We start from the raw sequence: 113472 nt of genomic DNA, 5'->3' as shown, positions 1-113472 counted from the left end.
CGAGCACGACGAAGGTGCGCCACGACGCCTTCGCCAGCTTCGCCGCGACGGCGCAGCCGACACCGATCGGCAGGCCGTGGCCGAGCGGGCCGGTGTTGGCCTCGACCCCCGGCACCTTGCGCCGGTTGGGGTGGCCGTTCAGCACCGACAGCGGCGCCATGAAGCTGTCCAGCAGATCGGGCGGGATGAAGCCGCGCAGCGCCAGCGCGCTGTACAGCGCCGCGGCGCAATGACCCTTGCTGAGGATGAAGCGGTCGCGGTCGGCCCAGGCCGGCTTGGCCGGGTCGAGGTCGAGCACGCCGAAGAACAGGGTGGCTATGATGTCGCTGACCGACAGGTCGCCGCCGACATGCCCCAGCCCGGCCCGCCCGATGGTGCGGAGCACAGAGCCGCGGATCGCGGTCGCGGCCCCGGCCAGCAGGCGTGCCCGCTCGGCCCCGTCCACCGCGGCGATGCGCGCCGGGGACAGGGCGTCAGGAGCGGTTGTCATCTGCACTTCGGACACTCATCCTCCGGACTGAATATTTATTCACACTCAGATTTAAATTCATGCTACGGTGAGAAAATCGGATCGTCAAGCCGATTGCTGCCGCATGGCGTTCCACGGCCTTTCCTCCAAAAGGGGTAGGCTGGATTGGAGTTTCGGCAATGGATCCGGAAGGCGCCCCTTGACCCACGGGCAACCATCCATGAATATCCAGACTTTATTGCATAAAATTGCAACGCGCCGATCCGGCGAGCCCTGCACCGAGACCGCCCGCCGATGACCCGCATCAACGAGCTTCGTCTGATCACCCGCGTGGCGCAGATGTATTACGTCGACGGGCTGAAGCAGTCCGACATCTCGCAGCGGCTGCACATCTCGCAGGCCACGATCTCGCGCCTGCTGAAGCGGGCGCAGGCCGAATCCATCGTCCGGATCACCATCAACGCGCCGCGCGGCACCTATGTCGAGCTGGAGACCGGCTTACGCGACCGCTTCGGCCTGACCGAGGCCATCGTCGCCGAATGCGGCGAGGACCGCGAGGAATCGATCCTGGCCGGCATCGGCGACGCCGCGGCGCATTTCCTGGAGACCACGCTGGACGATGGCGACGTCATCGGCATCTCGTCCTGGAGCGCCTCGCTGCTGCGCATGGTCGACGGCATCAACCCGCTGAAGCGCGTGGCGGCGGAACGGGTGGTGCAGATGCTGGGCGGCATGGGCAACCCCGCGGTGCAGGGCCACGCCACCCACCTGACCACCCGCCTGGCCCAGCTGACCGGGTCGCAGCCCCAGCTGCTGCCCGCCCCCGGCGTCGCCGGCTCGGCCTCGGCCAGGCGGGCGCTGGTGGCCGACCCCTATGTCCGCGCCACGATGGACCAGTGGCGGCGCATCACCCTGGCCCTGGTCGGCATCGGCGCGGTCGAGCCGTCGAAGATGCTGGCCAACAGCGGCAACGTCTTCACCGGCGAGGAGCTGGAGGCGGTGGTGGCAGCCGGCGGCGTCGGCGACATCTGCCTGCGCTTCTTCGGCGGCTACGGCGCGCCGGTCCGCACCGCGCTGGACGAAAGGGTGATCGCGATGACGCTGGACGAGATCGGCACCATCCCGCGCATCGTCGGCGTGGCCGGCGGCGCCCGCAAGGTCGCGGCGATCCGCGGCGCCCTGCTGGGCCGGCACATCAACATCCTGATCACCGACCGGTTCACGGCGGAAAAGCTGCTGGCCCAGTCCGACGGCGATTTCGCCCGCTGATCCTTACATCGACACCAAAAGAGTTCCGGGAGAGACCCCATGCCCCGCTTCACCGACAAGACCGTCGTTATCACCGGCGCCAGCCGCGGCATCGGCGCCGCCATCGCCCGCCGTTTCGCATCGGAAGGCGCCGCCGTCCTGCTGGCAGCGAACGAGCCTTTGGTGGCCGAGGTCGCGGCGCGGATCGAGGCCGAAGGCGGCCGGGCCGCATCCTTCGTCGCCGACGTCACCGACAAGGCCCAGGTGGTCGCCCTCTATGACGAGGCGGAGCGGCGCTTCGGCGCGGTCGACATCTCGGTCCAGAACGCCGGCGTCATCACCATCGCCCGGATCGAGGACATGACCGAGGCCGAGTGGGACAAGGTGCTGGCGGTCAACACCAAGGGCGTCTTCCTGTGCTGCCAGGAGGCGATCCGCCGGATCCGCAAGCACGGCCGCGGCGGCCGGCTGATCAACACCGCATCGGGCCAGGCGCGCCAGGGCTTCGTCTTCACGCCGCACTACGCCGCCTCGAAATTCGGCGTGGTCGGCGTGACCCAGAGCCTGGCCAAGGAGGTGGCGAAGGAAGGCATCACCGTCAACGCCTTCTGCCCCGGCATCATCGACACCGACATGTGGGCCTATAACGACGCCGCCTGGGGCAAGCTGCTGGGCGATTACAAGCCGGGCGAGCTGATGGCCGAATGGGTCCAGGGCATCCCGATGGGCCGCGCCGGCAGCGGCGAGGACGTCGCCGGACTGGTCGCCTTCCTGGCCAGCGACGACGCCGCCTACATCACCGGCCAGACCATCAATGTCGATGGCGGCCTGATCATGTCCTGAGCCGGCGGCGGGCCCGTTGGCCAATGTCGGCCCGCCTCCCCGCTCGATCCGCATGACATAGTCCGTCGCGCCCATCTGGCCGCCCTTCGGCGCGATCTCAAGTCCGGCGTTGCCGCCGGCGCTGATGCCGCGCGTCAGCCGGGCCTGCCGCAGAATGTCGCCGGGCACCATGCCGAGGCCGACGCCGATCGCCCGCCCGAGGCCATGCGCATCCGCCGCGCCGCCGTCAAGCACCCGTTCGGGACCATCGAGGCCTGGATGGGCGCCCGGCCGCCCATGTAGGCGATGCGGGCCTGAGACACAGACCCGATGCTCGTTGGAGGCGGCGACCCCGGACCCCAGTCCATTCGGATGGTGGCGGCGCCGGCCCGTGCCGAACCGCGGTTCGCGATGACGTGGCAATTTCCACACCTTGTCTGCCATCGATCGAGAGGCGAGCCGCGAACTGCCGCGATCTGCTCATGAATCGATCACCTCAGCCTGAATGACAACCAATATCGATCATATTTTTGATTGACTGTGATCGGGAATCGCCGATTATCTGAGCGAAGGAGGGCGACATGTCGGGCGAGCGTCTGGACGTCATCAGGCATCATCTCTATGTGCGAGGCGCCGCGAGCGTGCAGGATCTCTGCGACGCGACGGGGGCTTCGCTCGCGACCATCCGGCGCGATCTCCAGCGGCTGGAGGAAGAGGGCGCGGTCGAGCGCACCCATGGCGGCGTCCGCCTGGCGGAGAGCGCCGGCGTCGAGACCGCCTTCCGGGTCCGCGAAAGCCAGAACATCCGCGCCAAGCGGATGATCGCCCGCAGCGCCTATGACCTGATCCGGCCGCAGACCACGATCTTCCTCGATGCCGGCACCACGGTGCTGCAGGTCGCACGGCTGCTGCGGCTGCAGCCGATCGCGGTCTCCATCTTCACCAACGGCCTCGCCGTCGCCAACGAGCTCGCCAATGTGCCGGCGCTTCGCGTCACGGTGATCGGCGGCCAGCTGCGCAACGAGAACCTGTCCTTCGTCGGCCCCCAGGCCGAACAGGTCCTCGGCGAGGTCTGGTTCGACCAGCTGTTCATGGGCTTCAGCGCCGCGCATGAGGATGGTTCGATCAACACGCTGGACGTCCATGAGGCGAGCCTGAACCGCCGCATGCTGACCCGGACGGCGACGCCGATCCTGCTGGCCGACTCCTCCAAATTCGGGCTGCGCGCCACCTATGGCGTCGCGCCGCTCCAGCCCCCCCTGAAGGTGGTCAGCGACGAAGGCCTCTCCGAGGCGTGGCGGAAACGCCTGGCCGACCTCGGGGTCGATCTCCTGGTCGCGGCCGACGGGGAGGATGCCTGATGGCGGTCGTGATCGGGATCGACGGCGGCGGATCGAAGACGCTGCTGGCCGCGGCCGATGAAGACGGCACGGCGACCGCCTGCCTGCGGGAGTCCGGCTGCAACCCGTTCGACGAGCCGGGCTGGCGGGACATTCTCGCGACGCTCGGGGCACGGTCGGCAGCCCTGCGTGCGGACGCCGCTGCGGTCGCCCTGGGCATGCCGGGCTACGGCGAGGTCGTCGAGGTGTCGCGGCAGCAGGAGGAAGCGGCTGCCGCCTTCTCCGACCGGCCGGTGATCGTGATGAACGATGTCCAGGCGGCGTTCGAAGGCGCCTTCGCCGGCCGCCCCGGCGTCCTGCTGCTCGCCGGCACCGGGTCGATGGCCTGGGCCTCCGCCGGGGATGGAAGCCACGTCAGGGTCGGCGGCTGGGGCGACGCCTTCGGCGACGAAGGCAGCGCGTTCTGGATCGGCAAGGAGGCCGTCACCCGCGCCAGCCGCGCGATCGACGGCCGCGACGACGCGCCGGGCTTCGGCGAGGCGCTGTTCTCGTTCCTCGGGCTCCCATTCGATGATCCCTATGACGCGCTGATCGGCTGGTATCGGTCACGTGCCCATCTGCGGTCGGACCTCGCCGCCCTGGCGCTGTTCGTCGATCGCGAGGCCGAGGCCGGCCGTCCCGAGGCGCTGCGCATCCTGGACGAGGCCGCCGACCATCTCGCCCGGCATGTCGTGGCCGCGTGGCGGGCGATCGGCGGCGACGGCCCCATCCGCTGGAGCGTCGCCGGCGGCGCCTTCGCCAGCGCCCAGCTTCGTACTCGCGTCGCCGACCGGGTCGGGACGCCCTATCGCGAGCCGATCCTGCCGCCGGTCGGCGGCGCACTCCGCTGTGCGGCGATCGCCGCCGGCTGGGCGGTGGATCGGGCCTGGATCGACCGGCTGCGGACCTCGCTCATCTCCTGTGCGGGGTCCGAGCCGACCAAGCAATGAAATCAAAAACCGGGAGTGTCTGGGATGACGATCTCTAAAACCCTGTCGCGGACAGTGGCCATGACGGCGCTGGCCATCGGCCTGGCCTGGGCACAGGCCGCCGCCGCGGAAACCATCACGGTGCTGCTGCCGTCCTTCGGGGCCGATGCGGCGACCAAGGCCCTGACCGAGGAATTCACCAAGGACACCGGCATCGAGGTCCAGCTGCAGACCATGCCGTGGGACAACATCCGCCCGAAGATCGTGACCTCGATGGTCGCGGGAACCGCGCCGGCCGATGTGATCGAGTTCGACTGGTCCTGGGTCGGTCAGTTCGGCGCGGCGAAGTGGTTCACCCCCCTCGACGGCAAGTTCGACCAGGCGCTGGTGGACGACATGCCGACCGCCGGCGTCTTCGTCTATGACGGCGCGCGGCTCGGCATTCCCTATGCCAACGACTTCCGGCTGCACTCCATCAACACCGCCTATCTCAAGCAGGCCGGCATCACCGACCTGCCGAGGACGCCGGACGAGATCATCCGGGACGCCCGGATCCTCAAGGACAAGAAGGTCGTCGAGTTTCCCATCAGCATCCCGCTCTCCGCGACCGAGGGGGCGGCGACCGCCTGGTACTTCACCACCCGCATGTTCGGGGGCGAGCTGTTCGACAAGGACTGGAACCCGCTGTTCACCGATCCCGCCTCGCCAGGCTACAAGGCGCTGCAATGGGTGGTCGACGGGCTGCATGACGGGCTGATCAACCCCGCCATGACGGGGATGAGCGACCAGGAGACCACCGCCGCCTTCGCGCATGGCGCCGCGGCGTTCGACATCGCCGGTCACCCCTATGACCTCGCGATCTACCAGGACAAACAGCGCTCGACCATTCCCGGCCTCGCCGCCCTCGGCCTGACGGGGGCCGACCCTTCGACCCTGCGCACCATCGGCCTGCCGGAAGCGCTCGCGATCCCGGTCAACTCCGAACACAAGGATTCGGCGGTCAAGTTCATCCAGTGGTGGGCCGACCATCAGGCGAAGATCTACACCGCCGTCGCCGTGTTGCCGACGCGGACCTCGGCGCTGAAGGCCCTGTCCCAGGACGGCCAGCTGGTCGGTGGCGACGACATCGCCAAATACGGCGCCTTCACCCAGGCGATCTTCGCCCAGGGCACGCCGCCCTGGTACTCGGAATTCAGCAGCGCCGCGTCCGCCACCATCAACCAGGCGGCCAAGGGCCAGATCAGCGTCGACGACGCGATGAAGCAGATCGCCGCCCGCGCCCAGTCGGCGATGCAGCAGTAGCCGCGGGCCAACGGGGACCAGGGCGATGACGATGTCGATGACGAAACCCGATCGGATCTCGGCGGCACGGCGCATCGCGGCGCTGCGCCTGCCGGGCCGTGACGCCCGGCTCGGCCTCCTGCTGATCGCGCCGATCGTCCTGGTCATGGGCGCCCTGGTGCTGCTGCCCCTGGTGCTGACGGCGTGGGACAGCCTGTACCGCATCGATCCGATGCGGGCGGGGACGCCGTTCATCGGCGCCGCCAACTACGTCAACCTGTTCAACGACCCGGAGGTGCGGGCCGCCACCGCCAACACGGCCTGGATCGTGCTCCTCGCCGTCATCCTGGAGACGGTCGGCGGCGTCGCCTTCGCCCTCTTGCTGCAGAGCATGGGGCCGGTCCGCAAATGGCTGCTCGCCGCCATCATCCTGCCCTGGGCGATGCCGTCGGTGGTCAATTCGCTGATCTGGAGCTGGATGTTCAACCCGAGCTACGGCGTGCTCAACGCCATCCTGCACGGGCTCGGGCTGATTCCCGCCGGCTATGTCTGGTCGAACGACCGCACCGCGGCCCTCCTCATCATCACCATCGTCCATGTCTGGAAGATGCTGCCGCTGACCGCGGTCATCATGCTGGCGGCGCTGCAGACCATCCCGATGCATCTCTACGAGGCGGCGAAGATCGACGGCGCCGGGCCGATCCGGACCTTCTTCTCGATCACGCTGCCGATGACGATGGGGGCGCTGGCGATCGCGATGACGCAGTCGACGGTGTCCGCCTTCAACCTGTTCGACGAGGCCTGGATCCTCGGCGGGGCCAGCCTCGACACCCGGACCCTGCTGATCCAGGTCTACATGTCCGCCTTCCAGAACCTCCACATGTCCTACGGGATGGCGCTGTCCATCCTGGTCCTGATCGCATCCCTCGCGGTCTCCCTGATCTATGTCGCGCGCCGCCGCGGCGAGACCCAGGGGGAGTAGGAGGACGCCATGCCGAAATCCCGCGCCATCCAGCCCAAGAAGATCTTCAAGGGCCTGTTCATCGCTTTCGTGCTGATCTGGTCGCTCGGGCCGATCTACTGGTCGATCAACTCCAGCCTGATGCAGCCGGTCGATCTCCTGGCCCAGCCGCCGCATGCGGTGCCGCCGGCCCCGACGCTCGCCCACTACACCGGCCTGCTCGGCCTCGAGAACGCCGCCGACAACGCCACCGGGCAGTCGATCTGGCCGCAGTTCCGCAGCGCGACGATCAACAGCATCGTCACCGCCGTGGCCGCCACCCTGGCGACGATCGTGCTCGCGGCCCTCGGCGGCTACGCCTTCGCCCGGCTCCACTTCCCCGGCCGCAACATCGTCTTCGGCCTGGTCGTCGCGACGCTGGCGGTGCCCGGCTACACCGTCATCATCCCGCTGTATCGGGAAATGATCGCGCTGAAGCTGGTCGACACCTATCTCGGGCTGACGCTGATCTACGTCTCTGCCTTCCTGCCGCTCGCGCTGTGGATGATGCGCAGCTTCTTCTCCGGCCTGCCGGTGGTGCTGGAGGAGGCCGCGGCGATCGACGGCGCCGGGCGGATGCGCATCCTGTTCCGGATCGTGCTGCCGCTCGCGCTTCCCGGCCTGATCGCCGCCGGCATCATCACCTTCCTCAGCGTCTGGCAGCAGTTCGGCATCCCCCTGGTGTTCTCGCCGACCGCGGCGACCAAGCCGCTGACGGTGATGATCCCGGAACTCGCGTCCCGCCACGACATCAATTACGGCCTGCTCAACGCCGCGGGCATCCTGGCGATCATCCCCCCGTTCATCGTCGTCTTCTTCCTCAACCGGTTCCTGGTGCAGGGCCTCACGGCCGGCACCGGCAAGTAACCGCTCCCGCTCACCCGAGGTACACCCCTATGAATGCAACGGAGCGCAGCATCGTGGAGCAGTTCCCGTTCTGGGACCGCGCGCCACAGCTCCCGATCACGGCCGATGCCGGGCGGCGCTACGTCGTCGTCGGCTGCGGCACCTCCTTCTATCTCGCCCAGAGCGTCGCCTCGGCCATGAACCTCGCGGGCATTGAGGCGGTGGCAGTGCCGGGAAGCGAATGGACCCACCGTCCGCGCGCCTGGGTGGCGAACGAGACCGGCGTCATGGTCATGGTGCTGTCGCGCAGCGGGGAGTCGACCGAATCCGTCCAGGCCGCACAGCGCAGCCGGCAAGCGGGGCTGCCGGTGATCGGCGTCACCTGCGAGGCCGGCAGCAGCCTGGCGCGCAATTCGGACCATGTCCTGTTCGCCACGACCCATCCCGAGGAGGGCATCGTGATGACCGCCTCGGCCAGCCTGATGGTGCTGCTGGGCTTGCGCTTCATCGGCCAGGCCGTCGGCCCGGAGACGTCGCTTGAGGCCCGCCGGGTGTTGCAGGCGCTCGACCACGGCCTGCCCGCCGTGCTCGCCGACCGTTCCCATTTCGTGTTTCTCGGCAGCGGCCCGCTCTACGGCATCGCCCAGGAGGGGGCACTGAAGCTGCAGGAGATGAGCCTCAGCTACACCCAGGCCTATCACCCGATGGAATACCGGCATGGCCCGGTCAGCCTGGTCGATGACCGCACGCTGGTCGTGATGCTCACCAGCGACGCGCTGCGGGACGAGGAAGCGAAGCTCGCGCGGGAATTGCAGGCCAAGGGCGCGCGGGTGATCGGCTTCGGCGGCCCGGGCGACCTCTCGATCGAGGTCACGGCGCCCGACGCCCTCCGCGGCTTGGTCTGCCTGCCCGCGCTGCAGCTGCTCGGCGAGCGGGTCGCTCTTCGCCGCGGCATTGATTCCACCGCTCCCCGCCACCTCACCAAGGTCGTCCTGGTCGCCTGAGCCGGCCTCCGGCCGCAAGAGCAAATCGGAAACAGAGAGCCGACATGGCAAAAATCACCTTCATCGGCGCCGGCAGCACCGTGTTCGCCCAGAACCTGCTCGGCGACATCCTCAGCTATCCCGAACTCGCGGACAGCGAGATCCATCTCTACGACATCGATGCCGAGCGGCTTTCGACCTCGGAGATCGTGGCGCGGAAGATCGCGGATGCGCTGAAGATCAAGCCCACCATCGTCGCCACGACCGATCGCGACCGCGCCCTCGATGGCGCCGACTATGCGATCAACATGATCCAGGTCGGCGGCTACAAACCCTGCACCGTCACCGACTTCGAGCTGCCGAAGAAATACGGGCTGCGCCAGACCATCGCCGACACCCTGGGCATCGGCGGCATCATGCGTGGCCTCCGGACGATCCCGGTGCTGGTCGGCATGGCGCGCGACATGGAGCGGCTGTGCCCCGACGTGCTCCATCTCAACTACGTCAACCCGATGGCGATGAACTGCTGGGCGCTCAACCGCGCAAGCCCCATCCGCACCGTCGGGCTCTGCCACAGCGTCCGCGGCACCGCGGCCCAGCTCGCCCGTGACATCGGCGTGCCGGTCGAGGAGATCAACTACCTCGCCGCGGGCATCAACCACATCGCCTTCTATCTCAAGTTCGAACGGAACGGCGAGGATCTCTATCCGCTGATCCGGAAGGTCGCCCAGGACGGCCGGGTCCCCGAAGACAACCGCGTGCGCTACGACCTGCTCCAGCGGTTCGGCCACTTCGTCACGGAGTCGAGCGAGCACTTCTCCGAATATGTGCCCTGGTACATCAAGCGCGACCGGCCGGAGGCGATCGAGCGGCTGAACATCCCGCTCGACGAATACATCCGCCGCTGCGAGGTCAATATCGCGGAATGGCAGCAGACCCAGGCCGAGATGGAGGATCCCAAGACGGTCATCCAGGCCGTCCGCAGCAACGAATATGCGTCGGAGATCATCCACAGCCGCGAGACCGGCATCAGCCGGGTGGTCTACGGCAATGTCATCAATCGGGGATCGATCACCAACCTCCCTGCCGATTGCTGCGTCGAGGTGCCGTGCCTCGTCGACGGGAACGGGGTGCAGCCGGTCACGGTCGGCGAGATCCCGATGCACCTCGCGGCGCTGATGCAGACCAGCATCAACGTCCAGCGCCTCACCGTCGAGGCGGCGCTGACCGGCGACCGCAGCCACGTCTACCACGCGGCGATGCTCGATCCGCACACCGCGGCCGAACTCGGCCCGGACCAGATCTGGTCGCTGGTCGACGAGCTGATCGAAGCCCATGGCGAGTGGCTGCCGGCCTCGCTCCGGCATGCCGCATAGCAGCGAAGGGAAGATCGTAAGATGAGCGTCGAGACCCTTGCCGGCCTGTCCCGCCGTCGCGCCGACGGCACCAGGCGCGGTCTGCCGTCGGTGTGTTCCGCCCATCCGCTCGTGGTCGAGGCCGCCCTGCGCGAAGGGCTGGCCGCGGAATCCGACGTGCTGATCGAGGCGACCTGCAACCAGGTGAACCAGGATGGCGGCTACACCGGCATGACCCCCGCCGGCTTCCGCCGCTTCGTCGAAGGGATCGCCGACCGTGTCGGCTTTGCGCGCGACCGGCTGATCCTGGGCGGCGATCATCTCGGCCCCAACCCCTGGAAGCACCTCGACGCCGAGGTGGCCTTCGCCAAGGCGGACGCCATGATCGCGGCCTATGTCGAAGCCGGCTTCGCCAAGATCCATCTCGATGCCAGCATGGGCTGCCGCGGCGAGCCGGAGGCGCTGGAGGACGAGACGGTCGCCAGCCGGGCGGCGCGCCTGGCGGCGGTCGCCGAGGCCCGGTCGGATGGCAGCCGGCGCCCGGTCTATGTCATCGGCACCGAGGTGCCGGTTCCCGGTGGGGCGTGGGAGGCGGCGGCCGATCACCTCCAGGTCACGAGGCCGGAGGCCGCGGAGCGCACCGTCGCGGTGCATGCCGCGGCCTTCGCCGGTCGCGGCCTGGAAACCGCGTTCGAGCGCGTGATCGGGCTGGTGGTCCAGCCGGGCGTCGAATTCGGCGACGGCGAGGTCATCCGCTACGATCCCGCCCGCGCCGCGGCCCTCTCTTCATGGCTGGGCGATCATGCGCCGCTGGTCTTCGAGGCGCATTCGACCGACTACCAGACGGAGGAAGGGCTCGAAGGGCTCGTGCGGGACGGCTTCGCGATCCTGAAGGTCGGCCCCTGGCTGACCTTCGCCCTGCGCGAAGTCCTCTACGGCCTCGACGCGATCGCGGATGAGCTCGACCCCGCCCGCAGCGCCGCCTCGCTCCGCGCCACCATGGAACGGCTGATGTGCGCCGAACCCGAACATTGGCAGCGCTACTATGGCGGCGATGCCACGGCGGCCCGCATCAAGCGACACTACAGCTACAGCGACCGCATCCGCTACTACTGGCCCCATCCCGAGGCCCGAGAGGCGGTCGACCGGCTGTTCGACCGCCTCGCCGGGGGCGCCATACCCGAGACGCTCGTGAGCCAATATCTCGCCCCGCTCTATCCTGCTGTGGCGACGAGGGTGGTCAGGGCCGAGGCGCCTGACCTCGTCATGGCGGCGCTCGGCCAGGTCCTTGCCCGGTATCGACGGGCCTCCGGTCCCGGTGGCCGTGGCGGATGACCCAGAAGCGCCATGTCTGGTCGGTTCGTCGCCGGCAAGGGTGCCGACGCATCGGCGAACACCAACCTATTGGGGCGCCCCCTCGGGAGACCGTCGAGCCATCCAACGTGTCAAAGAGGATGAACACGCGATCCTGAGTGCTGTGTAAGCCTCGACAAGATCGGCAAGGCTGAAGCTGCGATTGAGCCCGCTTGGGTTCGGCAGGATCCACACGACGGCACCGCAGAAGCGGGCGGATTGCCGCCCCCAATCGACCTTGTCCCCTGCGATCGCCTCATAGGCCGCCTTGCCCAGGAAGGCGATGGTCTCGGGCCGGAAGTGATCGATCTTGGCGCGGAGCCCATCCCCCGAGTCACGGAGTTCGCGGCCCTGGAGTTCGCCGGCGCTGCGCGTGGCCCGCGGGACGGCGGCGGTGATGCCGCAGCCGAAGGCGAGCAGGCGGCGGTCGTCCTGCGCCCGGATCCGCTCGGGCGTGAAGCCGGACAGGTGCAGGACGGGCCAGAAGCGGTTGGATGCCGATCCGAAATTGTGGCCGGAGACCGCGGCTTGTGCGCTGGGGTTGATGCCGCAGAAGACGACCGGCAGCTCCGGCGCCAATATGTCGAAATAGGACAGGTCCATCGGTGGCTACCGGGGCGTCACGGGGATGTCGTTGCGCGGCGGCGTCATCGGGTTGGGCGGCGGGCGGCGCAGCAGAAGCAGCAGCAGCAGTGCCAGCGCCAGCACCCAGGCGACGATCCAGAAACCGTCGATATAGGCCAGCACGTAGGCTTCGCGCTGCACGAAGCGGCCGGCCTGGGCCATGCCCTGGCTGGTCTCCAGCCCGATATTGTTCGCACGCTGGCTGAAGACGTTGGAGAGCGCGGTCACGATGCGGTCCACGGCGTCCGAGCCCGAAACCACATGCTGCCCGATCAGGTTCGAATAGACCTGCTCGCGCACCCGCACGAAGGTCTGCATGAAGGCGGTCCCCAGCTCGATGCCGAACAGCCGGGAGATCTGGATGGTAGCGGCGATGGCGGCGGCCTGGGGCGGCTTGATGTTCGAGACCGCGAAGGTGACCAGCGAGGTGATGCCGATCGCCAGGCCCACCGCCTCGACGATCTGGGAGGGCAGGAAGTCGCCGTTGGCCCAGTCATGGGTCAGGCCCGTGTCCATCCAGCTGCCGATCGCGATCAGGGCGAAGCCGATGGCGAGGAGGAGGCGGGCATCGACCCGGCGCAGCGCCAGCACCACCAACGGGATGATCACGAATTGCGGCAGGGCGATCCAGTTCAGGACATCACCGACCTGCAGCGCCCGCAGGCCCTGGATCCGCGTCAGATAGTCCGGCAGGACAAAGGCCGTGGCCTGGGACCCGAAGCCGTAGATGCAGATCAGCAGCGCCGGGATCGCGACATTCGCCTGGGCCAGCACCGGCAGGTGGATCAGCGGATGCTCGACGGTCGCCTCATTGACGATGAAGGCGACGACCAGCAGCAGGCCCCCCGTCAGGCAGCCGACGACGATTCCGGAATTCAGCCAGTCGAGACGGTTGCCCTGGTCCAGCCCGACATAGACCAGCCCGAAACCCAGGCCGGCGAAGATGATGGCGCCCCAGTCGGTGCGGCGCAGCAGGTCGCGGTTGATGCCCTCGCGAGGCACGGCCCACAGGATGAGCAGGACCATGACGGAGGTCAGCACGACGTTCTGCCAGAAAATCCACTGCCATTGGCCGGTCTCGGAATACCAGGCCTCGAGCGAGGCGGCGACGTTCTGGGAGAAGGTGAAGCGGAAGGCATAGGCGGCGATGCCCCAGATCCACCAGCGCGGCGCCAGGCTGCGCAGGATGAAGCCGAGGGACGCGGGGATGAAGGTGCCGACCGCGAGGCCGCGGACGACCTGCAGGGCGATGACGGCGTCGTAGCCGGCCATGAAGGGCAGCAGCAGCGAGGACAGGATGAAGATCGCGCTGGCCCAGAGCAGGAAGCGCCGCGGGCCAAGGACCGTGCTGAGCCAGGCCGCGCACGGCGCCACCACCATCTGGCTGGCGGAGAAGGCGGTGGTCAGCCACGAGCCCTCGTCGAAGCCGAGGCCGAGGCCACCGCGGATGTCGGCCAGGCCGAAGGTGGTGACCCGCGTGTTCAGCGTCGAGATGACGGCGCCCAGCAGCACCGCCGCGACGCCGGCCACCGGGCGCAGACAGGGCGCGGGCGCGGCCGGGACGCGGGCGCCGGCCGCCTCGACGGCGGCGGTCACGGCTTCGCCGGCTGGCTGTCGGTCAGGATCGTCACGACCGCCGACATGCCGGGACGCAGCCGGCCGGCGAGCGGGCTGCCGGGATCGAGCACGATCTTGACCGGGATCCGCTGCACCACCTTGGTGAAATTGCCGGTGGCGTTGTCCGGCGGCAGCAGGCTGAACTGCGATCCGCTGGCCGGCGCGATGCTGTCGACCCGCCCGGTCACGGTCACCCCGGGAAAGGTGTCGACGGTGACCTCGGCCTTCTGGCCGATCGCCACGCGGGTCAGTTGGGTCTCCTTGTAGTTCGCGATCACCCAGACATTGTCCAGCGGGACCACGGAGATGACCTGGGTGCCGGGGCGCAGATATTGTCCCGCGCGAACCCCGCGCTCGCCCACCATGCCGTCCACCGGCGCGATGATCCGGGTGTATCCGAGATTGGTCTTGGCCAGCGCGAGCGCCGCGTCCTTGGCCTTGGCATCGGCACGGAGCTGCAGTTCCTGGGTGTCGAGCACGCCCATCTGCCGGCGGGCGGCTTCGAGTTCGGCCTGGTTGCGCGTGAGGGTGGCCTCGAAGCGCTTTTCATCGGCGAGCGCCTGCTCAACCCTCTGGGGGGTGCCGAAGGTGGTCCCCAGCAAGGTCTGCTGGCGGTTCAGCTCCAGCTTGGTGCGGTCGACATCGGCCTGGGTCGCGGCGATGACGCTCTGCGCCTGGTCGATCTCGGCATGCTGCAGGTCCTTGCGCGCCTTCAAATTCTGGATCGCCGCCGCCGCGCCCAGCACATCCGCATCGGCCTGGTCCACCCGCGCCCGATAGTCCTGGTCGTCGATCTCGACCAGCAGGTCCCCGGCCTTGACGAACTGGAAATCGGTCACGGCCACGCGGTCGACATAGCCGTCGACCTGGGCGCTGAGAGGGGTGATGTCGCCGCGCACATAGGCATTGTCCGTGTCCTGGCGGCTCGCCTGGCCGACCCAGACATCCCAGCGGATGACGAACAGGGCGACGATTCCGCCCGCGATGACGAGGATCACCAGCCGGAGCAACCAGGCCCCCAGCCGACGCGATGGCTTGGTGCCGGGGCTCTGGTCGGGGCCGGCGGGCGGCTGCCCGGAAGCAGGTGTCGGCCCAGACGGGCTGACGGCCGCGGAAGTTGGCTGCCCATCCATCACGATTCCCCGATACGCTGGCTTGATCCAGGAACTGTAGTCGGCGGCCTGTCGCGTTGTCGACTATGCCCACGGCTAGGTCTGGCCACCAATTTCCGCGGCGTTTTCCAGAAACAGGAGCAGCAGGATGGATGACATTGGGATTCGAGAGGCCCTCGACCGTCACTGGGCCGCTTCCGATACCAACGATTTCGATGCCGAGCACGACATCTACCGGGAGGACGCGGTGCTCGAATACCCACAGTCCGGCGAGCGCATCCGGGGCCGCCGCAACATTCAGGCGTCGCGCGCGGCGCAGCCGAATTCGAAGCGCTTCACGGTGCGCCGCATCACCGGCGCAGGCGACCTTTGGGTCACGGAATTCATCCTCTCCTATGACGGCCGGCCGTCCTTTACGGTGAGCATCATGGAGTTCCTCGACGGCAATGTGACGCGCGAGACCCAATACTTTGCCGACCCGTTCGAGCCCGGGCCTTCGCGCGCGCAGTGGGTCGAGCGCATGGGATGACCTCGGCATGACAGTGGCGCTCCCGCGCGTGCTGGACCGGGCGGAGCTGCCCGTCGATACCGCCGAGCTTGCCCGTTTTCTCATTGGCAAAAGGGTCGTGCGGACATTGGCCGAAGGCGTGGCGGGCGGCCGCGTCGTCGAGACCGAGGCCTACGGCATCGGCGACCCCGCGGGTCACGCCTATCGCGGCATCACCCCGCGCATCCGGACGCTCTTCCTCGAGCGCGGGCACGCCTATGTGTATCTTGCCTATGGCATCTCGTTCATGCTGAACGTCTCGAGCGAGATGCCGGGCGTGGGCGCGGGCGTCCTGATCCGGGCGATCGAGCCGACCGACGGAATCGCGATCATGGCGCGAAATCGCGGCACCGAGCGGGTGCGCGACCTGGCGCGGGGCCCGGGACGGCTGTGCGCAGCCCTGGGAATCGATCGCCGGCTGGACGGGATCGACCTCTGCCAGGCCGGTCCGCTATGGCTCGGATCCGACGATCAGGCGTCGGGCGATATCGGACAGGGCAAACGGATCGGCATCACGCGCGCAGCCGACAGTCCGCTGCGCTTCTACGTTCGGGGCAATCGGTTCGTCAGCGGCCCGCAATCGCTCAACCGATGAGGGACGGCATCGTGACGGGGTGAGGGGCTGGTCGACCCCTTCGGTCAGCCGCAGATCATGTCCACCGTCTTGCGCGCCATCTCCCGCAATTCGGCCCGGGGGACGCCGGCGCGGGCGCGGATGGCGATGGTGTGCAGCACGGCGGAGGCCAGCACCGCGAGCGCCGCGGGATCGGCACCATCCTTCAGCTCGCCCTTGTCGCGCGCTATCCGGAATCGCGCTTCGAGATCGGCGTCGAGCCCCCGGAGTCCGTCCGCGAGGGAGCTGCGGATCTCGGGATCCTCTGCCGCCTCGGTGGTCGCGGTTCCGATCGCAAAGCACCCGAGCGGCAGGTCGTCGTCCGAGAAGTAGATCTCCAGCTGCCCGTCATAGGCGCGCATCAGCGCCTCGTCCAAGGCCTGGTCGACATCCGCCAACGCCTCGCGCATCGCGGCAAAGGCGCGCTGCCAATAGCGGTCGAGCGCCTTGAGATAGAGCGCGTGCTTGTCGCCGAACGCGGCATAGAGGCTCGGCCGGTTCATGCCGGTGGCGGCGCTGATCTCGTCGAGCGACGTGCTGGCATAGCCGCTTCTCCAGAACCGGTCCGTGGCTTGCTGCAGGGCGACCTGCGGGTCATAGGCACGTGGCCGGCCCCGGCCCCGCGGCTCGTCATCCTTTTTTTGTACCATGTCGCATAAAATCCTTGACGGGAATTCTCGTATCTCCATATTTATGCGGAACGGTACAATATTCAATGGCCATGAGGCCCGTCATGCAGCCCAACCTCGCATCCCCCAGCAACTCGGTGACATCAGGCATCGCGATCGGCGAAAGCCATCCGGTGCAGCTCGCCGAGGTCGACGCCGAGTTGAGCCGGGTGTTCGATCGCTCCCGATCCGGCCGCCGCGCCGTGGCGCCGAAGCGGGCGTTGCGCGAACGCCTGCGCCGCCCGCTGCTGATCGCCTTCCCGCTGATCCTGGCAGGCGCCGGCGCGGCCTATTACCTGGCCGAAGAGCCTTATGTCTCGACGGACAACGCCTTCGTCCGTGCGGCGAAGGAGTCGATCAACGCCCGGGTCTCCGGCCAGGTGGTCGAAGTCGCGGTGACCGACAATCAGCAGGTCCAGCGCGGCCAGCTGCTGTTCCGGATCGACCCGGCGCCGTACCAGATCGCGGTTGACCAGGCCGAGGCACAGCTGGGCAGCGCGCGCCTGCAGATCGACGCGCTGAAGGCCACCTACCGCCAGCAACTGGCCGACCTGCAGTCGGCCAAGGATTCCGCCGACTTCGCCGAGCGCGAGTTCGGCCGCAAGAAGGCGCTCGTCGCCTCCGACTGGACGCCGCGCGCGGCCTATGAGCGGGCGGACACGGACCTCAAGATCGCCCGCCAGCACATCGCGGCGATCGAACAGCAGGTCGCCAACACCGTGGCCGCGCTGAACGGCGATCCGGATATCGAGATCGATCGCCATCCCTCGGTCCGCGCCGCCCAGGCCCAGCTCGACCGGGCCCGGCTCGACCTCTCCTATGCCGCGGTGACGGCACCCGATGACGGCATCGTGACCCGGGTCGACGACCTCCAGGTCGGTGACTTCGTCAATCCCGGCGCCGACGTGTTCTCGCTGCTGTCGAGCCGACAGATCTGGGTCGAGGCGAATTTCCGCGAGACCGGCCTGACCCACATGCGCCCGGGCCAGGAAGCATCGATCGATGTCGACGCCTATCCGGACCGCAGCTTCAAGGCGCATATCGTCAGCATGAGCCCGGGCACCGGATCGGATTTCTCGGTGCTGCCGCCCGAGAACGCGACCGGCAATTGGGTCAAGGTGGTCCAGCGCCTGCCTGTGCGCCTCGAACTCGATGAGGTTGATCCGGGCCGGCCGCTGTTCTCCGGCATCAGCGCCACCGTGCGGGTCGACACCGGCCATCGCAGCAACTGGCGCCACGCGCTGCTGGCCGCGTTCGCGGCGGAGGCGGCCGAATGAGCGCCATATCCGCATCGAACCCTGCGGCCGACGGCCATCGCGCCATCACCATCGCGGCGCTGCTGGCGACCTATATGCAGGCGGTCAACATCTCGCTGCCCAATGCCGCCCTGCTCCACATCCAGGGCACGATGTCGATGGCCGATGACGAGGCCGGTTGGGTGTTCTCCTGGTACATCGCGGCCAGCATCATCACCATGCCGATGACGCGCTGGCTCGCGGGCCGCTATGGCCGCAAGGCGGTCTATCAGCTCTCGATCGCCGTCTTCGCCCTCGGCCTCGTGCTCGCCACGCTGGCGACGACCACGATGCAGTTCATGGCCGCCCGCATCGTCCAGGGTGCCGCAAGCGGCCCCCTCGCCCCACTGTCGCTGGCGATCCTGCTCGACATCCTGCCGGCGCAGCGTCATGCCCGCATCAGCCTGATGTGGACCATCACCCTGGTGCTGGGCATCGTCAGCGGCCCCAGCATCGGCGGCTGGCTGTGCGAATATTTCGGCTGGGGGTCGATCTTCACCCTCAGCCTGCCGATGGCGGGGTTCATCCTCCTGGCGATGGCGCTGTCGCTGCCGGAGAAGAAGGCCGAGCAGCCGCCGCCCTTCGACGCCTTCGGCCTGGCAACGCTGGCGCTCGGCCTGATCGGGCTGCAGGCGCTGCTCGACCGCGGCGAACGGGTGGACTGGTTCAATTCGGCCGAGAGCTGGGTGGAGGCTGCGGCCGCGGTGCTCGGCTTCGGCCTCTATCTCGTGCACATCCTGACCGCGAAGGTCCATTTCCTCAGCAAGGCGCTGTTCCGGGACCGCAACTTCATCCTGTCCGCGATCCTGTTCTTCGCCTTCGGCTTCGTCCTGCTGCCGACCATGGCCCTGACGTCGCCGATGCTGGACGAACTGCTCGGCTATCCCGCCGACACCACCGGCATGATGGCGGTTCCCCGTAGCATCGCGCTGGTGGTGGCGCTGATCCTGACGGTGCGCGCCCCGTCGCGCATCGACAACCGGTGGCTCGTGGCCGGCGGGATGGCCCTGATCATCTACGCCAACGGACGGATGCTCGGCTATTCCCCCCTGATGGACTGGCGGCCCGTTATCGTCGCCGGCGTGATCCAGGGCGCCGGCCTGGGCATCCTGATGCCGGCGCTGACCAAGGCGGCGTTCAGCACGCTCGACCCGGCGCTGCGCCCGGAAGGCACCGTGCTGTTCAACCTGTCGCGCCTCTATGGCAGCACGATCGGCATCGCCCTGGTCCAGACCTTCTTCCACCAGAACACCCAGGCCATGCATCTGGCGCTGGCGAAGCAGCTCATACCCACTCGCGCCGCCGCCCATGTCACCGGGTCGATCGCCGGGCCGGGACTTGTCTCGCTTAACCACATAATCACCGGCCAGGCGGCTTTCGTCGGGATCATCGGCCAGTTCGAGGTCATGATGATCGCGATGCTGATCGTGAGTCCCCTTGTGCTGTTTCTCCGCAAACCGCGCCCGGCCCGCTGACCCCGCTCCATCGCCAACCCAGGACAAAGGCGTACGAAGATGGCAATCCCCGATGCGCTTCGCGACAAACGGATCCCCCTCAACCACGGGACCGGGGCGATGCCCGCCGCCGGGTTCGGCACGCTGATCCCCGATCCGGTCGCGACCCGGCAGGCGGTGACCGCCGCGCTGGAGGTGGGGTTCCGCCATTTCGATTGCGCCGAACGCTACCGCAACGAAGAGGCGATCGGCGACGCGTTCCAGGCCGCCTTCCAGGCGGGGACGGTCCGGCGCGAGGACGTCTTCGTCACCACCAAGCTGTGGAACACCAATCATCGCCCCGAGCGAGTCAAGCCCGCCTTCGACGCCAGCCGGCGGCGGCTGAAGGTCGACACCGTCGACTGCTACATCATCCACACCCCCTTCGCCTTCCGCCCCGGCGACGACCAGGATCCGAGGGATGCGGACGGCAAGGTCGTCTATGATTCCGGGGTGACGCTGGGCGAGACATGGCAGGCGCTCGAACGCCTGGTGGATGAGGGCCATGCCAAGTCGATCGGCCTGTCCGACATCACCCTGGAAAAGCTGCGCGAGATCGTGGCGGGGGCGCGGATCAAGCCCTCCGCGGTGCAGGTCGAATCCCACCCCTATCTTCCGGAATGGGAGCTGCTCGACTTCTGCCGCGAGCACGGGATCGTGCTGCTGGCGTTTGCGCCGCTGGGACACGGCATGGACCCGAACCTGCTGGAGGACCCCGTGATCACGGCCATCGCCCAGCGGGTTGGCAAGACGCCGGCCCAGGTGGCGTTGGCCTGGGCCGCCCAGCGCGGCACCGCCTTCCTGACCACCTCGACCAAGCCTGAGCGCATCCGGGGCAACTTCGACATCTCGACCCTGCCGGAGGACGCGATGCAGCAGATCCGGGACGGCATCACCACCAATATCCGGTTCAACAGCGTGGTGACGACCGGCGTGCCCGGCTTCATTCCCCGGGTCCGCTGACCTGAATGCAACGGCTTAGGGCGGCCAAGCCCAATCTCGTTTGACGATCACGAGGGCCGCCCTACCAGTTCGTCACCGATCCGTCGTTGCGCTTGAGATGCGGCGCTTCCCAGAACTTGAAGCTCTGCTGCTGGATCAGCGCCTCATTCACCTCGACGCCGAGGCCGGGCGCGTCCGTCACCGGATAATGGGCATTCTCGATCCGTGGCTGGACCGGGAAGAATTCGGAATTGTCGAAGCCGAGCTGCTCGGCCGTCGAGGTGCGGGTCTCGAGCCAGGAGAAGTTCGGGACCGCCGCGGCGAAATGCACCGTCGCCGCGGTGCAGATCGGGCCCAGCGGGTTGTGCGGCATCATGTCGACGTAATGCGCCTCGCTCCAGCCCGCGACCTTCATCGCCTCGGTGAAGCCGCCGACATTGCAGATGTCGATCCGGTTGAACTGATGGATGTTGCGCTCGATGTAGGGCAGGAACTGCCATTTCGAGGCGAACTCCTCGCCGATGGCGAAGGGCACGTCGACCATCCGCCGCAGCGCCTCATAGGCCTCCGGCGTCTCGTCGCGGATCGGTTCCTCCAGGAAGTCGAGCGTGCCGGAGGGCATCTTCTGGCAGAAGCTCGCCGCCTCCGCCACCGACAGGCGGTGATGCAGGTCGATGCCGAGCACGACGTCGCCGCCCAGCGCCTCGCGGGCCCTGACGCACCACTTCGCCGTTGTGGCGATATGCTCGCGCGGCTCATAGACCGCGCTGCCGCCATGGCCGGAGGGCGACAGGCGCATCGCGGTCCAGCCGGCGGCGATCAGCGCCCGCGCCTGCTCGATCATCGCCTCGCCCGGCGGGGCCGAGGTGGTGGCGAAGGTTGGGATCCGATCCCGCTGCTTGCCGCCCAGCAGCTGGTAGACCGGCACGCCGAGCGCCTTGCCGAGGATGTCGTAGAGCGCGATGTCGATCGCCGAGATCGCCGCCTGCAGCACGCGGCCGCCCTCGAAATACTGGCTGCGATACATCTCCTGCCACAGCGCGCCGATCCGCAGCGGATCGCGGCCGATCAGGAATTCGCGGTAGTGCTCGATGGCGCCGACCACCGCCCTCTCCCGCCCGGAGAGGCCGCTTTCGCCCCATCCGGACAGACCTTGGTCGGTCTCGACCTTGACGATCAGCTGGTTGCGCGTGCCGACCCAGACCGGGTAGGCGCGGATGGCGGAGATCTTCATGCCGGTCACCAGTGCCACAGCGTGCCGTCCTCCAGCCGGTTCACCGGCAGGTAGGCGCGTTGATACGGATGTTTAGACGCCAGCGCCTCGTCGATGTCGACGCCATGGCCCGGCGCCTCGCCGGGATGGATGTAGCCGCCCTCCTGCACCCATGAATGGGGGAAGACCTCATGCATCAGCGGGGTGTAGCCGGAGAACTCCTGGATGCCGAAATTCGGCACCCAGAGATCGATATGGGCGTTCGTGCCCATCGCCACCGGCGAGACATCCATCGGCCCGTGGCAGGCGGTGCGGATGTGGTAGACCGAGGCGAAATCGAAGATGCGCCGAAGCCCGGTCACGCCACCGGCATGGACCGACGTCGCCCGGATGTAGTCGATCAGCTGCTCCTCCATCAGCAGCCGCGCATCCCAGATGGTGTTGAACACCTCGCCCAGCGCGATCGGCGTCGTGGTGTGCTGGCGGATCAGGCGATAGCCCTCCTGCAGCTCGGCCGGGACCGGGTCTTCCAGCCAGAACAGGCGGAACGGCTCCAGGTCCTTGCCCAGCCGCGCTGCCTCGATCGGCGTCAGCCGGTGATGCGTGTCGTGCAGCAGGTGCAGGTCGTCGCCATAGACGTCGCGCAGCCGCGCGAACAGCTTCGGGATGTGAAGCATGTATCTCGAGGTCGACCACACCTCCTCATGCGGCAGGGCCTCGACCATGCCGCCCCGGTCCTGCTTCGCCCCCTTGCCGGTGCCGTAGACCGCGGGCAGGCCGGGGATGCCGACCTGGCAGCGGATCGCGACATGGCCCTCGTCGCGCTTCTTGCCGACGGCGTCGACAGCCTCCTCGATCGACATGCCCTGGGCATGCGAATAGATCATCACCTTCTGGCGCGAGGCGCCGCCGAGCAGCTGGTAAAGCGGCATGTTCGCCGCCTTGGCCTTGATGTCCCACAGCGCCATGTCGACGGCCGAGATCGCCGCCATGGTGATCGGCCCGCGCCGCCAATAGGCGCCGCGGTAGAGGTACTGCCAGATGTCTTCGATCTGCGCGGGATCGCGCCCGATCAGCAGCGGCGCGACATGGTCCTGGAGATAGCTGACGACCGAGAGCTCGCGCCCGTTCACCGTGCCGTCGCCGATGCCGTACAGGCCTTCGTCGGTGACGATCTTGACGGTGACGAAGTTCCGCCCGGGCGAGCAGACGATGACTTTGACGTCCTTGATCTTCATGGAAGCACCTCAGTCGGGATCGTGGCGCCAGCCGAGCATCCGCTCGGCCTTGGCGGATGAGAAGAAGCTGCTGAAGCCGCTGAGGTCGCCGCGGATCGGCACATCCGGGAAGAAGCGGGCGGCGAGATCCAGGCTCGGCACATCCATCACCGTGTCCGGGGCGGCGATGTAGAACGCCTCGTGCCCCTTGAACGGCGCGTCGAGCGCCAGCAGGCAGGCCCGCGACGCCGCGTCGTAGAGCGTGTAGGCCCAGAGATGCTTCGACGCCTCCTTGGTGGCGAAGCCGTAGACGGCCCCGGCCTGGGCGCGCTCCTCCACCACCAGGTGGAAGCGCATGCTGGCGATGCGGAGGTCGCTGTAGCGGCGGGCGAAGGTGTCGGCCTGCTGCTCGCAGATCCATTTCGACAGCGAGTACGGCTCCTCGGTGTAGTTCGGATGCGCCTCATCGATCGGCAGGTAGTCGAAATGCGCCTCGCGGCTGAAGGACAGGCCGATGGCGTTGACGCTCGACGCCTGCACGATCCGGGTGATGCCGACCTCGATCGCAGCGCGCAGGGCGTTGTAGCTGCCGGTGACGTTGTTGTTGTGGACGATGTGGTCGGGGTGGTTGCCCGGCGAGGGAATCGCCGCCATGTGGATCAGGGCGTCGCAGCCGCGGAAGGCGTCGACCAGCGCGTCGTAGTCGCCGATATCGGCCTGGACGAAGCGGGTGTTCTCCTGCGCCTCGGCCGGCGCGGCGCGGTCGATGCTGACGATGCGATGGCCGCGGCGCAGTGCCGCCGCGGCGATGGCGCGGCCGATCCGGCCGCTGCCGCCGGTCAGCGCGATGGTCTTGACGGTCTTTGCGGTGTCCATCCTGCTCTCCCCCGCTCAGGAGCCGTAGACGGACTGATGCAGCCCGCGGATGTAGCCGATGGCGTAGAGCCGCCCGAAGGCGGAGTAGCCGGCATGATCGTTGCTGTCGCCCTCCACCGTCGGCACATGGTCGGGGCGCAGCACGCCGTCGAAGCCGATGTCGCGATAGGCGCGCATGCAGGCCAGCATGTCGGTCTTGCCGGCGTCGTGCCAGGTCTCGCGGAACGCCTCCGGCGTGCCCTGCACGTCGCGGAAATGGACGAAAGAGATCGCCTTGCCGAAGCCGCGGATGGCGCCGGGCAGGTCGTCGGTCATCAGCGTGAAGTTGCCCTGGCACAGCGTGATCGTGTTCATCGGGCTGGGCACGGTTTCGACCAGGCGACGGTAGTTGTCGATGCTGCGCATGATCCGGCCAACGCCGCGGATCGGCGACAGCGGCGGGTCATCCGGGTGCATCGAGATCTTCACCCCGGCCGTCTCCGCGACCGGCAGCACCTTCTTCAGGAAGTATTCGAGGTTGACCCAGAGCGCGTCCTCGTTGATCGGCGGGTTGCTGGTCAGGTCCGCGGGCACGTCGGCGAGGTTGAAGCTGGTGACCACCGACCCGCCGCGCGACGGCGTCGCCAGGTTGGTGCGCACCCAATTGAAGTCGGTCATCCACTCGTAGCACCACACCGGGATGCCGAGCCGGCCCATGTTCTGCAGCAGGGTGCAGACCGTCGCAATCTCCGCGTCGCGCCCCGGCAGGCCGCGCTTCGCCAGGTTCAGCGGCGGCCGGGCCTCAATCACCTTCAGGGTGAAGCCGGCGTCCTCGTAGCGCTGCTTCAGGCGCTGCAGCGGCGCGAGATCCCACGGCGCCTCGCCCTGCAGCAGGTCGTCGGGCGGCAAGCCGCCCACGGCGAGGTCCACCCCGGCCTGCTTTGCCAGTTTCCAGACGGGCGTCGGCGTGGGGCTGATGAATTCGGCGATCTCGAGCATGGTCGTGAGGATCCCGGAGAGGCTGGGCGGGTGAAGGGCGGATGGTTGAGGTTCAGGCGGGCAGCAGTTCCGAAAGCCGCTCCTGCGCGACCTGCGGCTGCCGGTCGTAGAGGAAGCATGAGGCGGTCTGGCGATCGCCGATCCGGAACAGCGGCGGCTCCGCCGCGCAGGCCTCCATCGCCTGCGGGCAGCGGGACCGGAAGCGGCAGCCGCCGGCGCCGATGGCGGCGTCGCGCGCCTGGATCGGCTGGGCGCCCCAGCGGCGGTCGAGATTGGGCCAGGGGATCGAATCCACCAGCAGCTGGGTGTAGGGGTGCTGCGGATCCTTGATCACCTGGTCGACATCCCCCGCCTCCATCACCGCGCCGCGGTAGAGCACGATGATCGACTTGGCGATGTGGTAGGCGGTGGTGAGGTCGTGGGTGACGTAGATGATCGACACGCCATGGTCGCGCTGCAGGTTGCGCAGGGTTTCGAGGATGGTGGCGCGCAGCGACGCGTCGACCATCGACACCGGTTCGTCGGCGATCAGCAGCCGCGGCTTCAGCAGCAAAGCGCGGGCGACGTTGATGCGCTGGCGCTGGCCGCCGGACAGCTGGTGCGGGAACCGCCCGAGGATGTCCTCCGGCCGCAGCCCGACGGCGGTCAGCGCCTCCTCCATCTTAGCGCGCGCATCGGCCTTCGATGCCGCCAGGCGGAACTTCCGGATCGGTACGGTCAGCAGATGGTCGACCGTGTAGAACGGGTTGAACACGGCGAACGGGTCCTGGAACACCGCCTGCACCTCGCGGCGATAGGCCATCTTCTCCTTGCCGCGCAGGGTCGAGACATCCTTGCCGCGATAGATGATGCGGCCGGTCGTCGGCGCGATGAAGCCGAGCAGCAGCATGGCCAGCGTGGTCTTGCCGCTGCCGCTTTCGCCGGCCACGGTCAGGATGGTCGGCTCGTCCTCCTTCAGCGTCAGCGAGATGTCGCGCAGCGCCGTCGTAAGGTGGGCATGGACCAGCCCGCGTGTGTAGGTCTTCGAGACGTTCTCGAGCCGCAGCAGATCGGCCATCTCAGGCGTCCCCGTCATAGAGGTGGCAGGTCACGCCGCGGCCGCCGGCCAGGATGATCTGCTCGGGCCGGGTCGTGCTGCACACGGCCATGGCCTTGTCGCAGCGCGGGTGGAAGGCGCAGCCACCGGGCAGCCGCAACAGCGACGGCGCCAGGCCGGGAATGCCGCGGAACACGCCCTTGTTCTCCAGACTGGGCAGGCTGTCGATCAGCGCCTGGGAATAGGGGTGCTTGGGGTCCGTGAACATCTCGCGGACCGTGCTGACCTCGACCAGCCGCCCGGCATACATCACCGCGACCTTGTCGACGAACTGCGCCATCAGGCCCATGTCGTGGCCGATCAGGATCACCGCCGCGTTGATCGCCTTCTGGACATTGTCGATCGTCTCCATCACCTGGCGCTGGGTGACGACGTCGAGCGCGCTGGTCGGCTCGTCGGCGATGATGACGTGGGGGTCGAGCAGGATGCCGATGGCGATGCAGACACGCTGCTTCATGCCACCGGACAGCTCATGCGCATACATGCGGTAGACGCCGGCATCGAGATCGACCGATTGCAGCGCCCGCTTGCAGCGCGCCTCGATCGCCCCGCGGGCTTCGCCCGGCAGATGCGACTTCACCGCGTCGACCATCTGGGCGCCGATCCGGGTTACCGGGTTCAGCGAGTTCATCGCCCCCTGCGGGATATAGGCGATGCGGGACAGGCGCGCCTGGCGCATCCCCTCGGCGTCCAACGCCATCAGGTCGGCGCCGCCGACCATCACCGCGCCACCCTCGATCCGGCCCGGCGGCTTGATCATCCGCATCATGGCCAGCGCCAGCGTGCTCTTGCCCGAGCCGGATTCGCCGACCATGCCCAGCTTCTCGCCGGCACGCAGGGTGAAGCTGACATCGTCCAGCGCCCGGGCGCGGCCGGAATCGGTGTAGTAGGTGACCTCGAGGTTGCGGACGTCGAGGACGGGAACGGCTTCCGTCGTTGCGGCCGGCATGGCCTTCCTCCGGTCCCGGGGCGGCGCGAGCGTCGTATCCATCGCCGTCACTCCGTCCTGCGCACGCGGGGATTGGCCAGCTCGTCCAGGCCCATATTGATCAGGGCCAGCGAGCCGAGGATCAGGATCATCGCCACCGACGGGATGATCGGCCACCACCACCAGCCGTTGAAGAAGGCGCCCTGCGACTGCGCCGCCCAGATGATGTTGCCCAAGAGCGGCTCACGCAGCGGCCCGAGCCCGAGCACCGCGAGGTAGAAGGCGGCGAACACGGCCGAGAACACCTGCGCCACGAACGCCGCCGCGATGAAGGGCAGCAGGCAGGGCAGGATCTCCTTGAAGATGATGCCGAGGTCGCTGACGCCAGACAGCTTGGCCACGGCGACGAACTGCCGTTCCTTCATGGTCAGCACCTGGGAGCGGATCACCAGCGTCGGCCCCATCCAGGCCAGCAGCACGACGATCAGCGCCATGGTCAGAATGGTGACGTCGCGCTTGTCGAGCGACCCGGCGATGACGACCTGGATCAGCAGGACCGGGATCGGCGTCAGGATCTGGCAGACCGTGCGGATCACGGCGTCGCTCCAGCCCCGGAAATAGGCGGCGATGAAGCCGAGCACGACACCGATCAGCGTGCCCAGGCCGCCGGCGATGAAGCCGATCAGGGCCGTCTGCCACATGCCCACGACCATGGCGGAGAACAGGTCGCGGCCGAAGAAATCGGTGCCGAACGGATATTTCAGGCTCGGCGGCTTCTTCACCGCCACCGACAGCGGATAGGCGTCCTTCGGATTGATCGTCAGCAGCCCGACGATGGTGAAGGCAATGAGGCCGAGCAGGATCAGCACGCCCAGCGCCAGCCCCTTGTTGCGGCGCAGGTAGCGCAGCACCAGGACAACGCGGCCGGGGCGCTGGAAGACGGGTTCGGCGGAGGGCGAGAGCGCGGCGATCGTCATGTCTCACGCTCCTCACGAATTGCGGACGCGGGGGTCGAGCAGCGGGTACAGGAACTCGACCACGGTCATCAGCACCGCCACGGCGATGGTGATGAACACCACGATGCCGTAGATGGTCGGGAAGTCGTTGGCGCGGATGGCGAGGTTGAGCGCGCTGCCGATGCCCGGCAGGCCGAACAGCCCCTCGACGATGATCGCCGAGGTGACGATGGCGGCGGGCGCCAGGGCCAGCGCGGTCACCTGCGGCAGCATCGCGTTGCGCAGATAATAATCGCGGAAGATGCGGCCGCCGGTCAGGCCCTTGTGCTCGGCGAAGTTGACGTAGTCCTCGCCCTGGATGGTGACGCCCATGCCGCGCATCGACAGCACCCAGCCGCCGACCGAGCCCAGGATCAGGGCCAGCGCCGGCAGCACCTGATGTTGCAGCATGTCGAAGGCGAAGCCGAAGGACAGGTTCGGCACCACCCCGGCGGAATAGGCGCCGCCGAGCGGCAGCCATTTCAGCCGGAAGCCGATGAAGAACAGCAGCAGGATGGCCATGATCACCGGCGGCACGCCGGTCAGCAGGATGAAGGGCGCGGCGAAGGCCCGCAGCCAGCGCGGCGCCCGCGGCCAGGCGGCGACGGCGCCGAGCAGGTTGCCGATGATGAAGCTGAGGATGGTGGTGACCAGCAGCAGACCGATGGTCCAGGGCAGCGACTGCGCGATCACCTCGGACACGGTCGAGGGATAGCGGTACAGCGAATAGCCGAAATCCATCCGCAGGATGTTGCCGAGATAGTGCCAGTATTGCTGGTACAGCGGCTGTTCGAGGCCGAATTGCTGCTGCATCGAGGCGATGATCTTCTCCAGATCCTGGGGCGAGAAGCCGCCGGTGCGAGCCAGCTCGCCGAACCGCTCGCGCAACGCGTTGCGGCTCGACAGCCGCGGGATGAGGAAGACGATGGTCGAGGCCGCCCAGACCACCAGGACGAGGAACAGAAGACGCCGGATGATGAGCTTGACGGTCACTGGGGCGATCCTGCTGTCTTGGAGTGGGATGATTTCAGACCAGATCGGGTCTTCCGATCGCATCGAGGCGGTAAGGCGTTGCCTCTCCCGCTTGCGGGAGAGGTCGGAGACGCGAAGCGGCTCCGGGTGAGGGCTCTTTGCCGAGGCCTGTGCCCGCCCTCACCCGGTCTCGCTGCGCGAGCCCGACCTCTCCCGCCAGGCGGGAGAGGCAACGCGAAGACGCTCGACATCCTGTCAAACCCGAACACGACCGGACCTCAATTCACTCTGCTCTAGGGACCGTTCAGGAGGTGCGCGCCGGCGGCGCGCACCTTTCGCAGTCGGACGACTACTTGGCGCCCGACGGCTGCAGCGCCGTGATCACCAGCAGGCCGGTATGGGCCCAGAAGGCGCCGTTGGTGCCGCCGGCGAGGTTGGTGGCGCTGGGCCAGCCCTTCCAGTAGTGGTTGTTGTAGGGAATCCGGTGCAGCCACTGGATCACCGGCACGTCGATCGTGTCGCGCCAGTAGATGCCCAGCGCCTTCGCCGCGCCTTCCTGGAATTTCGGATCGCTGGAGTCGAGCGGCGAGATCTCGTCCAGGATCTTGTCGAATTCGGCATTCTTGTAGCGCGAGAAGCGGTTCGCGCCCCCCGCCGACCCGTTCGCGTTGCTGTACTTGCCGTGGAAGAGGTTCAGGGCCTCGAACGGATCGTAGAGGCTGGCGCCGTGGCCGAAGAGATAGAGGCCGGCCTTGCCGTCAACCATGTTCTGGAACGCGTCGGTGCCGAAGTTGACATTCGCGTCGAAGCCGGCCTGGCGCAGCATCTCCGCCAGGATCGGGGCGATGTCGCCATGGATGGTCTCGAAGGCCTGGATGGTGGCGTCGAGGGTCTTGCCGTCCTTCGCCCACAGCCCGTCGCCGTTCTTGCTGAAGCCGGCCTCGGTCATCAGCTTCTCGCTCTCCGCGACGTCGAACTTGCCGGGCTGGTACTTCTCCTCCTCCGCCTTCACGGCTGGGGAGTCGGCGAATTTCTGCAGGTTCGGATACAGCGGGAACGGATAGATCGTCGCGATCTTGGCGCCGTCATAGAGCACCTCGTTGATGCGGTCGCGGTCGATCGCCAGGCTGATCGCCTTGCGCACCCGCGGATCGCTGTAGGGCGCCAGCTGAGTGTTCATCCACAGCGAGTTCGGCCACCAGTCGAGATAGCCATAGGGCGATTCCGTGCCCGTCCAGGACTGGATGTCCTTGTTCTGCTCGACGATGTTGCCGATCACCTGGGCGCGCATGTCGACCGAGGAATCGAACTCGTTGTTCACCAGGCGCTGCGCCACCGTGTCGATCGGCTGGTTCAGCACGTTGACGATGACGACGCGCTTGACCGCCGGCTGGGCCATCCGCCCCGCCTTCACCGCCCACCAGTCGGGGCGCAAATCCATGATCTTCTGGTTGGCGTTCCAGGCGACCACGTTGTAGGGCCCGGAATGCGGGATGGCATCGAGGCCGACGGCCGCCGTCGGGTTCGGCTGGGCGGCTTCCCATTCCGCCGGCACGATCGGCAGGCCGGTGTCGAACTTCTCGGTCAGCACCTCGAACTTGAAGCGCGGCGCCGGCTGCTTGAACTTGACCTCGACGGTCAGGTCGTCCTTGGCGCTGACGCTGTCGACGAACTGCTCGAAATGGGCGTGGTAGGGCAGCGTGTCATACTTCATCTGCCCTTCGAAGGTGTAGACCACGTCCTTCGATGTGACCGGCTTGCCGTCGCTCCACTTCGCGTCCTTGTTGAGCTTGATTTCCAGCGTTTTGAAGTCCGGCGTGGTGTATTCCATGCTGTCGGCCAGCCACGGCACGAACTCGCCCTTGAAGATGGCGAAGTACATCAGCGGCTCGAACAGCAGGTTGTTGCCTTCCTGATGGGTGTAGCCCGGCAGCACCCAGGGGTTGGTGGTGCCGACCGAGGTGCCGCCGGCGACGCCCCAGCCGAGGATCAGCGTCTGGTTGCGGGGCACGTCCGGCAGCGCGCCCTTGGGCGTGATTTCCTGCGCCGCCGGCAGGCCGGCGCTCTGCGCGAACGACGCGGCCGGCGCGAATATCGCCGCCGCGACGAGCGCAAGGCCGGCGAGGCTTTGGCCGGCAAGGCGTTTCAGACTGACCATAGGACAGACCTCCTCCCTGTGATTGTCGAATGGTGCAAATGTCGCCTTTGCACCTTATGGAGCTCTTCCGGCGCGACGACGCACGCCCCCTACCCTCTCGAAGTCAAAAGGCCTCATGGCCCGATCGACAGTCGTCAATCGAATCCCGACAAATCTCATGTCCGAAAGCACAATGCCCGTTGGCTTCCTGTGTTCTTCCTCCTTCAGCGATATTGCCCATCGCCAAGCAATTCGCATCTTGTATATTTTGTCGATAGCCTAGGTCAGTTCCACGGCAGGCTCAACCGTCAATGATCCTCTGACATCGCTATTTTCGGCAGCCCCCTCTGTTGCCATCACGCTCATGAGATGGAGAAGACCGATGCCAGCCCCCGCCATGCGCGTCGCCGTGGGCCAATTCCATGAACTCACGGACGAGAAGCTGCGCTTCGCCGCCCAGATCGGCGTCACCGGCATCCAGATGAACAATCCGACGCTGCCGGGCGACGCGTATTGGGAGGAGACGGACATCCGCCGGCTGGTCGAGACGGTCGAGGCGGCCGGCCTGACCTTCGAGGCCATCGAGAACGTGCCGACCCATTTCTACAACAAGGCGATGCTCGGCCTTCCCGGGCGCGACGAGCAGATCGAGAACTACTGCCGGACACTGCGCGCTGTCGGCCGCGCCGGCGTGCCGATCCTGGGCCTGCATTTCATGCCGAATTCGGTCTGGCGCACCGACCGGAAAGCCCCCGGCCGCGGCGGCGCCGGCAACACCCGGTTCGAGATGGCCAAGGTCGAGGGCACCACCAAGGCGGAGTGGCGACGCTTCATGCCGACGACGCTGGGCCGGCCGGACTCGATGCCGCTCTTCGACACGGCGGACGGCGTCGTCACCGCCGAGGCGATGTGGGCGAACTACACCTATTTCATGGATGCGATTCTGCCCGCCGCCCAGGAGGCTGGGGTGAAGATCGCGCTGCATCCCGACGACCCGCCGGTGCCGATGCTGGGCGGCGTCGCCCGCATCTTCAAGGACCCGGCGGATTTCAAGCGCGCCCATGCCCGCTATGCCGACAGCCCCTCCTGGGGCCTCGACCTGTGTCTCGGCTGCTGCTCGGAGATGCCCGGCGGCGCGGCGAATGTGCGGGAGATGATCACGTATTTCGGGCCGAAGGGGCGGATCTTCTACGTCCATTTCCGCGACGTGCAGGGCACGGTGCCGGACTTCATCGAATGCTTCATCGGCGAAGGGAATTTCGATCCCGGCGAGGCCATGGCGCTGCTGCGCAAGAGCGGCTTCACCGGCTTCCTGCTGGACGACCATGTCCCGCATATGGACGACGACACCGACTGGAACCATCGGGGTCGCGCCCACGCGATCGGCTACATGCAGGGGCTCCTGCGCATGGCCGAACGGGCCGCCTGACGTCGGAGAGGCCTTCCTGACCTGAGAAGGCCGTCCTCTCCCCGCACAAGTCACAGCATCACCTCCCGAAGCTGGTCCGGTGGTTACTCCACCTTGGTCTTCTGTCCGCTGCGCCGCGCCGCGCGCATCTGCTCGATGATGTGGCGGCCGGATCCTTCGACATGGCGGGCGAGAACCGCCGCCGCCGCATCCGCGTCCTGGGCCTTGATCGCGTCTAGCACCTCCCCGTGCTCCCGCATCACCGCGGCCTGGCGGCCGAGCGAGGTCGGATGCCGCCGGCTGATCGCGCGCAGGATCTCGCGGTGCTTCCACCACAGATCGACCGCGTGCCGGTTGTAGTGGCGTTCGTACATCGTGTGGTGGAACTGGGTGTCGAGCCGCCCGTGACGCACCGGGTCCGAATAATTGATCCGCAGCATCTCGGCGTGGAGCGCCTCCAGCTCGGCGATGTCGGCATCGGTGGCGATGCCGACGAACCAGCGCGTCAGCGCCGGCTCGATCAGGACTTCGATTTCATAGATGTCGCGGATGAAATCCTCGTCGATCGGCCGCACGCGCGCCCCGCGATTGGGCGTCATCACCACGAAGCCCTCGCCGCGGAGCTGCTGCAGCGCCTCGCGCACCGGGTTGGTCGAGGTGCCGTGCCGCTCGGCCAGATCGGCGACGATCAGCCGGGCATTGGCCGGGATGAGGCCCGAGATGATGTCCTCGCGGATCGCCTCATAGACCGAAGCCTCGCGGTCCGGCGCCTGGAAGGCCGGCTGGTCCAGATCAGGAATGACGCTCATGGACCGTGCCGGGCCACATTGCAGGGCCCAGCATGTCCAGCCTCGGGACTCGACACGCGATCCTCCGGATTTCGTGTACGATCCTTGTCGGAGTTGACGCGAAATGTCGAGTCTGAAACACGCCCGACGCCGGCAGCCGGTCCCAGGCCAGACGGCGCCGCCTTCAGGCTGGGACAGCGGCCTCGACATGCCGGGCTAGCAGGTCGCGCAGCTGCGCCATCTCCTCCGGCTTCAGGTCGGTCAGCGGCGGGCGCACCGGGCCGGCGGGGCGGCCGATCGCGGCCAGGCCGGCCTTGATGATCGATACGGCATAGCCCTTGCCGCGGTTCCGGATCGCCAGCAGCGGATAGTAGAAGTCGCGCAGCAGCGCGTCGGTCGTGGCCGTGTCGCCATCGCGCAGGGCGCGGTAGAAGCGCTGCGCCAGCTCCGGCACGAAGTTGAACACGGCCGACGAATAGGTCGTCACGCCGGCGCTGAAATAGGGCGCGGCGAACACCTCATGGGTCGGCATGCCGCCGATATAGGCCAGGCGGCCGCCCATCCGGCGGGTGATCTCCAGCACCAGGTCGACCTGGCCGTGGCCGTCCTTGAAGCCGACCAGGTTCGGGCAGGCATCGCACAGCCGGGCGATGGTGTCGGCCGACAGCACCGCATTGTCACGGTTGTACACGATGACCCCGATGCCGACCGCGTCGCACACCGCCTTCACATGGGCGTACAGCCCCGCCTGTTCCGCCGTCATCAGATAGGGCGGCAGCAGCAGGATGCCGTCGGCCCCCGCCGCCTCGGCGCCCCGGGCGATCTCGACCGCGATGCGGGTGCCGTAGCCGCAGCCGGAGACGATCGGCGTGGCGCCGGCGGCGGCCTTGGCGGCGCGCACCACCTCCGGCACCTCCGTCGGGGTCAGCGAGAAGAACTCGCCGGTGCCGCCGGCGGCGAACAGCACCGCCGCCTCGAACCCGCCGAGCCAGCCGACATGCGCCTCATAGGCGGTGCGGTCGAACTCCAGGTCGGGCCCGAAATGGGTCACGGGGAAGGACAGGAGGCCCGCAGAGAGGGCGCCCTTGAGCTGAAGAGGATCCATGGAAGCCTCGTCGGATTGGATCAGCGGGTCACGGACCCGGGATAGAGCTGGCTCAGCGCCTCGAGCTGGGCGGCGAGGTAGCCGTAGCAGAAGGCGAAGGCGACGCCCTCGGGGTCGCGGCCGCTGATGGTCGGCACATGGTCCGGCATCACCATGTAGGGATAGCCGAGCTCGGCGTAGAGCTTCATCGACCGCCACATGTCCATGTCGCCCTCATCCGGGAACGTCTCCATGAAGGAGAGCTTGCCGCCGCGAATGTTGCGGAAATGGACGTTGAAGATCTTGCCGCGGCTGCCGAACCAGCGGATCACGTCGTCGATCTCGGTCCTTGGGTCTTCCAGCATCTCGCCGACCGAGCCCTGGCAGAAGTTGAGGCCGTGATAGGGGCTCTCGCGCATCAGCACGAACTTCTTCAGCCCCTCGACCGTGCCCAGCACCCGGGTGACGCCGCGATAGCCGGGCGGGGTGTAGGGGTCGTGCGGGTGGCAGGCCAGCCGGACCTTGTTCGCCTCGGCGACCGGGATCACCCGCTCGAGGAAATAGTCGATCCGCTCCCAGTTCTCGTCCTCGGACAGGGTGCCGACCAGGGTCGGCGGCGCGTCGTGGTCGGCCTTGTCCCAGCGGAAGGAGGCGTTCAGCGACCCGCCGCGCCCCGGCTCGTCCGGCGTGCGCGGGATGCCGATGATGTTGAGGTTGTACTTGGCGGCCGGGATGCCGGCCCGGGCGATGTTCTCGATCAGGCGGCAGATCGAGTCGATCTGGCGGTCGCGGTCCGGCCCGGCCGACAGGATGTCCGGGCTGTGCGACTGCTCGATCGGGCGCGAGCCGAGCGGCAGCTGCACCATGTCCAGCACCAGGCCGAAGCTCTCGAGCTTCTCGCGATGGCGCAACAGCACGTCCAGCGACCAGTCATGCGGGTTGCCGGGCGGATTGTCGTTGAGGTGGCGGACGCCGAGCTGGGCCATGACCCTGAGATCGTCGTCGTCGCGAACCCCGTTCTGCGTTCCGAGATACATGCCCGCACCCTCCCTGCGATCGGCTTCGTTGGTAGGCTAATATGACATCATACGACTGATGACAAGCCGGAACGCGCCCCGTCCGGTCAGGAGGCGGAGTCGGCTGGCAGCCCGCCCAGGCCGCGGTAGCGGCGCTGGCTTTCGGTCAGGTGGTGGCGCATCGCCAGGCGGGCGGCATCCGGGTCCTGGCGCTCGATCGCCTCGATGATCCGGGCATGCTCGGCGATCACCTTGCGCAGATAGGCGGTGGTCGCCTCGGCGGAATCGCCCAGCCGGCTGCGCGGGATGGTGCGCTGGCCGAGATAGGTCAGGACGTCGCTGTAGAAGTGGTTGTTGGTGGCGGCGGCGATCGCCAGGTGCAGCGCGAAATCGGCATCGACCGCATTGCTGCCGCTGTCGACCGCGGCGATCACCCGCTCATGCGCCAGCAGGATCTCGCCCTCCTGCCGCGACGACCGGCGCAAGGCCGCCAGACCGGCCGCCTCGACCTCCACCCCGGTCCGGAACTCCAGCAGTTCCAGCACTTCCGACAGCCGGGTGAAGTCGCCCGACAGCAGGCCGGGCGCGGGTTCGGCCGACGGGGTCACGAACACCCCGATCCCCTGCCGCGGCTCGACCAGCCCCTTGGCGCGCAGCTCGGCGATGGCCTCGCGCACCACGGTGCGGCTGACGTTGAACTCCTCGATCAGCCGCTGCTCGGTCGGCAGCCTGGCGCCCACCGGCAGCGCGCCATTGGCGATGCGCTGGTGCAGGGCCTCGACCACCGCGACCGCCAGCTTGTCGCGGCGGCGCGGCGTTGCGGCTTCGAGTCCGATCGGGTTCGGCACCGCTCCTCCTGGGCTGTCCGGGCGCGTGCCGCCCATCCGTTGGCCAGTCACACATTTGACTCTTGCGAAGTCAAGATGGCGGATGATAAGTCATCATACAACAGACATCATACTAAAAATGGGGAGGACACCATGGGAGGGTGGAAACAGGGGCTCTTGGCCCTGGCGGTCGCGCTGGCGCCGGCCTGGGGTGGCGGCGCCGCCGCCAAGACGCCGGCCGACCAGCTGGTGATCGGGGCGTCGCTGGCGCAGGTCCTGTCGCTGGACCCCGGCCAGGCCACCGAATCCGGATCCTGGCTGATCACATCCAACATCTACGACCGGCTGGTCTCGACCGATCCGAACGACGCGACCAAGCTGGTGCCGCAGCTGGCCGAAAGCTGGGACATCGACGGCAAATCCATCGTCTTCCACCTGCGCGACGCCAAATTCGCCAGCGGCAACCCGGTCACGGCCGAGGATGCGGCATGGTCGCTGCGGCGGATGGTCAAGCTTAACCAGGCCGCGGCATCGCTGTGGAAGCCCTACGGCTATGACGACACCAACATCGACAGCATGCTCGAGGTGGTCGACCCCAAGACCTTCCGCCTGAAGCTCCCGGAAGGCACCATCGCCGAATTCGTGCTGTTCGCCCTGTCCGGCAACAACGGCGCCGTGATCGACAAGGTCGAGGCCAGCAAGCACGAGGCCAATGGCGATTTCGGCAATGCCTGGCTGCGCGCCAATTCCGCCGGGTCCGGCCCGTTCGTGCTGCGCCGCTGGTCGCCGAACGAGATCATCCTGATGGACCGCAACGACGCTTTCTGGGGCGGCGCGCCGGCGATGAAGCGGGTGGCGGTGCGCCACATCGCGGAAAGCCAGGTGCAGCGCCTGCTGCTGGAGCGCGGTGACATCGACGTGGCCACGGCCCTCGCCGCCTCCGACATCGCCGCCTTCGACGGCAAGCCCGGCTTCGTCACCCAGCGGGTGCCGACCGGCGGCTTCTACGTCCTGGCGATGAACACCCAGAACCAGTACCTGGCCAATCCGGATGTCCGCCGCGCCATCGCCTGGGGCCTGGACTATGCCGGCATGCAGAAGACGATCATGGGCCCCTATGGCCGCGTCCGCCAAGTGCCGGTGCCGGAGAACTACCCGACCGCCCTGCCCGACCCCGGCTACACCCTCGACGTCGCCAAGGCCAAGGCGCTGCTGGCCAAGGCGGGTGTCCCGGACGGCTTCCCGCTGGTGCTGAAGACCATCGCCGAGACCCCGCGCGTCGACCTTGCCACCGCCATCCAGGCCTCGCTGGCCCAGATCGGCATCAAGGTCGCGATCGAGCAGGGCAACGGCAGCCAGATCATCGCCGCCCACCGCGCCCGCGACTTCGACCTGCTGATGCCGCTGACCGGCGGCGGCAACATGGCGGATCCGATCGGGTCGTTGCAGAACTTCACGTACAATCCGGACAACGGGCCCGACGGCAATTCCGGCTACTTCACCTGGCGGTCGGCCTGGGACATCCCGGAGCTGACCAGGCTGACGGTCCAGGCCCGCGGCGAGGAGGACCGCGCCAAGCGCGAGGCCCTCTACACCGAGATCCAGAAGACCTTCCTGGCCAGCGGCCCGGCCATCCTGCCGATGTTCGAGCGGTTCTCGCCGGTGGTGGTGTCCGCCAATGTCGAGAACTTCGTCGGCCAGGGCTTCCGCGGCGTCCGTCTCGACATCGTCAAGAAGAAGGCCGAATGACCCGCGACCTGCCGCTGCGGCTGCTGCGCCGTGGCTTCAGCCTGATGCTCAGCCTGTTCGTGCTGCTGTGCCTGACCTTCGTGATCGGGCGGCTGATGCCGTCCGATCCGGTGGGTGCCATCGTCGGCGAACTGGCGGACCCGCAGGCCTATGCGGCGATGCGGGCCAAGATGGGGCTGGACCTGCCGGTGCCGGAGCAGTTCTGGGTCTATCTGAAATCCCTGGCCCATGGCGACCTGGGGACAGCGATCCTGACCGGCAACCCGGTGCTGTCCGACCTCGCCGCCGCCTTCCCGGCGACGCTGGAGCTGGCCACCCTGGCCATCATCCTCAGCGTCGCCGTCGGCGTGCCGCTGGGCCTGCTGGCGGCGCTGTACCGCGACACGCTCTTGGACCAGATCGCCCGGGTGCTGTCCCTGCTGGGCCATTCCCTGCCGGTGTTCTGGTTCGGCATCGTCGGGCTGATCGTGTTCTATGCCGGGCTGCAATGGGCCCTGGGGCCGGGCCGGATCGACGTGTTCTACGAGGACATCGTCGAGCCGCGCACCGGCGCGATCCTGATCGACAGCCTGCTGGCCGGCGAGACCGAGATCTTCTGGAACGCGCTGGGCCACCTGATCCTGCCGGCCTGCATCCTGGCCTACACCTCGATGGCCTATATCGTCCGCATGACCCGCAGCTTCACGCTGGAGCAGCTGGGCCAGGACTACATCATCGCCGCCCGGGCCAAGGGCCTGCGCCTGCCCGCCGTGGTCTGGGGCCACATCCTGCCGAACATCGCGGTGCAGCTGGTCACCATCCTGGCGATCTCCTACGGCCATCTGCTGGAGGGCGCGGTGCTGGTGGAGATCGTGTTCTCCTGGCCCGGCATCGGCCAGTACATGACCAACGCGCTGATGATCGGCGACATGAACGCCATCCTGGCCTGCACCCTTTTGATCGGCGTGATCTTCATGATCCTCAATGCCCTGGCCGACGCCGCCTATCTCGCGCTCGACCCCCGCACCCGGGAGGCGCGCTGATGTCGATACCAGCGCAACAGCCGGTCGCGCCCGCGGTGGCGCAGCTGCCCGCCGGCGGCGCCTGGTCGGCGCCACTGCGCCGCCTGCGGCGCGAGAAGCTGGGGCTGGCCGGGCTCGGCTTCATCGGCCTGCTCGTGGTGGTCGCGCTCCTGGCCCCGTGGATCGCGCCCTATGACCCGACGGTGCAGAACCTGAACAACGTGCTGCAGCCGCCGGGCTGGGCCCATCTCGCCGGCACCGACGAACTCGGCCGCGACATCTTCAGCCGGCTGGTCTGGGGCAGCCGGATCACGCTGCAGATCGTCGGCACGGTGACGCTGATCATCGGCCCGATCGGCCTCGCCATCGGCGTCGTCGCCGGCTATTGCGGCGGCCGGGTCGACGCCGTGCTGATGCGGGCGACCGACATCGTCCTGTCCTTCCCCTCGCTGGTGCTGGCCCTGGCCTTCGCGGCGGCGCTGGGCGCCGGCCTCGGCACCGCGATCGTCGCCATCTCGCTGACCGCCTGGCCGTCGATCGCGCGGCTGGCCCGGGCCGAGACGCTGGTGGTGCGCCAGGCCGAATACATCGCCGCGGCGCGGCTCTATGGCGCCTCGCATCTCCGCCTCATCGGCCTCTACGTCATGCCGATGTGCATCCCCTCGGTGATCGTGCGTCTGACCCTGTCGATGGCCGGGGTGATCCTGACCGCGGCGGGCCTCGGCTTCCTCGGCCTCGGCGCCCAGCCGCCGGCGCCGGAATGGGGCGCGATGATCTCCAGCGGCCGCAAATTCATGCTCGACGCCTGGTGGGTCTCGGTGATGCCCGGCCTGGCGATCCTGCTCACCAGCCTGGCCTTCAACCTGCTGGGCGACACGCTGCGCGACGTGCTGGATCCCCGCCATGTCCGCTGAAACCCCGATGCTGCAGATCGAGACCCTGTCGGTCGAGTTCGGCGAGGCCGCCCACCCGGTCCGGGCGGTGGACGCGATCGGCTTCGCGCTGGGCCGCGAGCGGTTGGGGATCGTCGGCGAATCCGGCTCCGGCAAGTCGACGGCCGGCCGTGCCATCATGCGGCTGCAGCCCAAGGGCGCGCGGGTCACGGCCGGCGCCCTGCGCTTCATGGGCCGCGACCTGCTGTCCCTGTCCGAGCGCGAGATGACCCGGATCCGCGGTCGCGACATGGCCCTGATCCTGCAGGACCCGCGCTATTCGCTGAACCCGGTGAAGCCGATCGGGGCGCAGATCGCGGAATCCGCCCGGGTGCATCTGAAGCTGGGCAACCGGGCGGCGCGGAAGGCGGCGCTGGAGATGCTCGGCCATGTCCGGATCCGGGATCCGGAGCGGGCCATGCGGCTGTATCCGCACGAGATCTCGGGCGGCATGGGCCAGCGCGCCATGATCGCGATGATGCTGCTGAACAAGCCGAAGCTGGTGATCGCCGACGAGCCGACCTCGGCGCTGGACGTCAGCGTGCGCCAGGACGTGCTGAGCCTGCTGGACGGGCTGGTGCGCGAGAACGGCTCCGGCCTCGTCCTGATCAGCCACGACATCCGCATGGTCGCGCGCTTTTGCGACCGGATCCTGGTGATGCATGCCGGCCGGGTGGTCGAGGAGCTGCGGTCCCTCGACGAAGCCAGCCATCCCTACACGCAGGGCCTGATCGCCTCGATGCCGGGCTTCGACGGCCCGCGGCCCCACCGGCTGCCGGTGATCGACCGGGCGCGGCTGGCCGCTTTCGAGGAGACCGCCCGATGACCCCCGGCGATGCCATGGTCCGGGTGACGGGTCTCGACGTGCGCTTCCAGTCCCGCCGCGGCTCGGCGCATGCGGTGAAGGACGTCTCCTTCGCGGTCGAGGCCGGCGGCGCGCTGGGCATCGTCGGTGAATCCGGCTGCGGCAAGTCGACGGTGCTGCGCTCCCTCGCCGGGCTGGAGCAGCGCTGGACCGGCCGGGTCGAGCTGGCCGGCCGGCCGGTCGGGCCGCGGCGCAGCCGCGACGAGCTGGCCCGGGTGCAGATGGTGTTCCAGGACCCCTACGGGTCGCTGCACCCACGGCACCGCATCGGCCGCGCTTTGGCCGAGCCGCTGATCGCCATGGGCCTGCCCGACCCTTGGGACCATGTGCCCGGGGCGCTGGCGCGGGTGGGCCTGCCGGCGGCCTTCGCCGACCGCTATCCGCACCAGCTGTCGGGCGGCCAGCGCCAGCGCGTGGCGATCGCCCGCGCCCTGATGCTGCAGCCGGGCATCGTGCTGCTGGACGAGCCGACCTCGGCCCTCGACGTCTCGATCCAGGCGGAGATCCTGAACCTGCTGATGGAACTGCGCGAGGAGCACGGGCTGACCTATGTCTTCGTCAGCCACGACCTCGCCGTGGTCGGGCAGATGTGCGACCGGGTGCTGGTGATGAAGGAGGGCGCCTGCGTCGAGGAGCTGTCCGCCGACGCGCTGCGCGCCCGCACCGTCACCGCGCCTTATACGCGGGAGCTGATCGCGAACAGCTTTTTGTGAGGCGGCGACACGAGGCATCGACCCGTCATCGCGAGACCCCACCGGCGTCAAGACAAGGAACGGATAGCGCTCTCTGGCCTCCCCTTTTTTGTCATTGCCCGGCTTGACCGGGCAATCCAGGGGCCATCAAGAGCCGCTCTAGCCGCCCCTGGATGCCACGGTCAAGCCGCGGCATGACAGAATAAGGGCTTGGGTTGACACTTATGGGTCCAGCCTGGCGCCTCGCAATGACGGGGTTGGAAGCCCGAACCGGACGACTTCTCCGGCCCTTGGCATGTCCCCTTACCCCGCCGCCCCTTCGCCATAGGCCTCGCTGGCCGCCAGCAGTTCCTGGGTATAGGGATGCGCCGGCGTGCCGGCGCGGAGCGTCGCGGCGTCGAAGCCGTCGACGATGCGGCCGCCCTGCATCACCGCGATGCGGTGGCACATATGGGCGACCACCGCGAGGTCGTGGCTGACCAGGATGCAGGTCAGGCTGCGCTGCGCCCGCAGGTCCATCAGCAGGTTCAGGATCTCGGCCTGGACCGAGACGTCGAGGGCCGAGGTCGGCTCGTCCAGCAGCAGCACCTCCGGCTGCAGCATCAGGGCGCGGGCGATCGCCACCCGCTGGCGCTGGCCGCCGGAGAGCTGGTGCGGGAAGCGGAAGGCGGCCGTCTGTGGCAGCCCGACCGACTCCAGCGCCGCGGCGACGGCATCCGGGGCCCCGGCCAGCCCCTGGTTGCGCAGCGGCTCCAGCAGCTGGGCCTGGATGGTCTGGCGCGGATGCAGCGACCCGTAGGGGTCCTGGAACACCATCTGCACCCGCTTGAAGAAGCCGCGCGGCCGTCGGGCCGGGAGGGCCACGCCGTCCAGCCGCACCTCCCCCGCATGGTCCGGGATCAGCCCCGCCAGGGCACGCAGCACCGTCGACTTGCCGCAGCCGGATTCGCCGACCAGGCCGAAGGTCTCGCCGGCCTCGACCGTGAAGGAGACGCCGGCCACCACCGGCGGAGCATCGGCGGCGAAGCGCACGCCGAGGTCGCGCACTTCGATCATGGCGTCGCCCCCGCCGGAGCCGCGGCCCCGGCCAGCCAGGCCGGGTCGCGGCGCAGCACCGGCAGCCGGTCCTGGCCGTGGCGGATCGATGGCAGCGAGGCCAGGAGACCACGGGTGTAGGGATGTTCGGCCCGGTCAAGATCGGCGGCCCGCAGCGTCTCCATCACCCGGCCGGCATACATGATCACCACCCGGTCGCAGAAGCGGCGGACCAGGTTGAGATCATGGCTGACCAGGATCAGGCCGAGGCCGCGACTCTCGATCAGCTCGTCGAGCAGATGCAGCACCTCGAGCCGCACGGTGACGTCCAGCGCCGAGGTCGGCTCGTCGGCAATGACCACGTCCGGACCGGCGATCAGCATCATCGCGATCATGACGCGCTGGCCCATGCCGCCGGAGATTTCGTGCGGGTAGAGGCGCGCGACCCGGGCGGGGTCGCGGATCTTCACCGCCTCCAGGATCGCCAGCGTCCGCTCCTTGGCCTCGCGCGCGCCGGCCCGGCCGCGATGGTGCAGCCGCCAGGCCTCGGCGATCTGCTCCCCGACCGGCACCACCGGGTTCAGCGAGTATTTCGGATCCTGCAGGATCAGCCCCATGCGCCGGCCGCGCAGGGCCATCATCTGCCGCTCGCTGGCCGCCAGCAGGTCGGTGTCGCGGAAGGCGAGCCGGTCGGCGGTCACGTGGGCTGCGGAGGGCAGCAGCCTCATCAGGGCGCGGCCGACGGTCGATTTTCCGGCCCCGGATTCGCCAACGATGCCGAGTTTTTCACGCCCGAGGGTGAAGGAGACGCCATGCACCACCGGCACGGCAGCGGCGCCGCGGCCAAAGGCGATGCGCAGGTTGCGGGCCTCGATCAGGGGGGTGTCGCTCATTCGCCGGACCTCGGGTCGAGCACGTCGCGCAGCGCGTCGCCGGCCAGGTTGAAGGCCAGGCTGACCACCGCGATGGCGATGCCGGGCGCGGTGATCACCCAGGGGCAGTCGATCATGAACTCGCGGCCCGTGGAGACCATGGCGCCCCATTCCGGCAGCGGCGGCTGCGCGCCGAGGCCGAGGAAGCCGAGCCCCGCCGCGGTCAGGATGATGCCGGCCATGTTCAGGGTCAGGCGCACCACCACCGAGGGCAGGCACATCGGCAGGATGTGGTGGGTGATGATGCGGGTCTTCGACGCGCCCTGCAGCCGCACCGCGGCGATGAAGTCGGCCTTCCGCAGGCTCAGCGCCTCGGCCCGCGCCAGCCGCGCCATCGGCGGCCAGGCGGTCAGGGCGATGGCGATGATGGCGTTGGTGATGCCGGGGCCGAGCGCCGCGGCGAAGCCCAGCGCCAGCACCAGGCCGGGGAAGGACAGGAAGATGTCGGTGACCCGCATCAGGATCTCGTCGGCCCAGCCGCCGAGATAGCCGGCGCAGGCGCCGATCAAGAGGCCGATCGGCGCGACGATGATGGTGACCAGCAGGATGATGTAGATCGTGGTGCGCGCGCCGTAGACGACCCGGGCGAAGACGTCGCGCCCGAACTCGTCGGTGCCGAACCAATGCGCCGCCGAGGGCGGCTGCAGCCGGTTCACCATATCCTGCGCGATCGGGTCGTACGAAGTGAGCCACGGCGCCGCGATCGCGGCGATCACCAGCAGCAGGATGACGCCGAGCCCGGCCAGCCCGAGCGGATGCGTGGCGAAGCGCCGCCAGCCGCGATAGAGCTGCTGCATCGCCGACTGGAAGACGGTGCGCGGCGCATCCGCCTTGAGCCAGGCGCGCAGGCCGCCCTGGGGAACGTTGAAGGTCGCCGTCATCGGGTGCGCGGGTCCAGGATGCGGTAGAGGCGGTCGGAGATGATGTTGATGGCGAGGAAGACGACGCCGATCAGCAGCACCGCCCCCATCACCACGTTCATGTCGTTCATCTTCAGCCCCCGGGTGAGGTACTGGCCGAGCCCCGGCCAGCCGAACACGGTCTCGATCAGCACCGCGCCGTCGAGCAGCCCGCCGAAGGTGAGCGCGAGCACGGTGAGCAGCTGGACGCGGATGTTCTTGAAGGCATGGGCCCAGACCATCCGCCGGCGCGAGACGCCCTTGGCCCGGGCGGCCACGATGTATTCCTGGCCCAGCTGCTCCAGCATGAAGCTGCGGGTCATGCGGCTGATATAGGCGACCGAGTAGTAGCCGAGGATCGCGCCGGGCAGGATGATGTGGTCGAGCGCGTCGCGGAACACGTCCCATTCGCCCTGCAGCGCGGTGTCGAGCAGCAAGAGGCCGGTGATCGGCGGGACCATGCCTTCGTTGAGGATGTCGATCCGGCCCGAGGCGGCGACCCAGTGCAGCTTGGCGTAGAACACGATCAGCGCGATCAGGCCGAGCCAGAAGATCGGCACCGAATGGCCGGCCAAGCCGACCACCCGCGCCACATGGTCGATCGGCTTGCCGCGGTTGACCGCCGCGACGACGCCGAGCGGCACCCCCACCAGCGTGCCGCACAGGATGGCGACGAGGGCGAGTTCGATGGTGGCGGGGAAGACAGCCATGAGGTCGGCCGAGACCGGTTGTCCGGTGGTCAGCGACCGGCCCATGTCGCCGGTCGCGACCCGGCCGACATAGGACAGGAACTGCTGCCAGACCGGCTGGTCGAGGCCGAGCTCCTGGTACACCCGGTCATAAGTGGCCTTGTCGACCTCCGACCCCGTCACCGCCAGCACCGGGTCGGCCGGCAGCAGCCGCCCCATGGCGAAGGTCAGCAGCATCAGCCCGACCAGGGTGACGACGATCGACAGGGTGCGGCCCGACAGGCGCCGCATGCGCAGGAAGCGCGCCGGCCGGTTGAAGGCGTCGACCGTCGTCATCCGCGCCTCAGTTCTTCTTCACGTCGAACCAGCGGGTCGACCAGGTCGGGTTGCCGGTATAGCCGGTGACGCCCTGGCGCAACACATAGGGGTCGGTGCGCTGCAGGATGACGACCAGCGACGGCACCATCTCTTTGAACTTGCGGTCGACCTCCGCGAAGATCTGCGCCCGCTTGGCGGGATCGGTCTCGCCCTTGGAGCTGTCGACCAGCTTGGTCAGCTCCGGCGCATCCAGCGCGGTGCGCCACAGGTAGTAGCCGCCGAGCTTCGCCTCGTCCCGGTTGTCCGGGTTGTAGGCGTACTGCACCAGCGTGCCGAACGGGTCGGGCAGTCGCGTGCCGGAATTGCCGACCAGCACCTGGTAGCGGCGGGCGCGGAAATCCGGCGTGTGCTCGCCCGGCACCACCTCGAAGTCGACGCCGGCCTTCTTGGCGCTGGCCTGCAGTGCGACCGCCATCTTCAGCAGCGCGTCGCTCGACGGGAACAGCGTCTTCTTCAGCCCGTCGGGATAGCCGGCCTCGGCCAGCAGCTTCTTCGCCAGCTCCGGATCGTACTGGTATCCGGTCGGCTCTCCCGTCGGGGCGCCGGGCATGCCCTTGGGAATGATCGACTGCCAGGGGAAGCCGTTGAAGTTCATCGTGGTCTCGGCCAGCGGCTTCCAGTCGATGATGTGCTGGAAGGCCTCGCGCACCTTGGGCTTGGCGAGATCCGGGTCCTGCGTGTTCATGGCCATGTAGTAGAAGCCGAGCCCCGGCCCCGGATCGACCACCGCGCCCTTGGCCTTGAGCGCCTCGATGTCGCTGTTCGCCATGTACTGGCCGACATCGACGTCGCCGGCCTCGATCTGCAGCCGCATGTTCCCGGATTCCGGGATGTGCCGCATCACCACCCGCTTCATCCCCGGCGCGCCGCCCCAATAGTCGGGCCGGGCGTCGCACAGCAGGAGGTCGTTCGGCCGCCACTGGGTCAGCTTGTAGGGGCCGCTGCCGGCGGCATTGGCCTTCAGCCAGTTCTGGGCCAGGTCGCCGTTCTGCTCGTGCTCCAGCGCCGTCTTCTTGTCGATGATGCCCAGCGAGGCGCCGGCCAGCGAGTAGAGCACGAGGTCGGTCGAGACCGGCTGCGGCAGGGAGATGACGAGGGTCCGGTCGTCCTTGGCCTGGACCAGCTGGTCGACATTGTCCTTGGTGAAGCCCCATAGCGCGATGTCGGTCGACCCGACCTGCCCCATCTTGATGACGCGCTGGATGGTCCAGGCCGCGTCCGCCGCCGTCACCGGATTGCCGGAGACGAAGGTCGCGCCCTGGCGCAGCGTCAGGGTGATGGTGCGCTTGTCGTCGGAGACGGCCCAGCTTTCCGCCAGCATCGGGCGGATGGTCTGGATGTCGTCGGGCCTCACCATCACGAGGTTGTCGTAGAGGTTCGACACCACCTCGGACGGCGTGCGCGCGTTGATCGCCGCCGGATCGAGCGACGGCACCGCGCTGAGCTGCGTGCCGATGACCAGCGCGGTGGCCGGCGACGCCGCCTGCGCCCCGGACGGGCCGAAGGCGAGCGCCAGGGCCGCGGTCGCGGCCAGTAGGGACAGTCTCATTCTCGTCCTCCCTGTGGGGCGGATGCCCGCCTTTCTTTCTTACGGAAACGCGGTCGACCCGTCGGGGCGGCGGGTGACGCGCCGTTCCCAATGGATGTAGCCGTCGGTCTTCAGCACCTCCTCGTCGATCTCGACGCCCCAGCCCGGCCGGTCGGGGCGCAGTTCGAGATAGCCGTCGCGCGGCAGGTAGGGGTCCTTGACGTACCAGGTGCCCTCCGACGGGGCGCTGCCGGCACCGGTGCCGCCCGCCTCGAAGGCATAGGCCGGGCCTTGCGGCAGCCGGTATTCGAGGATGCGAAAGTTCGGCTGGGCGGCGGAGAAGTGCAGGTTCACCGCGGTGGCCAGCGGCCCCATCGGGTTGTGCGGCGCGACAGTGACGTAATGCGCCTCAGCGATCGCCGCGATCTTGCGCATTTCCAGCAGGCCGCCGACCACGCAGATGTCCGGCTGGATGATGTCGGCCCCACGGAGGGACAGCAGCCGCAGGAACTCGAAGCGGCTGTACAGCGACTCGCCGGTCGCCAGGGTGCAGGCCATCTGCCGCTTCATGTCGCCCCAGGCCTCGACATTCTCGGGCCGGATCGGCTCCTCGAAGAACAGCGGGTCGTAGGGGGCGAGCGCGTTGCCGAGCTGCACCGCCTGATGCGGCTCGAAGATGCGGGCATGGGCGTCGAAGGCGATCTCGTAGTCGCTGCGCACCGTCTCCCGCAGCGACCGGAAATACTCGGCGCTGGTGCGCACCACCTCGCCCCAGCGGTTCTCGTAGATGTTGATGCGGTAGGGGCTGAGCTTGAAGGCGGTCAGGCCCCAGCTCTCGTTCAGCCGGTCGAACTCCTCCCGCGCGGCCGGGGCGTCGGGCGCGGTGTAGACGCCGGCATAGACGCGCACGCGGTCGCGGACATTGCCGCCGAGCAGCATGTAGACCGGGACGCCGAGCGCCTTGGCCGAGATGTCCCACAGGCAATGGTCGATCGCCGAGATCGCGGCCAGCGTCAGCGCGCCGGGCGGGAAGCGCGTCTGCTGCATCAGGTACTGGATGATGTACTCGATCCGGCGCGGGTCCTGCCCCTGCAGGAAGGTGAACAGGTATTCCAGCAGCGGCGCCAGCGCCCGGTCGGGCCCGTGGTTGTAGCACTCGCCCCAGCCGGTGAGGCCGTCATCGGTGTCGATGGCGACGAGCAGACGCGGACGGTCCTTGTCGCGCGTCATGTAGGTCCGCAGACGATCGATCTTCACGCCGCCAGTCCTCCCCGCCCCGATTGCTTGCCGCCCCGCGTGCCCCGGCACGATCGGATGGGCGGGAGCACGGCCGCCGGGCGCCGGCCTTGCCTCGCGGCTAGACTTAGCCCGTTGGGACCTGATATATCAAGTCTCAAGAATCGCCGGCCGTCGCCGCCGGCCGCAACGAGAGGCCCCGCTTGCAGCGCCCCCTGACCTCCCTCGACCCGAAGATGCTGAAGGGGCTGCGCGAGCACGTGCACGAGCAGCTGCGCCAGGCCATCATCTCCGGCCAGCTGCCGACCGGTTCGCTGCTGAACGAGCGCCAGGCGGCGGCGCAGCTGGGGGTCAGCACCACGCCGGTGAAGGAGGCGCTGCGCCGGCTGGAGCTGGAAGGGCTGGTGCGGACCGAGCCGCGCCGCGGCATCCGCATCACCTTCGACGCGGCCCAGGCCGAGGAGATGGCGCTGGCCCGCGCTGCGCTGGAGAGCATGATCGCCCGCCAGGCGGCCACGCGGATCACCGATGAGGAGATCGCCGGGCTGCGCACGGTCGGGGACAGCATGCGCCTGGCGACGCAGGCCGGTACCGTGCGCCGGCTGATCGCGCTGAACGAGACCTTCCACGAGACCATCCACGCCGCGTCGGGCTGCCGCTACCTGCAGCGCCTGCTGGCCGGGCAGCTGGTCTACGACAAGGCGGCCCGCCGCTTCCTGCTCGGTGACCAGGAGGAGCGCGAGCGCGCCCTGGGCGAGCATCTGAGCATCCTCGCGGCCCTCGAGGCCCGGGACCCGGACGCGGCGGAACGAGCGATGCGCGACCACATCGTGCGGTCGGGCCGGCAACATGTGCAGACGGCGTTCGCGCGCCGGAAGGAGTAGCTGACGATGGAGACCACGGACCAGGCCCCCGCTTCCGGCCTGCGCCGCGCGCTGTGCGGCATCTCGGGCGTGCATGCGACCGCCTATACCGCGGAGGGCGGCGTCGACGCGCTGCTGACCGGCCGCATCGTCGAGCGCATCGTCGCCGGCGGCATCCATAACGTCGTCGCCGCCGGCAACACCGGCGAGTTCTATGCCTTGTCGCCCGACGAGGTCCGGCTGGTGCACGACACCGCCGTGGCGGCGTCCCGGGGCCGCAGCAACGTGATCGCCGCCGTCGGCCGGTCGCTGACCGAAGCCATCGCGCTGGGCCGCCGGGCCAAGGAGTCGGGGACGACCGCGATCATGTCGCACCAGCCGCTCGACCCCTTCGCCGCGCCCCAGGCCCAGGCCGCCTATTTCCGGGCGATCGCCGATGCGGTCGACCTGCCGCTGGTCGCCTATGTCAGGTCCGACGCCATGGGCCTGGCCGACCTGCTGTCGGTCGCCAACCACCCCAATGTCGTCGGCGTGAAGTTCGCCACCACCAACCTGATGCTGCTGGCCGAATGCGTGCGGTCGAGCGATGCCGCCACCGCTGTCTGGGTCTGCGGCCTGGCCGAGGGCTGGGCGGCGCCGTTCTACGCGCTGGGCGCCCGCGGCTTCACCTCCGGCCTGGTCAATGTCGACCCGGCCCGGTCGCTGGCCATTCACGCGGCGCTGGAGGCAGGCGACTACGCCCGCGCCCGCGCCCTGGTCGCCGAGATCGCCCGCTTCGAGTCGCTGCGCACCCGCTACGGCAACGGCGCCAACGTCACCGTGGTCAAGGAGGCGCTGGGGCTGCTGGGCTTCCCGGTCGGCGCGGTGCGCCTGCCGGGGCTGCCGGCCCTCGATCCGGCGGACCGGGCGACGCTCGAGCGTGAGGTCTCGCGCTGGGGCCTCTGACCCGGTCCGGACCACGGCCGCTCAGCCCCCCGTGAAGTATTTGGCCCGCCGGAGCCGCGTCTGGACATAGACGTGCTCCCGGTGGGTGCCCGGGGCGTAGGACCGGTCGGTCTCGGCCACCGGCACGGCGACGTTGCGCTCGCTGGGGTGCAGCGCGACGAAGTCTTCGTCGATGTCGCAGCCCAGGCCCGGCGCGTCGGGCACGGCGATCGAGCCGCCCTCCTGCACCGGATGCGGCGACACGGTCCGGGCACGGCCCGGCCAGTCGTCGTCCAGCCGCTCCAGGATCAGCGCGTTGGGGATCGCGGCGAGCAGATGCAGCGCCGCATACTCCGCGACGGGGCCGAGCGAGCCGGAATGCGGCGCCACCATGATGTGATGCGCCTCCGCCATCGCCGCGATCTTCTTCATCTGGGTCAGGCCCCCGGCCCGGCCGGTGTCCGGCTGGATGACGTCGACCAGCTCGCGCTCGATCAGCTCGCGCTCGCCGAAGATCGTCGCCATGCGCTCGCCCGCCGCCAGCGGCACATGGGCGGCGTCGCGGATGCGCTTGTAGCCGTCGATGTTGTCGGGCGCGATCGGGTCCTCGACCCACAGCAGGTTGTAGGGTTCCAGCGCCCGCGCCACCCGGGCGGCGTCGGCCGGGGTCAGCCAGGGCGGGCCGTGCAGGTCGATGGCGATGTCGACCTCGTCGCCCACCGCCTCGCGCAGCGTCGCGACCTTCCGCACCGGGTCGGCCACGCCGCCGCATTTGATCATCCTGATGCCGCGGCCCGCCACCGCCACCGCCATCTCGGCCGTGTTGGCGTGGGAGTAGATCGGGATGCGGTCGCGCATCTTGCCGCCGAGCAGGTTCCACACCGGCACGCCCAGCGCCTTGCCCTTGATGTCCCACAGCGCCACGTCGATGCCGGTCATGGCGCCGGCCCCAACCGTGCCGAGCAGGCCGTGCCCCATCATCGCGATCTGCATCTTCTGCCACAGCCGCTCGATATGCGTCGGGTCCTCGCCGATCAGCAGGCCCTTCAGGTCCTGCACCGCGGTCTCGATCACTCGCGGCCAGCCGGAGCATTCGCCGATGCCGACGATGCCGGCATCGGTATAGACCTTCACGAACAGCCAGTTGCGGAAGCCGCCCAGCTTGCCCTGTGCCATCGCCGCGTCGTCGGACCGGCCGTCCGCCGCCCAATGCGACGGGCTGGGCCGCCCGGCCTGCATCAGGAAGGTCCTGATATCGGTGATCTTCATAGCGCGACACTCCGCTCGGACGGTTCGGTGTAACGGGTGCGGTTGTGGATGCTGCGGCGGCGCGGATCGGGCCGCGGCACCGCGGAGATCAACGCCCTGGTGTAGTCGTGGCTCGGCGCCTCGCAGACCTCATCGGCCTGCCCGATCTCGACCAGCCGGCCGCGATACATCACGCCGACGCGGTCGCACATGTAGCGGACCACGCCGATGTCGTGGCTGATGAAGATGCAGGCCAGATCAAGCTCGTCCTGCAGCTTCAGCAGCAGGTCCAGCACCTGGAAGCGCAGCGAGACGTCGAGCGCCGAGGTCGCCTCGTCGGCGACGATGACGCGGGGGTTCAGGGCGATGGCGCGGGCGATGCCGATGCGCTGGCGCTGGCCGCCGGAGAAGGCGTGCGGGTAGCGCTCGCGCCAGGCGGGCTCGAGGCCGACCTGGCGCATCAGCCCGGCGACGCGCTCGTCGAGGTCCTTGCCCCGGGCGATGCCGTGGACCAGCAGCGGCTCGCCGATCACCTGGGCCACGGTCATGCGCGGGTTGAGCGAGGAGACCGGGTCCTGGAAGATCATCCGGATCTCACGCCGACAGGCGGCGAGCGTCGGCCTGTCGGCCTTGGCCAGGTCGACCACGCCGCCGTCGGCACGGCGGTAGCGGATGGCGCCGCCGGTCGGATCGTAGACCCGCAGCAGGCAGCGCCCCATGGTGGTCTTGCCGGAACCGGATTCGCCGACGATGCCCAGCGTCTCCCCTGCCCGCACCTGCAGCGACACGCCGTCGACGGCGGCCACCGCGGCGCTGCCGGTGCCGAACTGCATCTTCAGCCCCTCGACCTCGATCACCGGCAGGCGGTCGGGCGGCAGCACGGGGCGCCGGAGGCGGATCTCGGCCTTGTCCTCGAGCTTGAGGACCGACCCGATCAGCATCTTGGTGTAGGGGTCCTCCGGCGCGTGGAAGATGCGGTCGGACGGCCCGTGCTCCACCGCCCGGCCGCGATACATGACCAGCACGTCGTCGGCGATCTCGGCCACCACGCCCATGTCGTGGGTGATGAACAGCACCGCCATGCCGTATTCGGTCTGCAGCCGCTTGATCAGGTCGAGGATCTCGGCCTGGGTGGTGACGTCGAGGGCAGTCGTCGGCTCGTCGGCAATCAGCAGCTGCGGGTTGCAGGCCAGCGCCATGGCGATCATGGCGCGCTGGCGCATGCCGCCGGAGAATTCGAAGGTGTAGCGGTCGATCGCGCGCTCCGCCCGCGGGATCTCGACCTGCTTCAGCAGTTCGATCGTCCGCGCCCGGGCCGCGGCCTTGCTCATGCCGAGATGCAGGCGCAGCACCTCGACGATCTGGTCGCCGACCGTGTGGATCGGCGACAGCGAGGACATCGGCTCCTGGAAGATCATGGCGATCTCGCGGCCGCGCACCCGGCGGATCGCCCGGCTGCGCGGGTGCAGCTTGGCCAGGTCGACGCTGCTGCCGTCGGCGCGGTTCAGCACCATCTCGCCGGAGACGATGCGGCCGGGCGCATCGACGATCTGCAGGATCGAGCGCGCGGTGACGCTCTTGCCCGAGCCGCTTTCGCCGACGACGCACAGTGTCTTGCCATGCTCGACCGCGAAGGACACGCCGTCGACCGCCTTGACCAGCCCGGCGCGGGTCGGGAAATGGGTCACCAGGTCGCGCACCGCCAGAACCGGTTTGCGGCGGCCGGGGAACGGCACGGGATCGGCCGGAGGGTTCGTCATCGCGCTCTCCGCCGTCACTTGTTGTAGGGGTCGGCCGCGTCGCGCAGGCCGTCGCCGAGCAGGTTGAGCGCCATCACCGCGACCACGACGAAAGCGCCGGGCGCGAACAGCCATGGGGCGGTGGCGATCGAGCGGATGTTCTGCGCCTCGCGCAGCAGCACGCCCCAGGAGATGGTCGGCGGCTGCAGCCCCAGGCCGAGGAAGGACAGCGCCGTCTCGGCCAGGATCATGGCCGGGATCGCCAGCGTGACCGAGGCGATGATGTGGCTGAGGAAGCTCGGCATCATGTGCCGGAAGATGATCCGCCCCTCGCTGCAGCCGTCGAGCCGGGCGGCGGTCACGAACTCCTCGGTCCGCAGCGACAGGAAGCGGCCGCGGACGACGCGGGCCAGCTGGGCCCAGCCGGTCAGCGAGAGGATCACCGTGATCATGAAATACTGGGTGATCGCCGGCCAGTCCTGCGGCAGGGCCGCGGCCATGGCCAGCCAGATCGGGATGGTCGGCAGCGCCAGCACGAATTCGATCACGCGCTGGATCACGAAATCCGGCTTGCCGCCGTAATAGCCGGAGATGCCGCCGAGGACGAGGCCGATGGCGAGCGACAGGAACACGCCGACCAGGCCGACCGACAGCGAGATCTGGCCGCCCTGCATGATCCGGCTCCAGACGCAGCGGCCCAGCCGGTCGGTGCCGAACAGGAACAGCGGCTGCTTCGGGTCGGCCGAGGCGATGAGATGGATGTTCGTGCTGAACAGGCCCAGCACCGAATAGCTGTAGCCGCGGCCGAACAGCGAGATGCCGACCTTGCGCGCCGGATCCTCCTGGTAGATGGCGGCCAGCGTCTCCGGGTCGCGGGTCAGCTTGTGCGGGTGGAAGTAGAGGCCGACCTGCAGGCTGCCATCCTCGGCCCGGTCGAACAGATGGATCCCCTGCGGCGGGTGGAAGGCGGCGCGGGCGTTCTGCTGGCTCGGGTCGTTGATCGCGAAGAAGCCGGGCACGGCCGCGATCACGTAGAGGACGATCACGATCACCAGCGAGGCCATGGCCAGCCGGTGGCGGCGGAAGGCCCACCAGATCAGCTGCCATTGCGAGGCGACGGCGAGCTGGGCGGGCGGCGCGACGGTCGCGATGTCGGTCATCGGGTCCCCTTCCCGCTATTCGAGGCGGATGCGCGGGTCGACCAGCGCCAGCAGGATGTCGCTGATCAGGGACCCGATCAGCGTCAGCGCGCAGATCAGCAGCACGAAGGCGCCGGCCAGGTACATGTCCTGCGCCATCAGCGACTGCAGCAGCAGCGGCGCCGCCGTCGGCAGGTTCAGCACGATCGCCACCACGATCGAGCCGGAGACCAGGTTCGGCAGCAGCCAGGCCAGGGTGGAGATGAACGGGTTGAGCGCCACCCGCATCGGGTATTTCAGCAGCAGCTGGAATTCCGACAGGCCCTTGGCGCGGGCGGTGGTGACATAGGGCTTATGGATCTCGTCCAGCATGTTGGCCCGCATCACCCGGATCAGGCTGGCGGTGCCGGAGACCGCCAGGATCAGCACCGGGATCCACAAATGCTGCAGCAGGTCGATGGTCTTGGCGATGCTCCAGGGCGCCTTCTCATAGGCCGGTGAGAACAGGCCGCTGACGTCCTGCCCGAACTCGATGGCGGCGACATACATCAGCACCAGCGCCAGCAGGAAGGACGGGATGGCCAGCCCGGCAAAGCTGATGATGGTGACGATGTAATCGCCGATCGAGTATTTGCGCACCGCGGAATAGACCCCGATCGGCAGCGCGATCGCCCAGGTCGCGATCAGGGTGGCGAGGGTCAGCACCAGGGTCAGCGCCATGCGTTCCCAGATCAGGTCGCTGACCGGCTGCTGCCATTCGAAGGACAGGCCGAAATCGCCGCGGGTGATGATGCCGGTGATCCACTTGGCGTATTGCCACAGCATCGGGTCGTTGAGGCCGAAGCGCTCGCGCAGCGCCGCCGCCGCGTTCTGGTCGACGATCTCGTTCGAGGCGGCCAGCGTCGCGATATAGCTGGTCACGAAATCGCCGGGCGGCAGCTGGATCAGGACGAACGCCAGGAAGCTGACCGCGAAGAGCGCGGGCACCATCCACAGCAGGCGCTTGGCGATGAAGCGGAGCATCCTGGGCTCTCCTCGATACGGACGCTGAGCGGCGGGAGGAAGGGCGTTAGGGCTCGTTCGCGAATGGATGCTGCAAACGAGAGTGCTGTTCCAACCTGTCATCCCCGGGCCTGACCCGGAGATGACAGGTTTGGGGTTGGTTCATCGATCCTTTGGTCCGTGAGCAGACCCTCAGCTCGAGAAGAAGAACTGCTGCGGCATGGCCGGGCCCGGATTCGGCCAGGTCCAGGAATCCGGCTCCTTCTCCGGCGCGTTGATCAGGTTGGTCTTCACCACGCCGAAGGAGTTGACGGCGAGGCAGACGCCGACCGTCTCGAACGCCTCGGCGGTCAGGTCGAGCAGCTGCTTCATGATCGCGGCACGCTTGTCCAGGTCGGCGGTGCTGCGCGCCTCGTCGAACAGCTTCATGCGCTGCTTCTGGCTCTCCGGCGGCTCCTCGCCCGACTTGCCGTTCGAGACGTACCACTGGGTCCAGGGAATGGCGTAGCGCGAGCCCTGCGGATGCTGGGCGAAGAAGTCGCGCGGGTCGAACATCGGGTCCAGCCCGCCGGGGCCTGGCCACACCTGCGCGTCGTGGTCGTTGCTGTCGCCGCGGGTGTAGTACAACGCCCGCTCGATGGTGTTGACCTTGATGTCGATGCCGATCGCCGCCCAGTGCCGCTTCACCAGCTCCAGCACATCGACCAGGTCGGCATAGAGGGTCGGGATGACGTCGATGGCGAAGAAGACCTTGCTGCCGTCGGGGTGCTGGCGGAAGCCGTCACCGTCCTTCTTGTCGTAGCCCGCCTTGTCGAGCATGGCGTTCGCCTTGTCGGCGTCGAAGTCGGTGAACTGGCGGGCCAGCGTCTCGTGGTACCAGGGGTGGCTGGGCCGCGGCCCAGCCTGGTAGGGCTCGGACTGGCCGAAATAGACCAGCTCGATGATCTCGCCCCGGTCGATGCCGAGCGACAGCGCCTGGCGGACCTCCTTGTTGCCGAAGAAGGCCTTCAGCTTCGGGTCCTTGTGGCAGATGTTCAGGTAGATCTGGCACTGCTGCGACGCGGAGGGCTCCAGCTCGATCAGCCGGTAGCCGCCCTTTTCCCGGTTCTTCGACAGGGTCGGCTTGTTCTGCAGCAGGTTGATGTGCCGTTCCTGGATGTCGAGCTTGCCGGAGATCGCGTCCAGCAGCAGCGATTCGACGTCCTGCGAGATGCCGAAATACAGCTCGTCGATATAGGGCAGCTGGTTGCCCTCGGTGTCGACCTGCCAGAAATACGGGTTGCGCTTCATCACCACGCGGGTGGCGCCGCCGACATAGGGCTCGTCGATCACCCAGGGGTCGAGCACCGGCTTCTCCGGGTTGCCCCAGCGCGACGGGATCTCGATGTCGCCGCACTTGGCCCGGAACAGGTCGGTCCAGTTCGACAGGTTCGCCTGCTTCGCGAGGTCACCGACCTTGTCGTTGTACTTCGGGTGGAACTGGCTGGCGTAGTGCTTGGCGAACAGCGTCGGGTGCTGGCCCAGCGGGGTGGCCAGCGTCTCGAGATAGGTCGCATAGGCCGCGGCGAAGGTGAACTTCACCGTCGCATCGTCGACCTTGGTGACGACCACCGGCTTGCCGGCGATGGTGAGCTGCGACGGGACCGAGCCGTAGAGCTCGGAATTCTTGGCACAATCCTCGATCGAGAAGACGATGTCGTCCGCGGTGAAGGGATGGCCGTCCGACCATTTCGTGCCCTTGCGCAGATGGAACACGAACTCGGTGCCATCGGCATTCACGTCCCAGCTTTCCGCCAGGTTGGGCAGCGCCTTGGTGAAGCCGAGGTCCCAGCGCACCAGGCTCTGATTGCCGACCAGGCGCAGGATGCCGTTGTGGTCGGCCGACCCGCGCAGGCCGCGATGCAGCGTGCCGCCATAGGTGCCGACCTTGGTCAGCGGCTGCACCACCAGCGGGTTGGCCGGCAGGCGTTCGGCCAGCGGCGGCAGCTTGCCGTCCTTGACCAGCTGCGCCAGGCCGGGCGCCTCGCCCTTGGCGGCCTGGGCGTGGGCCAGCCGGGCGGCGAGCGGCAGCGCCGCCACCCCGGCGAGACCCTTCAGGACCATGCGTCGGGCGAACACGTGCGGCGAGGCGCTGAGCTTCTCGTCCATTCCTGGATCCTCCCCTGTGTGGCGTGTCGGATCCGGCTTCGCCATGCGTGCCGACCCGCTTCCTTTGTCGTTCCGGTCATATTACAAATATTGACAAATCACAACCGCAATGGCCTTGTTTCCGAAGTTTTCTGTCGCCTGAGAATGTTGCAGCGCAAACACCGAAAAGATTCGGAGAATCCGGGCGGCGACGAGCCATTCGGCATGACGGCCAGGAGGATCACCGGGGTGATCAATCTTGACAACTTGCCGGCGGAGGGATGACGGGCATGGTTGGCACCGACAGCGATGCCGGCCTCCTGCCGCGGGACAGCGGCCCGTCGGGGCGGCTGAGCGGGGTTGTCTATGACGGCATTGTCGCCCTGATCGCACAGGGCGACTTCGCCCTCAACAGCCGGCTGCCGTCGGAGGCGGAGCTGTCGGAGCGCTTCGGCGCCTCCCGTCCGGTGGTGCGCGAGGCGCTGGGACGGCTGCGCCAGGACGGGCTGGTGGTCTCGCGCCAGGGCTCCGGCTCCTATGTCCGCCGGCAGCCGGACCTGGCGGTGCTGCGCTTCGCCCAGGTCCGCTCCCTGGCCGATGTGCAGCGCTGCTTCGAGTTCCGCGCCGGGCTCGAACCGGTCGCCGCGGCCCTCGCCGCCGAACGCTGGGAGCCGGACGATCTGCGGGAGATCGAGGAGGCGCTGGAGGCGCTGGAGATCTGCCTCGGCAATGGCGTGCTCGGCGCCGACGAGGACCAGCGCTTCCACGAGGCGGTCGCCCGGGCGACCCGCAACCCCTACCATGTCGCCGTACAGGCCTCGCTGGCCTCGCACATCGCCGTCGGCATGAACATCACGCGCCAGCTCAGCCGCATGCGGACGCCGGAGCGGATCCGCGCCGTGCAGGACGAGCATGTCGCGATCGTCGCGGCGATCCGCCGGCGCGACGCCGGGGCCGCGGCCGAAGCCATGCGCCGGCACGTCCTCAACGCCCGGCAGCGCATGTTCGAAGGAGTGTGACCCGTGACCTCGACCGTGCCATCCGGCGGCGGCGCCGCCGGAACCGACAACGCTGCGCCGGCATCATCCGCCAAATCGATCGTCCTCACCGGCGGGTCGGGCAATGTCGGCCGGGTGCTGCGCAAGGCGCTGGCCGGCCGCATCACAGCGGTGCGCATCGTCGACGTCGTCGATCCGGGCGAGCTGGCGGAGCATGAGAGCTGGGTGCCCGCCGACATCACCGACCTCGCGGCGCTGACCGCGGCGGTCGAGGGCGCCGACGCCATCGTCCATTTCGCCGGCTATCCCAACGAGCGGGCGATCGAGGACATCCTGCGGGTCAACGTGCTCGGCACGCACAATGTATACGAAGCGGCGGTCCGCACCGGCATCGGCCGCGTGGTGCTGGCCTCGAGCAACCACGTGACCGGCTTCTATCCGCGCGACGCGCGGGTCGGGTCCGAGGACCAGATGCGCCCGGACGGCCTCTACGGGCTCAGCAAATGCTGGGGCGAGCTCGAGGCCGGCCTCTACTTCGAGAAGACCGGCATCCGCACCCTGGCGATCCGCATCGGCAATGCCGGCGAACGGCCGTTCGACCCCCGCGGCCTGGCGGTCTGGATCAGCCCGCGCGACCTGGCCCAGTTGGTGCTGATCGGGCTGGAGCATCCGGACATCGACTGCACCACCGTCTACGGCGTCTCGGCCACCGACGCCACGTGGTGGGACAATTCGGTGGCGACCGCGCTGGGCTATCGGCCGCAGGACCGCACGGTCGACTTCGCCGCGCCCGAAGCCTTCCAGCCCAAGCCCTCACCCCTGCCCGAGGTGACCGACCATTTCCAGGGCGCCGGCTTCTGCGCGCTGAACCATGACGGGGCCGTGCGCCGCCGCCGCGTCTCGTGGCCCTCCCCTCCCTCCTCGCCGGGAAACGCCTCATCATGACCCTCAGCTTCGCCACCATCGCCGACACCCGCTGCGGGGTCGGCGAAAGCCCGGTCTATGACGAGACGACCGAACAGGTCTTCTTCGTCGATATCCCGGCCTGCCTGGTCCATGCGGTCGACCTGCCGACCGGGCAGCGGCGGTCCTGGCAGTTCGAGAGCGAGGTCGGCTCGCTCGGCCTCGCCGCCTCCGGACGGCTGATGGTCGCCCTGCGCGACCGGGTGATCCTGTTCGATCCGCGATCCGGGGAGCGGCAGGAGCTGTGCACGATCGAGGCGGACCGGCCGGAGACGCGCCTCAACGACGGGCGGGTCGGGCCGGACGGCGCCCTCTGGGTCGGCACCATGGACGACCGGCCGCAGAAAGGGCCGATCGCGTCGCTGTACCGGGTCGACCCGTCGGGCCGGGTGGAGCGGAAGATCGAGGGGCTGATCGTGTCCAACGGCCTCGCCTGGACCGCCGACGGGGCGACCATGTTCCACACCGATTCCCGTGGCCAGTGGATCGACCGCTGGCGCTTCGATCCCCGCACCGGGACGATCAGCGACCGCCGGCGCATCGCCACGCCGGACGAGGCGACGGGACGGCCGGACGGCGGCAGCTGCGACGCGGAAGGCTTCTACTGGAGCGCCGGCGTCTCCGCCGGCAGGCTGAACCGCTTCTCCGCCGATGGCGACCTGGTCGAGTCCCTCCCCGTTCCGGTGCCGTTCCCGACCATGCCGTGCTTCGGCGGCCCCGATTTCCGCACGCTCTACCTCACCAGCCTGCGCGGCAGCCACCCGCCGGAGGTGCTGGCGCGAGCGCCGCTGTCGGGCGCCCTGCTCGCCGCCGAGGCGCCGGTGGCGGGCTTTGCCTCCTGGCGCTTTCTCGACACCTAGGACCGCCGAGCGGCCTTACGGCGCAGATCGCTCACGGACAGCCACACCGCCGAAACCAGGAAGTAGAAGGCGCCCAATGCGGCATAGCCAGCCACGTTTGTGATCGACGGCGGAGCCGGCATCCGGGCTTGCAGGATGAAGAAGACGCCTGCGAGCGCCGACTGAGCGCCGCTCAGGCTCATCGCCCACTGCGCGCCGTAGCTTTTCCAGCGGCGCACGGCGGTGCCGAGTTGAAGCAGGCCCGAGAGGATAGCCCAGGCGCCGAACACCGCGAGGACCCAGTTCATGCTCATCTGCAGCGCCACGACGACCGCAAGTGTCGTCGCGAGGCTGACGACGACATTGATGGCCTGGGTGCGATTCAGCGCCAATCCACCGCTTCGCGACGCGTCGGAATAGTTGGCAACGGCATCCCACGCGGGATAGGCGACGAGCAAAACGGCGGCGATGGTCGAGGAATGCTGACCCACCGTGAACGCGGCAGCCACCCATACGACTGAAAACGCCGCCCGAGTAAAGTAGTAGAGCCTCAGCCATCGTTCTTGGCTGGAGCGAGTGGAATCCGTGTGACTGTCTGTCATTGCACTGTCCTTTCGACTAGTCGGTAGGCCAATAGGGCGAGCTGGTTGGAGCGGGTGCATTCGGGCCTGGTTGAGGTTCAAGGTCCCGATCGGCACCATCCGGTCGCGCCTGGCGCGGGCGCGGAAACGCCATGCGAGGCGACGACCGGAAGCTGCACCGGGCTGGTCGGGGCGGTCACAGCACCTCGACCGGCGTGGTGAAGACGTAGCCGACACCGCGCTCGGTCCGGACCATCTTCGGGTTGCTGGGATCGATCTCGAGCTTGCGGCGCAGCCGAAGCACCTGGACGTCGATGCTGCGGTCGAACACGTCCTCATGGATGTGCGTCGCCTGCAGCAGTTGCGCGCGCGAGAGCGTCCGCGGCGACGCCTCGATGAAGGCAATCAGCAGCGCGTATTCGCTCTTCGACAGTGCCACCAAGGCCCCCAGGGGATCGGTCAGCCGCCGCAGGCGGCGATCCAGCTGCCAGCCGGCGAACCGATAGCGCCCGCGCTCGGTCCCGCGCGGCTGCGGTGCCCGCCGGCCATATCGTCCGCGCAGGATCGCCCGGATCCGCGCCAGCAACTCCCGCAGGCCGAACGGCTTGGCCAGATAGTCATCGGCGCCCAGTTCCAGCCCGACGACACGGTCGATCTCATCCCTGCCGCGCCCGGTGCCGATGATCGCCAGGCCCTCGGATTTCGACCGGATCTCGGGCAGCAGGGTGAAGCCGTTCTCCATGCCGAATTGCAGATCCAGGATCATCAGGTCGTGGCTGCCCTCGGCCAGGTGGCGGGTCAGTTCCTGCCGACCTGGGGCCGCGACCGCCTGAACGCCGTGGCGCTCCAGGAAATCGACGATCTCCTTCCGCATCTCGGGGTCGTCGTCGGCGACGAGGACGCGGATCAGCCGGTTGTCCACGGTGCTCCTATCCAGCCGTGCCGATTGCATGTCGAACCCTGCCTCCGCCCAGGGGGCGGCGGGGCGCGGGGCCGGGGATGTCCGATACTGATGCAAGGGTCCTGACTCCGGTTCCGGCGGCGGTGGCACCCGCCGCCTGTGCTGTGCCCGAACCATCGCACCGCGGCATGAGACATCATGACCCACGGCGATATCCTGGGCGCTCAATCGCATCCGCCGCACACAACCTGTGATCAAGGTTCAGCGCCCTCAGTGACCCAAGACTGCGGGGCTGCTGTCGATCAAATCCTTCCAACCACCGTCTGGCTGCTGTCGGAACACCACTGTCGCAATGAAGCTCTTGGTCGGCGCGCCTTCCCGGCTCAAGCTCCAGCGCGATGTAAAGAGCGCGATACCGTCCGCCTCGACCACATGGGTCTTTATCTGGGCGACGGAGAAAGCGCCGGGCTGCAATACGCGAGCGTAGAAATCGCGCAATTCCTGCTTGCCGCGGATCTCACGACCGGGAGCGAGCTCAGTCGAGATCAGAACGGCGGCATCGTCATACAGGCTGACGAGCGTATCGACATCAGCCTCCTGGAACGCCTTGTCGATCAATTCGATGGCATGCGCCGGATCTCGTGCGAACATCGGGATTCCCCTTCCAAGTTCTCATTGAAGCTTCGCCACGATTCATGGCTGGCGGCGGATGTAGGCAGGCTCACCAGCGGTGCCCGATAAGATATTGAGGTCCACCGAAACTGCTCAGATTCCGGCATACCATTCGTATCCTCGGTCTTCCCAGTAACCGCCGTTTCCGCCCCACAGGCCGGTGAAATTATCGACGATCTCGATGCGCATGATGTACTTTGCCTGCTTGTAGCCTAGCTGCCGTTCGACCCTGAGGCGCAGTGGGGCGCCGTGGCCGACACTGAGGTCTTGATTGTTCATCGCGTAGGCGAGGATCGTCTGCGGGTGGAAGGCATCGATGAGATCGATGCTTTCATAGTATCGACCACTTCCGTCGAGCGTCCTCTCCAGCTCGTCGGCACAATGGAAGACAGCATATCGCGCTGAGGGCTTGAGCCCGACCGAGCTCAGCAGGATCCCAAGCTGAACGCCTGTCCACTTGCCGATGGCGCTCCAGCCCTCGACGCAGTCATGGCGGGTGATCTGGGAGCGGACCGGGAGCGTCTTGAGATCCGCGAGCGAGAGCTCCCCCGGCCGATCGACAAGGCCATCGATCTTCAACCGCCAGCTTGCGAACTTGCCATCGACGAGCTGCGCATACTCGTCGCCGTCTGGCGCGCTGGTCCCGTTCACCCGAAAGGATGGCGAGATGTCGGTCTCGGCAAATTCGCGCGCGAGCGCTCCGCGACCCAGAAGCAGCCTCTGGGCTTTCATCGTCAGCGTCTCGGCTGAACGGATGACGGCTCCCAATCCGGAATTCTGCTCCAGCATGTCGCAGCCGGTCAGCGCCAGCGCGCTCGCGCCGGAAGCACTGCCGATCAGGAAGCGACGGCGTGTCAGGCTGGTCATGCGCCGGGTCCCTTCTGACGGATGGCATAGCGGCCCGTGACCATCGAACGCATGTTGTTCCAAGGGCCTGAGAGGATGACCATGGCGACGTGAACGGCGACGAACGTAACGAGCAGCGATGCAGTGATGAAATGCAGCGCCCGGGCGGACTGACGCCCGCCGAAGATGTCGAGAAGAACCGGCAATGCCGCGTCTACGCCCGGCGACATCGTCAGGCCGGTCAGCACCATCAAAGGCAAGAGAGCTGCGATGACGACGATGTAGGTGAGCTTCTGCAGGGCGTTGTAGTGCCGGGCCTCCTCCCCCTTAGGGAAACGCAAGCGGGCATGATCGATGATCTCGCGCCAGAGGTGGCGCGGTGCGAGTTCACGGCGGTTCGGAGCCAGATCACGCCGGAAATGGCGGCTCAGGAGCCCGTATCCGAGATACACGAGGCCGTTGACGACAAAGACCCAGGCAAAGAAGAAATGCCAACGTCGGCCGGCGGCAAGGTCCTGGTACGACGGAAGCGTAAGCCAGGCCGGAAACGCCCGCGGCGTCCACTCGCCTTCCATCTTCGACAGGCCCAAGACACCCGTCGTGGGAACAGAGACACCGCCGATTTTGATGAAGCCGTGCGGCTCCCCGTCGCTTTCGTTTGCGCCGATCTCGAGGACGGCAGGATCGGCGTCGGCGCCGAACTGGCCCCAGTGGAGTCGCGGGTAGGCGTTGAATATCTGAAGCCCGCTCAAGAGCAGGAAGCTGAGGCACAGCACATTCAGCCAGTGCGTCAAACGGGTAACGACGGAGTGACGCCGGATAAGGATGGTCCTCGGGCGGGGCGCCGGCTGGGAGCTTCGCATCTCCGCGTTCATGGGTCCGTCCTGTGCGGGTGACTGAACTGATCGGGACTGAGGGTCGAAAACCCCACCGGCCGAGCGGGGGTGGTGCCCGGCCGGTGGGGTCGCGGCTCACATCGGCGGGACGACGCCGTTGGCGCCGACGACAACCTGCTGCGCTGTGAGCGCGCCACCCGCGTCCTTCTGGGCCGGGATGAAGACAACCGCCCCCGGCTTCAGATCGGCCTGGGTTGCCGGAGCGAGGGTGACAACGGGCGTGCCCTCGGGGATGGCGATCGTCTTCTCCTGTCCGTGATAGGTCACCGTCACCGTGCGTCCCTCCACACCCTTCACGGCATCAGCCACCGTCGCGTTCGTCATGGTGCTGTTGGGCTTGAGGTCCCAGCCGTAGCTTCCTTCCCCGGCGCCCTTGAGGGCCGGCGGGAAAATCAGCACTTCCAGGGCACCATCACCGCCGTCCGCCTTCGGCAGCGAAGCGATGCCGACATAGTCGCCGGGCTTGATGTCGGTCACCGAGGCGTTGGCAACGCCGGAGACCTTGAAGCCCTGCGCCAGCGTGACATCGACGGTTTGCCCTTCACGGGTCTTCACCTTGAGCATCGCATTGCTGGATTCGACGATGCTGCCCCGCAGACGCACCTGCTGGGCGTTCTGGTTCTGGGCGGATGCCGGAGACGCAAGACCTGTCGTCACCAAGGCGCCGAGTGCTGCGGCGATGATCAAGGACGGAAAGACTTTGAGATGCATGTTATCTTCACTTACCTTCTAGTTGGTAGTCTTGGGCTGCGAATTTGCGGCCCATCTTGCACAGCGCGGCTTCTCCGCTCGAAGCCCGCCAGGGCATCACCGAACGTCGCCCTGATAGATGCTAAGCCGCGGTTTCCTTGCCGGAGATCAACGGGCTCTCACTGACGATGACAAAGTCGGTCGATCAGCCGAGCGGTGACAGCGCCGAATATCTCAGGATTGTCATAGGCACGTGCCGACAGCATGGCTCCATGAATGGTCGCCATGAAGCCTTCCGCTTCGATGTGGGGCGCGTCTGTCAACTCAAGACTTCCCACTCGCTGGCCGCGCTCCAGGACCGAGGTCAACCAAGCCGAGAGCATGCGGAAATGGGCTCTGACTTCGAGGGCGACTTCCGCCGGAAGAACAGGAAGCTCGCTCGCCAAAAGAGCGCACACACAGATTGGCGCGCTGGCGTCCCTGATGCAGGCTGCCCAGTAATCCGTATAGTTCCGAAGCTGTTCGAGCGGATCGGAAGTCCGTTGTTCCAGATATGCGAGACCGGCGACGGCCTCTTCCCGATATCGGGAGAGCAGTGTGCGCACCAAATCCGCTTTGGTCGGGAAATGGTGATGGATGCTTGGCTTGCGGATACCGACGACATCCGCAATGTCGGCATAGCTGAAGCCGTTGTAGCCACCGGTTGTGATCAGGGTCCGCGCGCAGGCAAGGATGTCGTCCGCGGTGGTCGATGCGTTGCTCATGGCCTATGACTACCTTCTAGTTGGTAGGATGTCAACCGCCAAGCGCGACGGGTCTGGCTCGGCGATACTGACCGGACAATTATTGGCAAATTTGTAGTTTAAATATTGCTCATAAGTTCGCCTTATGCCGCGAAGATCTGGCACTCCGGCGTTCCGGCGCGGCACCGCACGGGCTTCCGATTGCCCGGGCCGCGGCCGCCGCCGACCCGATCCTCCGTCGGCTTGCAAAACCGCGGGCTTGGGCTTCCACTGGAGGCCCTGCCGCCGTTGCGATGTCGCCGATGAAGCCTCCCACCCGCGCCGAACAGATCCGCACGACTCTGTCCGACGACATCGTGCATGGCCGGCTGCGGCCGGGCGACGCCCTGGATGAGGCCGGCCTGGCTCAGCGCTTCGCCGTGTCCCGCACGCCGATCCGGGAGGCGATCCGGCAGCTCGAGGCCAGCGGCTTCGCCGAAGCCCGTCCCCGACGCGGCGCCGTGGTCGCGGCCTTCACGCCGCAGCGGATCGACGAGATGTTCGCGGTGATGGCGGAGGTCGAGGCGCTGGCTGCGCGCTGGGCGGCGCGGGCCATGACCGCCCCGGAGCGGCACGCGCTGGAGGCGATGCACCGAGCCTCGAACCGCCACGTCGTCGATGGCGATCTGCCCGCCTACCAGGACCACAATTTCCGCTTCCACGAGGCGATCTACCGCGGCGCGCACAACGGCTATCTGGCCGAGCTGGCCCTGCATGTGCGCCAGCGCGTCGCCCCGTTCCGGCGCGCGCAATTCGAGGCCCCGAGCCGCCTGACCCGGTCCTATGCCGAGCACGATCGCATCGTCGAGGCGATCCTGCGTGCCGACGCCGACCGTGCGGCCGGCGAGATGCAGTCGCACATGTCGATCGTCCGCGGTGCCGTCGACCTGATCCCCGCCATGCCCGAGGCGGTCGCCTGAGGTCAGGCCCGGGCGGCCAGATAGGCGCGCCAGCCGCCATGGTGGCTGACATCTTCGGCGCCGACCACGCCCGCAGCCTCGGCCACGAAGCCCTTGACCGCACGGCCGTCGGCAAGCCGGACGGTGCCGATGCCGAGCGGCGCCGGTATGCCGGCGACGAAGCGGCCGAACGCCTCCGGCGACAGCCCCCAGATCTCGACCGCGATCGCCTGACCTTGGCCATCGGCCACACGAAGCAGACCGGGCTTGGGCGGGATCGTGCCCGCCAGGCGGTACAGCCGGTAATCGGGCCGGGTTCGGGTTGTCTCCAGGAACACGGCGCCCAGCCCTGTCAGTTCGGAGTTCAGCGGCAGCCCGGAGAGATGGGCGCCGACCACCACCAGCGGCACCAGATCGGCGTCCGGATCGGGCGCCGGCCCCGCCGCCGGCAGCCGCCAGCCGGTGGCGCCGAGCGGACGATCGAGGCGCCGCTGCAGGTCCCGGGCCAGAGCCGTGACCAGGCCGTCCGCGCCATCCGGGGCCAGCAGCGTCACCCCGGCCGGCCGGCCGTCGCGACGCCGCTCCGCCGGCACCGCCACCCCGCACAGGCCGAGGAAGTTCGCGAAATTCGTGTAGAGGCCGAAATCGCTGTTGGTGCGGACTGGGTCGGCCAGCACCTGCGCGACGGTGTGGACCGTCGGCACCGACGGCACGCACAACAGGTCGAGCCCGGCGAGGATGGCACCGACCTCGCGCCGCAGCGCCTCCAGCCGGTACAGGCCGCGGAAGGCGTCGGCGGCGCTGAAGCGCCGCGCGCCCTCGATGATCCCCCGGGTCACGGGGTGGACCGAATCCGGCCGGCTCTCCAGGAAGGGCTGGATCGCGGCATAGCGCTCCGCCACCCAGGCCCCCTCGTAGAGCAGCGCCGCCGTCTCGCGGAACGGTTGGAAGTCGATCGGCACCACTGTGCATCCGAGCGCCTCGAGATCGGCCAGCGCCGCCGTGAACGCCGCCTCGGCGTGGGGATCGCCGAGGAAGACGCGGTCATGCGGTTGCGGCACCCCGACCCGCAGCACCGGCGGGCGGTGCGGCCGGGCCAGCCGGACCCGCCGGGAATACGGGTCCGCGGCGTCGAAGCCGGCCAGGACCGTCAGCCCGGCCCAGGCATCCTCGACGGTCAGGGCGAAGATCGAGACGCAGTCCAGGGTGCGGCAGGCCGGAACGACGCCGCACGTCGAAATCGCACCGAGCGAAGGCTTCAGCCCGACGATGTCGTTCAACGCGGCGGGCACCCGGCCGGACCCGGCGGTGTCGGTGCCGAGGGAGAGGGCGACGATGCCCCTGGCCACGGCCACGGCCGAGCCGCTGGACGATCCGCCCGGCACCAGCGTCGGGTCGCAGGCGTTGCGTGGCGCCGGGTAAGGGGTGCGCAGCCCGACCAGCCCGGTCGCGAACTGGTCGAGATTGGTCTTGCCCACCACCAGCGCCCCCGCCGCGCGCAGCCGGGCGACGCAGGCCGCATCCGCCTCGGGCCGGTAGGCGAAATCAGGGCAGGCAGCCGTGGTCGGCAGCCCGGCGACATCGATGTTGTCTTTGATCGCGACCGGCACGCCCCAGAGCGGCCGGGCGGGATCGAAAGCCCCCAGCGCATCGGCTTCCGCATGCAGAGCGGCCGGATCGGCGGTGGCGATGAAGATACCGGGATCGTCAGCCGCCCGCAGCCGCCGGAAGGCGATGTCGACCACCGCGTGCGGCGACAGCCCGTCGGCATAGGCCCGGTGCAGGTCGGGGATGGTGAAATTCGGTTCGGACGACATTCGGAGATCCATTGTTTCCGGCGTCAGCCGGCATCCAGGAAGCGGACCGGCCGGGCCCATTGGATCAGCACCACGCAGCCTTCCGGGGCGGCGACGGCGTGGTCGGTGCCGGGCGGGTTGATCAGCAGCGAGCCGGCGGGATAGCTGCCGTGCTCATCGACCTGCCCGCCCTCCAGCACCAGGATCATCTCGACCCCGACATGCAGGTGGCGCGGCACCGTGGCGCCGGGCCGGTAGCGCAGCACCGCGATCGCCGGCCCCTCCCCGCCCTCGCCATACAGCCGGGCGATCTCGATGCCGTCGCGAAACGGCTCATAGGCGAGGCTGCGCCAGCCGCCGGCGACAAGGCCCGGGATATGCAGGGGATCAGCCATGGAGCGCCTCCAGCACGGCATCGGTCCGGGCGGTCCAGCCGACGATGGCGCCCTGGGCCCGGATCATCGCCAGCGTCGCCGCCTTGAATTCGGGGAAGTAGCTCTCGGTCGCGTCCTCGGCCAGCAGGCAGTCGAAGCCACGATCGTTGGCCTCGCGCATCGTGGTCTGGACGCAGACCTCGGTGGTGACGCCGGCCAGCACCAGCTGGCGGATGCCGAGCCGGGCGAGCCCATCGCCCAGGCCGGTGGCATGGAAGGCGCCCTTGCCCGGCTTTTCGATCACCATCTCGCCGGCGATCGGCGCCAGCTCCGGCACGATCGCGGTGCCCGGCTCGCCGGCGATCAGGATCCGCCCCATCGGCCCGTCGTCGCCGATGCGCAGCCTCGGTGCGCCACGGCTGCGCTTGGCCTCGGGGCAGTCGGACAGGTCCGGCCGATGGCATTCCATGGTGTGGATCACCGGAAGTCCCGCAGCGCGGAAGCCGGCGATCAGCCGCCGGGCCGCCGGCACCGCCGGCGCCAGCAGCGAGACGTCGTTGCCGAGGCTGGCGCCGAACCCGCCCGGCTCCAGGAAATCACGCTGCATGTCGATCACCACCAGCGCCAGCGTCGCCGGCGAGAACGGAAAGTCGAACGGCCGGGCCCGCACCATCGCCATGGTCAATGCCCCGCCATGTGGCTGCCGATGACATGGGCGTCGGCGACCGCACCCGGCGTCTCATAGGTGATCCGCCCCTCCGACATCACCAGGATGCGGTCCGACAGCTCCAGCAGCTCGTCCAGATCCTCGCTGATCAGCAGCACCGCCGTGCCCTGGTTCCGCGCCGCCACGATCTGCGACCGGATGTCGGCCACGACGGCGAAGTCCAGCCCGAAGCACGGATTGGCGGTGATCAGCAGCCGTACGGTCCCGGCCAGTTCGCGGGCCAGCACGGCGCGCTGGACGTTGCCGCCGGACAGGGTGGCGATCTCCGCCTCCGGCGAGGCGGTCTTGATGCCATAAGCGTCGATCAAGCGCCGGGCGTGATCGCGCATGAAGCCGCGGTCGAGCCAGGATCTCCGGCCGCCCTCGGCTGTCCGGTCGAAGATGCGGAAGGCCAGGTTCTCCGTCACCGACATGCGCGGGACGCAGGCGTTGCGCAGCGGCTCCTCCGGAATGCAGCGCACGCCGCGGGCCTGCGCCTCGCCACGGGTGCCGGCATAGGGGGCGCCGGCCACCAGCACCTGCCCTTCGGTCCGGGCCCGCTGCCCGGCCAGCACCTCGACCAGCTCCTTCTGGCCATTGCCGGAGATGCCGGCGATGCCGACGATCTCGCCCGGGAAGACGTCGAGCGCGTCGATGCGGACCTGCTTTCGCCCGCTCAGATCCGGCGCGGCGACACCGCGCAGCGACAGCACCGGCACCGTCCGCCGCGGCTCGCCGATCCTCTGGCCGACAGTGGGCAGTGTGGCCGCGCCGATCATCATCGCCGCCATATCGGCGCGGGCGAGATCGGCGACCAGCCCGCCGCCGGCATAGCGGCCGCGGCGTAGCACCGAGACCTCCTCGCAGAAGGCCGTCACCTCGCGGAACTTGTGCGTGATCATCAGCACCGTCAGCCGGCCGGCATCGGTCATGCCGCGCAGCAGGCCCAGCATCTCGTCCGCCTCGGCCGGCGTCAGCACCGAGGTCGGCTCGTCCAGGATCAGGAGGCGCTGGTCGAGGTAAAGCTGCTTCAGGATCTCCAGCTTCTGCTTCTCGCCGGCCGCCAGCCGGGCCACCGGCTTGTCCAGCGGCACGGCGAAGGGCGTCCCCGCCAGGAAGGCGTCCAGCCGCGCCCGTTCCCGCCGCCAGTCGATCACGCGCGGACCGCCGGCCCGGGCGATCACCAGATTCTCGGCCGCGGTCAGCGACGGCACCAGGGTGAAATGCTGGTACACCATGCCGACGCCCAGTGCCTGGGCGGCGCGCGGGCTGTCGATCGCGACCTCACGCCCGTCGATCACGGTCGACCCGCGGGTCGGCGGCTGAAACCCCATGACGCACTTCACCAGGGTCGACTTGCCCGCGCCGTTCTCGCCGAGCAACGCATGCATCGTCCCCGGCCGCACCCGGATCGACACGTCGTCGAGCGCCGTGAAGCCGCCGAACTGCTTGGTCATCCCGATCGTTTCGAGACCGAGAGCGCGGCCGAACGGCGGCATGGTCCGGGAACCGGCCACGGCCGTTATCGCGGCGCTCACGGCAGGGACGCGGTGAAGGCGGCAGCGTCGGAGACCGCGCCGAACACGCCGCCCTGCATCTTGATCATCTTGACCGCCGCCTCGTGGTTGCCGCGGTCGGTGGCGCCGCAGCAATCCTCCAGCAGCAGGCATTCGATGCCGCGGTCATTGGCCTCGCGCATCGTGGTGTGGACGCAAACATCGGTGGTGATGCCGGTCAGCACCAGATTGGCGATGCCGCGCTGGTGCAGGATCAGTTCCAGGTCGGTGGCGCAGAATGACCCCTTGCCGGGCTTGTCGATGACCGGCTCGCCGTCCCGCGGCGCCAGCTCGGGGATGATCTCCCAGCCCGGCTCGCCGCGCACTAGGATGCGGCCGCAGGGACCCGGATCGCCGATGCCGGCATGGATGCGGCGCGACCGCCAGCGCTTGTTGGCCGGCAGGTCGGCCAGGTCCGGCCTGTGGCCTTCGCGGGTGTGCAGGATGTGATAGCCGCCTGCCCGCATCGCCGCCAGGACGCGGCGGATCGGCTCGATCGGCGCACGGGTCAGCGACAGGTCGTAGCCCATGGCGTCGACATAACCGCCGGGCCCGCAGAAATCGATCTGCATGTCGATGATGATCAGGGCCGTGTTCTCCGGCCGCAAATCGCCGTTCCAGGGCCAGGGATAGGGATCGGCCTCGATGAAGCGGCTGGTCTCTGCCGCTGCGGTCGCCGTCGAAAGCATGGACGCGTCCTTCCTATTTGGTGATCGACAGCTCGCCCGGCGCGCCGGACAGGGTGCGGCCGCGCGACGAGGTCAGGATCATGATCAGCAGGGTCAGGACATAAGGCGCGGCATAGAACAGGTAGTAGCCCTTGGTCATGCCGACCGATTGCAGCGCCGGCCCCAGCGCCCCGGCCCCGCCGAACAGCAGCGCCGCGCCGAAGCAGGCGATCGGGTTCCAGCGCGCGAAGATCACCAGCGCCACCGCCATCAGCCCCTGGCCGGAGGAGACGCCTTCCGTCCAGCTGCCGGGGTAGTACAGCGACAGGTAGGAGCCGCCGATCCCGGCCAGGACGCCGCCGGCCGTGGTCGCCAGCAGGCGGATGCGGTTCACGTCGGCCCCCAGCGCTCGCGCCGCATCGGCACTGTCGCCGGCGACGCGGACCAGCAGCCCGGCGCGGGTGTTGCGGAAAGCCCACCACAGCGCCACGGCCAGCACGGCGCCGACCAGGAACAGCACGTTGACCTTCAGCGCCGCCTGGACCTGCGGGCTGGCCGACCACGCCCCGAATTCGATCGCCGGCAGATGCGGGGCGACCGGCTGGATGTAAGGCTTGCCAAAAAAGAAGGCGATGCCGGTGCCGAGCAGCATCAGGGCGATGCCGATGGCAATGTCGTTGACCCGCGGAAACTTGCAGATCCAGCCGTGCACGGCCCCCATCACCGCACCGGCCGCGCCGGCCGCGGCCACGCCGATCCAGGCGGAGCCGGAGTGGTAGGCGGCGGCGTAGCCGCTGACCGCGCCGATCACCAGCGTGCCTTCGAGGCCGAGATTGATCCGCCCGCTCTTCTCCGTCAGGCATTCCCCGAGCGAGACGAACAGGAAGGGGGTCGAGACGCGGATGGCGCCGCCGAGAATCGCCAGCGGTACGGCCCAGGAGCCGAGATCGGTCGGGTCCATCAGCGGATGTCCCGGGTGATGCGGGGCTGGAACCAGGGGATGCGGCCGTACAGCGTCTCGCCCAGCAGGATGGCGACGAACAGGACGCCCTGCAGCACCAGGACCGTGGCGTCGGGCAGGCCCATGCGGCGCTGGATCAGCCCGCCGGCGGCGGCGATGCCGCCGAGGAGGAGGGCCATCGGGATGATCGCCAGCGGGTTCTGCCGGGCCAGGAAGGCGACCAGGATGCCGCTGTAGCCGTAGCCGGCGGCGAGCGAAGCGTTGGCCCGCCCCTGCACCGCCGCCACCTCGAACAGCCCGGCCAGGCCGGCACATGCCCCGGCCAGCGCGGTGGTGGCGATCAGCAGCCTGCCGACGGCCAACCCCTGCAGCTGGGCTGCCCGAAGGTTGCCGCCGGTGATGCGAGCGCCGAAGCCGAAGCCGGTCCGTTCGATCAGCAGCCAGGCCAGCCCGCAGGCGACGATGCCGGCGGCCAGCCCCCAATGCACATCCATGCCCGGCATCGCGCCGATGCGGTAGGCGTCGCCGATCGCGGCGGTCGACGGCTTGTTCAGGCTGGCCGGGTCGCGCAGCGGTCCTTCGACCAGATGGTTCATCAGCGCGATCGCGATATAGGCCATCAGCAGGCTGGCGATCGTCTCGTTGACGCCGCGCCAATGGCGCAGCGCGCCGACCGACCCGATCCACACGGCCCCGACCGTCATCGCGGCCAGCGCCATGGCCGGGATCACCAGCGCCGCCGGCAAGCCCTGCAGCGGCTGCGCGATCGCGGCCGCCGCGACGCCGCCCAGCACCAGGGCGCCTTCGCCGCCGATGATGACCAGACCGACCCGGGCCGGCAGCGCCACGCACAGCGCGGTCAGCAACAGCGGCGCGGCCCGCTGCAGCGTGTTCTGCCAGGAGAACCAGCTGCCGAAGCCGCCGGTCCAGATCAGCCCGTACAGCTGCAGCGGCGATGCACCGGCCAGCAGCAGGAACAGCGAGAAGGCCGCGGCCCCGCCCAGCACCGCCAGGATCGGGACGGCGACCGCTTCCGCGGCCCGCTTCAGCCGCACCGTGCCATCGCCGGCGACCCCGCTTCCGGCGGCGATCATGCCTAGCTTGGTCGTCAGATCGGACATCGGCGGAACTCCCTGTCGCATCTGCCTTTGGACGGCGGCCTCAGGAGGTCGACCCGATCACGCCTTCGACCAGGTAGTTCATGCTTTCCAGTTCGATCGCCGTCTCCTGATAGGCAGCGCCGGCGGCGACGACCTGCCTGCCGCCATTGTCCTTCAGCGGCCCCTTGATCACGGCGTAGCCTCCCTTCAGGATCTCGGCCTTCACTGCATCGGCATGGCGGCGGGCCCCGTCGTCGACCGCGGGGCCGTAGGCGCTCATCTTGACGAAGCCGTCGGCGAGGCCGCCGCGGGTGAAGTTCGGCAGCGGCTCGCCCGCCAGCGCCTTGGCGACGAAGCCCTTGTAGACCTCGGCCCAGTTCCATTCCGCGCCGGTCAGGTATCTCTCCGGCGCCAACGGCGCCTGGCTGGCGTGATAGCCGCAGACATAGGCGCCGCGGCCGGCGGCGGTCTCGACCGTCACCTTCGGCCCGTCGACATGGCAGGTGACGACGTCGACACCCTGGTCGATCAGCGCGTTGGTCGCCTCCGCCTCCTTCACCGCCAGCGACCATTCGCCGGTGAAGATCACCTGGCCGGTGATCGTCGGGTCGACGCTGCGGGCGCCCAGCACGAAGGAATTGATGTTCAGCAGCACCTGCGGGATCGGCTTGGCGGCGACGAAGCCGATCTTCTTAGTCTTGCTGGCATGGCCGGCGACGATGCCGTTCAGGTATTGGCCCATGCCGATATAGCCGAAATAGGACCCGGCATTGACCGGGTGCTTGTCCTTCGACCACAGCCCGCCGCAATGGCGGAACTGCACGTCGGGGTATTTGGCGCACATCGCCAGCATATGCGGGTCGAAATAGCCGAAGGAGGTCGGGAAGATCAGGCTCGCCCCGTCCAGGTTGATCATCGATTCCATGGTCTTCTGGACGTCGATGGTCTCCGGAACGTTTTCCTCCTCGACCACGGTGACGCCGGCCATCGCTTTGACGGCGGCGGCGCCTTCGGCGTGGGACTGGTTGTATCCGTAGTCGCCCCGAGCCCCGACATAGATGAAGCCGACGGTCAACGGCGCCGCCGCTTTCGCCCGGAACGACGGCAATGTCGACATCGCTGCCGTCGCTGCGGTGCCGGACAGGAATTTGCGGCGCGTGATGGAGAACGGACGCGACATGGAAGCCCCCTGCAGATCGGAATTTTGCCCGGCCCGCTTTCGGCCGATGCCTTTCCTTGAATTGCATGCAATTCCAATGCCAAAATCAATCTATTGAAAAATATAGATTTTCTAAATTCTGGCATATCATCTGAGGCCGGCAGAGAAGCAGATTGATCATTTTTTCATCACGATAGGGCATTGCCTACGAGATGGCCTGTTGAAAGAGATGACGAGGCTCGAAGAGTGGTGGCTTTCGCAACGTCTCGTTTCTGATCCTCGTCATCCCGCTCGGGTCAGGCCGTGGTCGGTACCGGCGTGTTGAGCAACTGCTGTTCCCAGAGGTACGCGATGCCGCTGCCGGCGGCGTGCTGCTTGAGCACCTCCGTCAGTTCGCCGACGTGCTCGGTGCGCGCCCAGTCGCGCTGCCACTCCGATGCCAGCGCCAGCCAGGTCATCATGTTCGCGCCGGCCGCGATCATGCGCTGGATGGCGACTTCGTGCGCTTCGACCGACGTGCCGCCCGAGGCGTCGGTGATGACCGTGACATCCCAGCCTTCGCCCAGCGCCTGGATAACCGGCATGGCGACGCAGATCTCGGTCCACAGGCCGGCGATGATCAGCTGCTTGCGGCCGGTCGCCCTGACTGCGTCCACGACCTTCCTGTCCTCCCAGGTATTGATGAACGTCCGGTCGATGACCTCCTGGCCAGGGAACACCTCGGTGATCTGGGGGAAGATGAGACCGCCTCGTTCGGCGACGACGCTCGTCAGGATGGTGGGGACGCCGAAGGCCTTCGCGGCCTTTGCCAAGGCCGTCGAGTTGTTGACCACCGCATGCGGATCGTGGCTGTTCAGGTTCGCGAGCTGGTAGGGCTGGTGGTCGATAAGGACAAGTACCGAGTCTTCGGGACGAAGAAGCGAAGCAAGGCCATTGCGAAAGGTCATTGTCACATCCTTTGCTGTCGTGTGAGCGGCATTGGTTTTGCGGAGACATGCGCCGACGGCGCGTTGCCGGAACCCGTATTGCCGTTCCTATTCGAGATGCGGTAGCACCCTTTTGCGACAAGCTGTGTCGCGGGAAGGGGAACGCCAATGGACATCGAAGAGCTGCAGACCTTCGTAGAAGTGGCTGATGCCGGGGGAGTTTCGCCTGCTGCGCTGCGGCTCGGCGTCTCCAAGTCAATCGTCAGCCGGCGGCTCTTCCGGCTTGAAGCGGAACTCGGTGTCCAGCTTCTTGCACGGACCACGCGGGGCGCCGCCCTCACGGAAGCAGGGGCCACGTTCCGAGACTATGCTGCCAGAGTCTGCGCCGAGATCGACGTAGCCAGAGAAACGATCCTACCCACCGGTGACCTTCACGGCCGCTTGCGAGTTGCCGTGCCGCTCTCTTTCGGCTCGACTCACTTCGCTCCCATCCTCGCGGAAATGGCGCGCCGCCACCCCCAGCTCCGAATCCACACCTGCTACAGCGATCGCTTCGTCGATCTCATCACGGAGGGTTATGATTGCGCGATACGGGTTGGCTATCTTCAGGACTCCAACCTGATCGCCAGACGCGTCGGACCGATCTATGGGAAGTTCGTCGCAAGCCCCGACTACATCAAGGCGCATGGGTCGCCCGAGACGCCGGAGGAACTCGTCGCCCATGAGGCTCTCATGCAGGGCGCCGAAAGCTGGCAACTCATGGATGGCGACAAGATCATCACGGTTCGTCCGCAGGGGCGCTTCAAGGCCGACAACGGCATAGCTCTGGTCGCCGCCGCAACAGCCGGACTCGGCATCGCCTACCTGCCCGATTGCCTGACCCATGAACATATCGCTTCCGGTGCGCTTGTGCCGGTCATGACGCGTCATCCGCCGCCGCCCGCCGGTGCCTATGTCATTCGCCCGCCAGGTCAGCATCCTGCACGGAAGATACGGGTCCTCACCGAATTGCTGATCGAGTATTGCGAACCGGCTCCGCACCCCACGAGTGTTGATCGCTAATGCACGAACGGCGCGAAGCCGATCCCTCCCACGATCCAACGGACGATGAACGCGAGAATGATCACGGACTGCGCAAATGGTCAGATCCGAACAGCCAGCAGCGGATCGGCCCACGCAGTTGAACCGGTCGTCGTCGGGCCCCAGCAACGCGTGCCAGAATCCAAGAGATTGGGCGGTTTCGTCCAAAACAGCCACCGGACGAGCTGATTACTCTGTCCCTCGAAGGGCGGCGTGGCCTTCACAAGGAGCCTCACAGAGCTCCATCAGCCCGTACCGCCCCGGGACCCTGCCTTTCCCGAGGAAGGCATGGCCGCCGCAAACACGTCGACAGGAGGCTCACATGGCTGGATCGGCGCCAACCGACGACAGCGATTCCAACAGTCTGGATTTCTCGACACGGCCGGTTCCCCCTGGCCATCGGACGTCCAAGGGCGCGCTGACGATGGCTTGGTGGGCCGTGTCGAGCGCCGTGTTCTATTTCGTGGTTGCCGCGGCGCTGGCGCAGGGCTTCGGCGCCGTGAACGCGATCATCGGCATGCTGCTGTCGGTCGTGGTGTACAGCATCATCAACGGCATTATTTCCCGCTATGCGATCAAGACGGGCCTTTCCGTCGCGTTGTTCTCGCGCATCCTGTTCGGCAATGCCGGCGCGGCGCTGGCCACGCTGATCTTCTTCGTGACCGCGATCTACTTCGCGGTGTTCGAGGGCTCGGTCATCGCCGTGGGCATCCACACGGTCTTCCCGGGCGTCGGGTATGGATGGGCGGCGCTGATCGTCATCCTGTACAGCGTCCCGCTGAGCCTGGGCTCGATCCAGACCTGGCTGGACAAGCTGAACGGCGTGCTGTTCCCGCTCTATCTCCTGGGCCTGGTCGCGGCCGTGGTGATGGCCGTTCTCGAATACGGCTACTCCAACGCCTGGCTGGCCCTCGGGCCGACTGGCGGCGCGCCCGCCGACGGCTGGTGGCACTGCTTCGTGTACTTCATGGGGGTGTGGATCCTGATGATGTACACCTTCGACTACGCCCGCTTCGGCCGTGAAGAGGACATCCGCTACCATTCGCTGTTCAACTTCGGCACGCCGTTCTACCTGATGGCCCTGATCGTCAACGGGCTGTTCGGCATCTTCCTGGTCGGCACCGTGCCGATGGACGGGGCACTATCCGAAGTCTCGGTCCTGCTGGCCCTCTTGAAGCTGATGGGCATCGCCGGCCTGCTGTTCGTCTGGGTGACCCAGACACGGATCAACACCGCGAACTTCCATCTCGCCACCGGCAACATGGCATCGTTCTTCGCTCAGGCGGCCGGCATCCGGGCCGGCAAGCTGGTCTGGGCGCTCGTCGTCGGCGCCATCGTCTACGGGCTGATGCTGGCCGACGTCTTCACCTGGCTGCTCCAGGCGCTGGCCTATCAGGGCATCTTCGTCGTGGCCTGGGTGGCCATCGCCCTCACCCACATCCTGTCCTCGCGCTACGATCGGCTGTTCGGCGGTGCCGTCGAGTATCGCAGCGACCGCATCCCCGCCTTCAATCCCTGCGGCCTGGCCGCATGGTTCGTCGGCGCCGCGGTCGGCCTCGGCCTACAGCAGATGGGTGGGCTGACCGCCAGCTTCTCGGCCCCGGCCACGGCCGTGGTCGCCGCCGGCCTCTACTACGGGCTTCTGATACGGGCCCAGCCCGGATGGTTTGTCAAAGGCGCCGCCTGACGCCGACGGCCGGGGCGCGCCGCCCCGCCGCCTACCTTCCCCTGATCGAGACGAGTTCCATGACCTATCGCATCTCCGTCGACACCGGCGGGACCTTCACCGACGTCGTGGTCAGCGACAGCGCCGGCACCTTCACCATCGGCAAGGCGCTGACCACGCCGGACCGCATCTTCGAGGGCATGCGCGGCGCCCTGGCGCATGCGGCGCAGGATCTCGGCATCTCCCTGGACGACCTGCTGCGCAACGCCTCGCTGCTGATCTACGGGACGACACGGGCGACCAACGCCATCGTCACCGGGAGTGTGGCCAAGACGGCGCTGCTCACCACCGAAGGCTTCCCCGACGTCCTGGTGCTGAAGGAGGGCGGCAAGTTCAACCCGCACGACTTCTCGCAGGACTACCCGCAGCCCTACATCCCGCGGCGCCACACCTTCGAGATCGAGGAGCGGATCGGCTCCGAGGGCCAGACGGTGATCCCGCTGAACGCGGCCCAGGCGCGCAAGGTGATCGCCGATCTCGGCCCGCAGGGCTTCGGCGCCGTCGCCGTCTGCTTCCTGTGGTCGATCGCGAACCCGGCCCATGAGCTGCAGGTCGGCGCCCTGATCGAGGAGATCCTGCCGGGCATGCCCTACACGCTGTCGCACCAGCTGATCCCGGTGGTGCGCGAATACCGCCGCGCCTCGGCGACGGCGATCGACGCCTCGCTGAAGCCGCTGATGCAGGCCCATCTCCGCGACCTGGAAAGCGACCTGCGGGCGGCGGGCTATGGCGGCGAGATCCTGGTCAGCACCGCCGCCGGCGGCTGCAGCAGCATCGAGGGGCTGATCGAGAAGCCGATCTACACGGTCGGTTCCGGCCCCGCCATGGCGCCGATCGCGGCGATCACCTATTCGCGGCTGGAGGGGATGGGCGAGGACGTGATCGTCTGCGACACCGGCGGCACCACCTTCGATGTCGGCGTGGTTCGCGACGGCCGCCTGACCTTCAGCCGCGACACCTGGCTCGGGCCTCGCTACACCGGGAACCTGCTCGGCATCTCCGCCGTCGACATGCGTTCGATCGGGGCCGGCGGCGGATCGATCGCCTGGATCGACGATGGCGGCCTGATGCGCGTCGGCCCGATGTCGGCCGGCTCGGTCCCCGGCCCGGCCTGCTATGGCCGCGGCGGCACTCGGCCGACCGTGTCGGATGCCGCGGTCGTCCTTGGCTATTTCGACCCGGACTATTTCCTCGGCGGCCGGATGCGGCTGGATGTGGAGGCGGCGCGGCGCGCCGTGGGCGAGGTGGCGACGCGGATCGGCCTGACGGTCGAGGAGACCGCTTTCCGCATCCTTGGCCTTGCCAGCGACCTGATGGTGCGGGCGATCGGTGACGTCACCATCAACGAGGGCGTCAACCCGCGCGAGAGCACGATCGTCGCCGGGGGCGGCGCCGCCGGCGTCAACATCATGCTGATCGCCAAGGAGCTGGGCTGCCGCAACGTGATCCTGCCCAACAGCGCCTCGGCCCTGTCCGCGGCCGGCATGCAGTTCGCCGACATCGTGGCGGAGGAGGCCCGAAGCGTGGTGATGCCGTCGAACCGCTTCGACCGGGCCCGGGTGAACGAGGTGTTCGACGCGCTGGAGGACAAGCTGCACGCCTTCCGCCGCAAGCTGCCCGGACGCGGCGACGCCTATGCCGTCGAACGCTTCGGCGAGGCCCGTTATCTCGGCCAGATCTGGGAGCTCGACACACCTCTGGCGACGGATCGGTTTGCCGGCGACCAGGATCTCTCGGCCTATGTCGACACCTTCCATGACGTCCATGAGCGGGTCTTCGCCGTGCGCGACGTCAACAGTCCGATCGAGACGGTCAGCTGGAAGGCCCGGCTGAAGGTGGCGCTATCCGACCCGCCGACTCCGTCGCCCATGGTCGAGGCCATCGGGGCCGCGACCGCCTCCTCCACGCGGCCCTGCTTCTTCGGCGACAGAGTCCCGGTCGAAGTGCCGATCTACAAGTCGGCCGACCTCGCCCGCGGCAGCCGCATCCAGGGCCCCGCCATCATCGAGGAATCCACGACGACGCTGGTCGTCTATCCCGGCATGGCCGTGTCGATCAGCGGCAACGGCCATTACCGGCTCGACATCGCCTGACGGCTCCCGTTTTCGAAGGACATTGACCATGACCGAGACGACCGAAGCCGATTTCGATCCCTATATGACGGCGATCATCGCCAACCGGATCGACGGCATCATCCGGGAGATGACGAACACGCTGCTGCGGGCCGCCCGCTCGGGCGTGATCAACGGCGCGCGGGATTTCAGCTGCTCGATCTGCACCGGCGACAACCGGCTGCTGGCCTCTGCCGAAGGGTTGCCGATCCACATCTTCGGCAGCCACATGCAGACGCAGGCGATGTGCGATTTCGCTGGCGACACGCTGCGCGAGGGCGACTGCTATCTGCACAACGACCCCTATTCCGGCAACACCCATGCCGGCGACCACACCTACCTCGTCCCCGTCTTCGTCGATGGGGAGCACCTGTTCACCGCCGTGGCCAAGGCGCATCAGGCCGATATCGGCAACGCCCTGCCGACCACCTACATGGCCGGCGCCAAGGACCAGTACGCCGAGGGCGCCCTGATCTTCCCGGCGGTGCGGATCCAGCGGGGCTACGAGATGGTCGAGGATGTGGTGCGGATGTGCCGGTCGCGCATCCGCGTCCCCGACCAGTGGTACGGCGACTTCCTGGCTGGCATCGGCTCGGCCCGCATCGCCGAGCGGCGGCTGAAGGAGCTGTGCGCCAAATACGGGACGGAGCAGATCAAGGCCTTCGTGCGCCACTGGTTCGCCTATTCCGAACAGCGGATGGTGCAGGCGATCCGCACCCTACCCAAGGTGACGCTGAAGAATACCGGCGCGCACGACCCGTTCGGCGAATTGCTGCCCGACGGGATCCCGCTGAATGTCGTCATCGACATCGACCCTGACGCGGCGATGATCGAGATCGACCTGATGGACAATGTCGACAATGTCGACTGCGGCTTCAACGAGAGCGAGGCCTGCACCTCGGCCTCGACCATCGCCGGCATCTTCAACGCCCTGGACACCTCGGTGCCGCGCAACTACGGCTCGTTCCGCCGCATCCGGCTGAAGCTGCGCGACGGCTGCGTCGCCGGCCGGCCGCAATTCCCGCACAGCTGCTCGGTCGGCACCACCAACGTCGCCGACCGGCTGGTGAACATCGTGCAATCGGCCTTCGCCCAGCTCGGCGAGGGCTGGGGCCTGGCCGAGGGCGGCCTCGGCATGGGGGCCGGCTGTGCCGTGGTGTCGGGCAAGGATCACCGGGTCGACAACGCCGCCTATGTCAACCAGCTGTTCCTGGCCAATGCGGGCGGGCCGGGCTCGCCCAACGCCGACGGCTGGGTCACCTATGGTCTGCCGGTCGCGGCCGGGCTGATGTACCGGGACTCGGTCGAGATCGATGAGCTCAAGCACCCGATCGCCATCCGGTTCCTGCGCCTGATGCCCGGCACCGGCGGCGCCGGCAAGTTCCGCGGCGCCCCGGCGATGGAGGTGGCCTACGGCCCGAAGGAACGGCCGATGGAGGTGATCTGGCCCTGCGATGGCACGGTCTACCCGCCCAAGGGCGTCCTCGGCGGTCATGAGGGGCAGCGCTGCCGGCACTGGAAGATCGGCGCCAACGGCCAGGAGGAGGAACTGCCGAACATCACCGTCCTGACCATCCGCAAGGATGAGTACGTCAAGGGCAACCAAGCCGGGGGCGGCGGCTATGGCGACCCGTTGGACCGCGACGTCAGGCGCGTGCTGCACGACGTGCTGGAACGCTACGAGACCCCCGACCGGGCGCGCGACATCTACGGAGTGGTGTTCTCGGCCAGCGGGCCGGACGCCCTGGAGGTCGACGAAGCGGCGACCGACCGGCGCCGGTCCGAGCTGCGATCGGCCCGGCCGGGCTGACGGGTCAGGCCGCCGGCTCGGCGTGTTGCCGGCGGTATTCGCCAGGGGACATTCCGGTCTCCTGGCGGAACACCCGGCTGAAATAGGCCGGGTCCTGGAACCCCACGGAGTAGCAGACCTGCTCGACCGACCGGTTGGCGAGGCTCCGGCTGCGCAGCAGCTGCTGCGCCTCCGCGACCCGTCGCCGGCGGATGATCTCGGTCAGGGTCTCGCCCCGCTCCGCGAAGATCCGCTGGATGTAGCGGGGCGACAGGCCGAGCCTCCGGGCGATCGCCGAACTACTCAGATCCCGGTCGCAGACATGCTCCTCGATGAAGTGGAGGATGCGCTGCCGATGGGCGAACCGGACCGAGGTCTCGTCGAAGGCGGCATCCCCCGGCACGGTCAAGGCGAGCGCCAGGAGGTCGAACAGCGACCGACGCAGGAATTCCGCTTCCGCGTCGCTCAGCGCCGCGCTGTTGCGGATCATCGACCTGAGGAAATCCTGGAACACCCGGACCAGCGGCTGCTCCCCCGGGCATTGCCGGGCGGTCATGTCGTCGATCCACGGGATGCGTGAGCGGACCATGTCCGCGGGCAGCCGGATGGCCGCCACCGAATTGCGCGTCGGCTGGACGTAGACGTAAGGGTCGCCGGTGCCGATGAAGGCGAGGTCGCCGGGCCGGACCTCGCATTCACGGCCGCGCTGGGACAGGGACAGGCTGCCCGACGCCGAGATCGGCATCATGAAGAAGTCGTCGCTGTGGCGCCGGATGTGGGTGGGGTGGCGCCGGACGGTCATCGGATCGCTGTGCAGGACGCCGATCCGGATCGAGGCCACGTCGTGCACGGACAGGCGGCCGACATCGAACAGGGCGGCCGGCGAGGAGAGGTCGAGGGGGTAGTAGTAGATGTTCAGCACATCGCGCCACGCCGCAAGGCGCGACCCGATGCGGGCCACCGAGCCGACATCGATCTGCGCTTCCGGGTCGGCGATTCCCCTTCCGGTCACGAAATCGAACTCGGCCCGATCATGCATCAATGATTGTCCGCCGTGCACAGGACTGGGACGGGCTGGCAACATCCTGGCGACGCCGTGCCCGTCGGAGAACTTCGACGACAGTTTAGCAAATATCCCGCCATCAAGGGCCTTCAAAGCGGCAATGCTGTTCGTGCCATCCACGGGTCTGGCAACTATGCCCCGGGACGAGAGTTCGAAGTGCTACGATCGCTGGACCTACGCGGCTGAGAAGCGCGCGGCGATTGCCTACTGTAACAAGTTCGTCCGGAAGATCCTCTCGAAGAAGGCGGCCCAAAAGTCGATGACGAAGACCGCGTGAAACGACACAACTTCGGTCCCCTGCCCTATGGGAGCGCAGAGCAACACAGCTTCAGATCACGGATCTGCAACCAGAACAACGCGCCGAGACTTGGCGCGAATGCGCCATAAGCGTTCGCGAGGTTTAACCGCCAGGGCACGAAGGTATACATTGAGCCCTGCGTCGGTGCTCAGCCGCCTCCCCCTGCCTTGATATGGCTGAAATAATCCGGCGCACCCATCTGGCCGCCCTTCAGCGCAATCTGCAGGCCGTCCAGGGCCGGATCATCGCCATGCGCCTGGAACAGAGCCGCCCCGGGCGCTGTCGGCGCCAGGGCGGTCAGCGCGTGGATGCCGAGAACGCTCGCGCCATAGCCGGAGGTGTCGCCGCCGGCGATGATGCCACGCTTCAGCCGCGCCCGCCGCAGCACCTGATTGAGCGCGGTGCCCAGGCCCGTGCCGATGCGCTCGTTGACCGCGGCGGGATCGGCGCCGGAGGCGGCTAGGGCCTGGTTGAGCGCCGCCACCGCCGGGTCGTCCGGCCCGCGCGCCGTGAAGAGCAGCGGGTCTCTTCCCGCGCCGATCGCGGCCAGCGCCGCGTCCACGGCCCGCCCGACCTCCGCGACCCAGGCGGAGGCATCGACGGCGTGGCGAGCATCGACCGGGATGGGTTGGAAGCCGCATTTCAGCGCATGAGCAATCTGGGCCGCGGTCTGCGGCGCGCAGGAGCCGGAAACGACCGCGACGCGCTCGACTGCCCCGGCGCTCGGCGCCGGCGGGGGTGGCGCGATCAGCCCGGCCTGGCGCCAATGGGCCAGCAGCGCGTATTCCAGCCCCTGTGAGCCGATCGCGAATAGCCTTTCGCCGCGGTTCCGCCAGATGACGCCGCCGACAGCCGCGAGATCGGCCTCGTCCATCACGTCGAAGGCGACGATCCCGGCACCCCAGGCGATCTCCCGCCGCAGCGCTGCCTCGCCCTTCCCGGCCCGGAGGTCGGTGAGATCGACGAGGCCGATGGCCCGGCCGGTCTGCGGGGCCAGATGCCGCCGGATGTCGGCCTCGCGCATCGGCGTCACCGGGTGGCGGCTCATCGTCGGGTGCCGGTCGAGACGATGCACCGCGCCCCCGAAGGCGGCGAAGAGATTGCCGAAGCACTGCCAGCGCCCGATCGCCGGTGCTGCGACCACGAAGGGATGCCAGGCCCCGCCGAGCCATGGCACGGCAAGATCGACGGCCTTGCCGATCGACCCGACCTCAGGCGCGGAATCAAGGGTCGAGCAGATCTTGTACTGCGCCACCGGAGCGCCGAGCCCGGCCAGGGCGGCGAAGGCCCGCGGCAGATGCCGTTCCATCCAGGCCGGGTCCTTCGACCGTGCCACCCCGGCGATGCCGATACCGCGGTATCCGGCGAAGGCGGCGAGGCGTTGCGGCGTCGGCACGTCGAGGAACAGCACGGAGGGCACGCCGCCGAAGGTCAGCACCTCCATCACCGCGGCGGCGCCGGTGAAATCGTCGCCATACCAGGAGACGAGCGGCCCTTCGGGCAAGGAGCCGGTCATCCCTTGTACGTCTCCAGCGCCTGGGCCAGGGCCGGCCGGGTACGGGCATGGTCGGCCAGCGGCACGTCCCCGACCGCGGCCTCCCACGCCTCGCGCAAGGCGGCGACGCCCGCCGCCGGCCCGCCGGGATGGGCCATGATCCCGCCGCCGGCGGCGAAGATCAGATCGGTCGAGCCCAGCGCCTGCCAAGTGCTGGGCGCCTGCCGTACCGTCTGGCCGGAGGAGAAGACCGGCATGATCGGACAGGGCTTGTCCGGGAACAGCGGCGCCAGGCAGGCCCGGGCCGAGGCGATGACGCTGTCGTCCTCCTCCGAGAACTTGTTGGCCAGGCCGTTGACATGGATGTGGTCGGCCCCGGCCAGCCGCCAGACCTTGTGCCAGGCCGTGAAGCTGAAGCCGAGCAGCGGGTGGCGGGAGAGGTAGCCCCAGCCGTTGCGATGGGCATGGATCGGCAATGCGCTGTGCCGGCCGAGCGCGATCATGCCGGCGAGGCCGACCGAGTTGACGCTGGCCATGATGCAGGTGCCGCCCAGCGCCTGCACCAGGTCGTGCCGGCGCCGCATCTCGTCCAGATCGCCGGTCAGGTTGAAGGCGAACATCGTCTTTCGCCCCTTGCGTTCGGCGACCTCATTGATCGCCCGCATCACCGCACGGGCGCGGTCCTCGAACGGGCACGCAGGGCCGTCGCCCTGCAGTTCGTCATCCTTGATGAAGTCAATGCCGGCCTCGGCCAGGGTCCGCACCAACTCGGCCGTTTCCTCCGGTCCCAGGCCGACGCTGGGCTTGATGATGGTGCCGATCAGCGGCCGCCCCTCGACGCCCACAAGGCGCCGCGTGCCGGCAATGCCGAAGCGCGGCCCTTCATAGGCCGTGGCGAAGGCGGGCGGCAGACGGATGTCGAGCAGCTTCAGGCCGGAGAACTGCTTCAGCTCGAACAGGTTTCCGGCCACCGTCGCCATCAGGTTCGGCAGGGACGGGCCGAGATTGGCGAGCGGCCAGGACAGCGTGACCTGCGCCCGGACAATCGGCCCCTGCCCGCCCGCACCAGGCAGCGACGCCGCCGCGGCCTCGCCGACGACCTCCAACTTTTCGAGCCGCGCGGCCGACCGCTTCTTCAGCGCGGCCGTTTCGCCCGGGACCTTCACAAAGGTGCCGGAGGATTGTTCGCCCGCCATCACCTCGGCTGCCGCCCGCGGGTCATAGGCCGTCTCGATCAGGTAGTCGGCCTCGATGCGCTCCATCCTCTGCCTCTCCGCCGTCGGATGATCAAATCATGCTGATTGACTCATCATACCAGTTGTCTTACTCGTCTCGTCAACGACCTGGCAAGAGAGGGCGCGCCCATGACGTCGATTGCGTTGTTCGGGGCTGGCGGCAAGATGGGCTTCCGGCTGTCCAGCAACCTGAAGGGGTCGCGCTTCGACGTGCGCCATGTCGAGGTCGGCGAGGCCGGCCGGGCCCAGCTGAAAGCCAGGCTCGGCGTTGACTGCGTCCCGGCCGAGGCGGCGCTGGACGGCGCCGACGTGGTCATTCTGGCCGTGCCCGACACGCTGATCGGCAAGGTCGCCGCCGGGATCGATGCCCGGCTCAGGCCCGGCACCATGGTGGTCGCGCTGGATGCCGCCGCCCCCTTCGCCGGCCACCTGCCGAAGCGTGGCGACCTGACCTACTTCGTCACCCATCCCTGCCATCCGCCAATCTTCAACGACGAGACCGAGATGGCGGCGAAGACCGACTATTTCGGCGGCATCGCGGCCAAGCAGCACATCGTCTCCGCCCTGATGCAGGGGCCCGAGGAGGCCTATGCCCTGGGCGAGGAGGTCGCCAAGGTGATCTGGGCGCCGGTGATGCGCTCGCACCGGGTCTCGGTCGAGCAGATGGCCCTCCTGGAGCCCGGCCTGTCCGAGACCGTCTGCGCCACGCTGCTGGTGGTGATGCGCGAGGCGATGGACGAGGTGGTGGCCCGCGGCGTGGCCCACGACGCCGCACGGGACTTCCTGCTGGGCCACCTGAACGTGCTGGCCTCCGTCATCTTCGACGAGCGCGACGGCGTGTTCTCCGACGCCTGCAACAAGGCGATCGAGTTCGGCAAGCCGGTGCTGATGCGGCCGGACTGGAAGCGGGTGTTCGAGCCGGACGAGATCGCGGCCAGCATCCAGCGCATCACCTGAGATCCGGCGGGCCGCAGGCCCGAACCGGGCGAAATCGACAACATCCACAGGGAGGATCATATGCGTTTCACCAAGGCGCTTCTCGCCGCCGGCATCGCCGGCACCTTGGCGCTGGGCTTCGGCGTCGCCGCCCAGGCGAAGGACCTGGTCGCCGTCATCACACCCTCGCATGACAACCCGTTCTTCAAGGCGGAGGCCGAGGGCGCCCAGAAGCGGGCCCAGGCGCTGGGCTACGACACCATCGTCCTGGTCCATGACGACGACGCCAACAAGCAGATGGAGCGGATCGATACCGCCATCGCCCGCGGCGCCAAGGCGATCATCCTCGACAATGCCGGGGCCGACGCCACGGTGGCGGCGGTGCAGAAGGCGAAGGACGCCGGCATCCCGTCCTTCCTGATCGACCGCGAGATCAACGTCACCGGCGTCGCCGTGGCGCAGATCGTCTCAAACAACTACCAGGGCGCCCAGCTGGGCGCGCAGGAATTCGTCAAGCTGATGGGCGAGAAGGGCAATTATGCCGAGCTGGTCGGGCGCGAGGCCGACACCAATGCCGGCATCCGCTCGCAGGGCTATCACGACGTCATCGACGACTATCCCGACCTGAAGATGGTCGCCCGCCAGTCGGCGAATTGGAGCCAGACCGAGGCGTTCGCGAAGATGGAGTCGATCCTGCAGGCCCATCCCGACATCAAGGGCGTGATCTCCGGCAACGACACCATGGCGATGGGCGCCTGGGCGGCACTGACCGCGGCCGGCCGCACCGACGTGATCCTGGTCGGCTTCGACGGCAGCAACGACGTGCGGGATTCGATCCGCCAGGGCGGGATCAAGGCCACCGTGCTGCAGCCGGCCTATCGCCAGGCCGAGCTGGCGGTCGAGCAGGCCGACCAGTTCCTGAAGACCGGCAAGACGGGCCAGCCCGAGAAGCAGCTGATGGACTGCCTGCTGATCACGCCGGACAACGCCGGCAAGCTGGAAACCTTTGCGATGAAGTGACGGACGGTCGAGTCCGGAGTCCCGAGATGGCGCCGTCCCGACGCCTGGTGATCGCGATCCTGGCCGCCGGCCTGCCGCTGGCCGCCTGCAAGCTCGTGAAGAACGAGCCGCCGCAGGTGGCCTCGGCGGCCGCGAGCGGCAGCGTCGCGACCTCCTTCGACAACCCGGCCTTCGACCCGGAGAAGACGGTCGAGGAGATCTGGCAGCCCAAGCTGCTGCCCTATCTCAAAGCCAAGGCCGGTCCCTTCGCCGAGCTGCGGGCGCTGGCCCCGGACGAGGCCGGGAAGCGCTTCGGCCACCGGGCGGTGGACAGCATGCCCTGGACCGTGGCGGCGACGGTCGAGGGCAGGATCACGGCGGCCGACACCGGCACGCGGGCGGCGACCATCGAGGTCGATGCCGATGGCGACGGCGCGGCCGACCTGACCGTCCAGATCGGCCCGGTGTTCAAGGGCACGGCGCTGCGCGACAGCATCGACTTCCTCTCCTTCAACAGCTTCGCCAACCAGATCGAATACGCCAAGTTCGGCAAGGCGCTGAACGCGCACATCTACAACGCCACGCTGGCCGCCCTGCCGCGCGACAAGCTGGTCGGCCGAACGGTGACGCTGCTGGGCGTCTTCACCCTGGACGACCCGAAGGCCAAGCCGCTGGTCACCCCGGCCGAGCTGGGCCTCGGCGAGGCCACGCCATGACCGAGGCCCCTGCCCTCCAGGTCGAGGGGGTGACCAAAGTCTATCCCGGCACGGTGGCGCTGAAGGGTGTCGACTTCACCGTGCATCGCGGCGCGGTCAACGTCCTGGTCGGCGAGAACGGCGCCGGCAAGTCGACGCTGATGAAGATCATCGCCGGGGTCGAGCAGCCGACCGAGGGCCGCATTCTGGTCGATGGCCGGCCGGTGGTGCTATACAGCCCGAAGGACGCGGTGCGACAGGGTATCGGCATCGTGTTCCAGGAGTTGAACCTCTGCGCCAACCTGTCGGTGGCCGAGAACATCTTCATGGCCCGCGAGCTGACGGGCGGGCTGCGCGGCATCGACCATCGCGGTCAGAACCGGCGGGCGGCAGAGCTGCTGCGTCGGCTCGAACACGATATCGACCCACGCGCCCTGGTCGGTGACCTCGGCATCGGCCAGCAGCAGATCGTCGAGATCGCCAAGGTCCTGTCGCAGGACGCCCGCATCCTGATCATGGACGAGCCGACCTCGGCCCTCAGCGCCGCCGAGGTCGAGATCCTGTTCCGGGTGATCGCCGAGCTGAAGGCCCAGGGCGTGGCCATCATCTACATCTCGCACCGGCTGGAGGAGCTGGTGCGGATCGGCAACTTCATCACCGTGCTGCGCGACGGGCGCATCACCGGCCATGAGCCGATGGGCCGGATCGATGTGCCCTGGATCGTGCGGCAGATGGTCGGCTCCGCCATGAAGGACTTCGCGGCGCCGGGGGACCGGCCGCCGGGGCCGGAGGTGTTCCGGGCCGAGGCGATCTGCCTGCCGCGCGCAACCGGCAGCTATGCCGTCGACCACGTCTCGCTGTCGCTGCGGGCCGGCGAGATCCTCGGCCTGTACGGGCTGATGGGCGCCGGGCGGACCGAGCTGTTCGACTGCATCATGGGCCGCCATCCCTATTCCCGCGGCGCGATCTATCTGGACGGCGAGCGGGTGACCGCGCGCGACGTGACCGGGCGGATCCGCCGCGGCCTCGCCATCATCCCCGAGGACCGGCAGCGCGACGGGCTGGTGCCGATCCTGTCGGTGGCCGAGAACCTGACCCTGTCCAGCCTGCGGCGCTTCCTGCGCGGCTTCCATCTCCGCCGGTCGGCGGAGGCTGAAGCGGCACGCCGGTCGATTCGCGAACTTGCGATCAAGGTCTCGGATCCGGGCATCGAGATCAGCGCGCTCAGCGGCGGCAACCAGCAGAAGGTGGTGATCGGCAAGGCGCTGATGACCGGCCCCCGGGTGCTGCTGATGGACGAGCCCAGCCGCGGCATCGATGTCGGCGCCAAGGCCGAGATCTTCCGGGTGATGCGCGACCTCGCGGCCCAGGGGCTCGGCATCCTGTTCGCGACCTCCGACCTCGAGGAGGTGATGGCGCTGTCGGACCGGATCGCGGTGATGAGCAACGGCCGGCTGGTCGAGATCTTCGACCGGGCGACGGCGACCGGGGACCGCATCGTCGCGGCCTCCGCCGCCGGGCACGGGCCCGACCCAACCCTGAGGGAGGCGCGCGCATGATGGCAGCAGACAAGGCGGCCGAGGGCTGGAGCGGCGACGCCATCGCCCTGCATCTGATGAAGCTGCGCACCTTCATCGCGCTGTTCGCGGTGCTGGTCGTGTTCTCCATCATCGCGCCCAACTTCCTCAGCGCCGCCAACCTGATCCTGATGTCGAAGCATGTGGCACTGAACGCCTTCCTGGCGATCGGCATGACCTTCGTCATCATCACCGGCGGCATCGACCTGTCGGTCGGCTCGATCGTCGGGTTCTGCGGCATGGTGGCGGGCGGGCTGATCCTGCACGGCGTCGACCTGTCGACCCTCGGCTTCGGCTACACGCTGTACTTCAACGTGCCGGAGATCATGCTGGTCACCCTCACGCTGGGGGTGGCGATCGGCGCAGTCAACGGCCTCTTGATCACCCGGCTGAAGGTGGCGCCCTTCATTGCCACGCTGGGCACGCTCTATGTCGCCCGCGGTGCGGCGATGCTGCTGTCCGACGGCAGCACCTTCCCCAACCTCGCGGGCAAGGCCGAGCACGGCACCACCGGCTTCGCCACGCTCGGCGCCGGCACGCTCTTGGGCCTGCCGGTGAGCATCTGGCTGCTGATCCTGGTCGCCGCCGGGGCCGCCTATCTGGCCGCGAGGACGCCGCTGGGCCGGCACATCTTCGCGGTCGGCGGCAATGAGCGCGCGTCCGCGCTGTCCGGCGTCCGGGTCAACCGGGTGAAGATGTTCGTCTATATGTTCTCCGGCTTCTGCGCCGCCCTCGTCGGCCTCATCATCTCCTCGCAGCTGATGGCCTCGCACCCGGCGACGGGCGAGACCTTCGAGCTGAACGCCATAGCCGCCGCGGTGCTGGGCGGCACCTCGATGTCCGGCGGCCGCGGCACGATCGGCGGCACCATCATCGGCGCCTTCGTCATCGGCATCCTGTCGGACGGGCTGGTGATGATGGGCGTCAGCTCGTTCTGGCAGACAGTGATCAAGGGGCTGGTGATCATCGCCGCGGTGGTGGTCGACCAGGCGCAGCGCCGGCTGCAGCAGCGCGTGGTGCTGCGCCGCATGGCGCGCGAGGGCTGAGCCGATGCTGCGCGGCGCCCTGATCGGCTGCGGCTTCTTCGCCGTCAACCAGCTGCACGCCTGGCGCGATGTCGAGGGCGCGGAGATCGTCGCGCTGTGCGACCGCGACCCGACCCGGCTGGAGACTGCGGGTCGAAGCTTCGGCATCACCCGGCTCTACGCCGATGCCGAGGAAATGCTGGCGCGCGAGGCGCCCGACTTCGTCGATATCGCCACGACGGTGCCGAGCCATCGGCCGCTGGTCGAACTCGCCGCCCGGCACCGGGTGCCGGTGATCTGCCAGAAACCCTTCGCCGCCACCCTGGACGACGCCCGCGCCATGATCGCGGCCTGCGAGGCCGCCGGCGTGTCCCTGATGGTGCATGAGAACTTCCGCTGGCAGACGCCGATCCAGGCCGTCCGCGGAGCCATCGCCTCCGGCCGGATCGGCGAAGTGTTCTGGGGCCGCGTCTCGTTCCGCTCAGCCTATGACGTGTTCTCCGGCCAGCCATACCTCGCCGAGGGCAGCCGCTTCATCATCGAGGATCTCGGCATCCACATTCTCGACATCGCCCGCTTCCTGTTCGGCGACGCCACCCGCCTGACTGCCCGGACCCGCCGGGTGAACCCGACGATCCGCGGCGAGGATGTCGCGACCATGCTGCTGGACCACGCCGACGGAGTGACGTCGGTCGTCGACTGCTCCTATGCCACGCGGCTGGCGGCCGAGCCGTTCCCGGAGACGCTGGTCGAGGTCGACGGCAGCGCCGGCACGATCCGCCTGGGCCAGGGCTACCGAATGGTGGTGACCGGCCGCGACGGCAGCGAGACGCTCGACGTCTCGCCCCGCCTCCTGCCCTGGGCGGCGCAACCCTGGCACAACATCCAGGAGAGCGTGGCGGCGATCCAGCAGCATTGGGTCGATTGCCTGCGTGCCGGGCGGGAGCCCGCGACCTCCGGCCGCGACAACCTCAAGACCCTGGCCCTGGTCGAGGCCGCCTATCGCAGCGCCGGGGCCGGACGCACAGTGGATCTCGCGGATCTGGCGTAGTCGGCCGTGCGGCTCACGCATGATGCGTGTAGAGCGCCGCCGACCGGTCGAGGTGGCGCACCATCGCCGCCTCGGCCGCCTCCGGGTCGTGAAGGCGGATGTGGTCAAGGATCTCGCGGTGCTCGGACAAGGTGACGTTCTCCTTGCCCGTCCAGATCAGCATCTCGGTGTGATACTCGCGCAGCCAGCCCAGCATCGCCTCGCTGACCGCTTCGAAGATCGGGTTGCCGGAGATGGCCGCGATCCGGCCGTGGAAGCGCATGTCGGCGGCGATGAAGGCGGCCGGGTCGTCGAGCTTGCCGCTCTGCTCCCGCAGCGTCTCCTCCAGCCCGGCGACATCCGCCGCCGTCGCCTTCTCCGCCGCCTCGCGCACCATGCCGCGCTCGAAGAAGCGGCGCGCCTGCTTGAGGTGCTCGAGGCTGTCGGGCGAGGCGGAGAGCAGCATATGGGCGGAGAGGTCGACCTGCTGGAAGATCGACTTCGCCGTCAGCTGCCGCACCCGGGCGCGCTCGCCATGGCTGATCGTGACCAGGCCCATATTGGCCAGGGCCTGCATCGCCTCGCGGACGGCCGGGCGGCCGACGCCGAACCGATCCATCAGATCCCGCTCCGACGGCATGGCGTCACCCGGCGCCAGTTCTCCGCGGGTGATCATGGTCCTGAGGCGATCAAAGATCTCGTGCCACAACTTTCTTCGGAGGATGGGTTCGATCGATTCCCTCACGCGATACAATCTCCTGTCGGCCACTCGATCCCGCGGGCCGGCTTTACGTGGCGCAATGATCATACCACCAATACGGACAATGCTGCCGCTCGATCGCGGCGATGGTCTGATGTGCAAAGGCTGGCGACAGCTACGCTTTGTGATCGTCTGCGAACTGCCGCGCCGCAAGTAGCACCGGCATCAGCGCCTGCCCCCGATCGGTGAGGCGATATTCGACCCGCGGCGGCTGCTCGCCGAAATCTGATCTGACGATCAGCCGGTCTTCCTCCAATTCGCGCAGATGCTGTGTCAGCATCTTCTGGGACACGCCCGGAATATCCCGCAGCATTTGCGAACTTCGTAAAACCTCGTCTGCATAAAGTCGAAACAGGATCGGCAGTTTCCAACGTCCGCTGATCAAGCGCAGGCACCGGGTCACAAGGGCAACTGTACCGTCCGGCCCCAGGCAAGCGCGCCTGTCTTCTACAGGAATAGGCACCTTTTGGTGCGTTCTTGCGGTGTCCATAGCGATTTTCCTACATCCAGCTTCTCGCAGCCTATGGAGTTTGGCCATGGATTTACAGCTGGATGGAAAGGTTGCCCTCGTGACCGGGAGCAGCAAAGGAATCGGCGAGGGCATCGCAAAGGGGCTCGCGCGGGAAGGCGCCGTCGTTGTCGTCCATGGCCGTGATCAGACACAGGCGACCGATGCGGCAGACCAGATCCGAGCTGAGGGCGGCTGGGCGCATGTCGTGACCGGGGATCTGACGGATGCCGCACAGGTGATCGCGATGATCGATGCGGTCCGGTCCCTTGCCGGGAATATCGATGTCCTCGTCAACAATGCCGGAGGTTCGGGCGACGGCGCGGACTGGAGCACGACCGCGCCTGAGGCCTGGGCCTCGGTCTATGATCGCAACGTACTGGCAGCCGTGCGCGTGATCACGGCGGTATTGCCGCATATGCGCGCGGCAAGATGGGGGCGGATCATCAACATCTCCAGCCTCGCGGGGCTTATGCCGCCGCCCGTAAATCCGGACTACTCGGCCGCCAAGGCGGCGATGACGGCCATGTCCGCGTCGTTGGCAAAGGCCGTCGCTGCCGAGGGCATCACCGTCAACACGATCTCTCCCGGCACGATCCACAGCGCCAAGCTCGACATGAAGTTTCGAGAAGTCGCGGCGATGCGCGGCATTGAACTGGATGCGCCTTGGGCGGACGTGGAAAGGGCTGTGCTGCCCCTTTTCGCCGAAGTCCCGGTTGGGCGGGTCGGCACGCTGGTGGAGATCGCCGATGCCGTCGCGTTCCTAGCCAGCCCGCGCGCGGCCTACATCACCGGCTCCAACATTCGATTGGACGGCGGCATGCTTCCGACGACCTGAAGCCCTCAGCCTGCCGGGGCCTTCGCCCGAGACGCGATTCGGCGAGAAAGCCATGGCGACTCATACTCATATGGACGCACAGGCAGATCGCGCGCACTTGCAAGCATTGCGGTGGTCGCCACATTGACGCGGTTGGCGAACGTCTCGGGCAGAGCCTCGTTGTCGCGTTCGACAGCCTGGTAATGCCCGCATGTCACGTCGGCTCGCACGGTCTTGGCGCGCCAATACGATCTGGTCGCCTGCCGTCGAGACGATGTCGACCGAATGGCCGCTCTGCACCTTCTTCATTTGGGGACGGGGCGAGCCGCCGGGCCAGGGTGAGGCTGAGACCCGCGCCGACGGCGAGGCAGGCGGCGATGCAGAGGATGGCGACGATAAAGGCTTGGGTGATGGCCGCCGGATCGGTGCGCGCGCCGAGGACGGTGTAGAAAATCCCGCCGATCACCGCGACGCTGAGCGCGGTGCCGACCTGCAGGGTCGAGCTGGCGACGCCGGCGATCATGCCGGAAAAGGCCGGCGCGACGCGGCCCGTCACCATCCGCATCAGGGTCGGCAGCGCGAGCCCTTGTCCGAAACCGATGACGAACAGGAGGACGGCCAGCGGCACGGGCGCGGGCGACACGCCGGTCGGTGTCGCCACGATGGCCCAGACCAGGCCGGCAAACCCGACGGCCTCCAGCCCCATGCCGACCGGATTGACATAGGCGCCGAGGATGCGCCTGCAGAACGGAGTCGACAGCGGCCCCAGCAGGAATCCCGCACCGAACGGCAGGAAGACCAGGCCGGCGTCCAGCGCGGTCGCGTGCAGCGCCTCCTGCAGATAGACCGAGAACAGCAGGAAGAAGGCCGCGATCGCGTAGAACAGCAGCGCAATCAGCAGTGCGCGGCCCAGCCCCGGTGCCCGCATGGCCGCCGGATCGAGCAGGGGCGTGCCGCCCGCCTGCGCCAGCCGGGTCTCATAGCGCCAGAAGAGCCACGCCAGCACCGGCGCCGCCATCAGCGACAGCCAGGACCAGAGCGGCCAGCCCGCCTCACGCCCCTCGATCAGCGGCACGATCAGGGCGCCCAGCGTCACCATCGACAACGCCGTGCCGCCAAGGTCCAGCTTGCGCGCGTCCGGCGCGCGCGTTTCCTTCAGCAGGGGAAGGCCGAACAGCAGGACCAGGATCGCCACCGGCAGGTTGACAAGGAAGATGGCCCGCCAGCCCAGGCCCATGAGATCGAGCGAAATCAGGATGCCGCCCAGCGCCTGGCCGACCACGGCGGCCAAGCCGAAGACCGCGCCATAGAGGCTGAGCGCGAGCGGCTTTTCCGCTTCGGGGAAGATTGCCTGCACCGAAGCGAGCGCCTGCGGCGCCATCACGGCCGCCGTCACGCCCTGCAAGGCGCGCCCGGCGATCAGCGCCCAGGGCGACCACGCAAGGCCGCACAGCAGCGATGCCGCGGCAAAGCCGATCAGCCCGATAAAGAACACCCGGCCGCGACCATAGAGATCGCCAAGACGCCCGCCGGTGATCAGCGTCACGGCATAGAGCCCGGCATAGGAGGAAATGACGAGCTGCTCGGCGGAGGACGCGGCGCCCAATTCCCCACGGATCGAGGGAAGTGCGACATTGACGATGAAGAAGTCGAGCGGCGGCAGGAAGGCTCCGACCAGCAGGATCACGAACATGGCCCAGCGGCGCGGGTCGAGTGCGGCACCATCACCCGCCGTCGCCGACCCGTCCCGGGCCGGCCCGACGGCTGTCGCGTTGCCGCCGCTCAAAGGGGTGTCGCCAGGCTGCGCTGCGGCTTGACGGCCGTGCAAAGATCCACGTCTGCCATCACCCGCGCCGTTTCCGGCGAGGCCAGCGCCGTTTCCATGGCGGCCTCGTCCCGGAAGACACAGATCGCGACGGCGATCAGGCCGCCGCCATCCCCCTGCGGAAAGAAGCCGGCGAGGCTTTCGAGCCCGTAGGGTCCCCAGCATTCGCGCACGAGCGGGAAATGGACGTCGATCCAATGCTCGCGGTCGAACGGCGTGTCGGCATGTCCGGCATAGGTCACGTACATGGTGGCCATGGTGGGCGTCCTCAGTCTTGAGTGTCGAAATCGGTGGCGATGGAGATGTCGCGCCAGGCGGCGATGTCGGCGCGGAATGCGTCCAGCTTCCGCTCCGCGATCGCGTGGGCTCTCGGCCCGAGCGGCAGGTGCAGCGGCGGATGCTCGGAATCGATGGCCTGCAGCATCACGGCGACGGCCTTGGCGGGATCGCCCGCCTGCCTGCCGTTGTTGGTCTGGCGATACTGCCGCGCCATGCCGGCGTAGGCGGCGATCTCCCGCGCCGCGGTGGCGATCGAGCGCCCGAGAAACTCGGTGCGGAAGGGGCCGGGCTCGACGATGATCACGTTCAGTCCCAGGGGACGCAGTTCGTCCGCGAGCGCTTCGGACAGGCCTTCCACCGCGAACTTGGTCGCGTTGTAGATCCCAAAGCCCGCAGAACCGGCGATGCCGGCGCCGGAGGACAGATTGACGATGCAGCCTCTCTCGCGCTTGCGGAGCGCCGGCAGCGCGGCGCGGGTCGTCTCGATCAGGCCGAACACGTTGGCCTCGAACACCGGTCGGTATTCGCCGGGCTCCGCCTCCTCGATCGCCCCGATGAAGCCAAAGCCGGCGTTGTTCACCAGGACATCGAGGCCGCCGAAGGCGCTCTCGGCCAGCGCGACCGCCTGTGCGGCGGCGCCGGGCTGCGTGACGTCGAGCGATAGGCCGCGCACCGTATCGGGGTAACGCTCGCACAACGCCTGCAAGGCGTCGGTCGAACGCGCGGTGGCGACAAGGCGGTCACCACGCCCGGCGACCGCTTCGGCAAGTAGCTTCCCCAAGCCGGACGAACATCCGGTAATCAGCCAGGTTTTCATCAGGTCCTCCTGCAATGCGTTGGACGAGCCGGTTCACGCGCGGCTCGCCGGGCGGCTGGCAATTCCAAGCCCGCACCAGGTGGATTTAGGTGATCAGATCTGTACGATAAGTGACAATGCTGCACGGTTTCCGTTCACTTTTGTGGATCAGCACTATGGAATGGCGCGATGGAGTGGAGTGACGTCCGGATTTTTCTGGCCATAGCCCGTTCCGGCACGCTGGGCGCCGCCGCCCGCGCGCTTCATCTGAGCCATCCGACGGTCGGGCGCCGCCTTCGGGCCCTCGAACAGGCAACCGGCCATACGCTGTTCCAGAGAACCGCCGACGGTTTCATCCCGACCGAGGAGGGCAACGCCATCATCGCCATGGCGGAGCAGATGGAGGAAGGCGCCCTGGCCTTGGAACGGCGGCTCGCCGGGCAGGAACAAAACCTTCAGGGCAGCCTGCGCATATCGTCCGCCGACTGGTTTGGCGCCTACGTCCTGCCGCCGATCATCGCTGATTTTGCGAAGGCCTATCCCCTGGTCGATGTCGAGATCCTGACGGGCACCCGCCTGTTCAGCCTCGCCCAGCGGGAGGCCGACATCGCGTTCCGGATCGTCCCGTTCAACACGCCCGATGTCGTGCAGCGACGGCTGACCCGATTGGCCTATGGTGCCTACATCGCGGCGGACTCCCCCGAGCCGGCCTATGGCGATGGAGCCGGCTTCCGGCTCATCACCCACGACACGTCGACGGGCCAGTTCCCGGATATCGCCTGGCTCGAGGAGAGCTTCCCGAACGCGAGGCCCATCCTGCGTTCGAACAATCGGAACGTGCAGGGGCGCATGTGCAGATCAGGCATCGGCATCGCCGTTCTGCCGCAGGTGGTCGGCAGTCAGATCGCGGGCCTGCGCCGGCTCAACCTGCCAGCGGAGCCACCCGGCCGGGACATCTGGATGGGCTATCATCGTGATATGAGGCGTCTTCACCGTCTGCGAGCCTTCATCACCACGGTGACCAGTCACATCGCGGACGCGCAGTCCTGACCCGAAGCGCTGGAGCCGGGAACGTTGGCTCTGGTTCGATCGTCGACGCACTCGTCCTGGCTCGACCTTCTGCAACGGACCAAAGGCGCCTTTGAGCGACAAGCATCGCCCCAGACCACATTGACCGTTGGCCTAGACTCGCGCTATTGTCATGATAATACGTATTATCATGAGATCAACCGATGGCGAAAGGCGGGCGGCTGACCCAGCGCGACATTGCCAGGCTTGCGGGGGTCAGCCAGGCGACCGTGTCGCTCGCGCTCAACCGCCGCGGCGACAGCTCGGCCCGGATCCCGGAGGAGACACGTCGCCGGGTCCTGCAGGTGATCCTCGACACCGGCTATGTCGCCGACCCGGTGGCGCGGCAATTGGCCGGGCGGCGCAACCAGCTGCTCGGGGTCTTCACCTACGAGATGGTGTTCCCGACCGGCCAGGCCGATTTCTACATGCCGTTCATGCTCGGCATCGAGGCGACGGCGGAGCGGCTGGGCCTCGATCTGCTGCTGTTCACCAGCGCCCCGGTGATCGAGGGCCGTCGCCGCATCTTCCACGAGAACAACCGGCTGCGCCTGGCCGATGGCTGCATCCTGCTGGGCCGGACGCTGGACCGGGACGAGCTCACCCGACTGGTCGGCGACCGCTATCCCTTCGTCGCCATCGGCCGCCGCGACGATGCCGGCGGCCCGGTGCCCTATGTCGGCGCCGACTATGCCACCGCGACCGTCGCCCTGGTCCGCCGGGCCGTGGCGCTGGGCCATCGCCGCCTGGCCTATGTCGGGTTCGGCCGCGGGGCCGAATCCTCCGACGACCGCTGGGCCGGCTTCAGCCGCGCCGTCGCCGAGACCGGGCTGCAGGCCATGCACGAGCCCAGCCAGGGCCGCGACCCGGTCGAGTTGCTGGAAGCCCTGCTGGCGGCCGGCGTCACCGCCGCCCTGGTCGAGGATCTGGCCGATGCCGCGGCGCTGGAGCAGGCCGGGCGACAGCGCGGCCTGTCCATCCCGCGCGACCTGTCGCTGGCCGCACTGGGCAACCCGACGCGGCCGACCGCGAGCGACGTCGCCTTCACCAGCTTCCGCATCCCGCGCGAGGAGATGGGCGCGCAGGCGGTGGAGGTCCTGACCCTGGTGATGGACGGCAAGCCGGAGGGCCGGCAGCGACTGCTGCCCTGCGAGCCGGTCGAAGGCGACACCCTTGGTCCGGCGCCCGGTGGACGCCGCACCGGCAAATCGAAAGGACCACGCAGTTGACCCTGGAATTCGATGCGGATGTGCTGGTGGTGGGCGGCGGCCTCGGCGGGGTCGCCGCGACGCTGGCGGCGCTGAAGGCGGGCCGGTCGGTGGTCCTGACCGAGGAATACGACTGGCTGGGCGGCCAGCTGACCAGCCAGGCGGTGCCGCCGGACGAGCATTCCTGGGTCGAGCGCTTCGGCGTCACCGCCAGCTACCGCGCCCTGCGCGACGGCATCCGCGACCATTACCGCCGCCACTATCCGCTGACCGAAGGTGCACGCGCCTGGCGCGACCTCAACCCCGGCGCCGGCTGGGTCAGCCGGCTGTGCCACGAACCGCGGGTCGGCCTGGCGGTGATCGAGGCGATGCTGGCCCCGTGGCGCGGCTCCGGCCGCCTGCAGGTGCTGCAGCCCTACCGGCCGGTCGCGGCGGATGTCGACGGCGACCGGGTGCGCGCCATCCGCCTGGCGCATCGCGACGGCGGGCCGGACATCGTCGCCTCCGGCCGCTACGTGCTGGACGCCACCGAGACCGGCGACCTCCTGCCGCTGACCGGCACCGAATACGTCACCGGCTTCGAATCCCGGTCCGAGACGGGCGAGCCCAGCGCACCCGAAACGGCGCAGCCGCTGAACATGCAGGCGGTGTCGATCTGCTTCGCGCTCGACCATGTCGACGGCAACCATGTCATCGACCGCCCGGCCAACTACGCCTTCTGGCGCGACCACCGGCCGGAGTTCTGGGGCGGCCCGCTGCTGGGCTGGCGGTCGCCGCATCCGCGCACGCTGGAGATCGTCGAGCGCAGCTTCACCCCGAATCCGGATGACGATCCGCTGGCGGTCAATGCCGACCAGCGCCTGAACCCGGGCGATGGCAACCTGTGGACCTTCCGGCGCATCGCCGCCCGCCGCAACTTCACCGGCGGCACCTATGCCAGCGACATCACCCTCGTGAACTGGCCGATGATCGACTATTTCGAGGGGCCGGTGTTCGAGGTGCCGGAGGCGGAGGCGAAGCGCCACCTGGCCGGCGCGGCGGAGCTGTCGCGCTGCGTCCTGTACTGGCTGCAGACCGAGGCGCCGCGGCTGGATGGCGGCGCCGGCTTCCCGGGCCTGCGCCTGCGCAGCGACGTCACCGGCACCATCGACGGCCTGGCCCAGGCCCCCTACATCCGCGAATCCCGCCGCATCCGCGCCGAATACACCGTGGCGGAACAGGACCTGTCACTGGCCGTGCGCGGCACCCGCGGCGCGGTGCGCTATCCCGACAGCGTCGGCGTCGGGATGTACCGCATCGACCTGCACCCCTCGACCGGCGGCGACAACTACATCGACGTCGGCTCCTGCCCGTTCGAGATTCCGCTGGGTGCCCTGCTGCCGCGGCGGATGGAGAACCTGCTGCCGGCCGGCAAGGCGATCGGCACCACCCACATCACCAATGGCTGCTACCGGCTGCACCCGGTGGAATGGAACATCGGCGAGGTCGCCGGCCATCTCGCGGCCTGGTGCCTCGACCACGGCCTGCCGCCCCGCGCGGTGCGGGCCCGGCCCGACCGGCTGGCCGCGTTCCAGGCCCGGCTGGAGGCCGAGGGCGTCGAGCTGCACTGGCCGGAGGTCGCCGGCTACTGACGCCCCCGGATCACCCGGACTCTCAGGGAGGAACCCATGACGCTCAAACAGCGCATCGTCGTCACCATCGCCGCCGGGCTGCTCGCCGCCGCCACGCCCATCACCGCCCCGGCCCGGGCGGAGGGCATCGCGTTGCGGATGACGATCTGGACCGGCAACAAGGCCCATCTGCAACTGCTGGACGACATCGCCGCCGCCTACCGGAAGGACCATCCCGAGATCGCGTCGATCACCTATGAGACCCTGCCCTTCGACGGCTACACCACGGCGCTGACGACGCAGATCGCCGGCGGCAACGCCCCGGACCTGGCGTGGATCCTGGAGAATTCCGCGCCGGACTTCGTCTCCTCCGGCATCCTGCTGCCGCTGCAGGACACGCTGCGCGGCACCGCGGGCTACGGCTATGACGACCTGCTGCCCAGCGCCACCGCGCTGTGGCGCCGTGACGACGCGCTGTACGCCTATCCGTTCTCGACCTCGCCCTTCGGCATCTTCGCCAATCTCGACCTGGTGAAGCAGGCGGGGGCGAAGGCGCCGGCGGACCGCATCGCGGCGGGGGAATGGAGCTGGGCCAACGCCATGGCCGACGCCGCCGCGGTCCACGCCGCGACCGGCAAGGCCGGGCTGGTGGTCCGCGATTTCGACTACAAGCTGTGGGACAACCTCGCCACGATCTGGAACGGCTGGGGCGCCGCGCCGTGGAGCGCCGACGGGAAGACCTGCGGCTTCGACCAGCCGGCGATGGCCGAGGCGATGCGGTTCCTGCACAAGGCGGTGTTCACCGACCAGGCGATGCCCGGCCCGGGCGCGCCGGCCGACTTCTTCGCCGGCGACGCGGCCATGACCATCACCCAGATCAGCCGTGCCGCCCTCCTCAAGGATGGCGCCTTCGCCTGGGATCTGGTGCCGCTGCCGAAGGGGCCGGCCGGCGACTATGCCGTGATCGGCCAGGCCGGCATCGGCGTGTTCAAGGCCGGGCCGAACCCGGAAGCGGCGGCATCCTTCCTGGCTTTCCTGACCAACCCGGAGAATTCGGCCCGGCTGGCGCAGTACTTCCCGCCGCCGCGCAAGAGTCAGCTGGTCGTCGACCTGCTGGCCAAGGCCAACCCGATGCTGAAGCCGGGGCAGATCGAGGCGGTGGTGGTGCGCGGCATCGAGATCGGCGCGGTCAAGCCCAGCCACACCGGCAACGCCCAGATCGCCCAGGTGGTGCGGGCCGGGCTGGACGCGCTGTGGCAGCCCGACGCCGATGTCGACGCGGCGCTCGGGGCGGTCTGCGGCCGCATTCGGCCGCTGCTGGCGCGCTGACGATGCCGGCCAGGGTCTCCGCCATCACAGCTCCTGCCGTGCAGGCCGCGGCGCCTCGCGCGCCGTTCTGGACGATGCGCCGCCGCGATGCCCTGGCCGGCTACCTCTTCGTCGCGCCGCAGTTGGTCGGCGTCGCGCTGTTCGTGCTGATGCCGCTGGCGCTGGTGGTCTGGTACAGCCTGCATGAATGGAACGTCCTGGCCGGCAGCTTCGACTACACCGGCCTGCAGAACTACCAGGCGCTGCTCGAGGATCCTGAGCTGCCGGGCGTGCTGCGCGCCACCGCGCTGTTCTCCGCCGGCCTGGTGGTGCTGAACCTCAGCCTCGCACTGCTGCTGGCGGTGCTGGTGAACCAGCGGCTGCGCGGGATGACCGTGTTCCGGGCCCTGTTCTTCTCGCCCGTCGTGGTGTCGCTGGTGGCCTGGACCATCGTCTGGGGCTTCCTGCTGCAGAAGGACGGCGGCATCAACGGCATCCTGGCGATGTTCGGCGTCGCCGGCCCCAACTGGCTGCGCGGCGAGACCACGGCCCTGCTGTCGGTGATCGTGGTCCAGGTGTTCAAGAATGTCGGGCTGAACATGGTGCTGTTCCTGGCGGCGCTGCAGACCGTCCCGCGCGACCTGTACGAGGCGGCGCGGATCGAAGGCGCCGGCCGGTGCGTCCAGTTCCGCCGCATCACCCTGCCGCTGATCAGCCCGACCCTGCTGCTGGCCTCGATCATCACCATCGTCGGGTCGCTGCAGGTCTTCGCCCAGATCGCGGTGCTGACCCAGGGCGGGCCGGGCATCTCGACCACCGTGCTGGTCTACTACCTGTACCAGCAGGCCTTCCAGTTCCACGCCTTCGGCTACGGCTCGGCGCTCGCGGTGCTGCTGTTCGCCATCGTCGCCGTGCTCACCCTGCTGCAGTGGCAGCTGCGCCGGCGCTGGGTGTTCCATGAAAGCTGACCTGTCGCCGCGGGCCCGCCTGGCCGTCTATGGGCTGGCGTGCGTTCTCGCCATCCCCTTCGTGTTCCCGACCTGGTGGATGGTCACCTCCTCCTTCAAGCCGGTGCAGGAGATCTTCACCTTCCCGCCGGCGCTGCTGCCGCGGCGCCTGGACCTCGACGCCTACCGACAGGTGTTCGCGCTGCAGCCCTTCGCCCTGCAGTACTGGAACAGCCTGTACATCGCCGCGGTGGTGACGCTGGGCACCATGGCGGTGGCCTCGCTCGGCGGCTATGCCTTCGCCCGGATCCGCTTCCCCGGCCAGAACCTGGTGTTCATGATCGTGCTCCTGGCCCTGCTGGTGCCCGGCGAGGTCACGATCGTGCCGCTGTTCCGCTTCTTCCTGCGGCTCGGGCTGGTCAACACCCACTGGCCGCTGATCCTGGTGCCGATCCTGGGCGCGCCCTGCGTGCTGGCCACCTTCATCATGCGGCAGTTCTTCATCACCCTGCCGCCGGAGCTGGAGGAGGCAGGGCGGATCGACGGGCTCGGCCGCTTCGGGCTGTTCTGGCGTATTGCCCTGCCGCTGTCCCGGCCGGCGCTGGGCGCCGTCGCCATCTTCACCTTCCTGCACAGCTGGAACCTCTATCTCGAACCGATCGTCTACCTGTCCTCGCCGGGCAAGTTCACGCTGCCGCAGGCCCTGACCCAGTATGTCGATGCCTATGGCGGGCCGATGTGGAATGTCCAGCTGGCGGCGGTGACGCTGACGGCACTGCCGGTGCTGGTGGTCTTCGTGATCGCCCAGCGCCAGTTCATAGAAGGCCTGGCCCATGGCGGCTTGAAGGGATGAGCTTCGGCGACAACCTGCGTGCCCGGTGCGCGGCACCGCCAGGCCACGAGATGATATGGTGTCAGCGTTGCGATTGCGGGCGATGGGTCCCCGACGACCCGGACTCGGCTGGAGCGCGCGACATCCGGACATGGCCCTGTCTTCTCCGAAGCGGACATCGAGCCGATCTACCCGGCTGAGCCGATACCGGCTCGTTGCCCCTTTGGCGACTGATCAGCCCGGCGGGACGGTGCCCGATAGGGTGCCAATCCCGGCGGGCCAGGCACTGCCCGCCGTGCGGTACGCGCCGGTCGCGGCGGCCAAACGCTTGCTGTCGGCTGCCAGCTTCTCGACCCCCACCCAGCGGTTCCAATCCGGCGCGATGCTCCACCCGGCAGCGCCGAGATGGGCCTGAGGCAGTCGATAGTGGAAGACCGGGCGGGCGGCGATCTTCTCATAGGGCAACTTCGTCCGCACCCGCGGCGCGTCCAGACTCAGGAACAGCGGCAGCAGGTCGAGGCCGCGGTCGCGCGTCGGATTGGCCGCAAGATAGTCGTCGATCAAGGTGGATTGGTCGGGCCGGTAGTCGGGCGCCGCGATCCGATGCAGGAATGCCGGTGGGTAGGGTGGAGGCAGATGCCGTTCCAGGCGCCTTCGCCCGTCCGCGATCTCCCGACGCAGCCAGGATTCCATCAGCCCGAACGCCACCATCACCGCAATGATCCGATGGAGGTCCGCGGCCGGCGCCTCGATGTTGAAATGCAGGCCCAATGACCCGAATAGCGTTGCGCCGCGCCCCCGGGCACCGGCCGCGCGCAGCGCATCCAGGATGCAATCGACCTCCGCCAGGCGTTCGATCGGCAGGGGCGGTATAATCAGTTCGCGCGGCACCGCGCCGGACACCAGCCATCCCAGCCCTGCGGCGGCCGTCGGTCCGATGCGGACGGGGAGGGTTTTTCCGTGCCGCTGCGGATGGGTGTAGCGCAGATCAAGTTCCACCGCCAAGTCGCCCAGGACACTGCCCCGCACCGCGAAGGCATGGGCATCCTCTTCAACCATTTGGCCGCCGACACCTGCGGCCAAGGCCTGCGCCGTGCGCCGGGCGCTGGGGCCCATGAACTCGATCTCGATTCCGACCCGGCGTCCGACATCTGATCCCAGGGCGGGAAGCGCCTGGAAGGGTGCGGAGGAATCGGTGCGCGGCACGGGCCTTCTGGCCCCCATTCTGTTTGAAGGGAGGGTGTCCTGGACCATGTGGGCGGTCAGATAGCCATGTTGAAGGAGATGGGGCGTCGTGTCGCCATGTCGCGCTGATCGCGATATCGGCCATCACCACGCCATCCCCAAAGCGGACGGCCATCTCAGCGACGGCATCGGGAACGGCGACCCGCTACTTTCCTTGGGTCAAGGTCATCTCGAGCAGCTTCTCGTCCCCGGCGGCGAGATCGACCATGGCCTCGGCGCGTCGGCTGTCGTCGGCGACCGCCGAGACATGCCAGCGGCCGGCCGGCAGGATGGCTTCCAGCGAGCGGCTGCTGCCGCCCGCGAACGCCGCGGGGCCCGGGCTTCCGTCGGCGGCGACGGGATGGAACTCGAAGACGATGTTCATCGGCGCCGCCGCCCCCTCCTCCGGCGACGCCGATACGCCGAGGCGCCCGGCCTGCAGGTCGAGCCGCACCGTCTCCTCGGTGTCGGGCGCGACCACGATGTCCCGCTCGGCCGTCGCCACCCCGCTCTTCACTGCGATGTGCCAGCGGCCGGGCAGCAGCGGCACGGTCGGGTTGGCGATGGGCTGGTCCTGCATCAGGGCCGTTCCCTGGGCGATGCCGATCGCATCCACCGCCGTGACGGTCCAGCTCGTGTCGCGCCAGTCGGTGAGGGGTTCGGCGCCGGGACCGAGGGCGGCGGCGAGGATCCGGCTGCCGGTCGGAACCACGATGCGCGCCTCCCGCTGCGCGCCTTCCTCGATCTCGACATCGCGGAGGACGGCGGTGCCGGCGACGGCGAGTTCGACGCGGTATCGGCCGGTGGGCAGGACGAAGAGCGGCGCCGCCTCCTGCACCGCCTCGGCCGCGGTGGTCCCGTCCGGTGCCAGCGCGCGCCAGGCCAGGCCGCGCCAGTCGGTCAGCGGCTCGCCGTCCTCCGCCAGCGCGGCCGACAGCTTCAGCTCACCCAGCCGCAGGCTGAGGGCAAGATCGAGCGGGTGGCCCGCGGCGACCGTCACCTCCTGATCGGACCGCCGCCCCTGATGCTCCACCGCGAGGCGGTAGCGCCCGGCCGCCAGCAGCAGCGCGGGCCGGGCCACCGCCGGCACCTCGACCGCCGCCTGGCCGTCCAGCGGCGTCAGCGTCCAGCGCAGCCCCTCGCCGATCGGCTCGGCCCCCTTATACGGCACCGCCTGCGCCTTGAGGCGCCCCGCCGCCAACGGCACCTCGATCCGGGCCGCCTCGCCGGAAAGCTCGACATCGCGATGCGCTGCAACATTGCCGACCGCGGCCTCGATGGCGTAGCGGCCCGCCGGCACCGTCAGCTCCACCAGGCTGGTCCGGCCTTCGTAGCGGAAGGGTTCAGGCCCTTCCCCGCCGGCGACGCGCCAGTCGATCGCGAGATCGGAGACGGGACCTTCCCCCGGAATGACGGCGACGACGCTGACCCGCGCCGCCTTCACCGGCTCCGGCACCTCGACCGGCGCGGGCGCTTCCACCGGAGGCGCGGACGCTTCCGCTGGAGGCGGCTCGGCCCGGGCCGGCGCGGGCTCCGGAGCCGTCGCCGCGCGCGCGGCGCTGTCCAGGGTGGCGAGCAGGCTGTCGGCATCGGCCGCGGTGCGATAGGCGCCGCCGCCGGCCGAGGCGATGCAGGACAGCTGCTGCTCGTCCTTCGCCTCGACGGCGAAGCCGATGACATGCACCGACAGCGCCGCATCGGCCGCGCGCAGGGCGGCGGCCACGGCACAGGGGTCGGGATGGCAAGTCTCGATCCCGTCGGTCACCAGGATGATGGTGCCGCCCCCGCCCGCGGCCCGCAGCATGCCGGCGGCCTGCTGCAGCGAGGCGGCGAGCGGGGTCTTGCCGCGGGCGCGCAGCGTGGCGAGCCGCCGGCCCAGCGCCGCCGTGTCGGGCGGACCGATCGGCGACAGCACCTCGATGTCGCCGCAGTCGCCGCTGCGGCGATGGCCGTAGGCGACGAGGCCGACCGGCGCGGCCCCGGGCCAACGCGCCAGCATCTCGCCCAGCACGCCGCGCGCCGCGTCGAGCCGCGGGACGCCGCCGATCGCGGCGCTCATGCTGCCGGAGGAATCGATGACGATGACGGTCGGCCGCGGCGTCTCCGCCCGCGCGGCGGCGAACGGCAGGAGCGATGCGAGCAGCACGAGGCTTCGCCACGCCATCGCGCGGATCCTCGAGGCGCCGCTCATGGCGGCGAGAACCGGAACGCGGCATCGTCGACCACCGGATCGGCGACGGGATCGAAGGTCGTCGTGCTGCGGTTGATGCCGCCGCCCGGCGGCGTGTCCTGAAGGATCCTGCGGATCAGAAGGCTGTCGCGGTCGATCCACAGCGTCGCCGGATATTCGCTCGACACGTAGCTGGTGCCGTATTTCTCGCGGACGATGCCGCTGAGCTTGACGTGGTCGCGCCCGCCGATCCGCTCGGTGCCGTCGAGCCGCAGATCCTCGAGGCTGTGCAGCGGGCCCTGCAGCCCCGCCGATCCGAACAGCAGCCCGGGAACCAGAACCGCGGTTCCCTTGGTGGGCAGCGAGGCCACCGCGAAGGCGTCGATGCCCCTGCCCTTGGGATAGACCTCATGGACCTTGGTCGTCAGCCACCAGGTGTTGAACTCCGCCCCCTCGCACCAGATGACGAAGCGGTCGGCCCCCGCAGCGGGATCCTCGTCGAACTCGAAATAGAATTGCCGCGGCCGTTTGAGCGCCGTCTTGAAGCGGTGCCGCTCGCGGGTCTGCACCGCGGTGCCGGAGCCGTATTCGGTGACGATCTCGCCGCTGTCGGAATAGGTGCCGAGGGCGTCATAGGCGGCGGCGACCCGCTGCCACAGCTGGTCGGCTTCCGTCTCCGCCCGGCCCGCGGGCGCGGCCAGCAGGACCGCCAAGGCTGCCAGGACGACTGAAATCCGCATGTCGAGCCCCCAAGAACATCCGGATGACCGGAACGATGTCCCTCAGCAGGACGGGTTGCAGGCCTTGATCGAAAGGCCGTAGACGCCCGTCGCATCGTCGCCCGGCTTGCGGCGGTCGAACCGCCGGTCGATCGTCATGGTGGTGCCGGAGCGCTGGACGGTGAACTCCGCCGGCCCGTCATTCATCGCGCGCAACATCAGGAACTGGGCGCCTTTGAACGGCAGGGCGTAATCCTGCAGGGTGATCCGCATGGACAGGACCGGCAGCATGAGGACCAGCACCTTGGTGCGCGCATCGTCGAAATCGACCGCCGCCGGCTGCACCTCCAGCCGCAGCGTGTCGCCCCTGAGGTCGCCCCGGACCGGCACGCGGAAGAAGTTCGGCGTGAATCCCGCCCGCACCATGACGCCGCCCTGATCGATGATCGTGGTCAGCGGGTTGAAGTTCGGTATGTCCTGCCCCAGGACCTTCTTGTCCTTCAGCCGCGTCTCGTTCAGCACCTTGATGTCGCCCAGGCCCATCGGATCCTGGCGCACCATCTTCAGCACGGTGCCGTGCGCCAGCTCCGGAAACAGCACGGGAATGGCATTGTCCCAGGACCGGAACGACATCGCGTTGCCCATGATCTCGCCGGTCAGCGCGATCGCATCGCCTTTCGCACCCTTCGGATAGCGCAGGATGATCTCGCCTTTGATCTCGACCGTGTAGGTCCAGTAGAGATTGCCGTACTGGCGGAACTCCGCGGTCATCTTGCCGGTGACCGGCCCCTGGAAGGTCTGGCAGTAGCGCTCGAACATGCGGCTGACCATGAAGGCGCTCAGCGCATAGGCCATCTTGTTGAGCCCGACCGTGAACTCGGTGTTGAAGTGGCCCTTGGCCACATCCTCGCGCATCGGCGCGAAGGTGGTGATGCCCTTCCACGAGGTCTCGACCGCCTCGGTGCCGGACTTGGTGCGCTTGACCGCCGGGATCATGCTGACCAGCTTCGTCGGCACGTTCTCCTTCGCCCAATCGACGAAATAGGCGCCGGGCTGGATCAGCAGGCCGAGAAAGAAGTCGACCGCCTTGAGGCCGTTGATGGCGACATCGAGCTGGTCGCACAGCAGATTCCCGCGCGTCACCTCGGCCAGCACCGTGGAAGCGCGGGCGTTCGCGCGCTTCGCGACGGCGTGCCAGCCCTTCAGGCGCGCCGACAGCCCCATGGTCGCAACCCGCATTTCCGATGCGACGGATTGCAGCGTCACCAGATGGCCCATCCCATTCACCCACTCCGGCGATGCACCCTGGGCGCGCAGGGCCTTCATGGCGTTCTGAAGCTCGGCCAGCTTCGTCTTCGCTTCGTCCTTGGCCGGGCTGGCGGGAAGCTCGTCGAGCTTGCCGGCGACCGCGTCGATGATCGCCTCGGTCGTCTCGGTCAGCTTCTCCGCCTCGGCCTCGATCCCATGCCTGTCGGCATTGTCCTTCTTGGCGCAGTCGGGTTCTTCGACGAGGTCGCTGAGGTCGTCGACCTCGAAGCTGGCCTCGCCCGTCGGCCCCCCCGCGGGGTCGCGGACCTCGACCTCGTGGTTGCCGAACGTCTCCGGCGTGAACTCGGCTTCGAAGCTGCCGTCGACATCGGCGACGACGTCGATCACGGTCGGCGGCAGGATCTCCGACGCGCCGAGGAAGAGGACATTGACCGGGCAGTCATTGTCGGGAATTTCCGCCGGCGCCTCGGCCGGGTCCGGCGGCTCGGCCTTCTGCGGCGGCGTGACCGTGATCTGCAGCGGCTTGCCGTAGAGGCTGGGCGGCGTCACCCCGCGCAGGGTCAGCGGATAGCCGGGAACGGTGGTCAGGTCGTCGAGCTCGGGGAGTCCCGTCACCCCGCCCATCAGGCCCTGGGCGACGACCTCGACGAAGATGCCGGCCTGGCCCGGCGGTCCGGCCGCGTCCGCCGTGCCGGCATGTGCGAACCCGATCGCCAAGCCGGCCATCAAGAGGGCCAGCGCGTGCAGCGTGCAAGGACGGCCGACCATCCTTCCCTCCATCCCCACCCATCGACACACGGCCGAATTCGGATCCTCGGGCGCGGCCGGGTTGTCCATATTTAGCATAATATTTCGCGACTGGCGCCTTGCGGGCGCGCTAAAGAACAAAAAAATCGCTCGTTCCATGTTGCAACCGCCCGAAGGCGCCATGTCGGCATCACGGTGCTTTCGGGCGCGGCCGGACGGCCTTGACGAGCACGACTTATGACCACCTCTATCAGGCGATCGAGAACGGTATCGCGGACCTGAGCGATCCCGCCTTGAAGGACCGGGTGGCATCACTCGTTGAAGGGGCTGGCTCGACGGTCACGCCCGGCACGCTTCGGAGATGCGCCAGGCGGCGCGGCGCAAGCTTCGAAACGAGGACGGAACGCCGGCGTGATCATCTCCGCGCGCTGGCGCAACGCGTCGATGTCGTCGACGGCCAGGAGATTGGTATCGCGGGCTCAAAAAGGGCAGTTGCTGCCAGCGCGGAAACGGCGGCGATTGGCGTTCGCAGTTTCATTCCGGAGTGGCGAGCCGTGATGGATGAAAATGAGTACTACTCATTCGCTGTAACGCTATGAATTGGGCGCATACAGGCTTCCGCTGTCGCGGGAAACTGCCGTGTGCAAGGGACATGGCCAACTGTCCGGAATCGCCGTGCGGAATGTCCTCGGCCTGGGCACACCTTTCGCTGCCGCTCGGTACTCGGTACCGGCAGGAACGCGCCCCTCGGAGAGAGCGTCTGTCCGCCGAGATCGGACCTTCAGCGTCGGGAGCACGGCATACGCCTAAAGGCGTACTTGGATGCGAATCATAAGATGATATGATTTCGGTGCTTCGACCGAGGAAATGAATGTGTTCGGGCCGTCACCCGACACACGGTATAGCGAATAAAGTATTCTTGCCCGTGCTGACGGATCGGGAAGGAACGCTTGAAGCTGGAAAGGCCGCCGCTGCGTGGCGGCCTTTTCCAAGTTAGGCAGCGCAAGCCCCGACCGGACGCACCCTGCGGGATGGCAGGGGACCGATTTTGGCCGCATGCAGCTTAAAGGCGATCTCGGTTCGGTTCCGAGCCTGCAGCTTCTTCATGATCGACCGGATATGCACCTTCACGGTGCTCTCGCACAGGTCCAACTCATAGGCGATAATCTTGTTCGGCTTCCCGAGGGCGACGGCGCTGGCCACGGCAGCCTGCCGCTCCGAAAGGCCGAACATGCTGTGTGCCGGCTGCTGGCGTTCGGGCCGAGCGTGGCCGGGCTTCTGGAATGCACTGGCCGGAACGAAGACTCCCCCGACCAAAGCCAGACACAGCGCCCCGATGGCAACGCTGAGGCTGACGCTTGTCGGGATGTAGCCACGGGCCCCCTGCTCCAGGATCTCGGCGACATAATGGGGATCCTCGTTCTCACCGATCACGATCACGGGGATGTCAGGATGGGTGCTGACCAAGCCATGGAGTTCGTCTTTGAACGACGGATCGCCATCGCCGACCGCACCGTCTTCCAGAAGGATGAGCGAAGTATCGCTCCGATCCGGACTCTGCTCCCACTCGCGGATATCAGCGAAAGCCCGGCCGAGGAACCGGCTGTCGGTCGATGCCAGCGCTCTCGTCAGGGTCTCCCGGCCCAGGGCCCGCCTATCGATGATCGCAATCACAATTAGGTCCAGACCAGGGCGCTCCGCGGCCCGGATCTTGGCAATGAGGTCGATTTCCGGTTCTGCCATCTTGGTGGCGCCGGGAAGCGCATCCGCTCCGTTTTCATTGAAAAGCATAACTTCAGACCTTTGTATTATTTAGACAATATTTCGCTTCCTCTTCATTCGCAGAGCTTCGAAGGCGCTTTTCTTGTTGCTGCTCGCGCTCGTTCGCGGAGTCCGGCGGTGCTGAGAGGCCTATCTGCTCAGCACTGCTGAATTCGAATTTGTATGATATTTTAGACAAAATCAACCTAGGACGATGTAAGCCTTTCGAGGCTGCCTCATCCAAAAGAGGTAGCCGAGGGCCGGTCGCGCAATACCACTCTCATTCGACGGCACCGTGCCGATACGAGACGGCGATCGAGCGGCTTCATCCACAGGATCGATCCCATCCACCGACTTACCGCAAAAGATCATCTTTAGAAACTAAAGATAGCATCGCACAATTGATACAGAACATTAATTATCATGAGATTCACAATTGGATTGTCAATATCAATTACAGCTTAACATGATAGTTTATTCTTGCCATGATAGTTTGCTCTTGCTCTGAAATCTTAGATGACGTCGAGGAAAATCCAGGAACTTCGCGATGAGGACCATCCTATTTATTTGCGCCGCCCTCGGTCCCTCCATTGGTCTTCTGGTGGGGAGCCTTCTCACTGCCGGAGTGTTGGGTGACAGCCGTCCCCCCAGGGAATCCCCAACCGTGGGTCCGGGGGCGGGTCGGAAAGGACTTCGCCGCGGCTGACCTATCAAGCCCGGGTTTGTGTCGTGCACCGATCCCGCCCGGCGAAGACCTGTCGGGGCGCTGTCATGGGAAGAAGGCGGAAGCGGGAGAAGAGCTGAATGTGCGGCATTGTCGGCATCGTCGGGACCAGGCCGGTCACCGGCCGCCTGGTCGAGGCGCTGAAGCGCCTGGAGTATCGCGGCTATGATTCCGCCGGCATCGCGACCCTGGTGGGCGGGCGGATCGAGCGCCGCCGCGCCGAGGGCAAGCTGGCCAACCTGGAGCGGCGGCTGGGCGAGGCCCCGATCGACGGCACCATCGGCATCGGCCATACCCGCTGGGCCACCCATGGCCGGCCGAACGAGACCAACGCCCATCCGCACGCCACCGACCGCGTCGCCATCGTCCACAACGGCATCATCGAGAATTTCCGCGAGCTGCGGCAGGAGCTCGAGGGCCGCGGCCACGTCTTCGCCAC

Annotated in this window: 103 protein-coding genes and 1 pseudogene (1 of these 104 only partly in view); 46 read left to right on the top strand and 58 right to left on the bottom strand. The window is 68.1% G+C overall.

Features of this window, described 5'->3' with window-relative positions; genetic code table 11:
• Positions 1 to 490, bottom strand: the 5' portion of a protein-coding gene (locus E9232_RS28560) for a transketolase (protein WP_309799969.1). 374 nt of this gene lie to the left of the window's left edge; the window shows 490 of its 864 coding nt (coding positions 1-490); the start codon lies at positions 488 to 490; the stop codon falls past the left edge of the window.
• 273 nt (positions 491 to 763) lie between these two features.
• On the opposite strand from E9232_RS28560, the gene E9232_RS28555 reads away from it, so the two are divergent.
• The 10 genes from E9232_RS28555 to E9232_RS28510 all read left to right on the top strand — a co-directional run bounded on the left by E9232_RS28555 (position 764) and on the right by E9232_RS28510 (position 11647).
• Positions 764 to 1738 carry a sugar-binding transcriptional regulator gene (locus E9232_RS28555; RefSeq protein ID WP_309799967.1) on the top strand — a complete coding sequence of 325 codons (975 nt, stop codon included), beginning with the start codon at positions 764 to 766 and terminating at the stop codon, positions 1736 to 1738.
• Between the two features lie 39 nt (positions 1739 to 1777).
• Positions 1778 to 2560 carry an SDR family oxidoreductase gene (locus tag E9232_RS28550; RefSeq protein WP_309799965.1) on the top strand — a complete coding sequence of 261 codons (783 nt, stop codon included), beginning with the start codon at positions 1778 to 1780 and terminating at the stop codon, positions 2558 to 2560.
• A 560-nt stretch (positions 2561 to 3120) separates the two neighbouring features.
• Entirely contained in the window at positions 3121 to 3900 is a 780-nt protein-coding gene (locus E9232_RS28545) for a DeoR/GlpR family DNA-binding transcription regulator (protein WP_309799963.1), read from the top strand.
• Positions 3900 to 4868: an N-acetylglucosamine kinase gene (locus E9232_RS28540; RefSeq protein ID WP_309799961.1), complete on the top strand. Its 969-nt coding sequence runs from the start codon at positions 3900 to 3902 to the stop codon at positions 4866 to 4868. Before E9232_RS28545 ends, E9232_RS28540 begins: the two co-directional genes overlap by 1 nt.
• 24 nt (positions 4869 to 4892) lie before the next feature.
• The gene (locus tag E9232_RS28535; protein WP_309799959.1) at positions 4893 to 6149 is read left to right on the top strand and encodes an extracellular solute-binding protein; all 1257 of its coding nucleotides are present in this window, start codon (positions 4893 to 4895) and stop codon (positions 6147 to 6149) included.
• A 37-nt stretch (positions 6150 to 6186) separates the two neighbouring features.
• Positions 6187 to 7110: a carbohydrate ABC transporter permease gene (locus E9232_RS28530; RefSeq protein ID WP_309799956.1), complete on the top strand. Its 924-nt coding sequence runs from the start codon at positions 6187 to 6189 to the stop codon at positions 7108 to 7110.
• Between the two features lie 9 nt (positions 7111 to 7119).
• Entirely contained in the window at positions 7120 to 7995 is an 876-nt protein-coding gene (locus tag E9232_RS28525; protein ID WP_309799955.1) for a carbohydrate ABC transporter permease, read from the top strand.
• 29 nt (positions 7996 to 8024) lie between these two features.
• Positions 8025 to 8978 carry an SIS domain-containing protein gene (locus E9232_RS28520; protein WP_309799953.1) on the top strand — a complete coding sequence of 318 codons (954 nt, stop codon included), beginning with the start codon at positions 8025 to 8027 and terminating at the stop codon, positions 8976 to 8978.
• A gap of 44 nt (positions 8979 to 9022) precedes the next feature.
• Complete coding sequence (locus E9232_RS28515; protein WP_309799951.1) at positions 9023 to 10333, top strand: alpha-glucosidase/alpha-galactosidase; 1311 nt, start codon at positions 9023 to 9025, stop codon at positions 10331 to 10333.
• A gap of 21 nt (positions 10334 to 10354) precedes the next feature.
• Positions 10355 to 11647, top strand: coding sequence for a D-tagatose-bisphosphate aldolase, class II, non-catalytic subunit (locus E9232_RS28510; protein WP_309799949.1), 1293 nt, complete (start codon positions 10355 to 10357; stop codon positions 11645 to 11647).
• Between the two features lie 66 nt (positions 11648 to 11713).
• Here the strand turns inward: E9232_RS28510 and mug are convergent, their stop codons facing one another.
• Genes mug through E9232_RS28495 form a run of 3 tightly spaced genes read right to left on the bottom strand, consistent with a single transcriptional unit; the run spans position 11714 to position 14916 of the window.
• On the bottom strand, positions 11714 to 12268 hold the full coding sequence (gene mug / locus E9232_RS28505) for a G/U mismatch-specific DNA glycosylase (protein WP_309799947.1): 555 nt from the start codon (positions 12266 to 12268) through the stop codon (positions 11714 to 11716).
• A 6-nt stretch (positions 12269 to 12274) separates the two neighbouring features.
• Entirely contained in the window at positions 12275 to 13885 is a 1611-nt protein-coding gene (locus tag E9232_RS28500) for an MFS transporter (protein ID WP_309799946.1), read from the bottom strand.
• Positions 13882 to 14916: an HlyD family secretion protein gene (locus E9232_RS28495; protein ID WP_309799944.1), complete on the bottom strand. Its 1035-nt coding sequence runs from the start codon at positions 14914 to 14916 to the stop codon at positions 13882 to 13884. The genes E9232_RS28500 and E9232_RS28495 overlap by 4 nt, the downstream gene beginning before the upstream one ends.
• A gap of 250 nt (positions 14917 to 15166) precedes the next feature.
• On the opposite strand from E9232_RS28495, the gene E9232_RS28490 reads away from it, so the two are divergent.
• Positions 15167 to 15547 (top strand): nuclear transport factor 2 family protein, encoded by a 381-nt coding sequence (locus tag E9232_RS28490; RefSeq protein WP_309799942.1) that lies wholly within the window; start codon positions 15167 to 15169, stop codon positions 15545 to 15547.
• Between the two features lie 7 nt (positions 15548 to 15554).
• Positions 15555 to 16160: a DNA-3-methyladenine glycosylase gene (locus E9232_RS28485; protein WP_309799941.1), complete on the top strand. Its 606-nt coding sequence runs from the start codon at positions 15555 to 15557 to the stop codon at positions 16158 to 16160.
• A gap of 44 nt (positions 16161 to 16204) precedes the next feature.
• Here the strand turns inward: E9232_RS28485 and E9232_RS28480 are convergent, their stop codons facing one another.
• Complete coding sequence (locus E9232_RS28480) at positions 16205 to 16828, bottom strand: TetR/AcrR family transcriptional regulator (protein ID WP_309799939.1); 624 nt, start codon at positions 16826 to 16828, stop codon at positions 16205 to 16207.
• Between the two features lie 83 nt (positions 16829 to 16911).
• On the opposite strand from E9232_RS28480, the gene E9232_RS28475 reads away from it, so the two are divergent.
• From E9232_RS28475 to E9232_RS28465, 3 genes are all read left to right on the top strand, one after another.
• The gene (locus tag E9232_RS28475; protein WP_309799937.1) at positions 16912 to 18123 is read left to right on the top strand and encodes an HlyD family secretion protein; all 1212 of its coding nucleotides are present in this window, start codon (positions 16912 to 16914) and stop codon (positions 18121 to 18123) included.
• Entirely contained in the window at positions 18120 to 19616 is a 1497-nt protein-coding gene (locus E9232_RS28470) for an MFS transporter (protein WP_309799935.1), read from the top strand. The genes E9232_RS28475 and E9232_RS28470 overlap by 4 nt, the downstream gene beginning before the upstream one ends.
• Before the next feature lie 99 nt (positions 19617 to 19715).
• Positions 19716 to 20597 carry an aldo/keto reductase gene (locus E9232_RS28465; RefSeq protein WP_309799933.1) on the top strand — a complete coding sequence of 294 codons (882 nt, stop codon included), beginning with the start codon at positions 19716 to 19718 and terminating at the stop codon, positions 20595 to 20597.
• A gap of 61 nt (positions 20598 to 20658) precedes the next feature.
• On the opposite strand, the gene E9232_RS28460 is transcribed toward E9232_RS28465, so the two are convergent.
• The 9 genes from E9232_RS28460 to E9232_RS28420 form a co-directional block, all read right to left on the bottom strand.
• Positions 20659 to 21828, bottom strand: a complete 1170-nt coding sequence (locus E9232_RS28460) for a mandelate racemase/muconate lactonizing enzyme family protein (protein ID WP_309799931.1) — start codon at positions 21826 to 21828, stop codon at positions 20659 to 20661.
• A complete protein-coding gene (manD, locus tag E9232_RS28455) occupies positions 21816 to 23027 on the bottom strand; it encodes a D-mannonate dehydratase ManD (RefSeq protein WP_309799929.1) in 1212 nt (403 codons plus the stop codon). Before manD ends, E9232_RS28460 begins: the two co-directional genes overlap by 13 nt.
• 9 nt (positions 23028 to 23036) lie before the next feature.
• Positions 23037 to 23882 (bottom strand): NAD-dependent epimerase/dehydratase family protein, encoded by an 846-nt coding sequence (locus E9232_RS28450; protein ID WP_309799927.1) that lies wholly within the window; start codon positions 23880 to 23882, stop codon positions 23037 to 23039.
• A gap of 15 nt (positions 23883 to 23897) precedes the next feature.
• A complete protein-coding gene (locus E9232_RS28445; protein ID WP_309799925.1) occupies positions 23898 to 24860 on the bottom strand; it encodes a mannonate dehydratase in 963 nt (320 codons plus the stop codon).
• A 52-nt stretch (positions 24861 to 24912) separates the two neighbouring features.
• Entirely contained in the window at positions 24913 to 25917 is a 1005-nt protein-coding gene (locus tag E9232_RS28440) for an ABC transporter ATP-binding protein (RefSeq protein WP_309799923.1), read from the bottom strand.
• A gap of 1 nt (position 25918) precedes the next feature.
• A complete protein-coding gene (locus tag E9232_RS28435; protein ID WP_309799920.1) occupies positions 25919 to 26905 on the bottom strand; it encodes an ABC transporter ATP-binding protein in 987 nt (328 codons plus the stop codon).
• 47 nt (positions 26906 to 26952) lie between these two features.
• Positions 26953 to 27861: an ABC transporter permease gene (locus E9232_RS28430; protein ID WP_309799917.1), complete on the bottom strand. Its 909-nt coding sequence runs from the start codon at positions 27859 to 27861 to the stop codon at positions 26953 to 26955.
• Positions 27862 to 27873: 12 nt separating this feature from the next.
• Entirely contained in the window at positions 27874 to 28872 is a 999-nt protein-coding gene (locus tag E9232_RS28425; protein WP_309799914.1) for an ABC transporter permease, read from the bottom strand.
• A 328-nt stretch (positions 28873 to 29200) separates the two neighbouring features.
• Entirely contained in the window at positions 29201 to 31009 is a 1809-nt protein-coding gene (locus E9232_RS28420) for an ABC transporter substrate-binding protein (protein ID WP_309799913.1), read from the bottom strand.
• Positions 31010 to 31370: 361 nt separating this feature from the next.
• On the opposite strand from E9232_RS28420, the gene E9232_RS28415 reads away from it, so the two are divergent.
• The gene (locus E9232_RS28415) at positions 31371 to 32417 is read left to right on the top strand and encodes a mannonate dehydratase (protein ID WP_309799911.1); all 1047 of its coding nucleotides are present in this window, start codon (positions 31371 to 31373) and stop codon (positions 32415 to 32417) included.
• Positions 32418 to 32500: 83 nt separating this feature from the next.
• Here the strand turns inward: E9232_RS28415 and E9232_RS28410 are convergent, their stop codons facing one another.
• The 4 genes from E9232_RS28410 to E9232_RS28395 form a co-directional block, all read right to left on the bottom strand.
• Positions 32501 to 33205, bottom strand: a complete 705-nt coding sequence (locus E9232_RS28410; RefSeq protein WP_309799909.1) for a GntR family transcriptional regulator — start codon at positions 33203 to 33205, stop codon at positions 32501 to 32503.
• A gap of 163 nt (positions 33206 to 33368) precedes the next feature.
• The gene (gene kdgD, locus E9232_RS28405; protein WP_309799905.1) at positions 33369 to 34289 is read right to left on the bottom strand and encodes a 5-dehydro-4-deoxyglucarate dehydratase; all 921 of its coding nucleotides are present in this window, start codon (positions 34287 to 34289) and stop codon (positions 33369 to 33371) included.
• Positions 34290 to 34309: 20 nt separating this feature from the next.
• The gene (locus E9232_RS28400) at positions 34310 to 35305 is read right to left on the bottom strand and encodes a mannonate dehydratase (RefSeq protein WP_309799903.1); all 996 of its coding nucleotides are present in this window, start codon (positions 35303 to 35305) and stop codon (positions 34310 to 34312) included.
• A gap of 86 nt (positions 35306 to 35391) precedes the next feature.
• A complete protein-coding gene (locus E9232_RS28395) occupies positions 35392 to 36132 on the bottom strand; it encodes a FadR/GntR family transcriptional regulator (protein WP_309799901.1) in 741 nt (246 codons plus the stop codon).
• Between the two features lie 132 nt (positions 36133 to 36264).
• On the opposite strand from E9232_RS28395, the gene E9232_RS28390 reads away from it, so the two are divergent.
• The 5 genes from E9232_RS28390 to E9232_RS28370 are packed head-to-tail and all read left to right on the top strand — an operon-like array spanning position 36265 to position 41371.
• Positions 36265 to 37860 carry an ABC transporter substrate-binding protein gene (locus tag E9232_RS28390; RefSeq protein ID WP_309799899.1) on the top strand — a complete coding sequence of 532 codons (1596 nt, stop codon included), beginning with the start codon at positions 36265 to 36267 and terminating at the stop codon, positions 37858 to 37860.
• The gene (locus E9232_RS28385; RefSeq protein ID WP_309799897.1) at positions 37857 to 38882 is read left to right on the top strand and encodes an ABC transporter permease; all 1026 of its coding nucleotides are present in this window, start codon (positions 37857 to 37859) and stop codon (positions 38880 to 38882) included. Before E9232_RS28390 ends, E9232_RS28385 begins: the two co-directional genes overlap by 4 nt.
• On the top strand, positions 38882 to 39775 hold the full coding sequence (locus tag E9232_RS28380; RefSeq protein ID WP_309799896.1) for an ABC transporter permease: 894 nt from the start codon (positions 38882 to 38884) through the stop codon (positions 39773 to 39775). Before E9232_RS28385 ends, E9232_RS28380 begins: the two co-directional genes overlap by 1 nt.
• On the top strand, positions 39765 to 40619 hold the full coding sequence (locus E9232_RS28375; RefSeq protein WP_309799894.1) for an ABC transporter ATP-binding protein: 855 nt from the start codon (positions 39765 to 39767) through the stop codon (positions 40617 to 40619). Before E9232_RS28380 ends, E9232_RS28375 begins: the two co-directional genes overlap by 11 nt.
• Positions 40616 to 41371 carry an ABC transporter ATP-binding protein gene (locus E9232_RS28370; protein ID WP_309799892.1) on the top strand — a complete coding sequence of 252 codons (756 nt, stop codon included), beginning with the start codon at positions 40616 to 40618 and terminating at the stop codon, positions 41369 to 41371. The genes E9232_RS28375 and E9232_RS28370 overlap by 4 nt, the downstream gene beginning before the upstream one ends.
• Before the next feature lie 282 nt (positions 41372 to 41653).
• Here the strand turns inward: E9232_RS28370 and E9232_RS28365 are convergent, their stop codons facing one another.
• From E9232_RS28365 to E9232_RS28340, 6 genes are read right to left on the bottom strand one after another with little or no spacing between them, the layout of a single operon-like run.
• A complete protein-coding gene (locus E9232_RS28365; protein ID WP_309799890.1) occupies positions 41654 to 42406 on the bottom strand; it encodes an ABC transporter ATP-binding protein in 753 nt (250 codons plus the stop codon).
• A complete protein-coding gene (locus E9232_RS28360) occupies positions 42403 to 43278 on the bottom strand; it encodes an ABC transporter ATP-binding protein (protein WP_309799889.1) in 876 nt (291 codons plus the stop codon). The genes E9232_RS28365 and E9232_RS28360 overlap by 4 nt, the downstream gene beginning before the upstream one ends.
• On the bottom strand, positions 43275 to 44198 hold the full coding sequence (gene nikC / locus E9232_RS28355; protein ID WP_309799888.1) for a nickel transporter permease: 924 nt from the start codon (positions 44196 to 44198) through the stop codon (positions 43275 to 43277). Before nikC ends, E9232_RS28360 begins: the two co-directional genes overlap by 4 nt.
• Positions 44195 to 45241 (bottom strand): ABC transporter permease, encoded by a 1047-nt coding sequence (locus E9232_RS28350; RefSeq protein WP_309799887.1) that lies wholly within the window; start codon positions 45239 to 45241, stop codon positions 44195 to 44197. Before E9232_RS28350 ends, nikC begins: the two co-directional genes overlap by 4 nt.
• Positions 45242 to 45248: 7 nt before the next feature.
• Positions 45249 to 46832, bottom strand: a complete 1584-nt coding sequence (locus E9232_RS28345; protein WP_309799885.1) for an ABC transporter substrate-binding protein — start codon at positions 46830 to 46832, stop codon at positions 45249 to 45251.
• A gap of 39 nt (positions 46833 to 46871) precedes the next feature.
• Complete coding sequence (locus tag E9232_RS28340) at positions 46872 to 48068, bottom strand: mandelate racemase/muconate lactonizing enzyme family protein (protein ID WP_309799884.1); 1197 nt, start codon at positions 48066 to 48068, stop codon at positions 46872 to 46874.
• 182 nt (positions 48069 to 48250) lie between these two features.
• Here E9232_RS28340 and E9232_RS28335 point away from each other — a divergent pair, with 182 nt between their 5' ends.
• Positions 48251 to 48931 carry a GntR family transcriptional regulator gene (locus E9232_RS28335; RefSeq protein WP_309799882.1) on the top strand — a complete coding sequence of 227 codons (681 nt, stop codon included), beginning with the start codon at positions 48251 to 48253 and terminating at the stop codon, positions 48929 to 48931.
• 6 nt (positions 48932 to 48937) lie between these two features.
• Positions 48938 to 49855, top strand: a complete 918-nt coding sequence (locus E9232_RS28330) for a dihydrodipicolinate synthase family protein (RefSeq protein WP_309799881.1) — start codon at positions 48938 to 48940, stop codon at positions 49853 to 49855.
• 21 nt (positions 49856 to 49876) lie between these two features.
• Here E9232_RS28330 and E9232_RS28325 read toward each other — a convergent pair whose 3' ends face one another.
• The 5 genes from E9232_RS28325 to E9232_RS28305 all read right to left on the bottom strand — a co-directional run bounded on the left by E9232_RS28325 (position 49877) and on the right by E9232_RS28305 (position 57110).
• Complete coding sequence (locus E9232_RS28325) at positions 49877 to 51103, bottom strand: mandelate racemase/muconate lactonizing enzyme family protein (protein ID WP_309799880.1); 1227 nt, start codon at positions 51101 to 51103, stop codon at positions 49877 to 49879.
• Positions 51100 to 52842 carry an ABC transporter ATP-binding protein gene (locus tag E9232_RS28320; protein WP_309799877.1) on the bottom strand — a complete coding sequence of 581 codons (1743 nt, stop codon included), beginning with the start codon at positions 52840 to 52842 and terminating at the stop codon, positions 51100 to 51102. Before E9232_RS28320 ends, E9232_RS28325 begins: the two co-directional genes overlap by 4 nt.
• Before the next feature lie 14 nt (positions 52843 to 52856).
• Positions 52857 to 53981, bottom strand: a complete 1125-nt coding sequence (locus E9232_RS28315; protein WP_309799875.1) for an ABC transporter permease — start codon at positions 53979 to 53981, stop codon at positions 52857 to 52859.
• A gap of 15 nt (positions 53982 to 53996) precedes the next feature.
• Positions 53997 to 54983 (bottom strand): ABC transporter permease, encoded by a 987-nt coding sequence (locus E9232_RS28310; RefSeq protein ID WP_309799873.1) that lies wholly within the window; start codon positions 54981 to 54983, stop codon positions 53997 to 53999.
• A gap of 171 nt (positions 54984 to 55154) precedes the next feature.
• Entirely contained in the window at positions 55155 to 57110 is a 1956-nt protein-coding gene (locus E9232_RS28305) for an ABC transporter substrate-binding protein (protein ID WP_309799871.1), read from the bottom strand.
• A gap of 269 nt (positions 57111 to 57379) precedes the next feature.
• Between E9232_RS28305 and E9232_RS28300 the strand changes: the two genes are divergently transcribed.
• From E9232_RS28300 to E9232_RS28290, 3 genes are read left to right on the top strand one after another with little or no spacing between them, the layout of a single operon-like run.
• Positions 57380 to 58108, top strand: coding sequence for a FadR/GntR family transcriptional regulator (locus E9232_RS28300; protein ID WP_309799869.1), 729 nt, complete (start codon positions 57380 to 57382; stop codon positions 58106 to 58108).
• Positions 58109 to 58111: 3 nt separating this feature from the next.
• The gene (locus E9232_RS28295) at positions 58112 to 59032 is read left to right on the top strand and encodes an NAD-dependent epimerase/dehydratase family protein (RefSeq protein WP_309799867.1); all 921 of its coding nucleotides are present in this window, start codon (positions 58112 to 58114) and stop codon (positions 59030 to 59032) included.
• Complete coding sequence (locus tag E9232_RS28290; RefSeq protein WP_309799865.1) at positions 59029 to 59910, top strand: SMP-30/gluconolactonase/LRE family protein; 882 nt, start codon at positions 59029 to 59031, stop codon at positions 59908 to 59910. Before E9232_RS28295 ends, E9232_RS28290 begins: the two co-directional genes overlap by 4 nt.
• Here the strand turns inward: E9232_RS28290 and E9232_RS28285 are convergent.
• From E9232_RS28285 to E9232_RS28255, 7 genes are all read right to left on the bottom strand, one after another.
• Positions 59907 to 60491: a DUF308 domain-containing protein gene (locus tag E9232_RS28285; protein WP_309799863.1), complete on the bottom strand. Its 585-nt coding sequence runs from the start codon at positions 60489 to 60491 to the stop codon at positions 59907 to 59909. The genes E9232_RS28290 and E9232_RS28285 overlap by 4 nt on opposite strands.
• Positions 60492 to 60666: 175 nt before the next feature.
• A complete protein-coding gene (locus E9232_RS28280) occupies positions 60667 to 61392 on the bottom strand; it encodes a response regulator (RefSeq protein ID WP_309799862.1) in 726 nt (241 codons plus the stop codon).
• 249 nt (positions 61393 to 61641) lie between these two features.
• Complete coding sequence (locus tag E9232_RS28275) at positions 61642 to 62022, bottom strand: YybH family protein (RefSeq protein ID WP_309799860.1); 381 nt, start codon at positions 62020 to 62022, stop codon at positions 61642 to 61644.
• Positions 62023 to 62136: 114 nt separating this feature from the next.
• A complete protein-coding gene (locus tag E9232_RS28270) occupies positions 62137 to 62910 on the bottom strand; it encodes a molybdopterin-binding protein (protein WP_309799859.1) in 774 nt (257 codons plus the stop codon).
• Positions 62907 to 63764, bottom strand: coding sequence for a cytochrome b/b6 domain-containing protein (locus E9232_RS28265; protein WP_309799857.1), 858 nt, complete (start codon positions 63762 to 63764; stop codon positions 62907 to 62909). Before E9232_RS28265 ends, E9232_RS28270 begins: the two co-directional genes overlap by 4 nt.
• A gap of 96 nt (positions 63765 to 63860) precedes the next feature.
• Positions 63861 to 64496, bottom strand: a complete 636-nt coding sequence (locus E9232_RS28260; protein WP_309799855.1) for a hypothetical protein — start codon at positions 64494 to 64496, stop codon at positions 63861 to 63863.
• A gap of 158 nt (positions 64497 to 64654) precedes the next feature.
• Positions 64655 to 65239: a TetR/AcrR family transcriptional regulator gene (locus E9232_RS28255; protein WP_309799853.1), complete on the bottom strand. Its 585-nt coding sequence runs from the start codon at positions 65237 to 65239 to the stop codon at positions 64655 to 64657.
• A gap of 281 nt (positions 65240 to 65520) precedes the next feature.
• On the opposite strand from E9232_RS28255, the gene E9232_RS28250 reads away from it, so the two are divergent.
• Positions 65521 to 66177, top strand: a complete 657-nt coding sequence (locus E9232_RS28250; RefSeq protein WP_309799851.1) for a GntR family transcriptional regulator — start codon at positions 65521 to 65523, stop codon at positions 66175 to 66177.
• Positions 66178 to 66179: 2 nt separating this feature from the next.
• Here the strand turns inward: E9232_RS28250 and atzF are convergent, their stop codons facing one another.
• The 9 genes from atzF to E9232_RS28205 all read right to left on the bottom strand — a co-directional run bounded on the left by atzF (position 66180) and on the right by E9232_RS28205 (position 75423).
• A complete protein-coding gene (atzF, locus tag E9232_RS28245; protein WP_309799849.1) occupies positions 66180 to 67973 on the bottom strand; it encodes an allophanate hydrolase in 1794 nt (597 codons plus the stop codon).
• 23 nt (positions 67974 to 67996) lie between these two features.
• Positions 67997 to 68347, bottom strand: coding sequence for a cupin domain-containing protein (locus E9232_RS28240; protein WP_309799848.1), 351 nt, complete (start codon positions 68345 to 68347; stop codon positions 67997 to 67999).
• On the bottom strand, positions 68340 to 69005 hold the full coding sequence (locus E9232_RS28235; protein ID WP_309799846.1) for a cysteine hydrolase family protein: 666 nt from the start codon (positions 69003 to 69005) through the stop codon (positions 68340 to 68342). Before E9232_RS28235 ends, E9232_RS28240 begins: the two co-directional genes overlap by 8 nt.
• Before the next feature lie 2 nt (positions 69006 to 69007).
• On the bottom strand, positions 69008 to 70489 hold the full coding sequence (locus E9232_RS28230; RefSeq protein WP_309799844.1) for an ABC transporter ATP-binding protein: 1482 nt from the start codon (positions 70487 to 70489) through the stop codon (positions 69008 to 69010).
• A 77-nt stretch (positions 70490 to 70566) separates the two neighbouring features.
• Positions 70567 to 71277: a biuret amidohydrolase gene (biuH, locus tag E9232_RS28225; RefSeq protein WP_309799842.1), complete on the bottom strand. Its 711-nt coding sequence runs from the start codon at positions 71275 to 71277 to the stop codon at positions 70567 to 70569.
• A 13-nt stretch (positions 71278 to 71290) separates the two neighbouring features.
• Positions 71291 to 72217, bottom strand: a complete 927-nt coding sequence (locus E9232_RS28220) for an ABC transporter permease (protein WP_309799839.1) — start codon at positions 72215 to 72217, stop codon at positions 71291 to 71293.
• A complete protein-coding gene (locus tag E9232_RS28215) occupies positions 72217 to 73338 on the bottom strand; it encodes an ABC transporter permease (RefSeq protein WP_309799837.1) in 1122 nt (373 codons plus the stop codon). The genes E9232_RS28220 and E9232_RS28215 overlap by 1 nt, the downstream gene beginning before the upstream one ends.
• 40 nt (positions 73339 to 73378) lie before the next feature.
• Positions 73379 to 74497, bottom strand: a complete 1119-nt coding sequence (locus tag E9232_RS28210; protein WP_309799835.1) for a BMP family ABC transporter substrate-binding protein — start codon at positions 74495 to 74497, stop codon at positions 73379 to 73381.
• Positions 74498 to 74772: 275 nt separating this feature from the next.
• Positions 74773 to 75423, bottom strand: a complete 651-nt coding sequence (locus E9232_RS28205) for a hydrolase (protein WP_309799833.1) — start codon at positions 75421 to 75423, stop codon at positions 74773 to 74775.
• Between the two features lie 147 nt (positions 75424 to 75570).
• On the opposite strand from E9232_RS28205, the gene E9232_RS28200 reads away from it, so the two are divergent.
• From E9232_RS28200 to E9232_RS28185, 4 genes are all read left to right on the top strand, one after another.
• Entirely contained in the window at positions 75571 to 76464 is an 894-nt protein-coding gene (locus E9232_RS28200; protein ID WP_309799830.1) for a LysR family transcriptional regulator, read from the top strand.
• Between the two features lie 442 nt (positions 76465 to 76906).
• On the top strand, positions 76907 to 78169 hold the full coding sequence (locus E9232_RS28195) for a purine-cytosine permease family protein (protein ID WP_309799829.1): 1263 nt from the start codon (positions 76907 to 76909) through the stop codon (positions 78167 to 78169).
• Positions 78170 to 78228: 59 nt separating this feature from the next.
• Positions 78229 to 80301, top strand: coding sequence for a hydantoinase/oxoprolinase family protein (locus E9232_RS28190; RefSeq protein WP_309799827.1), 2073 nt, complete (start codon positions 78229 to 78231; stop codon positions 80299 to 80301).
• Between the two features lie 28 nt (positions 80302 to 80329).
• A complete protein-coding gene (locus E9232_RS28185) occupies positions 80330 to 82129 on the top strand; it encodes a hydantoinase B/oxoprolinase family protein (protein ID WP_309799825.1) in 1800 nt (599 codons plus the stop codon).
• A 4-nt stretch (positions 82130 to 82133) separates the two neighbouring features.
• On the opposite strand, the gene E9232_RS28180 is transcribed toward E9232_RS28185, so the two are convergent.
• The 3 genes from E9232_RS28180 to E9232_RS28170 all read right to left on the bottom strand — a co-directional run bounded on the left by E9232_RS28180 (position 82134) and on the right by E9232_RS28170 (position 86226).
• Complete coding sequence (locus tag E9232_RS28180) at positions 82134 to 83147, bottom strand: helix-turn-helix domain-containing protein (RefSeq protein WP_309799823.1); 1014 nt, start codon at positions 83145 to 83147, stop codon at positions 82134 to 82136.
• A 470-nt stretch (positions 83148 to 83617) separates the two neighbouring features.
• Positions 83618 to 84985 (bottom strand): four-carbon acid sugar kinase family protein, encoded by a 1368-nt coding sequence (locus E9232_RS28175; RefSeq protein WP_309799821.1) that lies wholly within the window; start codon positions 84983 to 84985, stop codon positions 83618 to 83620.
• The gene (locus E9232_RS28170; RefSeq protein ID WP_309799819.1) at positions 84982 to 86226 is read right to left on the bottom strand and encodes a ribulose-bisphosphate carboxylase large subunit family protein; all 1245 of its coding nucleotides are present in this window, start codon (positions 86224 to 86226) and stop codon (positions 84982 to 84984) included. The genes E9232_RS28175 and E9232_RS28170 overlap by 4 nt, the downstream gene beginning before the upstream one ends.
• A 102-nt stretch (positions 86227 to 86328) precedes the next feature.
• Here E9232_RS28170 and E9232_RS28165 point away from each other — a divergent pair, with 102 nt between their 5' ends.
• Genes E9232_RS28165 through E9232_RS28140 form a run of 6 tightly spaced genes read left to right on the top strand, consistent with a single transcriptional unit; the run spans position 86329 to position 92482 of the window.
• A complete protein-coding gene (locus E9232_RS28165; RefSeq protein WP_309799817.1) occupies positions 86329 to 87156 on the top strand; it encodes a phosphogluconate dehydrogenase C-terminal domain-containing protein in 828 nt (275 codons plus the stop codon).
• A gap of 60 nt (positions 87157 to 87216) precedes the next feature.
• The gene (locus E9232_RS28160; RefSeq protein ID WP_309799814.1) at positions 87217 to 88155 is read left to right on the top strand and encodes a D-ribose ABC transporter substrate-binding protein; all 939 of its coding nucleotides are present in this window, start codon (positions 87217 to 87219) and stop codon (positions 88153 to 88155) included.
• A 26-nt stretch (positions 88156 to 88181) separates the two neighbouring features.
• Entirely contained in the window at positions 88182 to 88850 is a 669-nt protein-coding gene (locus E9232_RS28155; RefSeq protein WP_309799812.1) for a DUF2291 family protein, read from the top strand.
• A complete protein-coding gene (locus E9232_RS28150) occupies positions 88847 to 90388 on the top strand; it encodes a sugar ABC transporter ATP-binding protein (protein ID WP_309799810.1) in 1542 nt (513 codons plus the stop codon). Before E9232_RS28155 ends, E9232_RS28150 begins: the two co-directional genes overlap by 4 nt.
• Positions 90385 to 91452, top strand: coding sequence for an ABC transporter permease (locus tag E9232_RS28145; protein WP_309799808.1), 1068 nt, complete (start codon positions 90385 to 90387; stop codon positions 91450 to 91452). The genes E9232_RS28150 and E9232_RS28145 overlap by 4 nt, the downstream gene beginning before the upstream one ends.
• A 4-nt stretch (positions 91453 to 91456) precedes the next feature.
• Entirely contained in the window at positions 91457 to 92482 is a 1026-nt protein-coding gene (locus tag E9232_RS28140; protein WP_309799806.1) for a Gfo/Idh/MocA family protein, read from the top strand.
• Between the two features lie 13 nt (positions 92483 to 92495).
• Here E9232_RS28140 and E9232_RS28135 read toward each other — a convergent pair whose 3' ends face one another.
• Complete coding sequence (locus E9232_RS28135) at positions 92496 to 93269, bottom strand: transcriptional regulator NanR (RefSeq protein ID WP_309800305.1); 774 nt, start codon at positions 93267 to 93269, stop codon at positions 92496 to 92498.
• Positions 93270 to 93336: 67 nt separating this feature from the next.
• A complete protein-coding gene (locus E9232_RS28130; RefSeq protein ID WP_309799804.1) occupies positions 93337 to 93711 on the bottom strand; it encodes a winged helix-turn-helix transcriptional regulator in 375 nt (124 codons plus the stop codon).
• Between the two features lie 46 nt (positions 93712 to 93757).
• Here E9232_RS28130 and E9232_RS28125 point away from each other — a divergent pair, with 46 nt between their 5' ends.
• Complete coding sequence (locus E9232_RS28125) at positions 93758 to 94567, top strand: SDR family NAD(P)-dependent oxidoreductase (RefSeq protein WP_309799803.1); 810 nt, start codon at positions 93758 to 93760, stop codon at positions 94565 to 94567.
• Positions 94568 to 94760: 193 nt separating this feature from the next.
• Here E9232_RS28125 and E9232_RS28120 read toward each other — a convergent pair whose 3' ends face one another.
• The 3 genes from E9232_RS28120 to E9232_RS28110 form a co-directional block, all read right to left on the bottom strand.
• Positions 94761 to 96239 carry an MFS transporter gene (locus tag E9232_RS28120; RefSeq protein WP_309799801.1) on the bottom strand — a complete coding sequence of 493 codons (1479 nt, stop codon included), beginning with the start codon at positions 96237 to 96239 and terminating at the stop codon, positions 94761 to 94763.
• Positions 96240 to 96328: 89 nt separating this feature from the next.
• Positions 96329 to 96628, bottom strand: coding sequence for an EthD family reductase (locus E9232_RS28115; RefSeq protein WP_309799799.1), 300 nt, complete (start codon positions 96626 to 96628; stop codon positions 96329 to 96331).
• Positions 96629 to 96639: 11 nt separating this feature from the next.
• Positions 96640 to 97467 (bottom strand): oxidoreductase, encoded by an 828-nt coding sequence (locus tag E9232_RS28110; protein ID WP_309799798.1) that lies wholly within the window; start codon positions 97465 to 97467, stop codon positions 96640 to 96642.
• Between the two features lie 168 nt (positions 97468 to 97635).
• On the opposite strand from E9232_RS28110, the gene E9232_RS28105 reads away from it, so the two are divergent.
• From E9232_RS28105 to E9232_RS28080, 6 genes are all read left to right on the top strand, one after another.
• Entirely contained in the window at positions 97636 to 98496 is an 861-nt protein-coding gene (locus E9232_RS28105; RefSeq protein WP_309799796.1) for a LysR family transcriptional regulator, read from the top strand.
• Between the two features lie 182 nt (positions 98497 to 98678).
• Positions 98679 to 99743, top strand: a complete 1065-nt coding sequence (locus E9232_RS28100) for a LacI family DNA-binding transcriptional regulator (RefSeq protein ID WP_309799792.1) — start codon at positions 98679 to 98681, stop codon at positions 99741 to 99743.
• A complete protein-coding gene (locus tag E9232_RS28095; protein WP_309799790.1) occupies positions 99740 to 101353 on the top strand; it encodes an FAD-dependent oxidoreductase in 1614 nt (537 codons plus the stop codon). The genes E9232_RS28100 and E9232_RS28095 overlap by 4 nt, the downstream gene beginning before the upstream one ends.
• A gap of 36 nt (positions 101354 to 101389) precedes the next feature.
• Complete coding sequence (locus tag E9232_RS28090) at positions 101390 to 102661, top strand: ABC transporter substrate-binding protein (RefSeq protein WP_309799788.1); 1272 nt, start codon at positions 101390 to 101392, stop codon at positions 102659 to 102661.
• Between the two features lie 2 nt (positions 102662 to 102663).
• On the top strand, positions 102664 to 103608 hold the full coding sequence (locus E9232_RS28085) for a carbohydrate ABC transporter permease (RefSeq protein ID WP_309799786.1): 945 nt from the start codon (positions 102664 to 102666) through the stop codon (positions 103606 to 103608).
• Positions 103598 to 104440, top strand: a complete 843-nt coding sequence (locus tag E9232_RS28080) for a carbohydrate ABC transporter permease (RefSeq protein WP_309799784.1) — start codon at positions 103598 to 103600, stop codon at positions 104438 to 104440. Before E9232_RS28085 ends, E9232_RS28080 begins: the two co-directional genes overlap by 11 nt.
• A 213-nt stretch (positions 104441 to 104653) precedes the next feature.
• On the opposite strand, the gene E9232_RS28075 is transcribed toward E9232_RS28080, so the two are convergent.
• From E9232_RS28075 to E9232_RS28060, 4 genes are all read right to left on the bottom strand, one after another.
• The gene (locus E9232_RS28075; RefSeq protein WP_309799782.1) at positions 104654 to 105625 is read right to left on the bottom strand and encodes an amidoligase family protein; all 972 of its coding nucleotides are present in this window, start codon (positions 105623 to 105625) and stop codon (positions 104654 to 104656) included.
• 184 nt (positions 105626 to 105809) lie between these two features.
• Complete coding sequence (locus E9232_RS28070) at positions 105810 to 107807, bottom strand: vWA domain-containing protein (protein ID WP_309799780.1); 1998 nt, start codon at positions 107805 to 107807, stop codon at positions 105810 to 105812.
• A gap of 23 nt (positions 107808 to 107830) precedes the next feature.
• Positions 107831 to 108553 carry a LolA family protein gene (locus E9232_RS28065; protein ID WP_309799778.1) on the bottom strand — a complete coding sequence of 241 codons (723 nt, stop codon included), beginning with the start codon at positions 108551 to 108553 and terminating at the stop codon, positions 107831 to 107833.
• 42 nt (positions 108554 to 108595) lie between these two features.
• A complete protein-coding gene (locus E9232_RS28060; protein ID WP_309799777.1) occupies positions 108596 to 110569 on the bottom strand; it encodes a hypothetical protein in 1974 nt (657 codons plus the stop codon).
• A 200-nt stretch (positions 110570 to 110769) separates the two neighbouring features.
• Between E9232_RS28060 and E9232_RS28055 the strand changes: the two genes are divergently transcribed.
• Positions 110770 to 111147 carry a hypothetical protein gene (locus E9232_RS28055; protein ID WP_309799775.1) on the top strand — a complete coding sequence of 126 codons (378 nt, stop codon included), beginning with the start codon at positions 110770 to 110772 and terminating at the stop codon, positions 111145 to 111147.
• A 394-nt stretch (positions 111148 to 111541) separates the two neighbouring features.
• Here the strand turns inward: E9232_RS28055 and E9232_RS28050 are convergent, their stop codons facing one another.
• Positions 111542 to 112339 carry a LuxR family transcriptional regulator gene (locus tag E9232_RS28050; protein WP_309799772.1) on the bottom strand — a complete coding sequence of 266 codons (798 nt, stop codon included), beginning with the start codon at positions 112337 to 112339 and terminating at the stop codon, positions 111542 to 111544.
• Between the two features lie 774 nt (positions 112340 to 113113).
• Between E9232_RS28050 and E9232_RS28045 the strand changes: the two are divergent.
• Positions 113114 to 113472: pseudogene (locus E9232_RS28045) on the top strand (glutamine--fructose-6-phosphate transaminase (isomerizing)); the annotation flags it as partial.

It is taken from the genome of Inquilinus ginsengisoli, from assembly GCF_031453975.1.
Lineage (GTDB): Bacteria > Pseudomonadota > Alphaproteobacteria > DSM-16000 > Inquilinaceae > Inquilinus > Inquilinus ginsengisoli_A.
This window is presented reverse-complemented; position numbering and strand designations above follow the sequence as displayed.

What these genes read in the sequence shown, in the direction of transcription:
- E9232_RS28220 (WP_309799839.1), bottom strand. Translation starts at nt 72,217, where the DNA reads ATGGACCCGACCGATCTCGGCTCCTGGGCCGTACCGCTGGCGATTCTC.
- E9232_RS28125 (WP_309799803.1), top strand. Translation starts at nt 93,758, where the DNA reads ATGGATTTACAGCTGGATGGAAAGGTTGCCCTCGTGACCGGGAGCAGC.
- E9232_RS28140 (WP_309799806.1), top strand. Translation starts at nt 91,457, where the DNA reads ATGCTGCGCGGCGCCCTGATCGGCTGCGGCTTCTTCGCCGTCAACCAG.
- E9232_RS28465 (WP_309799933.1), top strand. Translation starts at nt 19,716, where the DNA reads ATGCCCGCCGCCGGGTTCGGCACGCTGATCCCCGATCCGGTCGCGACC.
- E9232_RS28515 (WP_309799951.1), top strand. Translation starts at nt 9,023, where the DNA reads ATGGCAAAAATCACCTTCATCGGCGCCGGCAGCACCGTGTTCGCCCAG.
- E9232_RS28430 (WP_309799917.1), bottom strand. Translation starts at nt 27,861, where the DNA reads ATGACGATCGCCGCGCTCTCGCCCTCCGCCGAACCCGTCTTCCAGCGC.
- E9232_RS28160 (WP_309799814.1), top strand. Translation starts at nt 87,217, where the DNA reads ATGCGTTTCACCAAGGCGCTTCTCGCCGCCGGCATCGCCGGCACCTTG.
- E9232_RS28420 (WP_309799913.1), bottom strand. Translation starts at nt 31,009, where the DNA reads ATGGTCAGTCTGAAACGCCTTGCCGGCCAAAGCCTCGCCGGCCTTGCG.
- E9232_RS28150 (WP_309799810.1), top strand. Translation starts at nt 88,847, where the DNA reads ATGACCGAGGCCCCTGCCCTCCAGGTCGAGGGGGTGACCAAAGTCTAT.
- E9232_RS28370 (WP_309799892.1), top strand. Translation starts at nt 40,616, where the DNA reads ATGACCCCCGGCGATGCCATGGTCCGGGTGACGGGTCTCGACGTGCGC.
- E9232_RS28485 (WP_309799941.1), top strand. Translation starts at nt 15,555, where the DNA reads ATGACAGTGGCGCTCCCGCGCGTGCTGGACCGGGCGGAGCTGCCCGTC.
- E9232_RS28200 (WP_309799830.1), top strand. Translation starts at nt 75,571, where the DNA reads ATGGACATCGAAGAGCTGCAGACCTTCGTAGAAGTGGCTGATGCCGGG.
- E9232_RS28285 (WP_309799863.1), bottom strand. Translation starts at nt 60,491, where the DNA reads ATGACAGACAGTCACACGGATTCCACTCGCTCCAGCCAAGAACGATGG.
- E9232_RS28490 (WP_309799942.1), top strand. Translation starts at nt 15,167, where the DNA reads ATGGATGACATTGGGATTCGAGAGGCCCTCGACCGTCACTGGGCCGCT.
- E9232_RS28080 (WP_309799784.1), top strand. Translation starts at nt 103,598, where the DNA reads ATGAAAGCTGACCTGTCGCCGCGGGCCCGCCTGGCCGTCTATGGGCTG.
- E9232_RS28525 (WP_309799955.1), top strand. Translation starts at nt 7,120, where the DNA reads ATGCCGAAATCCCGCGCCATCCAGCCCAAGAAGATCTTCAAGGGCCTG.
- E9232_RS28415 (WP_309799911.1), top strand. Translation starts at nt 31,371, where the DNA reads ATGCCAGCCCCCGCCATGCGCGTCGCCGTGGGCCAATTCCATGAACTC.
- E9232_RS28345 (WP_309799885.1), bottom strand. Translation starts at nt 46,832, where the DNA reads ATGAGACTGTCCCTACTGGCCGCGACCGCGGCCCTGGCGCTCGCCTTC.
- kdgD (WP_309799905.1), bottom strand. Translation starts at nt 34,289, where the DNA reads ATGGATCCTCTTCAGCTCAAGGGCGCCCTCTCTGCGGGCCTCCTGTCC.
- E9232_RS28350 (WP_309799887.1), bottom strand. Translation starts at nt 45,241, where the DNA reads ATGACGACGGTCGACGCCTTCAACCGGCCGGCGCGCTTCCTGCGCATG.
- E9232_RS28450 (WP_309799927.1), bottom strand. Translation starts at nt 23,882, where the DNA reads ATGGACACCGCAAAGACCGTCAAGACCATCGCGCTGACCGGCGGCAGC.
- E9232_RS28195 (WP_309799829.1), top strand. Translation starts at nt 76,907, where the DNA reads ATGGCTTGGTGGGCCGTGTCGAGCGCCGTGTTCTATTTCGTGGTTGCC.
- E9232_RS28085 (WP_309799786.1), top strand. Translation starts at nt 102,664, where the DNA reads ATGCCGGCCAGGGTCTCCGCCATCACAGCTCCTGCCGTGCAGGCCGCG.
- E9232_RS28320 (WP_309799877.1), bottom strand. Translation starts at nt 52,842, where the DNA reads ATGACGAACCCTCCGGCCGATCCCGTGCCGTTCCCCGGCCGCCGCAAA.
- E9232_RS28330 (WP_309799881.1), top strand. Translation starts at nt 48,938, where the DNA reads ATGGAGACCACGGACCAGGCCCCCGCTTCCGGCCTGCGCCGCGCGCTG.
- E9232_RS28205 (WP_309799833.1), bottom strand. Translation starts at nt 75,423, where the DNA reads ATGACCTTTCGCAATGGCCTTGCTTCGCTTCTTCGTCCCGAAGACTCG.
- E9232_RS28440 (WP_309799923.1), bottom strand. Translation starts at nt 25,917, where the DNA reads ATGGCCGATCTGCTGCGGCTCGAGAACGTCTCGAAGACCTACACACGC.
- E9232_RS28135 (WP_309800305.1), bottom strand. Translation starts at nt 93,269, where the DNA reads ATGATCATTGCGCCACGTAAAGCCGGCCCGCGGGATCGAGTGGCCGAC.
- E9232_RS28190 (WP_309799827.1), top strand. Translation starts at nt 78,229, where the DNA reads ATGACCTATCGCATCTCCGTCGACACCGGCGGGACCTTCACCGACGTC.
- E9232_RS28365 (WP_309799890.1), bottom strand. Translation starts at nt 42,406, where the DNA reads ATGATCGAAGTGCGCGACCTCGGCGTGCGCTTCGCCGCCGATGCTCCG.
- E9232_RS28475 (WP_309799937.1), top strand. Translation starts at nt 16,912, where the DNA reads ATGCAGCCCAACCTCGCATCCCCCAGCAACTCGGTGACATCAGGCATC.
- E9232_RS28250 (WP_309799851.1), top strand. Translation starts at nt 65,521, where the DNA reads ATGAAGCCTCCCACCCGCGCCGAACAGATCCGCACGACTCTGTCCGAC.
- E9232_RS28060 (WP_309799777.1), bottom strand. Translation starts at nt 110,569, where the DNA reads ATGGTCGGCCGTCCTTGCACGCTGCACGCGCTGGCCCTCTTGATGGCC.
- atzF (WP_309799849.1), bottom strand. Translation starts at nt 67,973, where the DNA reads ATGTCGTCCGAACCGAATTTCACCATCCCCGACCTGCACCGGGCCTAT.
- E9232_RS28540 (WP_309799961.1), top strand. Translation starts at nt 3,900, where the DNA reads ATGGCGGTCGTGATCGGGATCGACGGCGGCGGATCGAAGACGCTGCTG.
- E9232_RS28105 (WP_309799796.1), top strand. Translation starts at nt 97,636, where the DNA reads ATGGAGTGGAGTGACGTCCGGATTTTTCTGGCCATAGCCCGTTCCGGC.
- E9232_RS28120 (WP_309799801.1), bottom strand. Translation starts at nt 96,239, where the DNA reads ATGTTCGTGATCCTGCTGGTCGGAGCCTTCCTGCCGCCGCTCGACTTC.
- E9232_RS28115 (WP_309799799.1), bottom strand. Translation starts at nt 96,628, where the DNA reads ATGGCCACCATGTACGTGACCTATGCCGGACATGCCGACACGCCGTTC.
- E9232_RS28175 (WP_309799821.1), bottom strand. Translation starts at nt 84,985, where the DNA reads ATGACCGGCTCCTTGCCCGAAGGGCCGCTCGTCTCCTGGTATGGCGAC.
- E9232_RS28185 (WP_309799825.1), top strand. Translation starts at nt 80,330, where the DNA reads ATGACCGAGACGACCGAAGCCGATTTCGATCCCTATATGACGGCGATC.
- E9232_RS28390 (WP_309799899.1), top strand. Translation starts at nt 36,265, where the DNA reads ATGGGAGGGTGGAAACAGGGGCTCTTGGCCCTGGCGGTCGCGCTGGCG.
- nikC (WP_309799888.1), bottom strand. Translation starts at nt 44,198, where the DNA reads ATGACGGCGACCTTCAACGTTCCCCAGGGCGGCCTGCGCGCCTGGCTC.
- E9232_RS28230 (WP_309799844.1), bottom strand. Translation starts at nt 70,489, where the DNA reads ATGACCAAGCAGTTCGGCGGCTTCACGGCGCTCGACGACGTGTCGATC.
- E9232_RS28235 (WP_309799846.1), bottom strand. Translation starts at nt 69,005, where the DNA reads ATGGCGATGGTGCGGGCCCGGCCGTTCGACTTTCCGTTCTCGCCGGCG.
- E9232_RS28070 (WP_309799780.1), bottom strand. Translation starts at nt 107,807, where the DNA reads ATGGCGTGGCGAAGCCTCGTGCTGCTCGCATCGCTCCTGCCGTTCGCC.
- E9232_RS28240 (WP_309799848.1), bottom strand. Translation starts at nt 68,347, where the DNA reads ATGGCTGATCCCCTGCATATCCCGGGCCTTGTCGCCGGCGGCTGGCGC.
- E9232_RS28270 (WP_309799859.1), bottom strand. Translation starts at nt 62,910, where the DNA reads ATGACCAGCCTGACACGCCGTCGCTTCCTGATCGGCAGTGCTTCCGGC.
- E9232_RS28065 (WP_309799778.1), bottom strand. Translation starts at nt 108,553, where the DNA reads ATGCGGATTTCAGTCGTCCTGGCAGCCTTGGCGGTCCTGCTGGCCGCG.
- E9232_RS28375 (WP_309799894.1), top strand. Translation starts at nt 39,765, where the DNA reads ATGTCCGCTGAAACCCCGATGCTGCAGATCGAGACCCTGTCGGTCGAG.
- E9232_RS28385 (WP_309799897.1), top strand. Translation starts at nt 37,857, where the DNA reads ATGACCCGCGACCTGCCGCTGCGGCTGCTGCGCCGTGGCTTCAGCCTG.
- E9232_RS28310 (WP_309799873.1), bottom strand. Translation starts at nt 54,983, where the DNA reads ATGCTCCGCTTCATCGCCAAGCGCCTGCTGTGGATGGTGCCCGCGCTC.
- E9232_RS28170 (WP_309799819.1), bottom strand. Translation starts at nt 86,226, where the DNA reads ATGGAGCGCATCGAGGCCGACTACCTGATCGAGACGGCCTATGACCCG.
- E9232_RS28210 (WP_309799835.1), bottom strand. Translation starts at nt 74,497, where the DNA reads ATGTCGCGTCCGTTCTCCATCACGCGCCGCAAATTCCTGTCCGGCACC.
- E9232_RS28050 (WP_309799772.1), bottom strand. Translation starts at nt 112,339, where the DNA reads ATGCTTTTCAATGAAAACGGAGCGGATGCGCTTCCCGGCGCCACCAAG.
- E9232_RS28090 (WP_309799788.1), top strand. Translation starts at nt 101,390, where the DNA reads ATGACGCTCAAACAGCGCATCGTCGTCACCATCGCCGCCGGGCTGCTC.
- E9232_RS28215 (WP_309799837.1), bottom strand. Translation starts at nt 73,338, where the DNA reads ATGTCCGATCTGACGACCAAGCTAGGCATGATCGCCGCCGGAAGCGGG.
- E9232_RS28305 (WP_309799871.1), bottom strand. Translation starts at nt 57,110, where the DNA reads ATGGACGAGAAGCTCAGCGCCTCGCCGCACGTGTTCGCCCGACGCATG.
- E9232_RS28315 (WP_309799875.1), bottom strand. Translation starts at nt 53,981, where the DNA reads ATGACCGACATCGCGACCGTCGCGCCGCCCGCCCAGCTCGCCGTCGCC.
- E9232_RS28260 (WP_309799855.1), bottom strand. Translation starts at nt 64,496, where the DNA reads ATGCATCTCAAAGTCTTTCCGTCCTTGATCATCGCCGCAGCACTCGGC.
- manD (WP_309799929.1), bottom strand. Translation starts at nt 23,027, where the DNA reads ATGAAGATCAAGGACGTCAAAGTCATCGTCTGCTCGCCCGGGCGGAAC.
- E9232_RS28400 (WP_309799903.1), bottom strand. Translation starts at nt 35,305, where the DNA reads ATGTATCTCGGAACGCAGAACGGGGTTCGCGACGACGACGATCTCAGG.
- E9232_RS28535 (WP_309799959.1), top strand. Translation starts at nt 4,893, where the DNA reads ATGACGATCTCTAAAACCCTGTCGCGGACAGTGGCCATGACGGCGCTG.
- mug (WP_309799947.1), bottom strand. Translation starts at nt 12,268, where the DNA reads ATGGACCTGTCCTATTTCGACATATTGGCGCCGGAGCTGCCGGTCGTC.
- E9232_RS28255 (WP_309799853.1), bottom strand. Translation starts at nt 65,239, where the DNA reads ATGAGCAACGCATCGACCACCGCGGACGACATCCTTGCCTGCGCGCGG.
- E9232_RS28300 (WP_309799869.1), top strand. Translation starts at nt 57,380, where the DNA reads ATGGTTGGCACCGACAGCGATGCCGGCCTCCTGCCGCGGGACAGCGGC.
- E9232_RS28100 (WP_309799792.1), top strand. Translation starts at nt 98,679, where the DNA reads ATGGCGAAAGGCGGGCGGCTGACCCAGCGCGACATTGCCAGGCTTGCG.
- E9232_RS28410 (WP_309799909.1), bottom strand. Translation starts at nt 33,205, where the DNA reads ATGAGCGTCATTCCTGATCTGGACCAGCCGGCCTTCCAGGCGCCGGAC.
- E9232_RS28480 (WP_309799939.1), bottom strand. Translation starts at nt 16,828, where the DNA reads ATGGTACAAAAAAAGGATGACGAGCCGCGGGGCCGGGGCCGGCCACGT.
- E9232_RS28510 (WP_309799949.1), top strand. Translation starts at nt 10,355, where the DNA reads ATGAGCGTCGAGACCCTTGCCGGCCTGTCCCGCCGTCGCGCCGACGGC.
- E9232_RS28435 (WP_309799920.1), bottom strand. Translation starts at nt 26,905, where the DNA reads ATGCCGGCCGCAACGACGGAAGCCGTTCCCGTCCTCGACGTCCGCAAC.
- E9232_RS28380 (WP_309799896.1), top strand. Translation starts at nt 38,882, where the DNA reads ATGTCGATACCAGCGCAACAGCCGGTCGCGCCCGCGGTGGCGCAGCTG.
- E9232_RS28545 (WP_309799963.1), top strand. Translation starts at nt 3,121, where the DNA reads ATGTCGGGCGAGCGTCTGGACGTCATCAGGCATCATCTCTATGTGCGA.
- E9232_RS28265 (WP_309799857.1), bottom strand. Translation starts at nt 63,764, where the DNA reads ATGAACGCGGAGATGCGAAGCTCCCAGCCGGCGCCCCGCCCGAGGACC.
- E9232_RS28445 (WP_309799925.1), bottom strand. Translation starts at nt 24,860, where the DNA reads ATGCTCGAGATCGCCGAATTCATCAGCCCCACGCCGACGCCCGTCTGG.
- E9232_RS28180 (WP_309799823.1), bottom strand. Translation starts at nt 83,147, where the DNA reads ATGCATGATCGGGCCGAGTTCGATTTCGTGACCGGAAGGGGAATCGCC.
- E9232_RS28550 (WP_309799965.1), top strand. Translation starts at nt 1,778, where the DNA reads ATGCCCCGCTTCACCGACAAGACCGTCGTTATCACCGGCGCCAGCCGC.
- E9232_RS28110 (WP_309799798.1), bottom strand. Translation starts at nt 97,467, where the DNA reads ATGAAAACCTGGCTGATTACCGGATGTTCGTCCGGCTTGGGGAAGCTA.
- E9232_RS28290 (WP_309799865.1), top strand. Translation starts at nt 59,029, where the DNA reads ATGACCCTCAGCTTCGCCACCATCGCCGACACCCGCTGCGGGGTCGGC.
- biuH (WP_309799842.1), bottom strand. Translation starts at nt 71,277, where the DNA reads ATGCTTTCGACGGCGACCGCAGCGGCAGAGACCAGCCGCTTCATCGAG.
- E9232_RS28275 (WP_309799860.1), bottom strand. Translation starts at nt 62,022, where the DNA reads ATGTTCGCACGAGATCCGGCGCATGCCATCGAATTGATCGACAAGGCG.
- E9232_RS28145 (WP_309799808.1), top strand. Translation starts at nt 90,385, where the DNA reads ATGATGGCAGCAGACAAGGCGGCCGAGGGCTGGAGCGGCGACGCCATC.
- E9232_RS28325 (WP_309799880.1), bottom strand. Translation starts at nt 51,103, where the DNA reads ATGAAGATCACCGATATCAGGACCTTCCTGATGCAGGCCGGGCGGCCC.
- E9232_RS28520 (WP_309799953.1), top strand. Translation starts at nt 8,025, where the DNA reads ATGAATGCAACGGAGCGCAGCATCGTGGAGCAGTTCCCGTTCTGGGAC.
- E9232_RS28165 (WP_309799817.1), top strand. Translation starts at nt 86,329, where the DNA reads ATGACGTCGATTGCGTTGTTCGGGGCTGGCGGCAAGATGGGCTTCCGG.
- E9232_RS28470 (WP_309799935.1), top strand. Translation starts at nt 18,120, where the DNA reads ATGAGCGCCATATCCGCATCGAACCCTGCGGCCGACGGCCATCGCGCC.
- E9232_RS28555 (WP_309799967.1), top strand. Translation starts at nt 764, where the DNA reads ATGACCCGCATCAACGAGCTTCGTCTGATCACCCGCGTGGCGCAGATG.
- E9232_RS28155 (WP_309799812.1), top strand. Translation starts at nt 88,182, where the DNA reads ATGGCGCCGTCCCGACGCCTGGTGATCGCGATCCTGGCCGCCGGCCTG.
- E9232_RS28130 (WP_309799804.1), bottom strand. Translation starts at nt 93,711, where the DNA reads ATGGACACCGCAAGAACGCACCAAAAGGTGCCTATTCCTGTAGAAGAC.
- E9232_RS28530 (WP_309799956.1), top strand. Translation starts at nt 6,187, where the DNA reads ATGACGAAACCCGATCGGATCTCGGCGGCACGGCGCATCGCGGCGCTG.
- E9232_RS28360 (WP_309799889.1), bottom strand. Translation starts at nt 43,278, where the DNA reads ATGAGCGACACCCCCCTGATCGAGGCCCGCAACCTGCGCATCGCCTTT.